Annotated in this window: 108 protein-coding genes and 1 pseudogene (2 of these 109 only partly in view); 37 read left to right on the top strand and 72 right to left on the bottom strand. The window is 32.2% G+C overall.

The window, feature by feature from the left end; translation table 11 throughout:
* Window positions 1-1,151: the 3' portion of a sensor histidine kinase gene (locus tag KA873_RS02645; RefSeq protein ID WP_107385137.1), read on the top strand. Its footprint begins 214 nt before the window's first position; 1,151 of the gene's 1,365 nt are visible here — the last part of the coding sequence; its start codon lies beyond the left edge, outside the window; the stop codon is at window positions 1,149-1,151.
* A gap of 215 nt (window positions 1,152-1,366) precedes the next feature.
* On the opposite strand, the gene mqo is transcribed toward KA873_RS02645, so the two are convergent.
* The gene (mqo, locus tag KA873_RS02640; RefSeq protein WP_107505120.1) at window positions 1,367-2,845 is read right to left on the bottom strand and encodes a malate dehydrogenase (quinone); all 1,479 of its coding nucleotides are present in this window, start codon (window positions 2,843-2,845) and stop codon (window positions 1,367-1,369) included.
* A 394-nt stretch (window positions 2,846-3,239) separates the two neighbouring features.
* Here mqo and KA873_RS02635 point away from each other — a divergent pair, with 394 nt between their 5' ends.
* On the top strand, window positions 3,240-4,391 hold the full coding sequence (locus KA873_RS02635; RefSeq protein ID WP_107385697.1) for a glycosyltransferase family 4 protein: 1,152 nt from the start codon (window positions 3,240-3,242) through the stop codon (window positions 4,389-4,391).
* 380 nt (window positions 4,392-4,771) lie between these two features.
* On the opposite strand, the gene KA873_RS02630 is transcribed toward KA873_RS02635, so the two are convergent.
* Window positions 4,772-6,376 carry an L-lactate permease gene (locus KA873_RS02630; protein WP_107385698.1) on the bottom strand — a complete coding sequence of 535 codons (1,605 nt, stop codon included), beginning with the start codon at window positions 6,374-6,376 and terminating at the stop codon, window positions 4,772-4,774.
* Window positions 6,377-6,651: 275 nt separating this feature from the next.
* On the opposite strand from KA873_RS02630, the gene KA873_RS02625 reads away from it, so the two are divergent.
* Entirely contained in the window at window positions 6,652-8,349 is a 1,698-nt protein-coding gene (locus tag KA873_RS02625; RefSeq protein WP_107505121.1) for a CDP-glycerol glycerophosphotransferase family protein, read from the top strand.
* A 340-nt stretch (window positions 8,350-8,689) separates the two neighbouring features.
* Here the strand turns inward: KA873_RS02625 and KA873_RS02620 are convergent, their stop codons facing one another.
* Together KA873_RS02620 and KA873_RS02615 are read right to left on the bottom strand one after the other, a co-directional pair.
* Window positions 8,690-9,514, bottom strand: coding sequence for a hypothetical protein (locus tag KA873_RS02620; RefSeq protein ID WP_107505431.1), 825 nt, complete (start codon window positions 9,512-9,514; stop codon window positions 8,690-8,692).
* Window positions 9,515-9,783: 269 nt separating this feature from the next.
* Window positions 9,784-10,302, bottom strand: a complete 519-nt coding sequence (locus KA873_RS02615; RefSeq protein WP_107384985.1) for a GNAT family N-acetyltransferase — start codon at window positions 10,300-10,302, stop codon at window positions 9,784-9,786.
* 253 nt (window positions 10,303-10,555) lie between these two features.
* Between KA873_RS02615 and KA873_RS02610 the strand changes: the two genes are divergently transcribed.
* Window positions 10,556-11,545 carry an acrylyl-CoA reductase family protein gene (locus tag KA873_RS02610; protein WP_107504847.1) on the top strand — a complete coding sequence of 330 codons (990 nt, stop codon included), beginning with the start codon at window positions 10,556-10,558 and terminating at the stop codon, window positions 11,543-11,545.
* A 215-nt stretch (window positions 11,546-11,760) separates the two neighbouring features.
* Window positions 11,761-13,125: a glucose transporter GlcP gene (gene glcP / locus KA873_RS02605; RefSeq protein WP_154409439.1), complete on the top strand. Its 1,365-nt coding sequence runs from the start codon at window positions 11,761-11,763 to the stop codon at window positions 13,123-13,125.
* 678 nt (window positions 13,126-13,803) lie between these two features.
* Here glcP and KA873_RS02600 read toward each other — a convergent pair.
* From KA873_RS02600 to KA873_RS02560, 9 genes are all read right to left on the bottom strand, one after another.
* Window positions 13,804-14,205: a GNAT family N-acetyltransferase gene (locus KA873_RS02600; RefSeq protein WP_107384987.1), complete on the bottom strand. Its 402-nt coding sequence runs from the start codon at window positions 14,203-14,205 to the stop codon at window positions 13,804-13,806.
* A 58-nt stretch (window positions 14,206-14,263) separates the two neighbouring features.
* Complete coding sequence (locus KA873_RS02595) at window positions 14,264-15,295, bottom strand: NAD(P)/FAD-dependent oxidoreductase (protein WP_107385700.1); 1,032 nt, start codon at window positions 15,293-15,295, stop codon at window positions 14,264-14,266.
* A 191-nt stretch (window positions 15,296-15,486) separates the two neighbouring features.
* Window positions 15,487-15,900: a DUF2871 domain-containing protein gene (locus KA873_RS02590; protein ID WP_107504848.1), complete on the bottom strand. Its 414-nt coding sequence runs from the start codon at window positions 15,898-15,900 to the stop codon at window positions 15,487-15,489.
* Between the two features lie 116 nt (window positions 15,901-16,016).
* A complete protein-coding gene (locus KA873_RS02585) occupies window positions 16,017-16,601 on the bottom strand; it encodes a YcnI family copper-binding membrane protein (RefSeq protein WP_107504849.1) in 585 nt (194 codons plus the stop codon).
* Between the two features lie 11 nt (window positions 16,602-16,612).
* The gene (locus tag KA873_RS02580) at window positions 16,613-17,869 is read right to left on the bottom strand and encodes a copper resistance CopC/CopD family protein (protein WP_233422649.1); all 1,257 of its coding nucleotides are present in this window, start codon (window positions 17,867-17,869) and stop codon (window positions 16,613-16,615) included.
* 296 nt (window positions 17,870-18,165) lie between these two features.
* The gene (gene rpiB / locus KA873_RS02575) at window positions 18,166-18,612 is read right to left on the bottom strand and encodes a ribose 5-phosphate isomerase B (protein ID WP_107384823.1); all 447 of its coding nucleotides are present in this window, start codon (window positions 18,610-18,612) and stop codon (window positions 18,166-18,168) included.
* A gap of 36 nt (window positions 18,613-18,648) precedes the next feature.
* Entirely contained in the window at window positions 18,649-19,281 is a 633-nt protein-coding gene (gene dhaL / locus KA873_RS02570; RefSeq protein WP_107384824.1) for a dihydroxyacetone kinase subunit DhaL, read from the bottom strand.
* Between the two features lie 12 nt (window positions 19,282-19,293).
* The gene (locus tag KA873_RS02565; RefSeq protein ID WP_107521349.1) at window positions 19,294-20,292 is read right to left on the bottom strand and encodes a dihydroxyacetone kinase subunit DhaK; all 999 of its coding nucleotides are present in this window, start codon (window positions 20,290-20,292) and stop codon (window positions 19,294-19,296) included.
* Window positions 20,293-20,341: 49 nt separating this feature from the next.
* Entirely contained in the window at window positions 20,342-21,424 is a 1,083-nt protein-coding gene (locus KA873_RS02560) for an MDR/zinc-dependent alcohol dehydrogenase-like family protein (protein WP_107385701.1), read from the bottom strand.
* 174 nt (window positions 21,425-21,598) lie between these two features.
* Here KA873_RS02560 and KA873_RS02555 point away from each other — a divergent pair, with 174 nt between their 5' ends.
* Window positions 21,599-22,360 (top strand): DeoR/GlpR family DNA-binding transcription regulator, encoded by a 762-nt coding sequence (locus tag KA873_RS02555; protein ID WP_107504852.1) that lies wholly within the window; start codon window positions 21,599-21,601, stop codon window positions 22,358-22,360.
* 101 nt (window positions 22,361-22,461) lie between these two features.
* Here KA873_RS02555 and KA873_RS02550 read toward each other — a convergent pair whose 3' ends face one another.
* From KA873_RS02550 to KA873_RS02535, 4 genes are all read right to left on the bottom strand, one after another.
* Entirely contained in the window at window positions 22,462-23,928 is a 1,467-nt protein-coding gene (locus tag KA873_RS02550) for a Na+/H+ antiporter NhaC family protein (RefSeq protein WP_107504853.1), read from the bottom strand.
* A gap of 29 nt (window positions 23,929-23,957) precedes the next feature.
* The gene (locus KA873_RS02545; RefSeq protein ID WP_107384829.1) at window positions 23,958-25,289 is read right to left on the bottom strand and encodes an LLM class flavin-dependent oxidoreductase; all 1,332 of its coding nucleotides are present in this window, start codon (window positions 25,287-25,289) and stop codon (window positions 23,958-23,960) included.
* A 13-nt stretch (window positions 25,290-25,302) separates the two neighbouring features.
* Entirely contained in the window at window positions 25,303-26,301 is a 999-nt protein-coding gene (locus tag KA873_RS02540) for an MsnO8 family LLM class oxidoreductase (protein WP_107504854.1), read from the bottom strand.
* A 341-nt stretch (window positions 26,302-26,642) separates the two neighbouring features.
* On the bottom strand, window positions 26,643-28,310 hold the full coding sequence (locus KA873_RS02535) for a Na/Pi cotransporter family protein (RefSeq protein ID WP_107504855.1): 1,668 nt from the start codon (window positions 28,308-28,310) through the stop codon (window positions 26,643-26,645).
* A gap of 297 nt (window positions 28,311-28,607) precedes the next feature.
* Between KA873_RS02535 and KA873_RS02530 the strand changes: the two genes are divergently transcribed.
* Window positions 28,608-29,546 (top strand): magnesium transporter CorA family protein, encoded by a 939-nt coding sequence (locus tag KA873_RS02530; RefSeq protein ID WP_107504856.1) that lies wholly within the window; start codon window positions 28,608-28,610, stop codon window positions 29,544-29,546.
* A 172-nt stretch (window positions 29,547-29,718) separates the two neighbouring features.
* Here the strand turns inward: KA873_RS02530 and KA873_RS02525 are convergent, their stop codons facing one another.
* On the bottom strand, window positions 29,719-30,294 hold the full coding sequence (locus KA873_RS02525; RefSeq protein ID WP_107504857.1) for a peptidoglycan recognition protein family protein: 576 nt from the start codon (window positions 30,292-30,294) through the stop codon (window positions 29,719-29,721).
* Between the two features lie 213 nt (window positions 30,295-30,507).
* On the opposite strand from KA873_RS02525, the gene rsp reads away from it, so the two are divergent.
* A complete protein-coding gene (gene rsp / locus KA873_RS02520) occupies window positions 30,508-32,607 on the top strand; it encodes an AraC family transcriptional regulator Rsp (protein ID WP_210140151.1) in 2,100 nt (699 codons plus the stop codon).
* A gap of 146 nt (window positions 32,608-32,753) precedes the next feature.
* A complete protein-coding gene (locus KA873_RS02515; RefSeq protein WP_107384834.1) occupies window positions 32,754-33,095 on the top strand; it encodes a DUF4889 domain-containing protein in 342 nt (113 codons plus the stop codon).
* 166 nt (window positions 33,096-33,261) lie between these two features.
* Here the strand turns inward: KA873_RS02515 and KA873_RS02510 are convergent, their stop codons facing one another.
* Entirely contained in the window at window positions 33,262-34,536 is a 1,275-nt protein-coding gene (locus KA873_RS02510; protein WP_019468836.1) for a cation:dicarboxylate symporter family transporter, read from the bottom strand.
* Between the two features lie 543 nt (window positions 34,537-35,079).
* Window positions 35,080-35,436, bottom strand: a complete 357-nt coding sequence (locus KA873_RS02505; RefSeq protein WP_107385348.1) for a DUF3139 domain-containing protein — start codon at window positions 35,434-35,436, stop codon at window positions 35,080-35,082.
* Window positions 35,437-35,715: 279 nt separating this feature from the next.
* Between KA873_RS02505 and KA873_RS02500 the strand changes: the two genes are divergently transcribed.
* The 3 genes from KA873_RS02500 (at window position 35,716) to KA873_RS02490 (ending at window position 37,241) form a co-directional block, all read left to right on the top strand.
* Window positions 35,716-36,156 (top strand): MarR family winged helix-turn-helix transcriptional regulator, encoded by a 441-nt coding sequence (locus tag KA873_RS02500; protein WP_107385347.1) that lies wholly within the window; start codon window positions 35,716-35,718, stop codon window positions 36,154-36,156.
* A gap of 238 nt (window positions 36,157-36,394) precedes the next feature.
* Window positions 36,395-36,766: an Hsp20 family protein gene (locus tag KA873_RS02495; protein ID WP_107385346.1), complete on the top strand. Its 372-nt coding sequence runs from the start codon at window positions 36,395-36,397 to the stop codon at window positions 36,764-36,766.
* A gap of 40 nt (window positions 36,767-36,806) precedes the next feature.
* Window positions 36,807-37,241, top strand: a complete 435-nt coding sequence (locus KA873_RS02490; protein WP_107505423.1) for an Hsp20/alpha crystallin family protein — start codon at window positions 36,807-36,809, stop codon at window positions 37,239-37,241.
* A gap of 94 nt (window positions 37,242-37,335) precedes the next feature.
* Here KA873_RS02490 and KA873_RS02485 read toward each other — a convergent pair whose 3' ends face one another.
* The 25 genes and pseudogenes from KA873_RS02485 to KA873_RS02365 form a co-directional block, all read right to left on the bottom strand.
* Entirely contained in the window at window positions 37,336-37,497 is a 162-nt protein-coding gene (locus KA873_RS02485; RefSeq protein ID WP_182474469.1) for a hypothetical protein, read from the bottom strand.
* A 216-nt stretch (window positions 37,498-37,713) separates the two neighbouring features.
* The gene (locus KA873_RS02480; protein WP_107505411.1) at window positions 37,714-38,865 is read right to left on the bottom strand and encodes a nitrate/nitrite transporter; all 1,152 of its coding nucleotides are present in this window, start codon (window positions 38,863-38,865) and stop codon (window positions 37,714-37,716) included.
* A gap of 726 nt (window positions 38,866-39,591) precedes the next feature.
* Entirely contained in the window at window positions 39,592-40,245 is a 654-nt protein-coding gene (gene nreC, locus KA873_RS02475; RefSeq protein WP_107384344.1) for a nitrate respiration regulation response regulator NreC, read from the bottom strand.
* 20 nt (window positions 40,246-40,265) lie between these two features.
* Window positions 40,266-41,306, bottom strand: coding sequence for a sensor histidine kinase (locus KA873_RS02470; protein WP_245337676.1), 1,041 nt, complete (start codon window positions 41,304-41,306; stop codon window positions 40,266-40,268).
* 3 nt (window positions 41,307-41,309) lie between these two features.
* Window positions 41,310-41,762, bottom strand: a complete 453-nt coding sequence (gene nreA / locus KA873_RS02465; protein WP_107384345.1) for a nitrate respiration regulation accessory nitrate sensor NreA — start codon at window positions 41,760-41,762, stop codon at window positions 41,310-41,312.
* A gap of 14 nt (window positions 41,763-41,776) precedes the next feature.
* Window positions 41,777-42,454 carry a respiratory nitrate reductase subunit gamma gene (narI, locus tag KA873_RS02460; RefSeq protein ID WP_107505064.1) on the bottom strand — a complete coding sequence of 226 codons (678 nt, stop codon included), beginning with the start codon at window positions 42,452-42,454 and terminating at the stop codon, window positions 41,777-41,779.
* On the bottom strand, window positions 42,447-43,022 hold the full coding sequence (gene narJ, locus KA873_RS02455; protein ID WP_107505065.1) for a nitrate reductase molybdenum cofactor assembly chaperone: 576 nt from the start codon (window positions 43,020-43,022) through the stop codon (window positions 42,447-42,449). The genes narI and narJ overlap by 8 nt, the downstream gene beginning before the upstream one ends.
* Complete coding sequence (narH, locus tag KA873_RS02450) at window positions 43,015-44,583, bottom strand: nitrate reductase subunit beta (protein WP_107505066.1); 1,569 nt, start codon at window positions 44,581-44,583, stop codon at window positions 43,015-43,017. Before narH ends, narJ begins: the two co-directional genes overlap by 8 nt.
* Complete coding sequence (locus KA873_RS02445) at window positions 44,573-48,256, bottom strand: nitrate reductase subunit alpha (RefSeq protein WP_107505067.1); 3,684 nt, start codon at window positions 48,254-48,256, stop codon at window positions 44,573-44,575. Before KA873_RS02445 ends, narH begins: the two co-directional genes overlap by 11 nt.
* A gap of 397 nt (window positions 48,257-48,653) precedes the next feature.
* Window positions 48,654-49,595 (bottom strand): annotated as a pseudogene (cobA, locus tag KA873_RS02440) (uroporphyrinogen-III C-methyltransferase).
* Window positions 49,586-49,900: a nitrite reductase small subunit NirD gene (gene nirD, locus KA873_RS02435; RefSeq protein ID WP_107384351.1), complete on the bottom strand. Its 315-nt coding sequence runs from the start codon at window positions 49,898-49,900 to the stop codon at window positions 49,586-49,588. Before nirD ends, cobA begins: the two are co-directional and overlap by 10 nt.
* Before the next feature lie 3 nt (window positions 49,901-49,903).
* Window positions 49,904-52,309, bottom strand: coding sequence for a nitrite reductase large subunit NirB (gene nirB / locus KA873_RS02430; RefSeq protein ID WP_119517675.1), 2,406 nt, complete (start codon window positions 52,307-52,309; stop codon window positions 49,904-49,906).
* The gene (locus KA873_RS02425; protein ID WP_107384353.1) at window positions 52,302-52,766 is read right to left on the bottom strand and encodes a precorrin-2 dehydrogenase/sirohydrochlorin ferrochelatase family protein; all 465 of its coding nucleotides are present in this window, start codon (window positions 52,764-52,766) and stop codon (window positions 52,302-52,304) included. Before KA873_RS02425 ends, nirB begins: the two co-directional genes overlap by 8 nt.
* On the bottom strand, window positions 52,747-53,487 hold the full coding sequence (locus tag KA873_RS02420) for a sirohydrochlorin chelatase (protein WP_107386395.1): 741 nt from the start codon (window positions 53,485-53,487) through the stop codon (window positions 52,747-52,749). The genes KA873_RS02425 and KA873_RS02420 overlap by 20 nt, the downstream gene beginning before the upstream one ends.
* 135 nt (window positions 53,488-53,622) lie before the next feature.
* Window positions 53,623-54,159, bottom strand: coding sequence for a GNAT family N-acetyltransferase (locus KA873_RS02415; RefSeq protein WP_107384355.1), 537 nt, complete (start codon window positions 54,157-54,159; stop codon window positions 53,623-53,625).
* 177 nt (window positions 54,160-54,336) lie between these two features.
* Window positions 54,337-55,158 carry a formate/nitrite transporter family protein gene (locus tag KA873_RS02410; protein ID WP_394859582.1) on the bottom strand — a complete coding sequence of 274 codons (822 nt, stop codon included), beginning with the start codon at window positions 55,156-55,158 and terminating at the stop codon, window positions 54,337-54,339.
* A 235-nt stretch (window positions 55,159-55,393) separates the two neighbouring features.
* Window positions 55,394-55,576, bottom strand: a complete 183-nt coding sequence (locus tag KA873_RS02405) for a hypothetical protein (RefSeq protein ID WP_107384356.1) — start codon at window positions 55,574-55,576, stop codon at window positions 55,394-55,396.
* Between the two features lie 70 nt (window positions 55,577-55,646).
* Entirely contained in the window at window positions 55,647-56,126 is a 480-nt protein-coding gene (locus tag KA873_RS02400; protein ID WP_107505376.1) for an SRPBCC family protein, read from the bottom strand.
* A 15-nt stretch (window positions 56,127-56,141) separates the two neighbouring features.
* Window positions 56,142-56,720 carry a helix-hairpin-helix domain-containing protein gene (locus tag KA873_RS02395; RefSeq protein ID WP_213014036.1) on the bottom strand — a complete coding sequence of 193 codons (579 nt, stop codon included), beginning with the start codon at window positions 56,718-56,720 and terminating at the stop codon, window positions 56,142-56,144.
* A 123-nt stretch (window positions 56,721-56,843) separates the two neighbouring features.
* Window positions 56,844-57,359 (bottom strand): YceI family protein, encoded by a 516-nt coding sequence (locus KA873_RS02390; RefSeq protein ID WP_107384359.1) that lies wholly within the window; start codon window positions 57,357-57,359, stop codon window positions 56,844-56,846.
* A gap of 182 nt (window positions 57,360-57,541) precedes the next feature.
* Entirely contained in the window at window positions 57,542-59,074 is a 1,533-nt protein-coding gene (adcA, locus tag KA873_RS02385; protein ID WP_107505377.1) for a zinc ABC transporter substrate-binding lipoprotein AdcA, read from the bottom strand.
* A gap of 210 nt (window positions 59,075-59,284) precedes the next feature.
* The gene (locus KA873_RS02380; protein WP_107384361.1) at window positions 59,285-59,893 is read right to left on the bottom strand and encodes a DsbA family protein; all 609 of its coding nucleotides are present in this window, start codon (window positions 59,891-59,893) and stop codon (window positions 59,285-59,287) included.
* A 29-nt stretch (window positions 59,894-59,922) separates the two neighbouring features.
* Complete coding sequence (locus tag KA873_RS02375; RefSeq protein WP_107384362.1) at window positions 59,923-60,291, bottom strand: cystatin-like fold lipoprotein; 369 nt, start codon at window positions 60,289-60,291, stop codon at window positions 59,923-59,925.
* Window positions 60,292-60,530: 239 nt separating this feature from the next.
* Entirely contained in the window at window positions 60,531-60,860 is a 330-nt protein-coding gene (locus KA873_RS02370) for an ASCH domain-containing protein (RefSeq protein WP_107384363.1), read from the bottom strand.
* Between the two features lie 118 nt (window positions 60,861-60,978).
* Window positions 60,979-62,427 (bottom strand): MDR family MFS transporter, encoded by a 1,449-nt coding sequence (locus KA873_RS02365; RefSeq protein WP_107384364.1) that lies wholly within the window; start codon window positions 62,425-62,427, stop codon window positions 60,979-60,981.
* A 219-nt stretch (window positions 62,428-62,646) separates the two neighbouring features.
* Between KA873_RS02365 and KA873_RS02360 the strand changes: the two genes are divergently transcribed.
* Window positions 62,647-62,751: a putative metal homeostasis protein gene (locus KA873_RS02360; protein ID WP_017722768.1), complete on the top strand. Its 105-nt coding sequence runs from the start codon at window positions 62,647-62,649 to the stop codon at window positions 62,749-62,751.
* Window positions 62,752-62,930: 179 nt separating this feature from the next.
* On the opposite strand, the gene KA873_RS02355 is transcribed toward KA873_RS02360, so the two are convergent.
* Entirely contained in the window at window positions 62,931-63,617 is a 687-nt protein-coding gene (locus KA873_RS02355) for a 2,3-diphosphoglycerate-dependent phosphoglycerate mutase (protein ID WP_107384365.1), read from the bottom strand.
* A 358-nt stretch (window positions 63,618-63,975) separates the two neighbouring features.
* Between KA873_RS02355 and KA873_RS02350 the strand changes: the two genes are divergently transcribed.
* Window positions 63,976-64,338, top strand: a complete 363-nt coding sequence (locus KA873_RS02350) for an aggregation-promoting factor C-terminal-like domain-containing protein (RefSeq protein WP_107505352.1) — start codon at window positions 63,976-63,978, stop codon at window positions 64,336-64,338.
* A 366-nt stretch (window positions 64,339-64,704) separates the two neighbouring features.
* Here KA873_RS02350 and KA873_RS02345 read toward each other — a convergent pair whose 3' ends face one another.
* Window positions 64,705-65,574 carry a cation diffusion facilitator family transporter gene (locus KA873_RS02345; RefSeq protein WP_107385373.1) on the bottom strand — a complete coding sequence of 290 codons (870 nt, stop codon included), beginning with the start codon at window positions 65,572-65,574 and terminating at the stop codon, window positions 64,705-64,707.
* A 243-nt stretch (window positions 65,575-65,817) separates the two neighbouring features.
* Window positions 65,818-66,198 carry a GtrA family protein gene (locus KA873_RS02340; protein ID WP_107504931.1) on the bottom strand — a complete coding sequence of 127 codons (381 nt, stop codon included), beginning with the start codon at window positions 66,196-66,198 and terminating at the stop codon, window positions 65,818-65,820.
* Between the two features lie 260 nt (window positions 66,199-66,458).
* On the opposite strand from KA873_RS02340, the gene KA873_RS02335 reads away from it, so the two are divergent.
* Window positions 66,459-67,664: a putative multidrug effflux MFS transporter TcaB gene (locus KA873_RS02335; RefSeq protein WP_107384804.1), complete on the top strand. Its 1,206-nt coding sequence runs from the start codon at window positions 66,459-66,461 to the stop codon at window positions 67,662-67,664.
* Window positions 67,665-67,937: 273 nt separating this feature from the next.
* On the opposite strand, the gene KA873_RS02330 is transcribed toward KA873_RS02335, so the two are convergent.
* The gene (locus KA873_RS02330; RefSeq protein WP_107384803.1) at window positions 67,938-68,408 is read right to left on the bottom strand and encodes a GyrI-like domain-containing protein; all 471 of its coding nucleotides are present in this window, start codon (window positions 68,406-68,408) and stop codon (window positions 67,938-67,940) included.
* A 162-nt stretch (window positions 68,409-68,570) separates the two neighbouring features.
* On the opposite strand from KA873_RS02330, the gene KA873_RS02325 reads away from it, so the two are divergent.
* Window positions 68,571-69,182, top strand: coding sequence for a C39 family peptidase (locus KA873_RS02325; protein WP_119517890.1), 612 nt, complete (start codon window positions 68,571-68,573; stop codon window positions 69,180-69,182).
* Here KA873_RS02325 and KA873_RS02320 read toward each other — a convergent pair whose 3' ends face one another.
* A complete protein-coding gene (locus tag KA873_RS02320) occupies window positions 69,183-69,995 on the bottom strand; it encodes a metallophosphoesterase (RefSeq protein ID WP_107384801.1) in 813 nt (270 codons plus the stop codon). It abuts the gene before it with no gap.
* A gap of 229 nt (window positions 69,996-70,224) precedes the next feature.
* Between KA873_RS02320 and yidC the strand changes: the two genes are divergently transcribed.
* Window positions 70,225-71,043, top strand: a complete 819-nt coding sequence (gene yidC / locus KA873_RS02315) for a membrane protein insertase YidC (protein WP_107504934.1) — start codon at window positions 70,225-70,227, stop codon at window positions 71,041-71,043.
* Between the two features lie 120 nt (window positions 71,044-71,163).
* Window positions 71,164-71,664 carry a GNAT family N-acetyltransferase gene (locus KA873_RS02310; RefSeq protein ID WP_107384799.1) on the top strand — a complete coding sequence of 167 codons (501 nt, stop codon included), beginning with the start codon at window positions 71,164-71,166 and terminating at the stop codon, window positions 71,662-71,664.
* Window positions 71,665-71,774: 110 nt separating this feature from the next.
* Here the strand turns inward: KA873_RS02310 and pcp are convergent, their stop codons facing one another.
* The 6 genes from pcp to KA873_RS02280 form a co-directional block, all read right to left on the bottom strand.
* A complete protein-coding gene (gene pcp, locus KA873_RS02305) occupies window positions 71,775-72,416 on the bottom strand; it encodes a pyroglutamyl-peptidase I (protein ID WP_107384798.1) in 642 nt (213 codons plus the stop codon).
* 46 nt (window positions 72,417-72,462) lie between these two features.
* Window positions 72,463-73,389: a DUF979 domain-containing protein gene (locus KA873_RS02300; protein WP_210140150.1), complete on the bottom strand. Its 927-nt coding sequence runs from the start codon at window positions 73,387-73,389 to the stop codon at window positions 72,463-72,465.
* Complete coding sequence (locus KA873_RS02295; protein WP_107384796.1) at window positions 73,382-74,086, bottom strand: DUF969 domain-containing protein; 705 nt, start codon at window positions 74,084-74,086, stop codon at window positions 73,382-73,384. Before KA873_RS02295 ends, KA873_RS02300 begins: the two co-directional genes overlap by 8 nt.
* A 306-nt stretch (window positions 74,087-74,392) precedes the next feature.
* Window positions 74,393-74,833: a DUF805 domain-containing protein gene (locus tag KA873_RS02290; protein ID WP_107384795.1), complete on the bottom strand. Its 441-nt coding sequence runs from the start codon at window positions 74,831-74,833 to the stop codon at window positions 74,393-74,395.
* A 99-nt stretch (window positions 74,834-74,932) separates the two neighbouring features.
* On the bottom strand, window positions 74,933-76,528 hold the full coding sequence (locus tag KA873_RS02285) for a M20/M25/M40 family metallo-hydrolase (RefSeq protein WP_182474458.1): 1,596 nt from the start codon (window positions 76,526-76,528) through the stop codon (window positions 74,933-74,935).
* Between the two features lie 231 nt (window positions 76,529-76,759).
* A complete protein-coding gene (locus tag KA873_RS02280; RefSeq protein ID WP_107504936.1) occupies window positions 76,760-78,151 on the bottom strand; it encodes an MFS transporter in 1,392 nt (463 codons plus the stop codon).
* Between the two features lie 349 nt (window positions 78,152-78,500).
* Between KA873_RS02280 and KA873_RS02275 the strand changes: the two genes are divergently transcribed.
* The 9 genes from KA873_RS02275 (at window position 78,501) to KA873_RS02235 (ending at window position 86,891) form a co-directional block, all read left to right on the top strand.
* Window positions 78,501-80,258, top strand: coding sequence for a sensor histidine kinase (locus KA873_RS02275; protein ID WP_107384792.1), 1,758 nt, complete (start codon window positions 78,501-78,503; stop codon window positions 80,256-80,258).
* Complete coding sequence (locus KA873_RS02270) at window positions 80,255-81,019, top strand: response regulator transcription factor LytR (protein WP_107384791.1); 765 nt, start codon at window positions 80,255-80,257, stop codon at window positions 81,017-81,019. Before KA873_RS02275 ends, KA873_RS02270 begins: the two co-directional genes overlap by 4 nt.
* A 120-nt stretch (window positions 81,020-81,139) precedes the next feature.
* On the top strand, window positions 81,140-81,583 hold the full coding sequence (lrgA, locus tag KA873_RS02265; protein WP_107384790.1) for an antiholin-like murein hydrolase modulator LrgA: 444 nt from the start codon (window positions 81,140-81,142) through the stop codon (window positions 81,581-81,583).
* The gene (gene lrgB / locus KA873_RS02260; RefSeq protein WP_107384789.1) at window positions 81,580-82,281 is read left to right on the top strand and encodes an antiholin-like protein LrgB; all 702 of its coding nucleotides are present in this window, start codon (window positions 81,580-81,582) and stop codon (window positions 82,279-82,281) included. Before lrgA ends, lrgB begins: the two co-directional genes overlap by 4 nt.
* Window positions 82,282-82,602: 321 nt before the next feature.
* Entirely contained in the window at window positions 82,603-83,115 is a 513-nt protein-coding gene (locus KA873_RS02255; protein WP_107384788.1) for a DUF4242 domain-containing protein, read from the top strand.
* 241 nt (window positions 83,116-83,356) lie between these two features.
* Window positions 83,357-84,097 carry an ABC transporter ATP-binding protein gene (locus KA873_RS02250; protein ID WP_107384082.1) on the top strand — a complete coding sequence of 247 codons (741 nt, stop codon included), beginning with the start codon at window positions 83,357-83,359 and terminating at the stop codon, window positions 84,095-84,097.
* Between the two features lie 13 nt (window positions 84,098-84,110).
* On the top strand, window positions 84,111-85,070 hold the full coding sequence (locus KA873_RS02245; RefSeq protein WP_107504937.1) for an ABC transporter substrate-binding protein: 960 nt from the start codon (window positions 84,111-84,113) through the stop codon (window positions 85,068-85,070).
* 5 nt (window positions 85,071-85,075) lie between these two features.
* On the top strand, window positions 85,076-85,837 hold the full coding sequence (locus KA873_RS02240) for an ABC transporter permease (protein WP_107384084.1): 762 nt from the start codon (window positions 85,076-85,078) through the stop codon (window positions 85,835-85,837).
* Between the two features lie 13 nt (window positions 85,838-85,850).
* Entirely contained in the window at window positions 85,851-86,891 is a 1,041-nt protein-coding gene (locus KA873_RS02235; protein ID WP_107384085.1) for an acyl-CoA dehydrogenase family protein, read from the top strand.
* 225 nt (window positions 86,892-87,116) lie between these two features.
* Here KA873_RS02235 and KA873_RS02230 read toward each other — a convergent pair whose 3' ends face one another.
* From KA873_RS02230 to KA873_RS02185, 10 genes are all read right to left on the bottom strand, one after another.
* On the bottom strand, window positions 87,117-87,878 hold the full coding sequence (locus tag KA873_RS02230; RefSeq protein WP_107384086.1) for an alpha/beta hydrolase: 762 nt from the start codon (window positions 87,876-87,878) through the stop codon (window positions 87,117-87,119).
* A gap of 15 nt (window positions 87,879-87,893) precedes the next feature.
* A complete protein-coding gene (locus tag KA873_RS02225) occupies window positions 87,894-88,586 on the bottom strand; it encodes an ABC transporter permease (RefSeq protein WP_107504613.1) in 693 nt (230 codons plus the stop codon).
* A complete protein-coding gene (locus tag KA873_RS02220; RefSeq protein WP_107386343.1) occupies window positions 88,586-89,527 on the bottom strand; it encodes an osmoprotectant ABC transporter substrate-binding protein in 942 nt (313 codons plus the stop codon). The genes KA873_RS02225 and KA873_RS02220 overlap by 1 nt, the downstream gene beginning before the upstream one ends.
* A gap of 15 nt (window positions 89,528-89,542) precedes the next feature.
* Window positions 89,543-90,178 (bottom strand): ABC transporter permease, encoded by a 636-nt coding sequence (locus KA873_RS02215; RefSeq protein ID WP_107386342.1) that lies wholly within the window; start codon window positions 90,176-90,178, stop codon window positions 89,543-89,545.
* Complete coding sequence (locus KA873_RS02210) at window positions 90,178-91,362, bottom strand: betaine/proline/choline family ABC transporter ATP-binding protein (RefSeq protein ID WP_107384090.1); 1,185 nt, start codon at window positions 91,360-91,362, stop codon at window positions 90,178-90,180. The genes KA873_RS02215 and KA873_RS02210 overlap by 1 nt, the downstream gene beginning before the upstream one ends.
* A 287-nt stretch (window positions 91,363-91,649) precedes the next feature.
* On the bottom strand, window positions 91,650-92,117 hold the full coding sequence (locus KA873_RS02205) for a thioesterase family protein (protein ID WP_107504612.1): 468 nt from the start codon (window positions 92,115-92,117) through the stop codon (window positions 91,650-91,652).
* A 12-nt stretch (window positions 92,118-92,129) separates the two neighbouring features.
* Window positions 92,130-93,083: a 3-hydroxyacyl-CoA dehydrogenase NAD-binding domain-containing protein gene (locus tag KA873_RS02200; protein ID WP_107504611.1), complete on the bottom strand. Its 954-nt coding sequence runs from the start codon at window positions 93,081-93,083 to the stop codon at window positions 92,130-92,132.
* Complete coding sequence (locus KA873_RS02195; protein ID WP_107384093.1) at window positions 93,083-93,970, bottom strand: beta-keto acid cleavage family enzyme; 888 nt, start codon at window positions 93,968-93,970, stop codon at window positions 93,083-93,085. The genes KA873_RS02200 and KA873_RS02195 overlap by 1 nt, the downstream gene beginning before the upstream one ends.
* A 179-nt stretch (window positions 93,971-94,149) precedes the next feature.
* The gene (locus KA873_RS02190) at window positions 94,150-94,710 is read right to left on the bottom strand and encodes a TetR/AcrR family transcriptional regulator (RefSeq protein ID WP_107504610.1); all 561 of its coding nucleotides are present in this window, start codon (window positions 94,708-94,710) and stop codon (window positions 94,150-94,152) included.
* A 259-nt stretch (window positions 94,711-94,969) separates the two neighbouring features.
* A complete protein-coding gene (locus KA873_RS02185; RefSeq protein WP_107384095.1) occupies window positions 94,970-95,566 on the bottom strand; it encodes a YdeI/OmpD-associated family protein in 597 nt (198 codons plus the stop codon).
* Between the two features lie 397 nt (window positions 95,567-95,963).
* Between KA873_RS02185 and KA873_RS02180 the strand changes: the two genes are divergently transcribed.
* Window positions 95,964-97,334: a CitMHS family transporter gene (locus KA873_RS02180; protein WP_107504609.1), complete on the top strand. Its 1,371-nt coding sequence runs from the start codon at window positions 95,964-95,966 to the stop codon at window positions 97,332-97,334.
* A 154-nt stretch (window positions 97,335-97,488) separates the two neighbouring features.
* Here KA873_RS02180 and KA873_RS02175 read toward each other — a convergent pair whose 3' ends face one another.
* The 4 genes from KA873_RS02175 to KA873_RS02160 all read right to left on the bottom strand — a co-directional run bounded on the left by KA873_RS02175 (window position 97,489) and on the right by KA873_RS02160 (window position 101,233).
* Window positions 97,489-98,667, bottom strand: a complete 1,179-nt coding sequence (locus tag KA873_RS02175) for an MFS transporter (protein ID WP_107384097.1) — start codon at window positions 98,665-98,667, stop codon at window positions 97,489-97,491.
* A gap of 256 nt (window positions 98,668-98,923) precedes the next feature.
* Entirely contained in the window at window positions 98,924-99,697 is a 774-nt protein-coding gene (locus tag KA873_RS02170) for an ABC transporter permease (protein ID WP_107384117.1), read from the bottom strand.
* Entirely contained in the window at window positions 99,697-100,344 is a 648-nt protein-coding gene (locus KA873_RS02165; protein WP_107384098.1) for an ABC transporter ATP-binding protein, read from the bottom strand. The genes KA873_RS02170 and KA873_RS02165 overlap by 1 nt, the downstream gene beginning before the upstream one ends.
* A 115-nt stretch (window positions 100,345-100,459) precedes the next feature.
* Window positions 100,460-101,233, bottom strand: coding sequence for a CPBP family intramembrane glutamic endopeptidase (locus KA873_RS02160; protein ID WP_107384099.1), 774 nt, complete (start codon window positions 101,231-101,233; stop codon window positions 100,460-100,462).
* A gap of 179 nt (window positions 101,234-101,412) precedes the next feature.
* Between KA873_RS02160 and KA873_RS02155 the strand changes: the two genes are divergently transcribed.
* Complete coding sequence (locus KA873_RS02155; protein WP_107504608.1) at window positions 101,413-102,996, top strand: FMN-binding glutamate synthase family protein; 1,584 nt, start codon at window positions 101,413-101,415, stop codon at window positions 102,994-102,996.
* A 257-nt stretch (window positions 102,997-103,253) separates the two neighbouring features.
* On the opposite strand, the gene KA873_RS02150 is transcribed toward KA873_RS02155, so the two are convergent.
* Window positions 103,254-103,769: a thioredoxin domain-containing protein gene (locus tag KA873_RS02150; protein ID WP_107384101.1), complete on the bottom strand. Its 516-nt coding sequence runs from the start codon at window positions 103,767-103,769 to the stop codon at window positions 103,254-103,256.
* Between the two features lie 199 nt (window positions 103,770-103,968).
* On the opposite strand from KA873_RS02150, the gene KA873_RS02145 reads away from it, so the two are divergent.
* Entirely contained in the window at window positions 103,969-105,045 is a 1,077-nt protein-coding gene (locus tag KA873_RS02145; RefSeq protein ID WP_119517534.1) for a M42 family metallopeptidase, read from the top strand.
* A 115-nt stretch (window positions 105,046-105,160) separates the two neighbouring features.
* Here the strand turns inward: KA873_RS02145 and KA873_RS02140 are convergent, their stop codons facing one another.
* On the bottom strand, window positions 105,161-105,979 hold the full coding sequence (locus tag KA873_RS02140; protein ID WP_107384103.1) for an SDR family oxidoreductase: 819 nt from the start codon (window positions 105,977-105,979) through the stop codon (window positions 105,161-105,163).
* 192 nt (window positions 105,980-106,171) lie between these two features.
* Between KA873_RS02140 and KA873_RS02135 the strand changes: the two genes are divergently transcribed.
* The 7 genes from KA873_RS02135 to hisD all read left to right on the top strand — a co-directional run.
* Entirely contained in the window at window positions 106,172-107,710 is a 1,539-nt protein-coding gene (locus KA873_RS02135; RefSeq protein WP_107504607.1) for an AbgT family transporter, read from the top strand.
* 165 nt (window positions 107,711-107,875) lie between these two features.
* Window positions 107,876-109,405, top strand: a complete 1,530-nt coding sequence (gene ppx / locus KA873_RS02130; RefSeq protein WP_182474459.1) for an exopolyphosphatase — start codon at window positions 107,876-107,878, stop codon at window positions 109,403-109,405.
* A 67-nt stretch (window positions 109,406-109,472) separates the two neighbouring features.
* Window positions 109,473-111,632 (top strand): RNA degradosome polyphosphate kinase, encoded by a 2,160-nt coding sequence (locus tag KA873_RS02125; RefSeq protein ID WP_107504605.1) that lies wholly within the window; start codon window positions 109,473-109,475, stop codon window positions 111,630-111,632.
* A 239-nt stretch (window positions 111,633-111,871) separates the two neighbouring features.
* Complete coding sequence (locus KA873_RS02120; RefSeq protein WP_107384107.1) at window positions 111,872-113,170, top strand: D-serine ammonia-lyase; 1,299 nt, start codon at window positions 111,872-111,874, stop codon at window positions 113,168-113,170.
* Between the two features lie 417 nt (window positions 113,171-113,587).
* Complete coding sequence (locus KA873_RS02115) at window positions 113,588-114,403, top strand: ATP phosphoribosyltransferase regulatory subunit (RefSeq protein WP_107384108.1); 816 nt, start codon at window positions 113,588-113,590, stop codon at window positions 114,401-114,403.
* Between the two features lie 16 nt (window positions 114,404-114,419).
* Complete coding sequence (gene hisG / locus KA873_RS02110; protein WP_107384109.1) at window positions 114,420-115,037, top strand: ATP phosphoribosyltransferase; 618 nt, start codon at window positions 114,420-114,422, stop codon at window positions 115,035-115,037.
* A protein-coding gene (hisD, locus tag KA873_RS02105; RefSeq protein ID WP_233422628.1) for a histidinol dehydrogenase crosses the window boundary here: on the top strand, window positions 115,027-115,343 show its start. It continues 946 nt past the right edge of the window; only the first 317 of its 1,263 coding nucleotides appear in the window; the start codon lies at window positions 115,027-115,029; its stop codon lies beyond the right edge, outside the window. The genes hisG and hisD overlap by 11 nt, the downstream gene beginning before the upstream one ends.

Genomic DNA, 115,343 nt, shown 5'->3' with positions numbered 1-115,343 from the left:
AGATGAATTATCAAGTTATGACCGTATCAGAAAATGGTAAAAAAGCTTATTATGGTACTGCATTTAGAAAAGACAATGTTGACTCGAAAAATATTAAATCTGTCTTAAAGGGAAATGACTATCACGGGATAAGCAATTTACCATACAATCCTTTCATCACTGGATTCTTTGAAAATACTACTCAAAATACTGTTGGTGTGCAATTTCAATCCAATGGTCATAACTATGCAGTATTTATGAGACCAGACATTGGAAAAACATTTAGTGAATTTAGAATTTTCTTAGTCATATTAATTACACTATTATTAGTCATCTCAATCATTTGGGTTATTTCTTCAACTTACATGATTATTAAACCAATACAACAGTTAAAACAAGCGACTGAAAGATTAATGGAAGGCAATTTTGATGTGCCAATAGATATTAAGCGTAATGATGAATTCGGCACGTTGCAATACCGTTTTGATAAAATGAGACTTTCTTTAAAACAAGTAGATGACATGAGACAACACTTTGTTCAAAATGTTTCACATGAGATTAAAACACCCTTAACGCATATTCATCATTTACTTGATCAATTAAAATTTACAAAAAGTGCCACAGAACGAGAACAGTATATAGACGAAATATACCAAATTACAACGCAACTAAGTGAATTAACAAAAGAACTTTTATTGTTATCAGAAATTGATAATGGGGAGCATCTAGAATTAACTGATCATATCGAACTCAATAAGCTCATTAAACAGATTATACGTCATGAACAATTTGCGACGAACGAAAAAGAGTTAATTATTATGTCTGATTTAGCTAATATATCATTAATAGGAAATGAGCGACTATTAAATCAAGCATTTCAAAATTTAATAACTAATGCGATTAAATATTCAGAACAAGGTGGTACAATTGACATTACACTCACACATGATACTGATCACATTCGTTTTAATATAACTGATGATGGTCAAGGTATGACACCAGAAACTCAATCTCGTCTATTTGAACGTTTTTATAAAGCAAGCAATCATGATAATAGTAATGGCTTAGGCTTAGCAATTGCTAAAGCTATTTTTGAATTACACAATGGCACAATTGAAGTATCAAGTAAGAAATATGAAGGTACTACTTTCACTGTTAATATCAATAAATAACAAGCGTGTAAACGCCTAGAAAACCATATGTTTCAGAGGCCACGGGTTCGATGCTCGAACCATCATACAACATACTTGTGGTATACATGCACGATCAAAATTTCAAGATTTAAATATAAAGAAGCGCTAACCCGTAATGGATTAGCGCTTCTATTTTAAGTATGGAAATTTATCTCGCAAGAACTTCATTTAATAAAATGAGTACATCATACTTATTAATTAATTTTTAAGTTTTTAGTTATTTCTTTATTAATTTGAGTGTATAAAGCTTCATTTTCTGATAATTTCATACCAAATGAAGGCACTATTTCTTTAATTTTTTCTTCCCAATTGTTAAATTCATCTTTGTAACAACGTTGAAGTACATCAAACATGATGTCAACTGCAGTCGAAGCGCCTGGAGAAGCGCCTAAAAGTGCTGCTAAAGAACCATCTTCAGAAGTAATAACCTCAGTACCAAATTGTAAAGTACCTTTTCCTTTATCAGTATCTTTAATGACTTGTACACGTTGTCCTGCAACTACAATTTCCCAATTTTCACTTTTAGCATTTGGCACAAATTGACGTAAATCTTCCATTCTCTCCTCGTTTGACAGTGTTAGTTGAGAAATTAAATATTTAGTTAAGTTCATTTCTTTAATTCCTGCCGATAACATTGTTATAAGGTTGTTTGGTTTCACTGATTTTATTAAATCCATATTTGAACCTGTCTTTAGGAATTTTGGTGAAAAGCCAGCAAATGGTCCAAACAATAAGGTACGCTTGCCATCAATATAACGTGTGTCTAAATGTGGTACTGACATCGGTGGCGCACCAACAGCTGCTTTTCCATAAACTTTCGCAAGATGTTTTGAAGTAATAGCCTCGTCTCTACAAACTAAGAACAGACCACTTACTGGGAATCCACCAATATGTTTAGACTCCTTAATGCCTGTTTTTTGTAATAAAGGTAAACTCGCTCCACCGGCACCTATAAATACAAAGTCGCTATCTACTATTGTAACTTCATCCGTTTTCAAATCTTTCACTTTAACTTCCCAAGTTCCATCTTTACGTTGACTCAGATTTTCTACTTCATGTTCGTAATTAAGTTCTACGTTTTTATCTTCTAAATTAGAGAATAGTTTTTTTGTTAGCGCGCTAAAATTTACATCAGTCCCCGTTTTGTCATATGTAATAGCCATTGGTATATTTGATGTGCGCCCTTCCATAATCAACGGTGCCCATTCTGAAATTTGATCTTTGTCATCCGTAATTTCCATATTACTAAACAAAATATTTTTATTTAATCTTTCAACACGTCTTCTTAAAAAATCTACATTACGTACGCCCTGTACAAAGCTCATATGTGGCACAGGTTTAATAAAAGCTTCTGGTTTTGATAATTGACCTTGCTTAACAAGGTAATTCCAAAATTGCTTTGTAATTTGAAACTGTTCATTAATTTTAACAGCTTTAGTAATATCAATTGATCCATCTTTGTTTTCGTTTGTATAATTTAGTTCGCATAATGCAGAATGCCCTGTTCCTGCATTATTCCATGCATTCGAACTTTCTTCTGCTGGTGTAGATAATCTTTCAAACATTTTAATGTCTTTCTCAGGTGCAAGTTCTTTTAATAAAGTTCCTAGTGTTGCGCTCATGATACCGCCGCCAATTAATATGACATCTGTTTTGCTATGTTGTTTACTCATAACAAACACAGTCCCCCTTTTATATATGTTTATAGACACGTTATCTTTATCTAGGAAAATCACAACCATGATAAAGCGTTTTCTATAGTAAATGATTTAAATCTTAATCTACTATAATTATACGAAGTACTTAAAAAATAGCAGAATCTTTTGGTACACTTCTAATTATATACGTTATTGCCCTATGAAAAAAGGGCTTTCAGTAATTCTACTTAAATTATGTTAATACCTGTTAACTATCATTGCTATGATACGACTTAAATTACTATTTTAAATTTAAATATATTGAGCAAATTACATTGTGTCTCATATAACCTTCATTACTTTATCAATCACCTAAATTTCATGCTATAATAAATTCTAATTTAATTCTTATACTTTTGGAGGTATTCCAATGAAATCTATCACTTTTTTTACGCATAACTTATATGCTATGGGTGGTACCGTTAAATCTATTTCTCAATTAGCTAATGTTTTGGCTGAAAAAGGCCATCAAGTTGAAATCATTTCCGTTTTCAAAGGGGCTTCTAAACCTTATTTCAAGCTACATAAATCTATTAAAGTGCGTGCTTTAACAGACTATCAATTACAATTTTTTAATATTAAGGATATTTTTTTCAATAGAATCCACAAATATACCTCTTTTTCTAAACCAAAATTAATTTCTCAATATGAACCAGGACTATATCAGTTTTCACATTATATTGAAAACAAAATGATTAAAGCAATACGTAATGTTTCTACTGATATACTCATAGGTACACGCGCGAGTTTCAATATATTAATTGCTCACTATGGTTCACAAAATGTAGAGAAGATTGGTATGGAGCATATGAATTTTGAAGCACACAACATTGCTTTACAAAGAGAAATTGCAGATGCTTATCAATATTTAGACAAAGTAACCACACTAACAGAAAGTGATAAAAGTAAATATGAAGCTTTCATTCAAACTCCTGTTTATGTCATACCCAATATTTTAAATGAACCTCGCCTCTCAGTATCAAAAGATAAAATCATCACTGCTGCAGGACGATTAGAATACGAGAAAGGATTCGATCTATTAATTCAAAGTATCATACCTATTCAACAAGAGGTCAGACGTTTTAAATATCAAATACACATCTATGGTGATGGAAAAGAACACGAACTCTTACAACAATTAATCATAGAGCATCAACTGGCAGATATCATAAAGCTTTATGGTTCAACTCAACAATTAAACGAAAAATTAGCTAAAAGTGATATTACAGTCATCCCCTCTCGTAATGAAGGTTTCGGAATGGTGATTTTAGAAGCAATGAATCAAAGTAATGTTGTGGTTAGCTTTAATGGTAACGCTGGCCCAGATGCACTGATACAAAATAACGTCAATGGATATTTAGTAGCACATGGAAATGTAGAAGATCTTTCTAATAAACTACTACGACTTATAAACCAAGAATTTAATAAACAAGCGATCATAGAAAATGGATACCAAACTGTTCAATCATTTTCATCAGATTCTGTCTACCATTACTTTCAAATGATGATAGCGTCGAAATAAAAAAGAAACTTTTAGTTTTTTCCATATGCCAGCTTTAGTACATTATTTCACTATGATTCCATTTATCAATTGATTTATTCACCATAACAAACAACGCCACTGTTAATTATTATATATTAAATATTGGTAGTGATTTGTCCGTCTCCTGTGGGAATATCACTAGCCGAAGACTACAAGCTAAGGCAGTGCCCACGGATAGTGGGCACAAAAAAACTGTCAACAAAGTCGGAAACTTTGTCGACAGCCTGAATGAAGCCATATGGCTTCTTTTTTTCTATCTTTATATTTAACTTCGTGTTTCGATATAATACCAAATCAAAGCAGCCTTAATTCTGCGTATTTACAGATAACTGACTAGCAAACATATCAATGCTGTTGTTTTAATGAATGATAAAGCTCAACATAAATGTCCATAAACATACAAAGATAATAAATGCAAAACTATAACGCAATGTCATTTTTAATAATTCCGATTCCTTACCTACCTGTTGTACAGATGCAGTTGCAATAGCAATGGACTGAGGTGAAATCAATTTAGCTGCTACACCACCAGCAGTATTGGCTGATACAAGTAATGCACCACTTGTACCAATATTATTAGCTACTGCTGCCTGTATCGGAGCAAATAACGTATTATTATTTGTCACAGAACCAGTTAAAAATACGCCGATCCAACCTAAAACAGGTGATAATAGAGGGAAGACTGATCCTGCCTTAGCAATACCTTCACCTAAAGCATTACTTAAACCTGCATAAGTCATTAATTTAGAAATAATTAAAATAATACAAATTGTAATAATAGGCAACCATAATTCTTTAAAAGTTAATTTTAACAAACGTGTTGCATCAAGCATATTCACTTGTTTTGACATCAATATAGTTATTAAAATTACTAATAAAATTGCTGTACCAGTTTGTCCAATGATATTGAGTGGCAATGTAATTGCTTTATCAGCAATAGCGCTATACGTACCTGGAAGTTGAATATTAAATACTAATGCACTCAATGCACCATTAGATGTGAACAGTCCTTTAAATTGTGGTGCGCTCCAAACCATAACCAATACTGTTAAAATCACAAATGGACTCCACGCATATATTAAAGTTTTAAAATTATGTTTTACAATAGTCTTAGGTTCTCCGCTATCTTTCAATCTAAATATATTTTTTGGTTGATGTTTTTTAGAATATACTGCTAAAGCTAACATTGATACTAACGGTGGGATAATATCAGCTAGTTCTGGTCCAATAAACACCGTGATCAAAGCTTGTAGTATGGTAAAAGTCCCACCAACAATAAGGATTGCTGGTAATGTTTCTTTAATACCTTTAAAACCATCAATAATCCATACTAATAAAAATGGTATAAACATATTCATAACCGATAAAGTTAAAGCCGACATTTGAGAAACCGCAAAACCTGTAACATCACCTGGCAAACCAAGTGTATCAATTACAGTGACAGGTAAACCAATAGCTCCAAAAGCACCAGCTGAAGCGTTGGCAATTAAACATAACATTGCAGCTTCTAAAGGCTTAAAGCCCAACTGAGTTAATAATAAAGCACATATCGCAATCGGTACACCAAAACCTGCTGCACCTTCTAAAAATCCATTAAATGCAAAACCTATGAGCAATAATTGGATACGATGGTCTTGAGATACACTCGCAATACTATCTTGAATCTTATCAAATTGCCCAGTTTCATTTGTAACTTTATATAACAAAACTGCCATAATTACAATATAACCAATTGGAATTACACCTTGGAAAAATCCTTCAATTGATGCACCTGTAGCGATATTCATAGGCAATTTGAATATCGTTATGGCAAGTATCAACGTAACGACTAATGTCGTAATTGAAGCGTATATCCCTTTCATTTTAAAAATGGTTAAACATAATAAAAATAAAATGATAGGGATAGCAGCCACAATACTGGATAATAATACATTGTTAAAGGGGTTAATACTTTCTACAAACATATATACTCACTTCCTATACTTAAAATAATTAATCATCCTTTTATTTGTGAATTATTTCACATAAATTATAACATCTACTTTAAGTAAAATACAATAATTTTCAAAAAATTAATAGCCCAAAATTAAAGTTTTTTAATTTTCTAATAAACTCCAATTGAATATATATCAATTCAGGCGCTGTACGTCAGTAATGATATGAATATCAATGTTTCTTTTATCTATGACATATTAAATGATAAAATAGGGATAATAATATTTAAATAGAGGGATTATAAATGATAAAGCAAATAGAATTTTCAACGTGGGACCTTTTAGCTCAGCATCTTGAGAAAGCTACAGCGGAAGGATATTCTCATTTTGTATATATAGATCAAAATAGTGAGATTTATCAATCAATGTTAGAGGCAGTTACACTAAGACCCGTCACTATCGTTGCAGATTATACAATCAATCAGCAATATTTAAATGATTGCCGATATTTCGGTAAATCAGAAATCACTTTTAATGATTGGATGGATAATCTAAATCATTTTCCAAATATTATTTTTCATATAGAAACTGCTCAAAAAATAATAAACAAATATACAGTTAATAATATATTTGATTTAGCATTATTATCACTTTTACAAGATGATGTTGCTACAGATAGCCATGTTGTTTTTAATTTCAAACATACGTATACAACTAGTGATGCTGTTTGGAATTGCATTCAAGCGTTCACGCCATTAAACACTACTAAATTTAATTTAAACAAATTAGCCTTTGAACATAAACACACGTTACCATTTAAAAATAGTGAAACATTAGCACCTAATAATGATGATATTCGATTTACAGATAAAGTGCTTAAAAATACTAAATTCAAACTTCCACATTGGCTTTATAATTTAATTCAACATCATTACGAAAAAAAACATGATGAAATCAGTTATATTTACAAAAAAGATAAATCGAAAGTTAAAAATCATATTGTCTTTTTAGGTTTTGATTATGGGTTCCGAGGTAATTCTCGCTATTTATTTAATCATTTTGCAAAATATTTTTCTAAATTACCTATATTTTTTATAACTAGTGATGTAAATGGACCTAATTTTATTGATCCAAATGATGCGAAAGCAAAAAGTCTCATCGAAACAGCAAGTGTGGTCATTTTAGAAAACGATATACCCGATGATATCAAACCAAATGGTACAATTATACAACTGTGGCATGGCACACCTATAAAAAAACTATTTTTAGATAGTCATGAACCAAATGAAAATCTCAATATTTATAATTATCGCGCACGCAAATATAATAAATGGTTACAACAAGACTATTTCATCAGTGATTCCGAAGCCATTATGGAACATTTTAAATCTGCATTTCCACAACAACACACACATTTATTAAATTGTGGTTATCCAAGAATTAGATATTTATTAGATAAACAATCTGATCAACCTTATATCTCATTCATTAAGAAAGAATTAAAGCTAGACCCACAAAAACAAACATTACTTTACGTTCCTACATGGAAAGCAGCAAATGAAACAACCGATTTATTACCAATTAGTGATGGTTTATTAAATAAATATAACGTTATCTTTAAGGGACATGTCAACGATCAATCTAACTATATGCCTGAAAATGCTATCATTGCACCTTCACATATAGAAATTCAAGATTTGTTGTTAGTATCAGATACAGTATTGACAGACTATTCTTCAATTATTTTTGATGCACTCACGATTGATAAAACTGTCTGCCAATATACGCCTGATCACGAAAAATATGTTTGCGAACGTGGTGTTTATGAAGATGTTATGCATTCTCTTTCTACAGTTCGATATAGTGATTCAAAAGCACTTTTAAATGATTTAATCAGTCATCAAATGAAAGATATACACAATAATCCATTTATAAACAAAGACAATCATGCTTTTGAAACGATTTCCCATATTATTCAAAAGTCTATTAATTCCAACACATAAACTTAATAATCCATTTATAAACAAAGACAATCATGCTTTTGAAACGATTTCCCATATTATTCAAAAGTCTATTAATTCCAACACATAAACTTAATAATCAAAAATACAGTCAACGATTTGTTACCGACTTTAAACTTCAAAGTTTTCATATTCCAATGTTAACTTTGGAGTTTTTTTAAAATATAAAATATGTTTTAAGTGATAACAATAGTAACATGAGTATATACTGCAAAGTTAAGCAAAAATAAAAAGAAGCAAGTTAGAAATCAATTTTTTTCAAATTCATTTCATCTACTTGCCTCTTTATCATATTAAAAAACTTGCACTATTTTATGATTCTTTATTGTTGATATGCTGGGTCAACTACTCTAACAGTACCTTGTTGGTCAACTGTTACAATTGAATAACTACCCGGTTGCGCTTGATTTTGGAAACTAAAAATATAGCTATAATTGCCTTCACTACCTTCAATAGCGTAATCATTATAAGGATTAGATTGGCCATTTAACGCATTAACTTCTGCAGTTGCATTATCTAATGAATTTTGGAAATTAGGCAATGACTGTAAAGCTGTTTGGGCGTCAGTACTACCTGAAGTAATGTTTTGTGCAACTGGTACTGCATTTTGACCTTGATAAGGTGCCACATATTGAGAAGTTCCACTGTTATTTGTGTTACCCTCATTTGAACTGCCTGCACTATTAGATGCTTGGTCAGCGTTACTATTTGCATTACTTGCTGTACTATCATTGTTATTCGTATTGCTTGAATTATCATCATTATTTGAAGTACCGCTATTGTTAGCACTTCCATTGGAACCATTTGTCGAACTATCATTGGCATTGTCACTATTTCCAGAATTGCCACTGTCATCAGAGCTAGAACTAGAGTCAGAATTAGAGTCAGAGCTAGAACTAGAGTCAGAACCATTTTTATCAGCATCACTATCTGAGTTGCTGTCTGATTTGCTATCCGAATTTTCATCGGAACTATCATTGTCTTTTTTGTCATCACTCTTAGAATCTTTTGAGTCTTTTGATTTGTCATCGGAAGACTGTTTGTCTTTCGAGCTATCATCTTTATTACCACCATTGTCATCACTACCATTAGAACAAGCAGCAAGCGCTAATGTAAGTGTAAGAAAACCTGCTAATAACTTTTTCATATAATAAGCCTCCTTAGTTGTGTCTTTCTCATTGCCTAATTAAAAGTTATGTAATGTATTTAGCAATTAGGATGAATGAGAATTATTATGTTATTCACTATTATTATTAAAATAAACACCTTTTATCAAAACTTTTTTTGAAATAAATATAATTTTTACAAAAACTTAAAACTTTAGAACTTTAATTAAATAATTAGCTTTTATAATAGACAAACAGCGATTCAAAATAATTAAACAGATTAAAGAAAAAATGACTTTTTCAAAAGCTACTATATGTTTTTTTCCATAATTAAATCTGTATCTACCACGTTACCAGTATAAAATTCATGAGAACCTGTTATACGCAATCCTTGATTTTTATAGAAATTTAATGCTTTGTCATTATATTCCCATACGCCTAACCAAATTTTTGTCTTGTACAACTCGCGTGCTTTCTTAATTGCAAAATCAAAAACTTTTTTCCCTTTACCTCCACCTTGTGATTGAGGTAAAAAGTATATTCTTTGTATTTCTAAGTAGTCTTCCCCCATTGCTTCAGTTTGTGCATCATCTATATTCAATTTAAAATAACCTACAATTTCATTATTACTGAGATAAAAATATGTGAATGAATGTTTATTACGTAACTCTTCTTGTAACGTTTCCACATTATATGCCTGTTTAAAATAGATTTCAAAATCTTCCTCTGTATATCCACCATCTCTAAATGTATGTTTGAATGTCGCAATACTAATTTCTCTTAATTGATGTACTTCCGATTCTTTTACTAATTCAATATTATCAGTCATACTTCATCGCCCCTTTTTATCATCTTGTCAATTAGTATACTAAAATGTTAAATATGTTACTATACGACTTAATATATTTTTTTGACAACTTAAAGTATAGCGTTATGACATAAAATTCAAGTCCCCTAAAATTAAAACGCTTACTTTTAAATCAGTGCTTTTACGCTTATTGTGAAATTAACAATAACATGATAAAGTAGTTCTAGTTTTTTAATTGTTCATAAATATATACATAAGGGAGTGCCATAAGGCAATGACTAAAACATTTAAAGCTTTTGTGGTCAATGAACAAGACGGCAAAGTAACAAGCGAATTTAAAGATATGACAATAGATGAGCTTCCAGAAGGTGAAGTATTGATTAAAACAAAATATTCTGGAATTAATTATAAAGATGCACTAGCTACATTAGACAATTCAAAAATTGTTAGCAGTTATCCGATGGTGCCTGGCATAGATTTGGCAGGTGTTGTGGCTCACTCTGACACACATGCTTTTGAGCCAGGAGATGAGGTCATCGTTACTGGTTACGGTTTAGGGACAGACCATTTCGGAGGTTTTAGTGAATATGTGCGCGTAAAAGAAGAATGGATTGTACCTTTACCTAAAGATCTCACACTTGAAGAAGCTATGATATATGGGACAGCAGGTTACACAGCTGGTTTAGCAATTGAAAGATTAGAACATAATGGGCTATCAGTAGAAAAAGATCAAGTACTTGTGAGAGGTGCAACAGGTGGTGTAGGAACATTAGCGATAATGATGTTAAATGGAATTGGATACGATGTAATCGCTAGTACAGGTAAAACCGAAGCTACTGAAGCACTCAAAACGATAGGTGCAAAAGATGTTATATCTAGAATTACCAAAGAAGATAATAAACCTCTAGGTAAACGCACATGGCAAGCTGTTATCGATCCAGTTGGTGGCGACAGTTTTTCACAAGTTATTAAACAACTTAATTATAATGGTAGTGTTGCACTCATCGGCATGACAGGAGGCGCTACATTCGACAGTTCAGTCTTTCCTTTCATATTAAGAGGCGTAAACGTTATAGGTATTGACTCGGTATATACAGAAATGAGACAACGAAAACACATTTGGCGTCGTCTATCTAAAGATTTAAAACCAGACCAATTACATGATATAAAACATAATATAAAATTTAAAGATATTAAAAATAGCATAGATGAAGTGATTCAACATAATAATTCTGGTAGAATTGTTATCGAATTTGACTCATAAGATGATTCTATAAAACTCCGCACATCAAGCAAAAATGGATGTGCGGAGTTTTATTTGATATCAACTTATATAACTATACATTTTTATTTAAACTACAAAAATATTATAATTCATATAACTATATATCAATAGATAAATTTATTATACTTTAACATTTACAATTAAAATATGAAAGCGTATACTTATTATTATTGAATATTATCAGGAGGGTTTATATGGGAATCAAAGTGAATAAAAAGCTCATCTTTTTCCTTGGTGCATTGGGAGGATTACTCTATGGTTATGACATGGGAGTTATATCAGGTGCATTATTATTTATAAAAGATGATATACCGTTAAATAGTTTTACTGAAGGTCTTGTCGTTGCGTCTATGTTAGTCGGCGCTATATTTGGCTCCGGTGCGAGTGGACCTATGTCTGATAGGTTAGGTCGTAGACGCGTTGTATTTATTATCGCTATTATTTATATTGTCGGTGCATTAATTTTAGCCTTGGCACCATCAATGCCAGTATTAGTAATCGGTAGACTTGTTATCGGATTAGCTGTCGGTGGTTCAACAGCAATCGTACCAGTATATTTATCTGAAATGGCACCTACCGAACAACGTGGTTCATTAAGTTCATTAAACCAATTAATGATTACAATTGGTATTTTATCTTCATATTTAATTAACTATGCTTTTACACCAATCGAAGGTTGGAGATGGATGCTCGGTCTAGCAGTATTACCTTCACTCATTCTTTTAATCGGTGTGGCATTTATGCCTGAAAGCCCTAGATGGCTACTTGAACATAAAAGTGAAAAAGCTGCTCGTGATGTTATGAAATTAACGTTTAAAGAAAGCGAAATCGATAAAGAAATTGCCGATATGAAAGAAATAAATGCTATTTCTGAAAGCACTTGGAATGTTTTAAAATCACCTTGGTTACGACCAACACTTATCATTGGTAGTGTATTTGCTTTATTACAACAAATTATAGGTATTAACGCTATTATTTATTATGCACCAACGATATTTAGTAAAGCTGGTCTTGGTGATGCAACTTCTATATTAGGTACGGTTGGTATTGGTACTGTAAACGTCCTTATTACGATTGTAGCGATTATGATTATTGATAAAATAGATCGTAAGCGATTATTAGTAATTGGTAATATTGGTATGGTGGCATCACTATTAATCATGGCAATATTAGTTTGGACAATCGGTATTCAATCTTCTGCTTGGATTATGGTCGCTTGTCTAACACTTTTCATCATATTCTTTGGATTCACTTGGGGACCAGTACTTTGGGTTATGTTACCAGAATTATTCCCAATGCGTGCACGTGGTGCTGCAACAGGAATCGCTGCTTTAGTACTATCGATTGGTAGTTTACTAGTTGCGCAATTATTCCCTATTTTGACTGATGTTTTATCAGTAGAACAAGTATTCTTGATCTTCGCAGCTGTTGGTGTCTTCGCTTTAATCTTTGTCATTAAATACTTACCAGAAACACGTGGACGCAGTTTAGAAGAAATTGAAGCTGATTTGCGTTCTAGAACAAATGCAACAGATGTCAATGTTAAAGAGTCAAAATAAACACTATATTTCTAAATCACAACTAAAATGAGTTTTTATGATATTAAAAAATCCATTCTCAAAATAAGAGAGCTAATCCATCTTGGATTTGCTCAGACTGTCAACAAAGTCTCCGACTTTGTTGGCAGTTTTTTTGTGCACGCTTTCCGCGGGCACTGCCTTAGCCTGTAGTCTTCGGCTAGTGCGCTTCCCGCAGGAGTCGGCCCAAATACTGCCAATATCACACTAAAAATATTATTAATTCAGAGACTATTTTGTCTCAAATCAATGAGACAAACAATCAAAGAAGTTGTGAAAAGTAGATACTTTTCACTCCCAAGAAGCATTGGGGATTGAAACAAATAAATGAAGATTAACACAAGAAAAAGCTATATAAATAAACATTAGACAAACCCTTCGCAAATTAATGCGAAGGGTTTGTTTACGTTCTGAGCTAATCCACCTTGGATTACTCTTTTTGTATCTTGCAAATTAATCGTGCATGCTTCCTTGGGATATGGTTCTACTCGTATCATTCCCCTGAGTGCTAACGCGTATAATTATCGCTAAAAAATGAAAACATTTAATATAAAATAAAAACACGTCAGTTACTATAATGATGATATAGAAATTGACGTGTACTTTCAGAAATATCTATCTCCATGTCACTTCTTTGCATCTTAATATTTTTAAAAATATTTAGTATTTGATATACATACCACAAGAATGAGGTTCCGTAGTCGTAAATCCGAATTGTTCATATAATTTATCTGCCGGATAATCTGCCATTAAACTCACATAAGTACCATCTTCTGAAACAGATGAGATATATTTCATAATATCTGTCATTACCTGTTTACCATAACCCTGACCTTGATAACGTGGTTCTACTGCTATGTCAATAATTTGAAAAGCAGTACCTCCATCACCAATTACTCTTCCCATCGCTATTAATAAGTCGTCATCATATATTGTGACGTCAAAGCATGCATTTGATATCCCTTTTTCTGCCGCCTTTTGTGATTTTTCACTCAATCCAGCTTTTTTCCTCATATTTCTATAATCTTGTACCGTTGGTGCCTCATATTTTACTTTAACCATGTTGTGTCATCCCCCAAACTACAAAGCAAACATTTATAGCATAATCATATAAATGTGTTTATAAATATTTTTTCATCACTACTTTATTAGACTCTTTAAATGCATCATTATGACTAGATACATAACCTTCAGGATCCGCTTCAGGTTCAACATAAAGTTTAGCTAGATTAGCTGCGTTTGCTGCATCACTAAAAGCACTCGCGATTAAATGTGCTTTTGCTTCATGATAAATAATATCACCACAAGCATATAAACCTTCAATACTCGTTGCCGTGTTACCAAATCCTTTAATATTATATTCACTATGCATATCAACTTGAGTTGTAGACTGTTCTAACAATGTATTTTCTCTATCAAATCCATGACTGACAATAACTTCGTCGAAAGATCGTACCTCTTGTTCTCCTGTTTCAATGTTTTCTAATATTACTTGTTCTATACGTGACTGGGTTTCGTCACCTATTAATTGATAAATATGTGTGTTGGCTAACTTTTCCACTGCAAGTTTATTTAATATATCTTTCATTGCTTCATAACCTTTGATATCCGCTTTTCGATAAATTAATGTCACACTATTAGCATAACCACTTAAATCATTCGCCCAGTCTAGCGCAGAATTACCTGCACCTGAAATCAACACATCTTTGTCTTTAAAATGTTTTAAGGACTGAACTACATAATGTAAATTTGTTAATTGATATCTTTCTGCTCCCTTGATATCAAGTTGTTTTGGATTAATGATACCACCACCAATGGCGATGATGACAGATTTTGATTCATATACATTTCCTTTATTGGTCTCTACTTCAAAATGGCGTTCAGCCATTTTTCTAATATCTATAACGCGTTCCTCTAAATTTACTTTAGGATTAAAATGTAAACCTTGACTAACAGTATCTTGAATAATTTCATAACAAGGCTTCGGTGCCAATCCCCCGATATCCCAAATAATCTTTTCGGGATAAACGTGCATTTTACCTCCTAGCTTATCTTGAATATCAATAATTCTTACATTCATTCCTCTTAATCCAGAATAAAAGCTCGCGAACAAACCGGCTGGTCCACCACCGATAATGATTACATCATCCATAATAATCCTCCTACATGTACTACTTCTTAATACCTATTATCCTATTATTGATAATGCTTATCAATTAAAAAGGGAACTTTTTAATAAATAATTACTTTATATGTAAAATGATATAAAAAAAGACGATCAAATTCATAACGATCGTCTGCTATATATAATTATATTTATTTAGAAAAATTTATTTATACAAATTATTTTTCTGTTTTTTTGACAATGGCGTTTTTAAGCAAGAAGAATAATAAAATAAAACCAGCTGTAATTACTGTATGTCCAATACCAGCATAGCCGGCAAATGATTCTGGAACTTTAAGTCCAATAACTTGGTATGTCCCTTTTGTAAACATCATGCCAATCGTCAATAATACACCTATATTATACACAATAAAGAACCAATTAAATAAATAGTAACTACTCAAATTAAATATCTTCGTTACCGGTAATAAAATGAGATGCATAAACATTCCTAATATTAACGTATGCGTATGTACTACAACCAATTGTGTATCACCTGTAAAGTCATAGGCAAGTGTTAATTCACGATAATAAAAACCACTAAGCAATCCTAAGATTGTATAAATTAAAAAAGCGTATAATATTCTGCGCATTCAAAATCCTCCTTAAAAACATTATAAAATAAATCTTCTTAAATTACAGTGACAATTCATCAAACTTCAAAAAAGCTAGTAATCAAAATCTGATTACTAGCTCAATCACTTATACTTTATCTTTCTTTACGAGATTTTTTAAAAATTGCTATTAGCGCTAAAATAATAGCTACGATAGACACAACCCATAAAGCGATAGAATCATTACCAGATTGACTGTTTTCAGAATCAACATCAGCTTTTTTTGATACTTTAGTTACTGGTGAAGGTTTTTCCGCGTCCTCATTTCCATCCCATTTAACGGTTTCTCCATCATCATAAGTTTGATAAGCATCCCACTTAAATTCGCCTTCTTTATCTGGATTTGCTACTTGTATAGGCAAATCAACGAATTCATTAGGTCCAATACCTTTTTCTTTAGCTATCCAAGTTATTTTTGTAATATTACCATCATCATCTTTAGTTAATTTATGGTCAAATGTTTCCTGAGGTGCTACACCTACAACGTTTACACCCTCGGGTACCTTTAACTCTATTTTTGTTGTATTTGCTTCTTTTTCTACTGGAACTCTTACATCGTATTTTTCATAAGAACCTGGTTCACTCGTATCAGGGTTCATTGTCACATGGGCATCTGCACTTTTTGAAAATACTAAAACAGTAAAACAAACTACGAGGGCTAAAATAAATTGTTTTTTCATCTTTTAAGCTCCTATCCTGGAATATTTAATTGACTCATCATTACACCTGCTAATATAAGTAAGACACCTATACTTAGTTCTATGATTAAAGCATATCTATTTGTCTGACGATGCTTACCAAGCGCTCTAGTTGTTTGATAAAATCCTAGCGCCATCATCACAATTGTTAGCAGAACCTTAACAAGTAATAATACGCTCCATGTCTGAATGTTTTGCCATAGTGACAAGACATTCGTTTGATCTATTGACATCAGGACACCTGATATGACAATTAACATGACAGCGCTAATATTTACTTTTAATAAAAAAGGTCTCATTTGATTTACTTCAAATTGTTTTTTACCCAATACCATAATGGTCAAATAAATCAGTGCACCTAACCAAAATGATATACCTACAATGTGTATTACTCTGATGAAAATCGACCATATTGGTATAGACTGAGACCAAGCATGTCCTGACATACTAAGTGTAATTAATATTAGACTAGGGATAAATATGTACCAACTTGTTGCCATATTTTTCAAAGTGAAAAGTAATAGTAATATGATTACTGCAACCACCGTTAATATGAATGGCGTTTGCAATAAGGTGGTTTTTTGCAGACTTAACACATCTGACACAATATCAGAAGATAAAGTCATCATATAAATTAATACTGTGATAATGGAAGTCATAACCAATATTAAAACGGTTGGCAGTGTATACGTTTTTAAATTTAAATGAGGTAATCTTTGTCTTTTAGCTAAGGCGTTAACTAAATATAAGCCTGTAAGTGTAATCAATAGTCCTTCTAATATAAAGCGCGTAACTCCAAACCAAAAGTCTGCTTTTTCATAAAACGGTGGTGCTGTGTCGATGCCATTTGCTGTTTGCTTTCCAACTGAAAATTCAAAACTATCATTGATTTCATGGCCATCTGCAGACATTGTATGCCAATGAATGCTATGTGTTCCTTTATTTAAATTTTCAATTGGAAACGTCAATGTTTGTGAAGACCCTGTTGTACTTGGCTTTACTTCTGTAATTTCAGAACCATTATCATCATAGATTTGTATACTTGAATATTTTGCATGGACTGGTTCATTAAATTGTAATGTTATTTCATTTGGTGCGTTATCAACTACACTGTTTTGCGTTGGTGTGACTTTTTCTAAAGTTGCATGTGCTGATACTTGCTGAGAAAAGATAACAACCCCAATTATCAACGAAATTATAAATATAACATAAGAAAACTTATGGATTTTAAATGTTAATTGCACTTTCATCCCCCTTTTCAAAAAGTTTATATTATCAATAATATTAAATGAAATATACATTCACAATATAAATTTGATTTTGTCATTTTTTGGACAAATAATTGCAATTTAAATATTATTGTTTTAATTAATTAAAAACAAAATATTAGTTTATATTCCATTATTAAAAATATTTATAATGTATCGTTATTAAAATAACAAAGGACTAATCCGTCTGTCTGATACGGACTAGTCCTTTGTTTTATGAACGGGCTTTAAATCTCATATTATTACCAAGAAACCAATGAATTACACTAGAGTATAACTCATTGAAATTCATCTTGCTCAACTTGTACAATTTTATCTACTTTTCGTTGAGAGCCGCCTTCCCAACTTACATTCAAGTAAGCTTCAACATTCTTTTTAGCAACTTCTATACCGATTATTTGTGCACCCATTGTAAGTATTTGTGCATTGTTACTTAACTGGGCACGCTCTGCAGAATAATAGTCATGCGCCAAAGCAGCACGAATTCCTTTTAATTTGTTGGCAGTTATTGCCACGCCGATGCCAGTTCCACAAATAAGAACGCCACGTTCATTATCCCCTTGTTGAATACTTTTACCAACTTCAGCAGCAACATCTGGATAATCCGTTTCTGCACAATGATGACAACCAAAATCTTCTACTTCATGACCGAGTTTTTCTATATGAGCTTTCACTGCCTCTTTTAAATTGTAACCATTATGATCTGCACCTATTGCTATTTTCATGCTAACTCACTCCTCCTTATATATTTATCACTTAGCTTATACATATGATTTAAATGTATTTAACATCAGATACGCTGACATCGCACCAGGATCTACATGGCCTTGCGAACGATAGCCTAGCCTTTTGGAACGGCCCTTATTAGAAACAATATCCTTTGTGCTTTCCATACCTTTCTTAGCTTCTAGAAGTGCAAGCGCAAATGCTTCCTTGAAATTAATATTTTGAGATTTAGATGATTCTAATGAGAGATAAAATGGTTCAAGTGTATCAATCATCGTTTTATCACCTATTTCAGCTTTACCTCTAGCCTTAATTCCTTTACTGAATGCAATCCAAAATTGGTATAAGTCTGTATCATTCAGTTCAGTTTTATTTTTTACTGCAACTGCTGCCTTTAAATAACCTGAAGCATATAAAGGGCCAACAGATGAACCTACAGCATCTAAAAAACTTTTACCCACAGCAACACTAATTTTTGCAATATCATTTTGTGCCTGTAATTCGTTGTGAATTGTATCTTTTACAGCTTGATAACCAATATTCATCGTCACACCATGATCGCCATCACCAATTTTTCTATCTAATTCACATAGGTTATCCTTTTGTTCTTCAAACAACTCAGCTAACGCTAGGATGAATGATTTATATGTTTCACTTGTTAATGTCATAATAAATTCCCCCTAGACTTCCTTAAAGTTTGGACAATCGACAGGATGATCTATGCATGACTTTAATGTCTCGTCCAATTTCATCAACGTCACTGAGAAACCACCCATTTCCATTGATGTAATAAAATTACCCACATATGATTTATATGTCTTAATATTGTTTTCACTTAATATAGCATCAACTTCTTTATTGATAATATATAACTCCATTTGTGAAGTCGCACCTAAACCATTTACTAGGACAACTACTTCGTCGTCTGGTTGATAAAGTCCCTCTTTCAAAATATTTTTCATAATCACTTGGACGGTTTCTTGTGCTGTACGTATCGTTGTTTTTTCTATACCTGGTTCACCATGATGTCCTAATCCAATTTCCATCTCATTATCTTCAAGATCAAAACTTGGTTTGCCTGTTTGAGGTAAATAACAAGGGCTTAATCCAATACCCATAGAGCGTGTGTGATCATTAGCCAGTTGCGCAATACGACGGACTTCCTCTAAATCATATCCAAAATCTGCAGCAGCTCCAGCTGCTTTATAAACCAGTAATTCACCTGCTATACCACGTCTCTCTTCAATTTCCTTCGCTGAAGCGACATCATCGTTTCCTATAACAACTGCAGTTTCAATATCATCTTCAACTTCTGTCATTTCGCTGGCCATCTCAAAATTCATTAAATCTCCTGCGTAGTTTCCATAAATATATAACACGCCATGACTATCATGAATTTCTCTGGTAACAGCTTGTATAGGAATTGGTGAAGGTGAAGCAAATATATTACCTATTGCCACACCATCAGCCATACCTTGGCCAACATAGCCGATAAAAGCCGGCTCATGTCCTGACCCTCCACCAATTAAGACACTCACTTTACGATTGGGGTGGCGTTTTTTACCAATTAGTGCTCTTTGATGTAAGTTTGAACGTTTAATATATTCGGGATAAGCAATTAAATATCCAGCCATTAGTTCATCTATGACATTATCAGGATTATTAATCATCTTTTTCATTTATAGTCTCTCCTTTTAACTGTCTATGCTTATCTATCATTTCGCTGTTTTAAGGTACAAGTACAATTTTCAGTGATTTATCGCCTTTTTTCATTAATTCGAATCCTTCTTCAAATTCTTGAAGTGGTAATTGATGGGTCACTACACCATCAGTAGGGTAGTCGCCATTCTGTATACCATTTATCACAAGAGGATAACAATAAGGTCCTAAGTGACTTCCCATTAAATCTAGTTCTTTACGATCAGAAATGATGCTCCAGTCAACAGTTACTGGATCGCCAAATACAGAAAACTCTACAAATCTACCTAACTTCCTAATGGCACTTAAACCTTGTTCAACAGATTTAGGATGACCTGTCGCTTCAATATAAGTATCACAACCATAACCTTCCGTCATATCTTTGATTTCTTTTACCACATCAACTTTAGCTGGATTCATCACAATGTCTGCACCAAATTGTTTCGCTAATTCTAAACGGTCATCTTTCATATCTAGTACAACCAGAGTTTCAGCTCCTGATTTTTTAGCTGCTCCTATCATACCTAGACCCAATGTTCCAGCACCTGATAATACAACGAAATCCCCTAATTTGATGTTTGCACGTTGTACTGCATGTAAACTACAAGCATATGGTTCAATAAGAATTGCTTTTTCTATCGGTAAGTCTTCAGGAACTTTATAATTTATTGCTTCCTTAGTGAATTTCATGTATTCAGCCATACCGCCATTTACATTATTTTGGAAACCATATAAGTCGTGTTTTTCACACATCCAATACTCGCCACGCTTACAAAATCTACATTCCCAACAAGGTACAATCTGTTCGGAAATAACACGATCACCTATTTCAAAATCAGTCACATCTTCGCCTTTTTCAACAATACGTGCAATAAACTCATGTCCAGGTATCATCGGTGCTTTAATATAAGAAGGTTGTGTTTCATCGCCCCAAAAACTTGGTGCGCCACCATATGCTTTAATATCTCCTGCACAAATGCCACATGCTTCAACTTTTACAATAATTTCTTTTGAATTCTCAATTATCGGTGTATCTACTGTTTCATATTTATAATCCCCTGGCGCATATGCTACAACGGCATTCATTTTGTCTGGATAATTTTTATTTGTCATTTTCAACAACCCCTTCTTTTATTAGAAAACGCTTTCATTTATAAATACAATTCTAATATATATTTTCATTTCTTTCAAATATTTTTTCGTTTGTTTTCGTTTTGCTTTTATTTTGTTATTTTTATAAAAAATTGTGTTAAACTAAATCATGAGCATAAGGAGGTTGCGAATCATATGAAAATGTATGCAGATGAACGACGAGAGCACATATATACTTATATAAAGTCACATAAAAGAGCTACTGTAAAACAGCTTTCAGATTACTTAAGCGTGACAGAAGCAACAGTTCGAAGTGATTTAAGACTTTTAGAAAGTGAAAATAAGGTTACACGCACACATGGCGGTGCAAAAGTAAATGATACGATGACTTCAAAGTTAAACTTTTCTTACCGCTTAACACAAAAACATCGTGAAAAACATAAGATAAGTGAGTTTGCACTAAATAAAATAGAACCACAACAATGCATACTCATAGACGCAAGTTCAACAACGTATGAACTTGCAAAATTAATATCTGAAACTACCATGGAACTTACTATTATTACAAATGGGTTGGAAAATGCAGTACTTTTAAAAGAAAATCCTAACTTAACAGTGCTCGTAGTTGGAGGGTTTGTTTCTCAAGATTCAAACGCAATTACCGGAAACATTGATTCACAAATTTTAGAAATGTACCATATTGATTATTTCTTTTTATCTGCAAATGGTTTTACCTTAGAAAATGGTTTAACTGATTTTTCATTACCTGAAGTTCAACTCAAAAAGCAGATGGTTCAAGAAAGTGAAAAAGTAATTGCTTTGATAGATCACAGTAAGTTTGATATCTCATCTACTTTATCATTCGCTAAAATCACTGACATTTCTGAAGTTATAACAGATGAAGCACCCAATAAAAAATGGTTACAAAACACACCATTTAAATTAACTGTTGTTTAATAGCAAAATTTCACAAAATAAAAAGCTGTACCAATTAGGAAAAACATTACTCACCTAATTGGTACAGCTTATTTTTTACTTAAAATACTTATCCAATCATTTTATATACCACCTGTCCATCCAACAGTAGTGAAGATATACAACACAATTGAACCTACGATAATCCAGATTAAAAATAATGGCGCCATAAACTTAAACCAAGAACTAAAATTAGCTTTTGCAATAGCAATCGCACCAACTGTCGCACCTAAAGTTGGTGTGATTAAATTGCCTAATCCCCCACCAAAAGATAGTGAAGTTAACAGTATTTGATCATTCACACCAAGCGTATGTGTAACAGGTTGTAAAATTGGAATCATCACACTCATTAAACCTGAACCCGATGGTACTAAAAAGTTAAATACTGTTGCTACTAAAAATATTAATATTGAAACGACACCTGATGAAGAGCCATCAAGTTGTGTCGTCAATCCATTGACAATCGTACTTAAAATTTTACCCTTTTCAAGTATGACACTGATAGTATTTGCCATGATAATGGCAAAAGCTACAACTAACATTGGTTTTGCTCCTGCTAAAAATCCATCCACCATTTCACTAGATCGTTTACTTTTGACTAGATAAGCAAGCACAAAACTAATACCAAAAACAGTTATAAATACACCATTGCCATATTTCTCAGTCCAACTTAACATACCATTGCCTATCGCTAATACTATGGGTGTAAAAATCACTAATCCTACTACAACCAAATCTCTCCAATTAATTGTTCTATCTTTTAAATCAATTTCTGCAGTTGTTGTTTGTGTATCATTTTGTTGCCAAGATGTTGTGTTCATTAAACTTTTATTGGGTGATTTAATAACCCTTCTCGCATACCAGATAACATATAATAAAGTGACCAATAAAAACACTATGTACATAATTGCTCTACCGCCGTATCCAGAATATAAAGTGACCTCCGGATAAATGATTTGACCAATTTTAGCCATACCTGAAGGAGAAACTGAAAAGGCCATATACAAAGGTAGGAAGGTCATACCAAGGGCAATAATTGGATCTAATTTTAACCTATTCGCTAAAATTACACCGAGCGTGACAAAGACAATCATCTGATCGCCACCTACAAAAAATCCTATAAATGCCATTAAAGAAAATAATCCAATAATAAGAGGTAAAGCACCTGCATGTTCAAATCTATATATCATATAATTTGTTAACTTCGTCACTGAGTCCAATTGCAACATACCACCAATTGCCCCACCAACAAACAACAGTAAAGTTACAGTTTGAGCAGATTGTATACCGCCATTTAATATTAAGGTAATCGCATAAAACGGATTAACTGGATTTTGTGAAATAGCATGATAAGTTCCTTGTACAATCTCACCACTTTTTGTAGTATCAAATTCGCCAGCCGGAATGATATATGTCAATAAACATGCAAACATCATCATCATCAACATCATTAATAACACGTGTGGTAATTGGAATTTTCTTTTTTCTTTTATTTGCTCTTGTTCAACATCTACTTGCGAATGATGTGAAGTTGCACTATATTCAGACATTCTATTTCACTCCTTAAAATTCAATTAAATTAGTTATGCTCTACTTTTGTTCGACTATATCTATTTTCTTTAAAAGGAATACCAAGATGATCACGTAATGTACTACCTTCATAAGATTTTGAATAATAACCTTTTGACTCTAATATTGGTAACACTTCATTTAAAAATTCATCATATATTTCACCATAAACATGTGGACCAAAGATAAAGCCATCTGCTGCACCTTGTTCAAACCATTCAATTATCAATGCTGCTACTTCTTCATAAGTACCTGTAAATGGTGACTGTCTTACTGTTTCTTCTAGAGCAACTTCTCTTAACGTTAAATTTTGTGATTTTGCTCGCTCAGCAATCGCATCAGTCGTAGCACGAAAACTATTTTTCCCTACATCACCTAATTCTGGAAATGGTGCATCTAACTCATATTGACTAAAGTCATGATGATCATAATATCTTCCTAAGTAATCTAAAGCTTCCTCAATTGTCGCTAGTGATTTAAGCTCATTTAGTCGTCTTTCTACTTCGTCTTTATCTTTGCCAATGACTGGTGCTAACATTGGGTAAACTTTAACATGATCAGGGTCACGCTCAAATGCTTGGGCTTGGTTTTTAATACTGTCATAATTACTTTTCGCAATCTCAAGTGACTCACCTAGTGTAAAGACAGCATCAGCATATTTAGCTGCATAAGCTTGTCCCTTAGGAGAAGCTCCAGCTTGAAATATAACAGGTTGACCTTGTTCAGAACGACTTGCATTCAAAGGACCTTTGACTTGGAAATATTGACCTTTGTAATCTAATGTATGCATCTTACTTTTATCCACATATTCGCCTGACTCAACATCAAATGTAAATGCATCATCTTCATATGAATCCCATAAGCCTTGTACTACCTGGATATGTTCTTCAGCAATATCATATCGAATATCATGTTCTGGATGGTCTCCTTTGCTATAATTGTCAGCACTTCCAGCTAAAGGTGAAGTTACTACATTCCAACCTGCACGGCCTTTACTGATTTTATCAATGGTTGAAAGTTGTCTGGCCACTGTGAACGGCTCACTATATGAAGTTGAAATCGTACCTACTAATCCAATTTGACGTGTTATTGGCGCAAGTGCTGCTAAAAATGTTAATGGTTCATGTCTATCTAAAAAATGTGGTATTGATTTTTCATTGATATATAATCCGTCTGCTACAAAAACGAAACTAAAGCCAGCTTTTTCTGCTTTACGAGCAATATCAAGTTGAAAATCAAAATTTGTACTTGCATCACTTGGGACGTCATTTGATTTCCAAGCATGCATATGGCTACCAGGACCATTCAACATAATTCCAAAATCTATTTTTTTATTTGTCATTTTACCCCTGCTTTCAAATTCGTTTCTCATATACACGTGCTAGTTGCTCTACTGTTTTTAATCTTAATGAGTGGTTTTGTACTGGCATATGAAACATAAATTCATCAACTTGATCATCTATATCTAATTCATGAATTTGTTGTTTTATGGACTCAGCTGTACCATTAAATACTTCTATTTGTTGTTCTTCAATTTCAAAGGTTCTTGAACTTTGCTTTTTAAAATCATCTATTTGATGTTCGCTTGACACCGTTAATTTTTGACCGTCATCAAAGTGCAAAACATAATTTGTGCGTCCCTCTTCAATTAACGCGCTTTCTGCTTCACTATTCGATACAACAGCAGCTAAGGCTATAATTATTTTCCCTTCAGGATAAAATGCTTTATATGTACGAATTGCTTTGTGTAAAAGATCATTATTAGAATTCAAAAAATATGCATAAATAAAACCGACTTTTTCTTCTGCTGCAAAGCGTGCTGACCGTTCACTTCCTCCCAAAAGAAAAACATGCGGTTTCTCAATCTCTTTATTACGAATCGTTGTTTTTAAATTTGAATACGGATTTTCTTCAGGAAAGTTTTCATTATTAAATTGATTTAAAAGATGAAATTTATCATTGAAAGACATAGGTGCATTTTTAATATCTTCTTGCAAAGCTTGTGTCGCTAAAGGAAAACCACCAGGTGCTTTGCCTATACCTAAATCTACTCTTCCCGGAGCAATTTGGCTCATAAAATGAAACTGTTCAATCACTTTGAATGGACTATAATGCTGTAACATAACCCCACCAGAACCAACATTTATTCGACTTGTTTGGTTTAATAAATGTGTAACTAATATTTCAGGGCTCGTACCAACGACCTCTTGTATATTATGATGCTCTGCAACAAAATATCTTGTATAATTCAGGCCTTCTGCTAATTGCGCTAGTTCAACAGTTCTATTTATCCCTTCACTAACTGTTTCATTGTGATCTATTGGACTTTGATCAAGTATGCTAATAGATGTCATAAACAATCCCCCAATCGATTTCTGAAAATTATATTAGTTACAATCTTAGGCGCACTCTATCATTTTGTCAAGTATCCTTATCGATTTACTAAGGATTAAAAATGTATTCATTTTGATATGCCATTGTATTCCAAACTTTTGACAAATCATTTATCAATCGTACTGAAAAGTGCTATTTAAATACCTCTTATTTAATAAAAAAGAGCAGGATAATATCACTCTTTAGTAAAGTGATATTATCCTGCTCTAATTTGAAAGACTCGTCATAAAAACGATTCTTATTATGACATGACTAATTAAATAATATTAATTTTTGCATAAATTGTGGTTAAAATCATATTTTAATACGACCAACCTAAAGTATGTTCCACTTCATCATCTTCATTTTCAATATTGTCTATATCAATCATAGATTCTGAAATATTTCTAGAATGGTAACCAATACGTTCTAAGATAGCAATCATATCTAAATAAAGTAAGCCACCTTCTAAAGAACATTCTCCCGAACTTAAGCGCTTGATGTGTTTTTTTCTTAAATCATGTTCTAATGCATACGAATCATTACTCAAGCGAACGATTTCATCTTTTTTAACTCTGTCATATACGTTAAACATGTCAATTGTTTTTTCAAGTGACGCATCGACATGGTTATATAGCCTTTCAATACTTTGTTCTGCTTTTGCAGATATCTGAATTGATTCTGTTTCTTTTTTCTTTAAATCTAATAAATATGCTTCTGTTAAACTTGCTACTTTAATAAAAGTTCGATTAACATCGAATAACACTGACATTCTTTCTGCATCTTGTTTGGATATCTTCTTCTCTGAGATTTTTGTTAAATATTGCCTTACATTGTCATACATACTTTCGACAGCAGCATATTTTTGAAGTATATCTTTTTCTGTTTTATCGTCATAATGCTTAGCATGTCTGAACATATCAAATGTCATACGCCCTATATTTTGAATTTCATCTTGTGCTTCTTGTAACGCAATATTAGGTGCTCTGTTTATTAAATTTTTATCTAACATTCTTGGTTTATATTTTTCATTCAAATCTTCACCTGGTACTAACTTCGTCACAATCCATGCTAAGACGAAAATAAACGGTAATTGTATGATTGTGTTCGTCACATTAAATGTACCATGTGCAAATGCAATAACCATTTCAGGTTTTAAATTCATAACCCCTTGCATCCATTCAATAACTAGTTGATAGAGTGGCATAATTATTAAGAAAATAATAGCACCTATCACATTGAATAGTACATGGACAGCTGCAACACGTTTGGCAGCCAATGAACCTGCTAGACTGGCCAGCACCGCAGTGATTGTCGTACCAATATTATCACCTAAAAGTACAGGAAGTGCACCATGTAAACTAATTAAATCATTAGCGAAGAATCCTTGTAAAATACCAATTGTAGCACTTGAACTTTGTATGATAACTGTTAATAATGTTCCTGCTAACACACCATATATTGGGTTAGAAGACATATCTAACATAATTTGCTTGAACGAATCTAAGTTTGCTAAAGGTTTAACTGCACCACTCATTAATTCTAAACCATAGAATAATGCACCAAAACCAAATAAAATCATACCAACATTTTTCACTTTACGTTTTTGAATAAAGAAAATTAAAAATGCACCAATTGCTAAAATTGGTAGCGAATATTCACCGATATCAATACCTATAATAAATGCAGTAACTGTAGTACCAATATTCGCTCCCATAACTACTCCAATTGCTTGGCGCATAGTCATAAACCCTGCACTAACAAGTCCTATAGTAATTACTGTTGTGCCTGAGCTACTTTGAATTAATATCGTTACAATCATACCAGCCAAGACACCCATTAAAGGGTTACTTGTAAAAGTATTTAAAATGCTTCTTAATCTATCACCAGCTGCGGCTTGCAAACCGTCACCCATTTGTTTAATACCATATAGAAAAATACCTAATCCACCGATAAAGGTAAAAATTATCTCCATTACAGAAGAATCCATCGTTACACCTCTTTAAAATATTTGTAAACTATGTGAATTATAACTGATTTTTGTTAAGTTAATGTTAATTTATCATTAAAATTGCAAAGGATTTTCTCAACATTTCTGTAATCATATTTCACTGAAATATGCAAACCTTTCCAAATCCTATATCTACGCTGATTTAAAATATGCTATTTATAAATTACACAAATTTCTACCTTTAGCATATATTAAAATTAATGCAGAAAGATACTTGTCAACCGCTCTAATCTTCGCTAATATAATTAAGAATTTAATGAAGGGAAGGTTTGTATTGTGATCACTGCTTATAAACATACTCAAACACAAGAAATAATAACATCAACATTAGATGATGATGCTTCATGGATCAATGTTGTAGACCCAAATTGGGAAGAAATAGAACATTTAATAGATTTATACCATTTACCTGAAGATTTTATTAGAGACCCTCTAGATACTGAGGAAAGTTCTCGTGTTGAATACGATGAAGAAACGGGCTATTCCCTTATAATCCTTGACCTGCCAGTTGTTAATGATACAAATCTTAATGTACTCTCATTTATAACAATTCCTTTAGGTATAATAATTGGTAATAAGAAAATATTTACTGTATGTAATGTTGAAAATGAGTTTCTTGAAAAATTTAGCCATCAAAATCTAAATTTACATTTTCATAGCCGATTTGCGCTTAATATATTATTAACGATTGCAAATCATTATAATAGAAACCTTAGGTTATTAAATAAGACGAGGTTACGTATAGAACGTGATTTAAAAAATAATGTGACAAACAAGCAACTATATAATTTAATGGAAGTTGAAAAGAGCTTAGTTTATTTCTTAGCTGCTTTAAAAGGTAATGAAACGATAGTAAAAAAACTCTTTAGATTGCCTGCAATCAAACGTTTTGAAGAGGATGAAGATTTACTGGAAGACTTAGTCATAGAAAATAATCAAGCACTAGAAACCACAAGATTATATACTGACATATTAGAAAGTATTACTACTTCTTATGCATCACTACTTTCAAATGAAATGAATAATACAATGAAAACATTGACGCTATTTACCGTCTTTTTAACATTGCCAACTTTAGTATTCAGTTTTTTTGGTATGAATGTACCACTACCTATTGATGAACATAGTTATATCTCTTGGGTTATTGTAATCGGTATTTCATTAGTTATCGTTTCATTTGTGGGCGCATTTCTATGGAGAAAGCAAAAGTTTTGAAATAAGACGTACACATACACGCAAGTCACCATATATTAAAAATGAGAATGCATGATCATTATGCTTAAAACAAAGGACGCTACCATTTGATATGGTAGCGTCCTTTGTTTTTTCAAATTGTTTTAACGACATCTAAAAATGAATACTAACTTACTTTAATTTGCTAATGACACTAACCTATAGACTTCATATCTTCTTTAGTAATATCATCATAATAATATTTTATTTTATAGATAAAATAATCTTTTAACCTATTTACGTTTGACAAAGTGTTTGAGGCTTGTTGCAAATGAATTAACCATGATCTAGCTGGACACTCAGTATCATAAAATTCTTTATGAATTCTCACTGTTTCTCTATTAACAGGTAATTGATATTTCTTTAAAATTGCAGCAGCTAACCAGAAACTAACTTCTTCCACCTTCATAAATGCACTATCCGTTAAGACGCCATTTATTTTAGACTGACATCTTTCGATACCAATATAATGCGTATTGGCGAATGTATTTCCACAGTGCCATTCAGTATATTGTGTCGGGTGAAACCAGTAGCAAGTGTCTTGATCAATGTAGACGCTCGCCCATCCTTTTTCTAATTCATTTTTTTTAATTCGATTATTTAACCATGTAATATAATTTTGGGCTGTATAATTTTCGGCATCATCGTGTAGAACGACACCTAAAATATCCTTTTTTAGTTCAGTGATTTTATCGTCTATTTTGTAATAATTAGAGTATATATGTTTCATAAATTCCCTTCTTTAATACTTAAATTTTTGTGTCAGAAGTTCGTTTAATTTATCTGCTTTAAATTTAATGATGTGCACAATTTAATTTTCTTAGTTGAATTAGGGCTTAAAATAAGAAAATAGTTATATTTAATATATTAATATTCACAACTATTTATTATATAATGTAATTTAGTCAATATAACAATACGTTATCAGGAGTTGCTAGATAGAATGGAACATGCCACATTATGTATCCACGATTTTTTAACTACAGATACTCAACGTTGTATCAACCAAGTCATACTATTATTTTCTTTAAATAGTAAATTGAATATCAATATCAATGGTAAACAAACTTCGATTGAAAACAATATCGCTATCATCAATCACAGTGATCTATTTTGTATCACTCACGCAGAACAACTTGTTGAACTAAAAATACCAATACAACAAATCATCCCGCTTAACCAATTATTTTTTAATTGTTACTATGATGCAAAAGCATTGAACGCTCAGGCGTATTTAAAGCAAATAATTTTAAGCATGATTAAAAAGTTAAACACCATAAATTCAACAGAATTACCTCAATTAACTGAGCTTATTTCTACCTTAGAGCATGAAGCTAAAAAAATATCTGAACATGTATATATACCAACAATTCATTGTGAAAATGAACTTTTAAATAAAATATCAGAATATATCCAAACTCACATTACACAACATATCATGTCCAAAGAAATTTCTTCAATTTTTTATATATCTAGTTCATACATATCAATTTTATTTAAAAAATATTTAGGTATTAGTTTTAAACATTATATTACAAGTTTAAAAATTGCGCTTTCACTTGATGAACTTATTAATAGTAACAACACAATTTATCTTATTTCTGAAAATATGGGTTTCAACCATTATGCTAATTATACGCATCAATTTAAGTCATATCTCTGTTTAACACCGCTTGCGTATAGAAAGAAACTTAATATAATGCAGAACAAGCCAATTACGTTATTAACTACTGATATAAGTGGATACTCACACTATTTCAAAACTCACTTAAACAACCATACTCAAACGATTGATAATGAAATTATCAATTTAGATCACTTAGAGTACAATGACTTGGCAAAACAACCTACCATCTTTATTCATATTGATAACCTTATGGATATTATTCAAACAAATTTAAACCAAAAACTTAATTTTAGTGATCTTACAAACTGCTATTTACTTATAAATAATGTGAGTAATCTAGCATCAACTTCACTTAATTTAAATGGTATTGTCAATTTTATCGACGCAATTTTTTCAAACTGTATGGGTGTGGTTATTAGAATTAAATCCAAGCAAGAATATGAACAAATAGAACAGGTTATTTCTCAATTTATAATATTCAAACCTAAATATTATACTCATGATAATATGTATAACTTTATGATTCTCTTTGATTCAGAATACTTAAAGTTAAATGATATTAACCGCTTATACATCAAAGCTAGAAGTTTAAATATAAATATCAAATTAGCAATCAACGTTGAGGGGGTATTAACCCAAACTCAAAGTCTTAAACACACTTTTACGCTTTTACATAGATTTAATTTCGACTTTAATTTTATTGATGTAGAACGTAATGAATTACGCGCAATGTTGTTAAAGCATAGCCATCAATTCAATAACGTATCAAGTTATAGTGATTATTATAATAAATTCATCACACTCTCTAAGCTACAACCCAATAAATGTGTATATTCAAAACTTACTAAAAATCACTTCACTCAATATAATCAAAAAGCACCTTTAGGAATAACAGAAATTATGCAACATACAATACAATTGATTAAAAATGGTTCTGCTGTTGGCTATGAACTAATGGACAAAAGTATATCCGATGTTGCGTTAATGAACCAACATGGAATATATGAACCCATTGTTTATATATTCCAATTCTTAAAGCCATTTTATGGAAAAACAATACTAATACAACCCAATTATTTAATTGCAAAAGAAAAACAATGCACACATTTACTTTTATTCAATTCCAATACACATACAATGTCAAACAAGCGAAAGTTTACATTAAAACAACAAACAATTACTTCAAAATTAATTTTATTTATACGCACGTTAAATAGAGAACATGGTTTTATAGATTATGCATTACCACCTATTTTTAATAATATTTTTATTGAACAAACGCTTTTAAAAAATATTGAACGGTCAAATATGCCAAAATCAGAATTACGACATACTACCTATCCTCACACACCTATAGAATTTGATATTGACCGTGATGAAGTAAAATACATTCGTATATCACCCGCATGTAAATAATCATGTAGCACATCCACGTCATTTAAAAAATAAGTACATATTAGCACAATTTAATTTAAAAGTTTTGTCATCGCTTATACTTCAATTGCATTATGCTAAAATTTCAGATATAACTGAATAAAAGGTATATAAAGGAGAATCTAATTTTGAAAAATAAAATGTTTGCAATTGTTATTAGTGCTGTAATGGTTATCGTAGCTATTATCTTAGTTATTATGATGGTTTCAGGCGGCCAAAAAGAGACATACTTCGGCTACATGAAGAATAGTACAACTGCTGAAAAAGTAGTCAGTGAAAAAGACCATAAAGTAGAAGAAAATGTCAAAATACCTTCTAAATCAGGTTTCAACCCTAAAAAGGGTGATTTTGTAAAACTAATTAAATCTGAAGGTGAAGACACTTATAGTAAAATGGAAGTCGTTGATCACGATGACATTCCTCATGGTCTAATGATGAAGATTCATGATATGGACATGAAAGGTATGTAAAATAAGTAACTTCGAATAAAAATTCAGTCCCACAAGCTTTTATAGGAAATGCTTGTGGGGCTTTTTTTCGTCTTATATTATTACCCTAATCTAACATTATTTATAAAAAAGCACTGAATAGATTTATTTTCTATTCAGTGCAAAAATGTCAGAATTTCAATTTAGTTTATATAGATTTCAGGTATGCTTGACCTTTCTCTTTGTCATAAGCATTTTCCCATTTTGCGATAACAATGGTAGATAATGCGTTACCTAATACATTCACACAAGTTCTTACCATGTCTAATAGTCTATCCACACCGATAATCAGTGCTAAACCTTCAGCCGGTAATCCCATTGTTGTCAATGTTGTAATAAGTACTACAATTGATACCCCTGGTACACCTGCCATACCTTTTGAAGCAACCATTAAGGTAACCATTAACATAATTTGTTGCCCAATTGACATATCGATGCCATACATCTGTGCAACGAATAAAGCAGCTATTGATTGATATAATGCAGATCCATCGAGGTTAAATGTATATCCAATAGGTACTACAAATGATGTAATGTCCTTTGGAGAACCAAAGTTTTCCATTTTTTTCATTATTATTGGTAGCACGGATTCAGAACTTGACGTTGAAAATGCTAATACGAGTTCATTTTTCAATATTTTAATAATAGAAAAAATACTAATTCCACATAATCTTGCTACAATACCTAATACCACGATAATAAAGAATATCATTGCGCCGATAACTACTAATAGTAATTTTAATAACGGTATTAATGCTGAAGCACCAAAAGTCATAATTGTCGTACAAATAAATGCGAATACACCAATAGGTGCTAATTTCAATATTTTATTAATCATCCAAAATACAGCTTCTAATGAACCACTTAAAACAGCTTTCACAGGTTCTGCTTTTTTGCCAATTGCTGATAAAGCAACACCAAAGAATACTGCAAAGAATATGATTGGTAGTAATTCACCTGAAGTCAATGCCTCAAAAAGATTTTGAGGCACTATGTTTACAATTGTATCGATAAAGTGATTTCCATATGTAGATGATTCAGCAGCTTTTGCTGATGATTCATATGTTGAAATATCACCTTTGGGTAATTTATCTGGATCTAAACCTTTCCCTGGTTTAAATATATTTGCAAAAAGTATGCCTAGTCCTATAGCTATTGTTGTTATAATTTCAAAATATAAAATTGTTTTAAAACCGTAACGCCCCACTGTTTTAGATTCACCTACATTTGATATAGATAATGCTAGTGAACAAAAAACAACTGGAATTACAATCATTTTTATTAAATTCAAGAAGACATCGCCAAAAGGCTTAATGTAATTTGCAATTTCGTCGTGTCCATAAAGTAATAGACCTACGATAACACCTAATACCAACGCGATAATAACTTGCATTGGTAAACTGATTCTTCTTATAATTGCCATGATGTTTCTCCCCTTCTTCTGACATTGCTTAATTATATCAAAATAATTTTTATATAGATATAAATTTTTTCAGCAAAAATAGTTGTTATTACACTTAATTTTTATTTTTACTCATTTTATATATATATAAGTAACATAATTATTTTGACAAATACACAAAATTGCAGTTAAAGACTATGATATGGCGTTATTAAACCTTACTACAAGCCTGATATAATGTTGTAATAGGATATAAAATCACTACTCTTTTAACTAATTTTATATTTGAGTAACATCAACAATCGCTATTAATTTTTATATTCATTTTACTTCAATTGTGTATGAATTATTATATTATACTGTCATTAATTCAGATGTGATAATAAGTAAGACACTATGCTATTGTTTTTGAGTTTTAATATAGTAAAGCATATGTTAAAACACATACATTAAAATATATTTAATACAAAAATGGCTGATGCCATATGTATATACGGAATCAGCCAACATGATATTGATTTGCTTTAGTTTATAAAATGATAACATCACTAAATAATGAGTTATTTAATCTTTAGGTTTATATTTCTCTTTAAAAGCATTATGTTTTGCATCTTTTACATTTTTCTTAGTTTCTGGATCAAAACCTTGCACTAATATACCTTTATATGTACTAATTGGTTGCACAACATAAGTATGTTCCGAATCATCTTTAAACTTAATTTCTTTATAATATAACCCTTTTTTAGCACTATATAATGTTTTCTCTGTTTTAATTTTCTCAGTTAAATGGTTTTCATCCATGTAATTATCAACTAATTCTAAATTTTTGTGACCTTGATATGTTCTTAAACCAAAGAAAAAAGCTACGGCCAAAATTAACGAAATGATTAATAGTCCCAGTATTTTCAAAAACGTCTTCATTATTTATCTCCTTTTAAGTAAAAACAATCATAATAAATACTCTATTGTTAATCCTCATACTCTTAAATTTCTAGACTACTTATTAAAATTCATAATATTAGTATTATGAACGATAACAAATAAATTATAAAGTATTAATACCTTTTGTAACAAAATGTTCTTAAATTTCCACTTATTCACAATGATATATATTATAAAAATATTATGAATATGGACACAACAGTTCCTTGACAATGTACTTTGTTCATAATAAGGTTAAATTTCAAAAGGGGTGATTAAATGGAGGACAAAGTAAGTTACTTAGAAGAACAACTGTGCTTTCTATTTTACGTTTCTTCAAAAGAAATTATAAAAAAATATACTTCATATTTAAAAGAGCATGACCTAACATACACTGGTTATATCGTTATGCTCGCCATTAAAAAAAATGAAAAGATAAACATTAAAACACTTGGACAACGTGTTTATCTTGATTCCGGGACACTAACACCTTTACTTAAAAAATTAGAAAAAAAAGGTTATGTTAGTAGAACACGTGAAATTGATGATGAACGTAATTTACAAATTGCGCTTACAGAACAAGGTGCAAAAGTTCAGGATTCATTATCCCATGTGTCCAAAAAAGTTTTTAGTGAATTTGATATGGATATCGATGAAGCCATTCACTTAAAAGAAACACTACAAAATTTTGTAAATAAACATTTCACTAAAGAAATTTAATATATTAAGAGGTAAAGCTACGTTTAAAGTGTGTAATTTATTTATGCTAATTTAAACTTAAACTTGCCTCTATTTTTTTATTTTATTTAAAGTAATGATGATAAAAGTAATAATTACCCTTTTATCATCAGCTTTTGGTAGAACTGTACACATAAAGTGTTAAATACTATAGTTTGACTTTGACTTTCTTTGACTAATATATTATAATATAAATATAAGGTTAAAGGAGAGGTGAAAAATGATGCAAAATACACAAAATCTTTCTACAGATATACTAGAAAATTTATTAACTGAGCATCATGATTTTAAAGTAGATGTATATGAATCAAGTGATGCATATCAAGTCATTGCTGAACTACCAGGTTACAGTAAAGACAATATAGATATTCAATTTGATGAAAAGACATTGACGATCAGTGTTAAAAATACTTCTACAATAACTCAAAACCAAGATAATTACTTGATTAAAGAGCGCAATTCTAACAACCAAAATAGACAATTTATATTTAAAAACGTAGATGAACCAAATATTAAAGCTACGCTGAACCATGGTATATTAAATGTTACTTTACCTATTCATCATACAAAAAAACAAATTAATATTGATTAAATCGTAACAAAACAAATCATAATATAAGGAGAGATGCTTTATGGCATTCAATATGAAACCATTCGATAATTCATTTTTCGATGTAAATCCTAGTAATTTATTTAAAGATTTCGGACGTCAATTTTTTGATCAATTTCCAGGTGCTAATAGTATTAAAACAGATGTTAAAGAATTAGAAGATGCTTACATTGTGGAAGCAGAGTTACCAGGTATGGAAAAAGAAAATATTAATCTACAGTTTGAAGATAATATTTTAACAATAGAAGGTAAACAGTCATTTGAAAATAATAAAGAAGATGAAAATGGACGCATTATCCATCAAGAACGTAGCTTTAGTGATGTAAAACGTCAATATCAATTTGATAATGTCGATGAAAACGGCATTAAAGCAGCTTATGAAAATGGCATGTTAAATGTCACTTTGCCTAAAAAAGAGAAAAAAGAGTCTTCCTCTTCTAACATTCAAATTGATTAACAATCAATTTGAAAAACAACACTTCATTTTTGAAATGTTGCTTCAGAAAGTAGATAAACCTTTCGCATTAATTTGCGAAGGGTTTATCTATTTTTTATTTATATAGTTTTTTCAAATATTTGTCTTCGACAAGTTCATATACAAAATTTAAATCTAATATCGCATCGACTTTACGCAATAAATGACTATTAAGGACTAAATCAGAGATAGAAATCATTTCATATCGATCTCTTTTATCAATTGATTTATTCAACATAATAAACACCATCACTGCTTAATTTACATATATTATAATATTGGCAGTGATTTATGCCGAATCCTGAGGGAATAGCACTAGCCGAAGACTACAGGCTAAGGCAGTGCCCGCGGAAAGCGTGCATAAAAAAACGGCCAACAAAGTCGGAGATTTTGTCGACAGTCTGAAGCAACACTTCAAAAAATGAAGTGTTGCTTTTTTGTGAAATTTATAGTTTTAACTTACTTTTTTTAACATTTGCCCCATTGTTACTAATGCTATGATTCCAAATAACGCTAATAATAAAAATGCTAAGTGACTGCTACCTGATAGCATTGTGACATATGAAATAACAATCGGTGGAAAGAATCCACCCAATCCGCCCATCATAGAAACAATACCATTTGCAGTCCCTGCCTCTTTACTGAAATAGAAAGGCACAAGTTTAAAAATAAGTCCATTCCCCAAACCAGCGCAAACACTAATTAATAAACAACCTATCGTAAATAGTAAAATATGATTTGAACATCCTAAAATAATTGCGCCAACAATCATCAATGTAAAATCTATCATTAATAACATCACCGCATTAAATTTATCGCCTAATATACCACCTAAAGGTCTCAAAAATGTTGCAAGTGCAATGAATACACCTGAACGTATACCTGCATCTACTTCACTAATACCAAATTGTTGCACTAAATAATTCGGCAAAAACAAACCAAATGCTACAAATGCACCAAAAGTAATGAAATACCAAAGTGATAAATAATATAATTTCAAATCTTTAAATAAACGCTTAGATTGTTCAACTAAAGGCACTTTTACTTTTTTCTCTTTCGGATCACCAAAAAAGAACATAAAAATAGCAAATAAAGCAATCACTACTAAATAACTTCTGACCGTCGTTTGCCATCCAATAATTGATGCGATTGGGGGCGCTAAAAAAGAAGAAATTGCAGTTCCGATATTACCCATGCCATAAATACCATTTGCTAAACCAACGCGTTCTTTAGGAAAATATTTAGGGATTGATGTTACACCAACAGAAAACACCGCACCTCCAACGCCTAAAAAGAATCCTGATGCCATGAGCATCCCTGTCCCTTGAGCCTGACTCAAAAAATAAATTGGAAATAATAAAATGATAAAACTACAGAAAAACACCCATTTAGCGCCTATTATGTTCGTTAAATAGCCAAAAGGCACTCTTAAAACAGAACCTAATATTACAGGTATGGCTAATATAATTGAAAGCTGATTTCCTGTTATATTAATATCTTGAGATATAAAAGGGATTAGCGGTGCAATAATGCTCCACGCCATAAAACCCACAACTAAACTTAAAGATTGTAAAGTTAATTGAAATCCACCACTAGCTTTGTTCATTACATTCACCTACATTTAATTTTTTATAATTAAGCCTAGTATTCTACAAGCGCCTACAATAATATTATTTATTATGAAGTATTAAGGACTAAATTATGAAAGGTAAAACCGGTGTAATATACGAATTTTTTGGAATATTAATATTTGTAGAATACTGGCTATATGGCTATTGTAAAATCTTTGTGAAATAATAAACATAAGGATTATCCCTTAAGTTCTCTAAAATTTCCCCTATTCTTTTTTCAATAATAAATTCAATTTAAATTTTAATTTGTGTAAAAGAAGAAACTATGTGAGGAGCTTAAAGCGGAAATGAGTTTTCAATCATCTTGATTCATGCCTAAGATGGCATGCAAATGAGGAGCAAAGTAACTTTTACTTCATCATTAAAATACTGTTCTATATCAATTTTTCTTTTATACTGAACACATGATTTGCAACGATTTAATAACGTGTGGATGCCTTGGGAATAATATGATAGATGGGCTACAAGCTCAGACAATGTAAATCATATCCCAAACAAGTATACACGCTCAAATTCACTACATTTTAATATAAAAAGGACTAATCCATATGCAAATGGATTAGTCCTTTATCTTGAGCATGAAGTTTATATCTTATCCTCAGTTATCTGTTGTTTAACAATACATTATATCGTAAAAATTTGCATAGACTTATTAATAAATTATGACATTACCATATTATTTGTTGTCAGAAGTAACTCGATTAAAAGTCCACAAGTTTTTTCTTCATCGCATATTCTACTAATTCCGGTTTTGATTTTAAGTCTAATTTTTGCATAATATGTGTTTTATGTGCTTCTACTGTTTTTACAGATACAAATAATTTTTCTGCTATCTCTTTATTACCATAACCTTTTGCAATTAAAGGCAATATTTCTATTTCTCTTTTAGATAAAATTTTAAAAGGGTCTGATGTAGCCGTTTCGTCTTTGGAACTATTACTAATAAATTCATTCACTAAAGAAGTCGTTAATTTCATATCTACATATGTTTCACCCTGATATACAGTTCTTATTGCTAAAATGAGTTGTTCATCTGGCGCGTTTTTCAAGATATAACCTTTTGCGCCATTTTTTAATACATGAAATAAGTACTCTTCGTCATCGTACATTGTTAATATTAAGATTTTTGTTTCAGGGAAACTTTCTGCTATTTTACTAGTAGCAATCAGTCCTGACTCTCCTGGAGGCATACTCAAATCCATAATTAATACATCAGGTTTATGTTCCATTACTTTTTGATAAGCTTCTAAGCCATCAGCAGCTGTACCGACAACTTCCATATCATCTTGGTAATTTAGAATCATAGAAAATCCTGTTCTGACAACAGCATGATCATCTGCAATAACTATTCTCAAAATTTATTCTCCTTACTCCCTTAAATTGGAACTTCTAAAGTCACTATCGTACCTCTTCCAATTTGACTATCGACATTTACTTCAGTATTTACTAATTCTGCGCGTTCATACATACCATAAATACCTAATCCAGTACCTTGTGGCTGATCAGTTTTAATAAATCCTATGCCTCTATCAACGACTTCAGCTATTAACCTATTACGATTATAATGTAAGTCAATTTCAACTTTGTCCACATTGGCATACTTAATTGCATTAAATAATGCTTCTTGTACTACTCGATAAACAACCGTTTCTATTTCATTGTCAAACCGTTGTGCATCTAGACTTGAATGATAAATAATCTCCATGCCGTAATTAGATTCAACTTGTTTGAAATATGTTTTGAACGCTGCATCTAATCCTAAATCATCCAAAGATGAAGGCCTCAATTCAACAGAAAGGTTACGTATATCATCAATGAGTTTGGACATAAGTCCTTCTATGTGTTTCGAATCAGCAACTAAATCTTGTATTTCTTGCTGATACTTTAACAACCTTAACTCAACATCAATATTCAGCATTTCTTGAACAACGCTATCATGTAGCTCTCTTGAAATACGTTTCCTTTCATTTTCTTGAGCAGAAATTGTTTTTTGCATCATTTTACGTTGATACATCTTATCATGACGTTCAATTTGTGGAGATACATTTTGCAATGTAAATACTTTGATATCATTTACCGGATCAATCGTTTGATACGTTGCAGTAAATGGTTCAATCGTACCTCTATTGGTTTTCATAAATACTTGAAAGCTTGTATTACCAACTTCTTCTGCTTCAAGAAAACAATTTTTGCAAGATTGTAAATCAAACTCATTAGTATATCCATCACATCGATTACAAATCACATTAGTCATATCTCGATAGTCCTCATCATTGGAAATGATATCTTTTGCAGCTTGATTCTTAGCAATAACTTTCCCCTTATTATCAACAAACACTATTTTTTCTCTTGTATTATTGAAATACTGCAATAATAATTCAGTCATATCTTCCATTTGATTTACTTGCACGATCATCACCTAATCTTCTTCTTTAAAAATTCCTAAAACATCAGCTATCGAAATGTCACCATGTGCTAAAGGTAATGGATTTCCATCCCTCTGACCTAATAACAAAACACCGTAAACTTGTCTGTTATACCACAAAGGTATAGCCACCATGGCAGTTAGTAATTCAGTTAAAACAATAGGATATTTATGTTTTTCTGAGGGTAATAAAATTTGATTTACATCTTCAATGATCATGCGTTTACCCGTTTTCATAACATTGCCCGCGAGTCCTTTACCTTTTCTTAAGACTATTAACTTATATCTATTATTTAAATTGCCAGAAACATAATGCCATTTAATCGGTGATACTTGATTTTCTTGCTCATAAAATGCTAAACCTGCAAAGTCAAAACCTTCTCTTGTACGTATTAAATTTAAAGCTGCTTGATAATCAATTTTTTTATTTAAAGGCAATGAACCCAATGCATGACCTCCTTTCACACCTTATGTTTACGATAAATGATATAACTTCTACTCACATATGTTAACGGTACGCTCCACACGTGAACCAGTCGCGTAAATGGCCACAATGCCATAATGGTAAAGCCTAACAACACGTGAATTTTAAATGTTATAGGTACATTAGCCATTAATGTTGCATCAGGTGAAAAGACAAATAAATCTCTAAACCAAATAGATATTGATGTCCGATAATCAAAATCTGGTGTTACTGCATTGGTCACTAAAGTCGCATAACACCCCACGCAAACAATGATTAACAATAAAAAATTAACAATAATATCTGAGGCTGAGCTTAGTTTTCTAATGTTTTTCTGTGTAATGCGTCGTGTGGTTAACAACAGCATACCTATCAATGTTATTATACCAAATATGCTACCAATATACACTGCACCAATGTGATATAAGTGGTCATTAACACCAAACGTTCGTAACCAAGAAGCAGGTATGACTAAACCAACAAAATGTCCCATTGCTACTGGAATAATTCCCAGGTGAAACATTAAACTTCCCCATTGTAATCTTTTTTTCTCTATGAATTCACTTGATTTTGCAGTCCATGAAAATTTATCAAATTTAAATCTCGCAATATGTCCTAGGAAAAATATAACAACACATAAATAAGGGAATATGACCCATAAAAATTGGTTAAACATTCGCTTTCACCTCATTTGTTGGCTCAATACATACTTTTAATGTTTCTCTTAACGCTTTAATTAAATAATAATAAGGACTATTTCGTTCTGCTAAATGATTTGCCATAGCATAAGTACCGTCTTCAATAATCATGATGACAAATTCAATGTTTCCTTTTGCTCTTGGATCATTTTGCCATTGTGCAACATATAAAAACTCTAGCATCAATGGTAAAAAATCAGATAGTTCATTGTCTGCCATTTTAAGTCCAAACATTTCATATAAAACTTTCAATTTCGCTAATAATTGTCCTCGTTCTTTTTGTGTATCAAATTTGTTATAAGTCATATACAAGGGGGCATTTTTATTAAAATCAAATGTATTAGAATATAATTGTTGAAATTCTAAAAATGTATACTCATGTACCTGCTGACGATATGTCATAAGATCCTTATAAGCTGGGTGTTGATTATGAATGATGCTTTCAAAAGTATTAGGATGCAAAGTCATCTTTTTTGGGAATTCCAATTGTTGCGCAAAATATCCCAGTGTTTCTTGAAATGATTTAAACTGTTCTATGTTAATCACGGAATATCCCTCCATAGAAATTATCATTGTATATTGCTTGCACTGACTTTTCAGAGGTCGTTCCTACTGGAACTCCACATCCTTCACAATTTGCACCAAAATACTCTCCACCGTAGCCTTGACTACCTTGTGCACGATACGTATCCATATACGCTTCCTTATGCGAAGTTGGAATAACAAATCTGTCTTCATGTTTTGCAATTGCTAATAAACGATACATATCTTTTGTTTGACGTTCAGTCAGACCCAATCTCGCTAATTTATCTTCATCAAAAGGTTTATTTGTCACTTGAGCCCTCATATAACTTCGCATCATAGCCATTTTTTGCAATGCTGCTTTGACCGGTTCTGTCTTTCCAGCAGTAAATAAGCTAGCTAAATACTGTATTGGCAAACGCATTTCTTCTATTGCAGGGAATATCATATCTGGATTTCTATTAGCATCTATAGCGGTTTTACCTTCGAAATAACTCATGATTGGACTCAGAGGTGGGCAATACCATACCATAGGCATTGTACGATATTCTGGATGTAACGGAAATGCAAGTTTATATTCAATGGCTAATTTATATATAGGTGAATTTTGAGCTGCTTCTATCCATTCCATAGAAACACCATCTTTTTGTGCTTGTTCAATGACACTTTCATCATATGGATTTAAAAATAAATCTAACTGTTTTTCATATAAATCTTGTTCGTTTTCAGCTGTAGCAGCTTCTTCAACTCTATCCGCGTCATATAACAGAACACCCAAATATCTCATACGTCCAGTACATGTTTCTGAACATACTGTCGGTAATCCCGCTTCAATTCTTGGGAAACAAAAAGTACATTTCTCTGCTTTATTTGTCTTCCAATTAAAATATACTTTTTTGTATGGACAACCTGTCATGCAGTACCTCCAACCTCTGCACGCTTCTTGGTCAACTAACACAATGCCATCTTCGTCTCGTTTATACATCGCTCCAGAGGGACACGAAGCAACACAGCTTGGATTCAAACAATGCTCACATAATCTTGGTAAATACATCATAAAAGTTTGATCGAATTTAAACTTAATGTCCTCTTCAATACGTTGAATATTTGGGTCTTCAGGCCCTGTAACATGACCACCTGCCAAATCATCTTCCCAATTTGGCCCCCACTTTAAATCTAATTTATCACCAGAAATAATGGAATGTGCTTTTGCTACTGGTAAATGATTTCCTGCTTTAGCCTGAGTTAAGTGTTCATAATTATACGTCCATGGTTCATAATAATCTTTAATTACAGGCATATCTGGATTATAGAAAATTTTACCAAGAGCAATTTTTGACCATTTACTACCAGACTTTAGTTCTAATTTACCTTTTTTGTTTAAAAACCAGCCACCTTTGTAATGTTCTTGGTCCTCCCATCTTTTTGGATAACCAATGCCTGGTTTTGTTTCAACATTATTAAACCACATATATTCTGCACCTGGACGGTTTGTCCAGGTACTTTTACAAGTCACACTACACGTATGACATCCTATACATTTATCTAAATTCAATACCATTGCAACTTGTGCTTTAATCTTCAAGCCAGTCAACCTCCTTCAGTTTTCTCACTGCGACATAAACATCTCTTTGATTTCCTATTGGTCCATAATAATTAAAGTGATAACTGATCTGAGCATAACCTCCAACAAGTTGTGTTGGTTTCAAATGAATGCGTGTAGGTGCATTATGAGAACCACCACGTGTGTCTGTCAGTTGAGATCCAGGTGTCTCAATGTGCTTATCCTGAGCATGATACATAAACATCGTTCCCCTAGGCATACGATGTGATACTACAGCTCTAGCTGTAACTACACCATTACGGTTATAAACTTCTAGCCATTCATTATCTTGAATATCATGTGCTGCTGCATCCTCAGATGAAATCCATACCGTCGGACCACCTCTGAATAATGTCAACATATGTTGATTATCTTGATAAGTAGAGTGGATATTCCATTTACCGTGTGGCGTTAAGTACCGTAAGACAAGCGTACTTTCGTCTAACTGCACTTTCTTATCACGTGAACCAAAAACCATCGGCGGTAAAGTCGGCTTATAAACTGGTAGATTTTCACCAAATTGCTGAAAAATTTCATGATCAATATAATAACTTTGTCTCCCAGTTAGTGTTCTAAAAGGCACTAAACGTTCTATATTCGTAGTAAACGGAGAATACCTTTGACCATTTTTATTAGAACCAGGAAAAACTGCTGTTGGAATAACTTCCCTCGGTTGTGCGGTAATATTTAAAAATGTTATTTTTTCAGATGCACGTTCACTAGAAATATCTTTAAGTTTCATTCCTGTTTGTCGTTCCAAATCTGCATAAGATTTTTGTGATAATTTACCATTTGTAGCTGAAGATAGACTTAATACGACATCTGCAGCACGTCTTGCGGTATCTATTCTAGGAAGCTCATTTCTAATTGAATGTTCATCTTCATCATGCCACGTACCTACCATGCTTTTAAGTTCTTCATATTGCTCTGCCACAGTATAGCTCACACCATGTGCACCTATCTTAGCTTTTTCTAATAAAGGTCCTACCGTAACAAACTTGTCGTAGATTTTTGTATAATCCCTATCAACCACAGCAAATCCTGGCATAGTCTTTCCGGGAATTGCCTCTATTTCATTTTTAGTCCAATCTTTCACTTGACCATTCACATTAGAGATTTCTTGTGAAGTATCATGTGCTAGCGGTGTGGTTACAATATCTTTATAGAGGCCGTTTAAATGTGTTTTAGCAGTTTCGGATAAGGTTTTACTTAACGTTTTAAAGATATCCCAATCTGAACGAGACTCCCATAAAGGATCAATGGCTGGATTAAACGGATGTACAAAAGGATGCATATCTGTCGAAGATAAATCGTGTTTTTCATACCAAGTTGCTGCAGGCAAGATAATATCCGAATATAACGGAGTAGAAGTCATTCTGAAATCCAATGATACGAGTAAATCTAGTTTGCCTTCTGTATCATCTCTCCATTTGATTTCTTCTGGTTTTGTATCTTCATTTGCTTCGGCCATCAAACCAGATTTAGCACCTAGTAAATGTTTCATAAAATATTCTTGCCCTTTTGCTGAGCTTGAAATTAAATTAGAGCGCCATAAAAACAAAGTTTTTGGATGATTCTCCTTAGCGTCTGGGTCTTCAATTGCAAATTTAGTTTCTCTTGATTTTACAGATGCTATTGCTCGTTTTAGAATTTCATCGTTATTAAATGCGCCATCATCTTTAGCTTCTTCTCCAAATAACAAACTATTTTTATCAAATTGTGGATAAGATGGTAGCCAACCTAATTTGGCTGCTAATACGTTATAATCTGCAGGATGTTGATGCTTGATATTTTCTGCTAAAGGTGACTTAATACTATCTACGTTTGATTCTTCATATTTCCATTGATCCGTAGCAAAATAAAACCAGCTTGTACCATTTTGTAAGCGTGGTGGTCCTTGCCAATCTTTAGCAAAAGCTATGGTATTCCATCCTTCAATTGGTCTACATTTCTCTTGACCTACGTAGTGCGCCCAACCACCACCATTAACACCTTGGCATCCGCAGAGTAATACAAGATTCAAAATAGCGCGATATATCGTATCTGAATTAAACCAATGATTTATGCCTGCACCCATAATAATCATTGATTTACCTTGTGTATCGATAGCATTCTGTGCAAATTCTCTGGCAACTTGTACCACCACATTGGCATTCACACTTGTCACTTTTTCTTGCCAAGCAGGTGTATAATACGAGGACGCATCGTTGTATCCTTGTGCTTCTAATTTATGTTCAAAACGTCGTATACCATATTGACTCGTCATCAAATCATACACAGTCGCAACATATTTTTGTTCACCGTTAGCTAATTCAATTTTCTTAGCAGCAATAGGTCTTTCAAAAACGCCATTCCCTTCATTATTGAAATAAGGAAATTGAATTTGTTTGATTTCATATTCATCTTCTGCAAGGCTTAGCGCTGGATCAACTTTAAATCCTTGTTCATCTTCTAGTTTAAGATTCCATTGTTTACCTTCTTCCCAGCGTTGACCCATTGTCCCATTAGGGACGGTTAAATGTTGTTGTATTTTATCGAAAATAACAGGTTTCCAGTCACCATTTGGTGTATCTACCCCTAAATCTTCTGCTCTTAAAAAGCGACCTGCTTTCAAACCATTAGCATCCTCATCTAACATAATGATGAATGGCATATCTGTATATTGTTTAGAATAGTTGATAAAATAAGCGTTAGGCTGATTCACATAATATTCTTGCAAAATCACATGTGTCATTGCTTGCGCAACTGCTGCATCTGTCCCAGGATGTGGTGCCAACCAATGATCTGCAAACTTTACATTTTCTGCATAATCAGGCGCAACAGAAATGACTTTCGTACCTTTATAACGTACTTCTGTCATAAAATGAGCATCTGGTGTTCTAGTTAATGGCACGTTAGATCCCCACATCATAATGTATGAAGCATTATACCAATCACTTGATTCTGGTACGTCTGTTTGTTCTCCCCAAATCTGCGGAGATGCTGGTGGTAAATCTGCGTACCAATCATAGAAACTGAGCATTTCTCCTCCCAATAAGCTAATGAAACGGGCACCAGAAGCATAACTCAGCATAGACATAGCAGGAATTGGTGTGAATCCTGCTATTCTATCGGGACCAAATTTTTTAATCGTATATATAATTTGAGCCGAAATTAGTTTGGAAACATCTTTCCAGTTCGTTCTTACAAGCCCACCCTTTCCTCGAGCCTGTTTGTATATCTTAGCTTTTTCTTCGTCTTCTACTATAGATGCCCATGCTGCAACAGTATTGTCATCATGTTTTTCTAATGCATCTATCCATAGTTCCCATAACTTACCACGAATATATGGATATCGAATTCTCAAGGGACTGTATTCATACCAAGAAAATGACGCACCACGCGGACAACCTCTCGGCTCAAATTCAGGCATATCTGGGCCACAACTTGGATAATCAATTTGTTGATTTTCCCAAGTAATCACTCCATTTTTAACAAACACTTTCCATGAACAAGACCCTGTACAGTTAACACCATGTGTTGTTCTCACTACTTTGTCATGACTCCAACGTTCGCGATACATCTTTTCCCATTCTCTACTTTTACTTTCAAGCACTGACCAATTACCATTGAATTTTTCAGTTGGTTTAAAAAATTTCATACCAAATTTCTTCATTTTATACATCCTCTCAACATCATTACAAATAAGAAATATATTCTATGAACATCTTTGTCGTAATTACTTTTCATTTCTTACTTAAATTGTACGTTTATTAAAACTTTCTATATATTAGGGATTTACCTAATTGAATATCAAAAAGCCCTAATTATTTCTAAAATTCATTTTAAATATGTAATATCCCACAGTTTATGGTAGATCTTTGTTAATACAAAAAAGAACTAATCCATTAAAAATATTTAACGGATTAGTTCTTTTATTTATAAAAATATTAAAATTTTAAAGGTATTGGCGTGCTGCTTAAAATCATGGTTCGAGTCTCATTATATAGTCAAGATATCAATGATTCTGAATCATATTAAGAAAAAACTTTCTAGTACAGCAAATTAAATTATTACATTAATTTAATATGTTCATCAAATAAATATTGTCCTTTAATATCGTTCATAAATTCAATCTGTGTTTTATGATACATAGATGTATCTATAACATCAATCAAACAAAAATGACCTTCACTATAGAGCGATAATGCCTTTTCTAAAGCTGATTGATGTTCACCAGTAATCAAATAGCTTTTAGTTTGAGCCTGACTTAAACTAGTTACACAAGGTAATTCAGCCATTAAATCTCCTACCAAAACGACACCTGGCATAAACGAACAACTTTGCGTTTCAATCAATTGGTCAATCGTAGTTACTGTACCTTGGATTAATTTCTCTTTATAAGTAGATACATTATATATCACTACAACTGGATAATCTTTCTTGGTTTGTTGATATATTTCATGCATAATCGTTTTTAAATTTCTAATACCCATATAAATGGCTAATGTGCCTCCTGATAATAATTTGTCCAATTCTACTTTATCAGTATGCATTTTACAAAAATGTCCTGTCGTATAAGTAACATGTGTCGCAATCTGACGAGCGGTAAGCCCTTGTTTCATGCTTGCAACAGCTGCACTAGCAGAAGTAATACCTGGTACGATTTCGCACTCAATGTTCTGTTTATTTAGCGCTGAGACTTCTTCATGTGTTCTTCCAAAAATAGCTGGATCTCCGCCCTTCAACCGTACAACGCAGTGATGTGAATAAGCTGCATCAACAAGCAATTTATTGATTTACTCTTGTTGAATATGTTTATGGTAAGGTTTTTTTCCAACATCAATTATTTCTACACCTGGACTAACCATCTGAATGATAAATGGATTCACAAGGCGATCATATAATATAACATCTGCTTTTCGAATTAAACGTTCAGCTTTTCTCGTTAATAATTCCGGATTGCCGGGACCCGCACCGATAAGGTATACTTTTCCAACCTTATTCAAACCCATACATACACATCCCCATCCTGTACCTCTGTTCTGAACACCTCAACGCAACCTTCATCTGGCGCTTGTACTAAACCACTATTCAAGTCTATTTTTTGATCATGTAATGGACAAAAAACATAATCACCACTCATTGTCCCTTCTGAAAGTGGACCATCTTTGTGAGGACATCGATTTTGAATGGCATGAATACTACCTTCTTCCGTTAAAAAAATACCAATTTCTTTATTGTGTAATTTAATTTTTTTACCGACTAATGGTGTAAGTGTGTCTATTGACGTTACTTTAATCCTATTTTTAGCGCTCATATTTTACACCTTCTCCACTTCAAATATTTTTTGTTCTTTTTTACTATTTACAATCTCAGACCATGGCTCTTTTTCCACTGCGCATTTAGCTTCTAAAATTCGTGCATAAAGTACATCTTGTTTTGCTTTATCTAACAAAATACTACTCACATGTTCAAATCCTAATCGATTTAACCATGGTGCAGTACGTTCTGCATAGTTACCTGTTTCTCTATAATATTGCATCAATGCGCCACAAAGTTTTAATACTTCCGCTTCAGTTTCTACAGTTGTTAAATATTGTCCAATTGTAACTTCTGTACCGCCGTTACCACCAATATAAATTTGATATCCATTTTCTACTCCAATAACACCAAAATCTTTAACACCTGATTCGACACAGCTTCTAGGACATCCTGAAACTCCCATCTTAAACTTGTGTGGTGTATCAATATATTCAAATGTTTCTTCTAAACGGATACCTAATCTTGTCGTATTTTGTGTTCCAAATCTACAAAAAGCTTTACCAACACAACTCTTCACGGATCGAGTCTTTTTACCATATGCTGATGCTGAACGCATACCCAATTCTGACCAGATTTGTGGCAATAATTCTTTCTCAATGCCATAAAGTCCAATACGTTGTGAACCAGTCACTTTGACTAGTGGTACGTTATATTTTTTAGCTACTTCACCTAGTTTTATAAGTTGCTCTGCATCAGTTACGCCACCTCTCATTTGAGGAATGACAGAGAAGGTGCCATCATTTTGGATATTAGCATGATAACGTTCATTCGCAAATCTTGATTCAATTTCATCAATATGTTCGAACGGATAAATCATATTAAGATAATAATTAATGGCAGGACGACATTTAGGACAACCATTTTTATCCTTAAAGTTTAGAACATGACGAACTTCTTTAGAAGTTTTAAGTGATTTCGCTCTAATTTGAGTTACAATTTGATCTCGTGTTAAATCTGTACATGCACATATGCCTGTAGGTTTAGCTGCAATAAAATCATCACCCAGTGTATGTTCAAGGATTTGCCCTATTTGTCCCTTACATTTCCCACAAGAATTACCAGCTTTTGTTAGTTGTGTCACTTCGTCAATACGCGTTAAACCATTTTGCTTTATCGCTTCAACAATAGTGCCTTTATTTACACCATTACAGCCACAAATAGTTTCGTCATCAGCCATTTCTGCGACATCAAAACCACTTGATTCTCCACCTTTGTGCAGCAATGATGCGATCGTGTAGTCTTGTATGGTTTCTTTTTTCTTCATCATATTAAAAAATCTAGAACCTTCTTCTATATCCCCATATAACACCGCACCAACGATATGACCTTCTTTAAGAAATACTTTTTTATAATGTTTATGCATGCTATCAAAGATTGCGACACCTTTTACTTCATCACTCTCATGTATCAGACCAGCACTATATAAATCGCATCCCGAAACTTTTAATGACGTAAATGTAGTAGAACCTTGGTATCCTTCAGTAGGATTATCAGTTAAATAATCTGCAAGTACTTTGCCTTGTTCATACAATGGTGCTACTAACCCATAAGTTTTCCCTTTATGTTCAGCACATTCTCCTACTGCATAAACATGCTTATCACTTGTCTGCATAAAATCATTTACAACGATCCCCTTATTGACTTCAAGTCCAGATGCTTGTGCCACTTGCGTGTATGGACGAATACCTACAGCCATAACCACTAAGTCTGCTTTTAAAATCGAACCGTCTGACAATTTGATGCCTGTTACATCTTGTTCACCTAAGATTTCTTCAGTACGTGCTTGCATCCTAAAGTGCATACCTTGTTTTTCTAAATCTGCTTTAAGCAATTCACCAGCTTTTTTATCTAACTGCATTTCCATCAACCATTTTGCAAGGTGAATTACAGTTACGTCCATACCTTGATCCATCAGTCCACGTGCACATTCTAAACCTAATAATCCACCACCTATAACGATGGCATGTTTTTTAGTCTGTGCAATCTCAATCATGCGTTCAGTATCTTCTATTGTTCTCCAACCTATTACACTATTAAATTGAGCTCCCGGTATTGGTAACACAAATGCACTTGAACCTGTTGCAAAAATACAAATATCATAGTTAAGATGCTTTCCTTTTTCTGTTACAATTTCATTGTTCTCACGATTCACTGATACGACAGGATCATTTACAATAAGCTTAATACCATATGACTCATACCATTCATAACTATTCATAATCGTTTCATCAACAGTCATTTTTTTCTGTAAAATATTCGAAAGCATAATTCTATTGTAATTAGGATAAGGTTCCTTACCGATAATCGTAAATTCATAACGTTCAGTATCTCTTTCTAATATTTCTTCTATCGTTCGTAGACCTGCCATTCCATTTCCAATCATAACTAACCTTTTTTTAGACATGATAATCCTCCTTATATACCTCTATCAAAAAATTTTCCACTGCATGAGATATTTTTTTAACTTTGTTATAATCATTGCCATCTGACCTGAATAAAATATTTATATTTTTATATTGAATTTCAGGCATATTATAAAAATCTGATTGTGTTTTATCTCCTGTGTGATTAACAAGCTGTGTTGGTCGTGAATCCTTTTTTATTTGGTTATTAACATGTGGGTCATTCGTAGCAATAATAATAATATCTGCCTTTTCAATATCATTTCGGTCATAACATTTTGTTATTAATTTCAAATTTGATTGTTTGGCTTGAAAAAACTCTGGCAAAAATGTCTGACTTACGATAGTTAATGAAGCTATTGATTCAGTCTTTAACTGTTGGAATTTTCGATAGGCAACCTTACCTCCACCTATAATTACAAGATGTTTATTCGCTAAATTAAGTTGGACTGGATACATTGCGATACACCTCCAATTGTGTAATTTGATCCTTGATTATCATTTCTAATATTGGATGAAAATTTAATGATTCAGTATATTCAATATGATTCGCCATACGCATTTTTGAAATTTTACTTTTCATTTTATTAACTAAATAACCATCATATAAAAAGATAGGAACAATCAATATGTTCTGTGTTTCTTCTAATATCTTAGGCAATATTTTTTGATAATTATATTCACCATATAGCGTCAACATATCAATTGATTTATTTACAATATTACATTGCTGAATTAGTTGCTTAAGTTGAACAATAGGTTGTTCATAGTTTTCACTACCATGTGCAATAAAAATCACTTTATTTATTGATGGTCTATTGAACATTGCCGCATTAATTTTTTCGTCAATAATGTTAATTAAATGAGGATGCGTACTTAGTGGTGGTGTAATACGGTATCTCATATGTGGAAACATTTCTTTAATATGCTGTAAGATTTCTGGGATATCTTTTAAATAATGTTTTGCTGAAAATAATAATAACGGTACAATATTAAATTCAAATTTACCTTGCTTTACTAAAGTCGAAATCACGTTATAGAAATCGTTCGTATCACTTTCTAAAAATGCGATTTGATAGTTGATATTACTATTTTTAAAAAGTTGAGATATAAAATATTTCAAAGCTTTATTCTGAACACCTCGTCTCATACCATGTACAACGAGAACATTTTCTCCCATAATGACGCCCTCCCTTTACCCTTGCATTGTAATATATTTCCATTAGTTTTTGTGAATATTTTCACATAAAACTATAAAAATAGGGAATTCCCTTAGATATAACCTAAAGGAATTCCCTATTTTATATATAATCAATTAAAATGGTGGTTGTCCTAATACTTCTTCATCAAAACGTTCTGGAATTAATACTTTTCTCATAATAACACCTAAATCACCATCGTTACTTTCATGTTCTGCGTATACTTCATAACCTCTTCTTTTGTATATATCTAATAGCCATGGATGCTTACGCGCAGATGTACCTAGCGTAACGGCAGGTACCTTAAGTGTGTCTCTAAGATATGTTTCTTCAACATATTTTAATAACTTGCCACCCAATCCTTGTCCATCATATGATGGTTTCGTAGCAAACCACCATACAAATGGGTAAATAGAAATGCGTCGTTGCGTCTCCCATGGATAACGTACAGTTATTGTCGAAATGATTTCTGCGTTATTTTCCAAGACAAAAGTCGTACCAGTTTGTAAATTCTTTTCGACCATTTCAACACTAGCGTTGACGGATGGCCAATCAATACCTAATTCTCTTAAAGGTGTAAAGGCTTCATACATTAATTTTTGCAATGCTTCAGCATCATCTATTTCAGCGATTCTAATATTATAATCAGACATTTTGTCACTCCTCAGCGTATCTTTTATAGCATTATTTGATTAAATTTAAAAGATTAATTTACAGTAATACAATATGGTTTCTTGATAAATGAGTCAATTTTTTTGTTTTATATATAAAAATAAAAGACAATTTGATTTCATAGTAGAAACCGAATTGTCTTTTACTTTATCTTAATATTAGTTTCGCAAACTATCACGTTTGCCGTTTAAATAAGCATAAACTAATCCTACAAATATACCTCCACCAATATAGTTACCTATAAAAGCAAAGACAATATTTTTTAATACATGCACCCACACGACAGCATCAAAATTATAAAAGACCATACCAGCATATAAACCTGCATTAAATACTACGTGTTCATAGCCCATAAATACAAAGACAATAACACCACATGCAATGAAAAAAGCTTTAGATAAACCATCTTTAAATTGAATTGATACGTAAATACCAATGTTTATAAAAAAATTACAGAAAATGGCTTTTACTAATACTGCATACCATGTCGAATCTATGGTCTTACCATTTACAAGCGTTGTTAAACTGGTCACCATTTCCGTTGTCATTATAGGAGTAAATTTCATTAAACCAAATAAAATAAATCCTCCAATAATATTAAAAAAGAAACATACTAACATGATGATCAAAGCCTTATTCATGCCAATTAGCTTATAGTACCATCCAACTGTCAAATACATAAAATTACTCGTTAATAATTCTGAATGTGTCAATACGATCAATACCAAGGCCAAACTGAATGAAATGGCACCTAATAAGTTAATTAGTCCTTCATTTGCACCAACAAATTGTGTTTTTATTGCAAGCATAAAAACAGTCACAATGGCTAATAAAAATCCAGACATGATTGATTTTAATGCATAACGTCCGGGTGTTTGGTTAAACATGACATCCTTCATTTGAACTTGATTATTAATGTTTTTAATTGTTTCATCTGACATATATGTATCTTTTATGGCTTTATTATTCTCTATCAACATCGACACCCTTCCCTTTAAAATGTTTGGATCACAAAATTATAGATTAATTATATTGTTTTTTATTCAAATTTAATAGGTTATACGTCTATTTTACATAAAAAAACACTTTCGTATAAATTCTTTTTAAAATGAATTCAACGAAAGTGTCTTTATTTTACTCCAAATATTTAGGCGCAGTTCATAGTGGATTAACGCTTTTATTTGAACATCGATTCTGATAGCTTAAGCGCACTGCTCACTGTTGTTTTTTGAATTTTGTTAAAATGTGTAGGCCATATGCAAAAATACCATAGCCCGTTAAAGTACGTAATAACCATTTAAATATACTGCTACTCAAACATTTTTCATTTAAGATCATAGCTGGTACAAGCGTACTTATCGTATATAAACTTAATACTTTAATATAGCGTTTATTCAATACACTCACCTCTCTTCACTTTTATTATAACTAAAAGCTAAAGTGTGCAAGTGTTTCAATTCTTACATATCTATGACTTTTTGTTCTTTAAAAGCGTTTCTAAATTATCAAATGTGCTATTCATACCCGCTTCTACACCCATATCAAGTAGTTGTTGTGCTGATTTAGGATCTGGCAGTTCCGCAGTAGAAATAATACGCGTTGAGGCTTCATCTATTTGTTCTAATTGAATCACATTACGCATACTTGCCATATTTTTATCAATATTACCTTCTTTATCAGTAAAGTAATCGTTATAATCAATCAAATAAGGTGCTTTTACTTCATTATACTTTGTTAATGTATAACTCGTACCTTGGTCAGTATATATTGCAAAAAACGCTTGACCTCCAGTCACAATATTAAATTCGAACACTTCAGTTGTTGCGCCTTGAGGGTGGAACCATTTTTCAAATAAAGATTGTTCAGTATATGCTTTAAATATTTCTTCTACAGTTGCTTCAAAATCTCTTTTAAATATAATTTTGTTTTCATTCACTTTTATACTCACTTAAAACGCTCCTTTTTATTCATCATTCATAATTACATAAGATGTAACTGTTTTAATTTTGGCATTTTTACGATTGCTTTCAAACTCAATAAAATCCGCGAAGTAAACTTCTGTGCCATCACTATTTAACTGAGTGCCATGCATTGCACCAAACTTTCCATGTGTTAAATTATGCGTCACTTCTATTCTTTTAATGTCTACTTTATGTGCTTCAATTTCATTATAAAATTCATCTAAACTGTTCAATTCAAAAGCACCGGGCACTTGCCATTTAAAATTTGACACAACTGTTTGTGATAACTTGTTTTTATCAGCTAATGCAGATCCTATTAGAAAATCTAACATGATTCGTCGTTTGGGCGCATTATCACACCCTAAATCTCCAACCATTTCAAATGGAAATTCTGAAGCTGTTTCATTTTTAAATGATAGACCTGCTTCTGTCAACGCATTCTCTAATATACCTATCGCTTTAGGTCCTACGCCATGAGTATCTAGTATCGTAGTTCGTTCATATTTTGATAATTGTTCTAAAGAATTTATGCCAATCGATGCTAATGCATTCGTTGCTGGACGACCTATTTTGGGTAACATTGTTGCCACTGTAATCCCCCTTTTTAATACTATATACCCACATAAAAATATTTTAAATTTTAAATAACTAGAAAAAGGCCCAAGACAATTATATGTCTTGGACCTTTTTTATAGCTTTTATTATTAATCTTCTAACGCAAATTCAAGGCTTACTTGGAAGTTTATATCCTTACCAATCATTACGCCACCAGTTTCAAGTGGTTGGTTAAACGTAACACCATATTTTTCACGGTTAATTGTACCATTAGCAATGAAACCTGCTGTTGTAGCACCATTTAATGGGTTCTTACTTTGACCTTCATATGATAATTCAAAAGTTTCTTCTTCTGTTACATCTTTAATTGTTAAATTACCAGTAACTGATTTTCCATCTACTTTTGTTACATCAAATTTAATTTCAGGATAGTTTTCAACATCTAAGAAATCAGCACTTCTTAAGTGGTTATCACGATCACCAACTCGAGTGTCAATTGAATCTGCTTTGATTGTTAATCCACCTTTAATTGTGCTTAAATCATTTAAATCACCTTCAAGTGATGCTTCGAAGTCATTAAATCTACCTCTTATATTTGAAATCACTAGGTGTTTAACTGAAAATTCTACTACTGAATGTGCTGGATCAAAATTAAACTTTGTCATAAAAATTCATACCTCCAAATTTGTAACTTTCTATTGATACATTTATTATATCAGGTATATTTTATATATCAATGAAAAAGCTCATATTTGTGTTTCTATGAAAAATATTCCCGTAAAACAAAATTTTACTCATTTCGATGTAAAATATTTATATCATTTAAAACAATACATGGATTCAACTTTTAATGTGCCAACATTTCTTTTTTTATTTGTTCTTTAGTTAAATCTTTTGGATAATATGTTGGCCAATGATCTAATTCTTTCAATACTTTTTGTTTATTATCTCCCATAAATATATGGAAATGTTCTGCTTTTTTAGGTGCTATATTATGATCGCTAAATTGTACATATTTTGGTAACTCTTTATTTCCACCTACTAATTTAAATGAATATCTGACGCCTCTATTACCTTTTTCATATTTCAAGATATCTTTACCATCGTATTTGTATTGACCTTTTAATGTTTTGTCATCCTTTTTAAAAGTAATCGTATCCTGTGTAATATTAATATTACTAATATTTGTCTGATATCCTTTTTGATAATAATCTTTATATTCTTTTTCAGTCATTTGATTATCTTCGTTTGCTTTGTGTTTCATGACGTCATCTAAAGTACCATCTTTTAAAAATGGATAAACTGATTGCCAATGTCCTTGATAATCAGTTAATTTTCTATCTTTCACTTGATTATCTTTAAAATAGCCATCAGCGATTGCCTTTTCATGCTTGTTATGCGTTTTTTCATCATCTGTTTTAATATTGTCATTTAATGCCATATCAAGATGTTTTATATTTTTTTCCATTAGGGATTGATATGTCAATGTTTTATCTTGTGCTTGTTCTTTTGATAACGACTCCATATTATTAAACTTCAACGGTTTTGCTTTTGTTTCTTTACGAATCGTATCAGTGACTTTATTAGAAACATTTGCTTCATACAAAATGAATTTGGCCCCTGAATCATTAATTTCTTTCACAATTTTTGCTAATGCTTTTTGGGACGGATCTTCAGCATTCATATTTTGTATACCTTTTTGGACAAATCCATATCTTTCTGAAAGATAACCAATAGATTCATGTGATATATATACGGTATTGCCTTGCTTATCTTCAGTAATGTTTTTCATTTTTTGATCTATTGACATCAAATCTTCTTTCAATTTTTTATAATTCTTTTCATAATAAGATTTGTGTTTAGGATCTTGCTTTATTAATTTATCTTTAATCTCTTTTGCAAATACTTGGTTAAATTTAGGGTCTAACCATACATGAGGGTCATAACCTCCGTGATGATGTCCATGATGATGTTCATGTTCCTCATGTTCTTCGTCGTGCTGATCAGTTAATAATTCGCTTTTATCAATTTCATCTCCTAATGATACCTTTTTATTATCCTTTTTAATTGTTGCTGCCACTTTTTTAGCAATAGGATCTAAATCGTCACCTGTATACAGGAACATATCTGCTTTACTCGCATTCATTATATCTTTTTGTGTTGGTTCATATGTATGTAAATCTGCACCACTAGGATAAATAGATTTAACTGAAACATACTTTCCGCCTATTTGATTGGCAAACGATTTTAATGGAAATACAGTCGTATTAATTTTTATCTTGTCGTTACCTTTTGATTCGTTTGACTTTGTAGCACTACAACCAATAACGATTAACGCTAATACAATGACAAATGACAGTATGTATATTGATTTTTTCATTCTTACTCCTCCTTAAATAGTAATGATTACGATTTAAAATTATAACCGTACTTTTTGAAATACGCAATACTTATTTCAGGTTTTTCGTAATTATTTCGATTTAAGGAGTTAAGATATCCTTTTTTTATTAACTAAAAAAGCCCGTCACTGTTTTTTCAGAAATTCAGTGACGAGCTTATGATATTATACTTTGTCTCTATGCCTTGAAAGTTAACTTTCTTCAAGTATTTTTTTATAATTCTTATATTTATATGGATCTTCTACTTTTTTTCCTGCTATAAAAACTGTGGGCGCTGTTTCAATATGGTTTTCTTTATATTGTTTATGATCTTGTTCGGCTGCTTTCCACGATTTACTTTCTTTAGTTTTATAGCTTGTTTTTATCTTTTCTTTTTTATCATTTGAAATTTCCAATTGGTTTATTTGTTGATCAACGAGTTGTTCGGTGATCCAATTTTCCTCTGATTTCGGCTGTTGCTTAAACATTAATTTTTGGAAATTTAAATATTGTTTAGGGGCATATTGTTTTACTGCATGACCTGCCCTTGAACCTATAATCGAATCCTTTCCTAAAAATGCCATATTAACAAACTGATAATCTACTTTTTTCGTATCAATATATTCTTTTTTTAATTTAGGCATAATATTTTCTTCTACTTTTTTACAATATGGGCACTTAAAATCACCGTATTCAATAATTTTAATCTTGCCATCTTTTCCATATTTGTCATCTTGATGTACATTTTGATTGTCATTCGAACAAGCGGAAACAAAAATTAATACTGCCATTAATAACAAACTTATCCAACGTTTCTTCATTTGTTAAAAACACACCTTCTTATCTTGTTTTATTCTTCTAGGTTCATATTTTCTTCTTTATAATCCGCATCATGAGCATGTGAATATGATTTTGAATTAAAGTTTTTTAAGTAATGTGCCTTATCATCAGTTATTTTATATGTATAAAAATGAACTTCATCATCATCTTTTAATGGTTTATAAGCAATAGTCACATATTTGCCTTTGTCATAAACATAGATATTCGCATTCTTTTTATCAAACTTAGATTCCACATCACCCTTTTGCTTATCAGCTAAAAGCTTTTGTTGTTTTTTCTGTTGATTCACTGCTTTGTCAATCTCATCAGCATATTTCCCACTACTACACCCAGCTATAATGATTATAGAAATGAACACCATCATCATTAATTTTTTCATATTTACACTCCTAATATTACTTATCATATCTAATATTATTCAACCATAACTCTTATCTTACAACGAAAATCTTTGATGTACTAGAACTATAACATTATTTTTATATTTATATAAAAACACTTCCGAAAAATTCATTAATAAATGAATTTAACGAAAGTGTCATATTTACCGTATGCAAATTAAATTTTCATCAATGCTACAACTTTATCCTAACTATAAATCAATTAATTTCATTTTCATCATATTAGTGCCACTTTGATTGCTAATGCACCGTAATTAAGTTCATCAGTTTGTGAATAAATTTGATATATAGCTGCTAATTTTTGAGAAAGTTGATCGTCTGTTTTCGCGCCAATTTCTTCATTAGTATATTGATTCATCAGTGACTGAAACGATGAAAACACTACAATTTCCTTAACTTGCACTTTTAATGTTTCTTCAGTCTTTATATTTTTGAATACAATATAATCGCCACTTTTAATTTCTTGTCTTTTTTCATCATTCAATCTAACTTCAATAGTCTTTACTTCGTTTTTCATTAATTGAAAAGGTTCGTTATTTAAATGCATCGAGTGTTCTATAATACATACGCTCCATTCATTATTATTATATTGATATCAAAGTATCATAATATTAATATCTTTTACAAGAAAATTTCGCATGACTTAACATGATGTTCAATTTTAATTATTTAGCATTTTCTTCCTCTAATTTAAGTTGTTTTTTGCTTTTCAACATAAATACACTTACTAAACTGATAATAGATATGATGACTGCAAACCAAAAAGCACCATGATATCCACTTAGCAATGCTTGATGCTGAATTTCTGCTGTCATTTGTTTTTGACTCATATCTTTAAAATCAGACATATTTGGTGTGTAATTCTTGGCAACTTGACTCATAATTGTGATCAAACCTGCTGTACCAATAGATGCAGATATTTGTTGTATAGTGTTTGTCATCGAAGAACCGTGTGCATTCATTTCCGGTGCTAGCTGATTCATTGTATGTGTCATTAATGGCATCAAACCAAGTGCGATACCAATCATACGAATGGCATATACTGTTGCTAATATCGCTGGTGAGGTATGTTCATCCATGATTACAAAATAAGAAGTTGTTACAACTACAATAAACATTCCAATAAATGCTAATATTTTAGCGCCATATTTCTCATAGAGTAAACCTGAAATCACTGACATAATCCCCATTACGATAGCTCCAGGTAATAAAATTAATCCTGATTGGAGTGCTGAGTCATTCATAATATTCTGTACAAACATTGGTAACACTGTTTCAGAACCAATCATTGAAATCATAGTAAAAGCCATTATGATAATACCTACAGCAAATTGACTATCTTTGAACACTGAAAAATCAAGGAGTGGATTTTCTAAACGTGTTTGACGGAAAATAAAAGCCGCAACTAAAATAATGCCACCTATAACAGTAGTCAATACGATTGGATCGTTCCAACCATCACGGGAAATTGAACTTGTACCATAAAGCAAACCACCAAAACCGAACACGGATAAGATAATTGATAAAATATCAATACGTGTCTTTCGATTAGTACCGACATTCTTGACGAATTTAAGCGCACCTATAAAAGTAAGTGCAGCAATTGGCGCAACCACATGGAATAATGAACGCCAATCTAAATACTCTACTAAATAACCTGATAGTGTCGGTCCAATTGCCGGTGCTAAACCAATAACCAAACCAAATGTCCCCATATATTTACCTCTTTCATGAGGTTCAAATATATCTAATATTGTTGTCATCATCAGTGGCATCATAATACCAGAACCAAGTGCTTGAACAATTCGTGCACTTAATAAAACAGAAAAGTTTGGACTAAATCCTGCGATTAAAGTCCCTATAAAAAAGATAAATATTGCAGTTAAAAATACTTTTCTTGTTGAATATCTTTGAATTATCATTGCTGACAATGGAATAATTACACCATTAGTCAATAAAAAGGCTGTAGTAAGCCATTGTACTTGTGTGTAATCTATTTTAAAATCTTTCATTATGCTTGGTAATGCTGTTGTTAATAAGGTTTCATTTAATAATCCAAAAAACCCACCACACAACATCATCAAAATCATTATAATTTTCGTCTTTTGATCCATTTTTGTACTCCTGTATTCTATAATTTATCAACTCTTTTTAGTCGCATTTCTGCATTATACATATTTTAGTTTAATTTATCATTAAAAATACTTAAAATATTAGTTATATTTTAAACTTTTATTTTGTAAGATTTAAAAAATGTTACAAATCGTAATAATTACTATTTACATTCCAAGTTTTTTCTTACATAATATCTATAGATAAAGGAGGTCATCACCATGAAATTAGATTTACAAACAGCACGCCGTAATTTAAATAGTCCTAATATCAAAACACGCAAGCGTGCACGCAAAATTATCCAACAACATAAGCGCAATAAATAAAAATAGAAGTAATACTTCAAAACCAAATGTTTTTTATCTTTGGTTTTGTCATATCACTTCTAAGATGTGGCCTGATTCCTGAAAATATACATTTATATATTTCAGAATCAGCCATCATTTTATTTAAGTTATTTATTACTTTACTACGTCATTTCATTTTTTGTACAGTTATAAAAGTATTATAAGTAATATTTATCTATCACTTTTAAATCATCCGTTAAATCATATATTAAAGGTGCCCCTGTTTTGATTTCATATCCTACAATATCTTCATCTGATACATCTTCTATATACTTAATTAATGCACGCAATGAATTACCATGCGCAGAAACAAGCACAGTTTTTCCATCTAATAACTGTTGTGAGATTTGGTCGTTCCAATAAGGAATCACCCTAATTAAAGTATCTTTCAAACTTTCTGATTCAGGCATAACTCTTCTATCTAAATGTTCATATTTTCTATCATTTAAGTAATCTTTTCTTTGTTCATCACTTTGCGCAGGTGGTGCTATATCATATGAACGTCTCCATATATGTACTTGTTCTTCACCAAATTTTTCTCTAGCTTTATCTTTGTTTAAACCTTGTAATCCACCATAATGACGCTCATTTAAGCGCCAAGATTTAATAACTGGAATAAATAACTGTTGAGATTCATCTAATAAGTGAAACGTAGTTTTAATGGCGCGTTGCAATAAAGATGTAAAGACGATATCTATCTCTATACCCTGTTCTTTTAATTTTTTTCCCGACGTCACTGCCTCAGTTCTTCCCTGTTCTGATAAATCTACATCAGCCCAACCTGTAAATAGATTTTCAGCATTCCAAACACTTTGACCATGTCTGCATAAAATTAGTTTTGGCATAATATTCCTTCTTTCCATTGAATAAAATGATATTATCACTACTTTTACAAAAATATTACAGTGATACACAGATATAAATCCTGTTACGACAATACTTTATCTATAATTTCTCATGCCATACATTAAAATTATAACAATTTACACTTGATTTTGAAATGATTGTATTCATTTATTCATAAATGACTTTTTATTTTCATTTTTCTGTAACCTACCTATAAAAAAATGATGTTATAGTTGTAAACGTTGATGAACGGAGCAATACGATAGACAAACAAAAATATTTTAAAAACATCCATGCTAATTAACAAATACAATTTGAAACTGTTTAAAACAAACAATTATTAGGAGGATTTTTCAAATGAAAAAATTATTATTAGCTTCATTCGCATCAGTAACAATCGCTACAGCTGGTGTTGGTTTAACTTCAAATACTTCTACAGCTGATGCTGCAGAAACTACTCAAGCAAACAATGACGTGTATAGTGAATTTATTGCTGCTGGTGGTACAAAAGCGCTTTGGGATAACATTGTAATGCCAGAATCAAGTGGAAATCCAGATGCAGTAAATGAATTAGGATATAGAGGTTTAGGACAAACGAAAGAAGCTTGGGGTACTGGATCTGTAACTGAACAAACAAAAGGTATGATTCAATACGCTGAAGATCGTTATGGCTCAATTGATGCAGCAATCGAATTCCGTGTTGCAAATGGTTGGTGGTAAGACTAATTTTATACATTAACCCAAAATGTATGATTAAAAATAGTCTAGAAATCACTTATTAAAAATGATGCTAACCTATTTCGCTTTAAATTATAAAATTTACACATAGATGGTTTGAAGGAGTTAAAACATATATGCCCTTCAACCATCTTCTGATTTGCTTTATATTTTAAAAGTCCGAGACAAAAATGTCTCGGACTTTTTTACTCTAAAATAAGCTAATAAAATTTTAACTGAAACATATTATATTTGTATATCAATACTCATTAAATACCTTAATTCAAGTTATCATTTGGTAGTTTATTAGTTTAATATAAATAAAAACCATGATAATAATCACAATCATATACTTTCTCAACATCGCACTTATTGTATTGACTGTGGTTCAGGATGTACATAAACTGAAGAAATGCCTTTGCTGTGCATATGTTGTTCTACTTTGTCGCAGATGTGATGTGCTTCTTCCAAAGATAAATCTGATTTTACTACAATCGTTACATCTACAAAAACACTACTTCCGTGGTAACGACCTTTAATATTTTGTACTTCGATTACATCTTCAATTTCTAACACATAATTTTTATAAGCTTCTAATTCTTGCTCATTAAAACCGTCACTTAATGTAAAAATTGATTCTTTAAAGATACCAAAACCAGTATATATAATGAGTAAGCCTAATATAATGGCTAATATCGTATCAATTACTGGAAATCCAAATTGTGTAAAAATTAAACCAATTGCAGTACCTAAACTCACTAACGCATCTGACAAATTATCTTTAGCTGCGGAGTTCAATGAACTACTTTTCGTACGATTAGCAATGCTTTGATTAATATAAAATACAACTAGCATAATCAAACCACTGATGACACTGACATAAATATTTATAATATTAGGGGTATGATGTTCATTTGTGAATAATTCAGGAACATTCTCTATAATGACTTGAATACCAACAAACATTATAATGAATGACACGAGTAATGATGAAATATTTTCAGATTTCAAATGTCCATATGGATGGTTTTGATCTGCAGGTTTAATAGAAATTTTCAAACCAATAATTACTGCCAAAGAAACAATAATATCCGTCATATTATTTAAACTATCTGCTTTTACAGCTGCAGAATTATATAAATACCCTACGATAAATTTAGTCACCGATAATATGATGTAGACGATTAAACTTAAAAAAGCACCTTTTTGCGCTGTTTCCAATTTTTCTTTTTGACTCATCTTACTTTCCACCTTCAGTATGATTGAATACTTATTATGACTCATCACAAACATATTTACAACGATTTTTATTCAAAAATTATTTAATATAAATAAACTAATTATTTTTTTAGCCAATCCTAATATTAATTATAAAATTGAGCAAAAATAAGAGACCAAGTTTGAATCAAATCATATTTTTGATTCTGAAACTTGCTCTCATAAAATAAATATATTTAAAATGTGGGTTTATTAAAAATTTTACTAATCTCTTAGGATATATTTAGAAAGGACAAATGTTATAGGTATTGTAATGATAAGCCCTGCAAAAGGTGCTATCACAGATGATATACCAAACCATTGTACAAAAATATACAATAATAACGTTTGCATGCCCATATTGACAACTTGAGTTAATGGAAACTTTAAGAATTTACGCCAAGTTGGTGTCACTTTATAAACAAAGTAACAATTTAAATAGTAAGAAATGACAAAACTAATGATAAATCCACTGATATGACTAACTAAATAATTCACTTCTAATAACTTCAATAAACAAAGATAGACAATGTAATAATTTAAAGTATTCATACCGCCTACAATCACAAATTTAATCACTTCATAGTGTGTTTTAGTTAAATTCATTTTTTACTCCTTAGTAAAATCCCATATAATTTTATATGATTACTATCAAAAAACATATAATTAATGCGCTATATCTAGTATAATACTTTATCATATATATGTATGTTTTGTATTATATAAATAATTAAAAGTAGCTAAATTTAATTGCTCTATTTTTCTAAAATACATGGTAATTAACATATTAGTTTCATTTGTAATTACAAAACGAGATAACATGTTTATAATTAAACATTAGAGAGAATTTTAAAGGAGTTTCACACATGGACAAGATTTCAAACCGCCAACTACCAACTATGGTCATTATTGTGTTGGGTATCATGACTACATTTGGCCCTTTAACCATAGATATGTATGTGCCATCATTACCCAATGTGCAACATGACTTTAATACATCTGTATCTGAATCACAGCTTACTTTATCGTTTGCAATGATTGGTCTTGCTATTGGTCAATTTATTTTCGGTCCTTTGTCAGACGCATATGGACGCAAAAAAGTGGCGTTATTTATCATTTCAATCTATGCACTAGCTTCTTTACTGGCGGTTTTCACTGCTTCCATGAGTATATTACTCACTTTGCGTCTAGTTCAAGGTTTAACTGGCGGAGGTGCTATAGTAATTGCTAAAGCTACTATGGGAGATCAACATGAAGGTAAAGCGTTAGCTAAAGGACTAGCATCTTTACTCGTAATCAACGGAATCATTACCATTATTGCACCAATCATAGGCGGCTATGCATTAACGATATCTAATTGGAAAGCAATATTTGTAATTTTGACAATCGTAAGTGTTATTATTTTATTTTTATCAATCCGCTATTTAGAAGAAACGCATACACCAAATCGAGCTAAACTCAATTTTAAAGTTATTTTTAAAGATTTTGCTCATTTATTAAAAAGACCTGCATTTATTATTCCAATGATTTTACAAGGTTTAACTTACGTAATGCTATTTAGTTTCTCATCTGCGGCACCGTTCATTACGCAAAAAATTTATGACATGACACCTCAACAATTTAGTTATTTGTTTGCCTTTAACGGTATTGGTCTTATTATTATGAGTCAACTTACAGCCAAACTTGTCGCATATATGAATAGATACTTTTTGCTAATTATTTTAACAATCATTCAATTAATGGGCGTTGTGCTAATTATTGTGACATTAATGCTTCATTTACCATTATGGGTATTAGTTATCGCATTCTTTTTAAATGTATGCCCTGTAACTGGTATCGGACCATTAAGTTTTGCATTAGCGATGGAATCTCGTACTGGCGGTAGTGGCAATGCCTCAAGTTTACTAGGTCTATTTCAATTTATACTTGGTGGTATCATGTCACCATTAGTGGGATTACAAGGTGAATACAGCATCTTACCATATACAATTATTTTGATTATTACTGCTGTACTAATCATTGTGTTAGAAATCGTGTTAAAGTCTATTCTTATAAATAAGCGAATAACATGAATCACTGTTAAAAAATACAATTCATACCGTTATCAATACTAACAAATGATTAAGTAGTGTATGAACTTGAATTCTCCCCTAATATAGAAGCCTCTAAATGCGTGTCCAAGCATACATTTAGAGGTTTCTTTATCTTAGGTTGCTTCAGCTTATCGATTTATAAAATTCTATAAACGCAAAAAACGTCCATTCCTATTTGAATTGTTATAGAGATGGACGTTTATTCATTACTAGCGATATTTTTTATATTTTAGTTTTAAAATTTATTCTTTACTATTTTATTGGGAACCAAATTTCAGTGATATAGTCGTTTGAATGTAGTTCACCTGGTTTATATAATTCAAAAAATGGAGCACTCCGCAATTCATAATCTAAAGTATGTAAGATATTTCTATGAATAGTTTGCATTGCTTGTTTAATCGATTCCGGAACAGGGCCTTTAGCATCAAATACTAAATATCTACCCTCTACTAAATCAACTTGTTCCCACTCACTTTGCTGTTCATCACTTGTCACACCTATTAAATAATGCATTTCACCATTTTCTTTAGGTAAACAAACACCTAATAACCCCTCTAGATATTGATTGCTTTGTGATATCAAGCGATCTTTGTAGCCCATTGCTTCAAATTCCATCCAAAACTTAAAAATATTTTCTTGTGCTTTTTGTCCAGTTGCATATTTCTTTTTTACCCCTACAACTGGTACTGGTCTTTCAGATAATGTTTCTATTCTATAATCCATGTTTTCAACCCCTTTCGCACATTATAACCAATTTCATAAAATTATATCTAATATTAACTATAATTCAAGCATCTTTGTAGGTACTTAAACTGATATAGATATATAATAAACGTATTAATTAATGTTAATCTTTCTTACTAATTGATACAGGAGTCTCTACCTATGAACAAAAAAATATTATCCGTTAAACCAATCAGTCAATTATTTCCGATTCCCATGATTATGGGATGCGAAGGCATTGCAAGTGCAATGATATTACAATTCAATAATCACAATATACCAGCAACACATATCATGAAACACTGGCCTAAACATGCGAATAATCCATACAAAGGCTATGTAGGTCATCACTTATGGGTGAAATGGGGTCATCATCAAACAATTTTCCCTACTGCCTTAGTACCTTATTTACAAACGTATGATAAACGTATTGTTAATAGTACTGGAAAATCACTAAATGCATTATGTGACATCATTGATAAAGACCAACCTGTCATCATTTATCACACTGTTTTAGGACAAAAACCTTTTAGCAAAACATTTAAAATTGATAATACACATCATCAACTAGTATCAAATATTCATGTTACAGTGCTTATTGGTTATGATGACAACCATTATTATTATATCGATCCATTATGGTCTAATTTAGGAAAATCAATTGTTCTACCTGCTGTTTTTCCAAATAAATATCAAATTATAAAAATTAAAAAACAGAAATTAGAAAACAGTTATAATGCACCTGGGCGCATGAGTATTCATTTTCAAGAGTGATTAATTAATTTCTATTTTATGTAACGCATGGTTAATTTCCTGTTCTATATATGGTGTACGCCACTCTCGTTGATAACCTAGACACGGACAAATATATGTCACTCCATTTTCTTCAAAAGCATTTCGAAAATGAACATGCCCCATAATACTATATTTAATATCATATCGCGTATAAATTTCATCAAAATCTGAAGTACCTATAAATGCATTAAAATAATCAAATATTCTATGTGGCATTGGTACCGCAAATTTACGATGTGTCACGATATGTGTCATTAATATAATTTTTTTGTCTTTTACTTTTTCAATATCTTTCATCGCCTGTTTGGCAGCTATCATTGACAATTTTTTGTCTTCAATCTCCCAATCTATTTTCACTTTATCTTGCCATGTTGCACCATAATACTTCCTGCGCGCAATGCGTTCTAAAGAGAATTTAGAATGCGCATAAGTATAGTCATACCAGCCTGTATTACCTACAATCGCCCACTCATCATTAATGACATACGGTTCATCAATTAAGCAATTATCCATTTCGATATAAGTATCTAAAATCTCAGAAGAAGTCGCGTCAGTATCCATTGACCAAAAGTCATGATTTCCTGGTATAAAGAGTACTTTTATCTTTGTTTGCATCTCGATTTCCTTCACAAATGATTGCGTTAATTTATAATGATTTGAAACGTCACCGGCAATAAGTAATAATTCAATTTTTTGTTGCTTAATAACTGCAACTAGTGCTTGCTCATAATCTTTAGGCGTCAGCTTATTATGTCTATCGATATGTAAATCTGAAATCATGCCTATTAACATATTTATCACTTTCCTCTTCTCTTTTAACAATTTCATTATGACATAACTTCAATTTATTCATTAAATGTTCAGCTTGTATTCATTTAAATATCACTCAATAAATGATTTGTCTTAATGCATGTATACGCTTCATATAAATGTTTTTTAAAACAAATTAAATAATATTTAAACATTGTATGCAATATGTTAAAGTTACATTGTTCACAATTCGAGCAGGAGGAAATAATACATGAATAAAAAATGGATTGTTTTAATATTTCTACCTTTAATTTTAACTGCTTGTGATTATTCAAAACAAGAGGATAGAAATGGCTTATTTTATTATATATTTGTAAAACCTATTGATATGTTTTTGCATGGTTTAGGACAGTTATTTGGTAATAATTATGGCTTAGCAATCATCACGATTGTACTGACGATTCGCCTTATTTTGATGCCGTTTATGTTAATACAAGTTAAAAACATGCATCTGATGAGAGAAAAAACAAAAATAGTACAACCACAAATTGATAATATAAAACAACGCGTAAGTGATGCACAAACACAGGAAGAAAAGCGTGAAGCTAATAAGGCTTTGATGACTATTTATAAACGTTATGATATTAATCCAATTAAAAGTGTTATCGGTTGTTTACCAATTTTAATACAATTGCCCATATTATTTGGTTTAATCGTGACACTTAAATTTCCTAGCAGTGGTGGAATAGATCAATTCCCCCATTTTTTATGGTTCAATTTAACAAAACCAGATCTATGGATATCATTAATTGCATCTGTTATTTATTTCATACAACCTCTTGTAAATGCAATGCATTACCCTAAAAATCAGCGCAAAACATATTATATAATGATGATATTGTCACCTATTTTTATAACTTACATATCCTTACATTCTGCAGCAGCACTCGGTTTATATTGGACATTTAGTGGGTTATTTTTAATTTTACAAATGCATTTTGCCCATTCATATTACTCTAAACAAGCAAAACAAGAAGCTTTAAAATTAGAGCATTCTCTCGATAAAGCTAACACTGAACTAAACAATTAGTCATGTCGTTATATTGAATTTTGTAAAACTTTCATTTACCTGATTTGAATTCAAAAATTTCTTTTACGCATAATTAGATGCTATAATATTTACAATTTGATAAACAAAGGGGGAAGATGTATGGAATTTACGATAAGAACATTAACTGAAGCAGATAAATACGGTAAAGCACTTGTCCATTATGAAAGTTGGTTAGAAACTTATGATCATTTATCAAAAAATAATTACTTAGAAAACCTAGACAAAGTGCAGTTTATCAGGAAGTCTTATTTACACGATGTTCCAACATTAGTTGCGCTTGTTGAAAACGAAGTAGTAGGTTTCATATCTTATGGTAAAACAGAATCCTCATCTTCTTCTGACGACTGGAGCGAAATATTCGCACTTTATTTACTGGAAGATTATCAGCGTCATATGATTGGTTATGCACTTACACAGCGCGCTTTGGAATTATCTTATCCTGATAATGTAACCCTATGGGTAGTCGAAGAAAATAAAAATGCAATCCATTTTTATGAACAAATTGGATTTAAAATGAGCAATGATAAACAAGCTACTTATTTCGGAAAAACTTATTATGAAGTTCGTATGAATTATTCAAGAAATGAGCATGATTATTAAAAAATCAATGAAACATAAGCACAGTTTTATGCGCTAAAAAAGCAGTGATACCAGCTATCATCATAGCATGTCACTGCTTTTTCATTTCAATGCACTATTCTATAAGTAACTTAATGTGTTTCACCTAAAGCAATTTTGATGTCCTCATCTGATTCTATAATCGCTTTGAGCGCAGCTTCCAAACCTTCTGCAATAGTTTGAATAGACATAGATGGTTTTTCAGGTTTATCTGTTACTTGTTGCGGAATAAAAGGCACATGTATAAAACCAAATTTAATGTTTGGAAATTGTGTTGCTTGTAAAAATCCAAGTTGATACAAAATATGATTACATACAAAGGTACCTGCTGTATTAGACAACCTCGCTGGTACACCTGCAGACTTAATTGCCTCTGTCATGCGTTTAACTGGTAAGTTTGAAAAATAAGCTGCATCACCTGATGATTGAATAACTTCATCTATCGGCTGATTACCCTCATTATCAGGTATACGTGCATCATCAATATTTATGCCTACACGTTCTGGCGTCAATTCAAATCTTCCACCTGCTTGTCCAATTGCTAATACAACATCATACTGTTCTTGTTTTAATTTATTAACTATAGTTTCTTTGCTTTTATTAAAAACTGTAGGTATTTCTAACTTCACAATCTGATGTGATTCAATTTCATTCGGCAATAATTTAACGGCTTCCAGTGCTGGATTAATCTTCTCTCCACCAAAAGGATCAAATCCTGTTACTAAAATTTTCATCATTAACATCCCCTTTTCATTTTATTTAAGACATACTTTTTATGCTTTAAAACGCCCAAACATACATTAATCCTATATGTACCAAAATTAATATAAGTGCAATTGGCGCTTGGGCTTTGATCACGCCGAATTCTCTTTTCATTTCTAATAACGCAACTGGTAAAGTATTAAAATTAGCTGCCATAGGTGTCAATAACGTACCACAAAATCCACCAGTCATAGCAAGCGCACCAGCTATAACAGGGTCCCAACCTTGAGCGATAACAAATGGGATACCGATACTCGCTGTGATAACTGTAAATGCAGCAAATGCATTACCCATTAACATTGTAAAAAGTACCATGCCAATGACATATGCAGCTGCACCTATAAGATGATTGCCCTCTGGTAAAAAAGAAGATATGCCTTTCGAAATGACGTCACCCACACCACTTACTGTAAAAAGTACACCTAGCGCAGCAAGAAATTGTGGCAATATACCAACTGTTCCAATTTGTTGTGTTAGACGGTCACTGTCGTAAAGTATATATTTACCATTTGGCTTAATGACGATATATGCGGCAAGTAAGCCTAATATCGAAGAAACACCTAAACCTATTGCCCCACCTAGTGGCGTCCAGTTAGAAACAATAATCGCCGCTACAGCTAAAACAATGGCTGGTATAAATAATTTATTCCCATATTTTTGTGAACCATCATTACCTTGCTCTTCGTTAACATCTATAATATTTTTAATAACCACTTGTTTACAAAGTGTCAGTATACCCATAACTATGATAAATATACCGTTGATAACATTGGGGATATATGGACCCGCAATAAATAAAATGGCTAATAAAATCCAAAATAAAGCTGTACCATATTTTTTGCTATTTGTTGATGCTTTTAACACGCGATATGCGGTATAAAGTAATTGTAAACCAATTAATATGTAAAATAGTTCTAAAATTTGATTTAATGTTTGCTCACTCATGTCTATCCACCTGCTTTTTACCGTATTTCCGATCTAAATATTTATCAAATCTGATATTATTTATCCACACAATGAAAAAGACAATAACAGCTATAGGTAATGACGCTAATACAAGATCAATGGCATTCACCTTAATATCTAAAGATTGAAACGTACCAACCATTAGCAATACACCTGCTGCCCCTACAAACAAATTTTGACCGAAGAAATTACCATAATTTTCCATCGCAGAAGTCTGCGCTTTAATCTTTTCGATATCTTTTTCGTCTACTTCATGTTCTTGCAAATTATAACGTGTTCTTAACGCACCCTGTACCATTGGATTAATCAATGGACGCACAAACTGTGGATGTCCGCCAATACGTATTGAAGCAACACCTGCTAACTCTCTAATGAATAAATATATGGTCATTAATCGCCCACTCGTAACTTTATTCACCTTACCAATCATATTCGAGGCTTGCTTTTTCAAACCAAATCGCTCAATTAACCCCACCATAGGTAATGTTAAAATAAAAAGTGTTACTAAACGATTATCGACAAAAGCTTTTCCTAATGTTTCAAGAATAACGTACAAATTCAAACCTGATACAAGTCCTGTCACTACAGCAGCGATTAAAATCACAGCAATCGTATCAATCTTGAATAAAAAGCCAAGTACTATAATTAAAATTCCAATCAATTTCAACCATTCCATGTTATCTCCTCCTTTCTTCTTTTATATTAAAGGTTTACTTTTTTTAATACAATGAATTTTCAGATAATATTTTTTGTAATTTTCTAAAATAAACAAAAAAAGTCTGAAACATCTAAAAATGTTTCAGACTATCAATGATATCGGCTTATAATCAATAAAAAACAAGTTTTATATTGATTTAATTTTATTAAAACAAGCGTATTCAACCTCAACTTATTTCTCCACTATCACATTAAACTTTTGGATACTACCATAAATTATACATATAAATATTTATTTCTCATTTGTTCATCCGAATTTAAAATGCTATAACCATTTTAAGTTAGCATCCGCTTCACTACGAGAAGGTAGTAATGTTTCAATAATTAGTATAATCGTACAAATCCATGCAATCACATTCAGTATAATAGCGATACTATTGATTTGAATCATATCAAATGAAATGTTTACAATAATGGACACAGCAATAAGAATAATGGCAGAAGTTCTTCTTCTTCCTGCATCATAAAACCGTCGCAAAGTTACAGCAAACATTGGTATAATCATCGCCAACACAAAAATCCCAACCAATACTGACAAAATTGTAGCAACAATAAAAGCACCTGAAATAAAAGCAATAACACCAATAATAGCTACTATAAATATACTAACAATATGAATCAGTACTGGTGTCCAGAACTCTAATCTATTAGATTTACTTTGAAAATCTATATATTTTTTCCAAAATTCTTTGTACGCCTCTATCATATTTGACACTCCATTTTTTCAATTAAGGTTATTTTAACATTTATAATTCATAATAGCGTAATAACTCACCCTCTAACAAGTAGTAACTATTTATCTACTTTAAATATATGATTTAACAACTTTTTCTAGTACTACAGGCAATTCTATTAATGCGCTCTGCTTATGCAATCGCTCACTCAATTTATGTGCGTCTTTACCGATTGGCCCTATCAACAATGTAGGTGCACTGATGGTTTTTATTGACTTAAAAGGAATGACATAAGTTCGATTGTAATTAGGTGTATTTTGTTCATATATAGCCATCTGTTCCATATCCCCATCAAACTTTAGATAACTTGTATCACTGATACCATTAAAATAATGAACTTGTTCACTGCTACGTTGAAATTGCTCGTTTAATGTATGTTTCACTAATGATATAGTTGATGCTACGCGTTTGTCATATGAAGCATTGACAGCAGGATAATAAGGTGAGGCAAAAAATGTCACTACAGCAGGAGCAATATTTTTACATATTTGCATCAACTTATCGGCAATATGAATATTCTGCAAATGCAACTCTGGCGTTTCTTGTAATGTTTGATCTATAATATTAACTATTGTTTTCTCACCATATTTTTTGATGGCGTATTGCTTAAGTTGCTCATATGTCAAAACATTAATTTTTTTATCAAATTGGTAATCCTCTGCCTCTAATACAGACAACCAATCTGATTCACAACGATCAACAGCAGTGATGACTGTATTTATAAATTCTCTAAAAACATCTTTAGGCGTTTTATTGAATAAAAAGAAATTAAATAATCCTATAGTTTTAAATGGCGTTTGTACATCATATGTATCTTTAATATCTTTCATCATTAATGTAACAGGTACTGGAGTGGATTCATTTTCAAAATACTCTTTTAACTGTGTATTATACTCTACTGCTTGTGTAATATAGCTCATCATAAAGTTAGCACTCATCCCTTCAAGAGGATGGCCAACATGTGTTTCTTTTCCATAACACAGTACTGCTGGCATGATTTTACCAATTGAGCCAGAGTATATATAATGTTTTTCATCCGATGCAGCTTGCTGAAAAGTAGGTTCACTATTCAAATGTAATTGTATATCCAAATCGTAAGTAGCATTTAATTCCGCTAATTTTTCTACTGCTTTTCTCATACCAGAAGAATTTACTTCCTCGTCTGGAACCGTAACTAAAATAAGATTAATATCCCATTGCTCAATCGATGCTAATTCAATTAAAGACATATGTAGCATGAGACCTGCTTTCATATCCATGATGCCTCGACCAAATAAATAGTCTCCACTGTGTAGGTCTTGCACTGCGCCTTCATCCAAATAGTTTTGATTTTCTAAAAAGTATTGTTCTAATTTGTCAGGATTACAAGCTAAATCATGAGCTAAACCAAATTCTGATATGCCAACTGTATCATAATGACTTACGAGTACAATGGTTTTACCTGATTGAGAACCATGATAAAAGGCTATTAGTGCTTCTTTATCATCATCCGTCAATATTTTTTGTATTTGCTTAGGGTTAGTCTTAAAATAATCAAGCTGTAATAACAGTTGCTTTACCAGATTCGGAAATGTTTTTTCTCCCTGTGTATTCGTAATTGTTTGGTGATTTACAAGTTGTTTTAGTAAAGCTAAACGGTTTTGTTCATTTTGCCATAAAGTTTGCATCAATCCAAACCTCCTTGTAAGCGTTTACTAAATTATAATATGATTTTCTAATGATAACCAATAATATCACTATATATTCCGTACTAACTTACTCATACTATTAGCGTTTATTCCTCTGGTTTATGACTTATAGACCAATTTAAAAATGCACCCTTCAATGCTAGAGATTTAACCTGGCATTAAGGATGCATTTCATTTTGTTATTAATTTCATAAATCTTATTACTATATACTAATTGTTGAATTGTTTTTTCGGAACTAATATCCATACAAATATAAATGCAATGATTGCTAGTGCAGCATTAAACCATAGTCCATACATGGCACCAACATGAATATTAGCGCTAGTAGACATAATAGAAAATATTGTACCTGAAATTGCTACTCCAAATGAGTTACCAAGTGAAGATGCCATTTTATATACGCCTGATGCGACACCTACCTTATCTTCCGGCGCAGTAGTAACAGCTGTATCTGTTGAAGGTGTTGCATACATACCTAAGCCTACACCATAAATTAAGTAACCTAACACACAACTGATAACATAAACAGGCGTTGGTAAAAATGTGAAAGAGATTAATAGAATACCTATCGCATTAAGTCCTGCACCAATAAGCATAGGTTTTTTAGGACCTACCTCCTGAAGAATCTTTTCTCCAACGCGAATCATGATTAAAACAGCTATTAAATAAGTAATGGTCATCATCCCTGATTGAAACGATGTGAAATGTAATCCTGATTGAAAATAAGTATTCGCAACAATAAGTGTCCCTGCTACAGCATTTAATAAAAAGTTTGAAACTGTAGCACCACTGTATGCTTTGTGTTTAAAAAGTTTAAAATCTATCAAAGGGTTTTTAACTTTGTTTTCAAATAATACAAATACAATAATTGAAATGATGAATATCACAATTAACATCAAAATAAGTGGCGAAAAGAAACCATAATTTGAAGATTGTGTAATGATTAAATTGACACTCAGCATTGCAACTATTAATATAATTAGCCCTACAAAATCAAATTTGGCACGCTTTGATGACTCAGTTTGAACTGCTTTTGTTTCTGGTGTGTGTTTTATTAAATACATAGACACTAAAGCTACCATTATCGAAATAATAAATATAGATCTCCATCCAACAAATGTAGCCATGATACCACCAAAGAATGAGCAAATGCCAGTACCACCCCATGAACCAATAGACCAATAACTTAACGCGCGTTGTCGCCTTCTTCCAATATAGTATTCATTTATAATTGCTAATGTTGAAGGCATGATACATGCCGCAGATAATCCCTGTATTGCTCTCCCAAGTACAAGTAAAGGGACAAATCCCGGGATGATAATAAGTAATGATCCGAGAACGCTTAAAGTCAAACCGATATAAGTCATTTTAACTCTACCGTACCGATCAGCAAGACCTCCTGAACCTACAACAAACAAACCACATAAAAGTGCGGTTAAACTTACAGCTACATTAATTGTTCCATAACTAGTTGAGAAAGATGATTCTAATGCGGGAACGATATTAACGAGCGATTGAGCAAACAACCAAAATGTTATTACGCTTAAAAAAATACCTAAAAGAAGTCTGTTATCTCCTTCAAATGGTTGTTCTGATTCCATATAATTTTGCCTCCTAAATCCCCGTGAAACAACTATAATCATTATCAATGATTTAACGCTTCAAGCTTCAAAACATTTCCTCTTGCCTTATAATAATGATTACATAGTAAATATGACTTTTTAAAATTCAAAATATTTTTTTGAAAAAGTCAATAAGATAAAAATAACATTTACTTCAATTTATTGCTAAAAAACAGCACGCAAAGTGTATTAAGTGTCTTTTTTTGATTATTCCACAAAATATATTGACACCTTTTAAAATTTCTAATCCTTTCTAAAAGAATAATTAATGCATTATCAAATATATGTATTATACTAGATAGACAAATTATCTATAAAGGTGTATGAGATGTTAAATTTATTTATTTTATTACTAGAACGTGTAGGTCTTATTATTATTATCGCTTATATATTAATGAATATTAATCATTTTAAAACAATGATGAACCAAAGAGATAAACGAAGTTCGCAATGGCAACTCATCATTATCTTCGGATGTTTCTCTATGATTTCAAACTTTACAGGCATACAAATTAACGGTAATGAAGTCGTTAATGGCAGTGTCTATAATCATTTAGATCCTGAAGCTTCTCTCGCAAATACGCGCGTGCTTACTATCGGCGTTTCAGGTTTAATTGGAGGACCATTCGTTGCTATTTTTGTAGCAATGATTTCAGGCATTTACCGTGTTTATATTGGTGGTGCAGATGCTTATATCTATCTAATTTCATCTATATTTATCGCACTAGTATCAGGTTATTTTGGTTATAGAGCAATGCGTGCACGACAGTATCCTACTATTGTTAAAGGTACGATCATTGGCGGTACTACAGAAGTTATTCAAATGATTTGTATCTTAATTTTTTCTGATAATACAGAGCATGCTTGGTCTTTAGTTAAACTCATTGCTTTACCTATGATTTCAATCAACTCAATCGGAACTGCAATTTTTTTATCAATTATATTATCAACAATTAAGCAAGAAGAAGAAACACGCGCAATACAAACACATGATGTCCTACAACTAGCAAATGAAACATTACCATTTTTCCGGTCAGGATTAAATGAACATTCTGCCAAACAAGCAGCTACCATTATTTTAAATCTTATGCGTGTTTCGGCAGTAGCTATCACCAATCGAAAAGATATATTAACGCATGTGGGTGCGGCGAGTGATCATCATGTTGCGCAAAAACAAATCATTACTAATCTTTCTAAACAAGCAATTCAAGCAGGTACTTTAAAAGAAGCATATTCAAGGGAAGATATTGGTTGTAATCACCCTGAATGCCCACTCGAAGCAGCCATTGTCGTTCCACTAAGCGTTAAGAATGATGTTGTTGGAACTTTAAAACTATATTTTACAAATAAGCATGATGTTTCTCATTCCGATAAACAATTAGCTTCTGGTCTTGCAGAGATTTTTTCTAGTCAACTTGAATTAGGACAAGCTGAAACACAAAGTGCTTTGGTTAGAGATGCTGAAATCAAATCACTACAAGCACAAGTAAATCCACACTTCTTTTTCAATGCCATCAACACAATTTCTGCCTTAGTCAGAATTGATAGTGAAAAGGCGAGAAAATTACTGTTACAACTCAGTCAATTTTTCCGTTCAAATTTGCAAGGTGCACGGAATAATACCATTTCACTTGAGAAGGAATTACAACAAGTCGAGGCTTATTTATCACTTGAACAAGCACGTTATCCAGATCGTTTTGATGTTTCATTTAATATTGAAGACTCATGTTATGGTGCGCTTGTTCCACCATTTGCGATACAAATACTTATAGAAAATGCAATCAAACATGCCTTTAAAAATCGTAAATATAACAATCGTATTATCGTAACTGCTTATAAAACAGAAGATGGATTATATATATCAGTTGAAGATAATGGCTCAGGCATCCCGGATGATAAAATTAATAACATAGGCAAAACACGTGTTTATTCGGATTTAGGCACAGGTAGCGCATTAGAAAATTTAAACCACAGATTAGAAGGCTTGTTTGGCATTACGGCTAAAATGCATATTCATTCTAGCAAAGACGGTACTAACGTGAGTTATATAATTCCATTTTATATAAGAGAGGAAGATAAACATTGAGAGCAATTATTGTAGATGATGAACCTTTAGCGCGTAACGAACTACATTACTTATTAAATGAAATTCGTACCTTTGAGGTAATCAATGAAGCAGAAAATGTTTCAGAGACATTAGAACTCTTACTTTATGATCATTATGATGTAATCTTTTTAGATATTAATTTAATGGAAGAGAGTGGACTAGATTTAGCTAATAAAATTAATAAAATGCAAAACCCACCACATATTATATTTGCTACAGCGCATGATACTTTCGCTGTTAAAGCATTTGAACTAGATGCAACGGATTATATTTTAAAGCCATTCGAACAAAAACGTATTGCCCAAGCTATTCACAAAGTTGAAATTGCACTAGATCATGACAGTTACAAACAAGCAACTGAAGTGATTCAGCATCCAAATGACACACAAAAAGATAATGCACCAACATCACAAATGGTATTACCTATTGAAGTAGATGAGCGTATTCATATCATTAATTTAGAAGATATTATTGCTATTTCTGTCAATAACGGTATTACCACAATCAATACCTTACAAGAAAATTATCATACAACTGAGCCACTTAATCATTACGAGAAAAAAATTGCAAACCCTTTGTTTATGAGAATTCACCGTGCCACTCTTGTTAATAAAGTACACATACAAACAATTGAACATTGGTTTAACTATACCTACCAACTCACTATGACAAATGCATTAAAATTCCAAGTTAGTCGTTCATATATGAAAACATTCAAGCAAGATATGGGATTAATTTGAGTGTCACGTCGTAATTAATGCAACTCAGCATATACGTTTCGTAATTCACCTTTAAAACGACTATCAGTAACCGTTTTCATATTATAATTAACTCAAGATTAATTCGGGAGGAAATACAATATGGAAACAAACATAAAACAAGCTGAGAAACAGCCAAACCATTCAAAAACATATAACTTTTTTCATCAAGTACTAGTGTTGGCAATCATCATGCTTTTATCAAATATCATCGAAAGTTTTATGCCTATTCCTATGCCAGCATCAGTGATAGGTCTAGTCTTATTATTTATTGCATTATGTACAGGGATTGTTAAACTTGGGGAAGTTGAAAAAGTTGGTACGACGCTAACAAATAATATTGGTTTCTTATTTGTACCTGCAGGTATATCAGTTATTAATTCATTAGGCGTATTAAGTCAGAGTCCTATTCTGATTATATTACTAATTATCATTTCTACAATCTTGTTATTACTATGCACAGGATTTTTCTCACAAATGCTAATTACGAAATCATTTATACCTAAGAAAAGAAAACCTAATCAGTTAGCGGAGGAAAAATTATGATAGATCATTTGGGCATTAACACACCTTATTTCGGAATTTTATTATCAATTATACCTTTTATCATAGCGACGATTTTATTCAAGAAGACAAATGGCTTCTTTTTATTCACCCCATTATTTGTTAGCATGGTCTTTGGTATTGCTTTCCTAAAATTAACAGGCATAGACTATGCCAATTATAAAATCGGTGGCGACATTATCAATTTCTTTTTAGAACCTGCAACTATCTGTTTTGCAATTCCATTATATAAACGACGCGATGTACTTAAGAAATATTGGAAACAGATACTTGGTGGCATTGCTTTTGGAACAACAGCTGCGTTGGTATTTATCTATTTCATTGCAAATGCTTTCCAATTTTCAAATGAAATCATTGCATCTATGTTACCACAAGGTGCTACAACTGCCATTGCATTACCAGTATCAGCTGATATTGGTGGTATCAAAGAATTAACATCACTAGCAGTTATCTTAAATGGTGTCATTATCTATGCTTTAGGTTCCAAACTCATTAAGTTATTTAACATTACAAACCCTATTGCTCGTGGACTAGCACTTGGTACAAGTGGTCATTCATTAGGAGTGTCATCCGCACAAGAATTTGGTGAGACAGAAGCTTCAATGGCCTCTATTTCACTTGTAATCGTAGGTGTTATCGTAGTCGTTGTCGCACCAATTTTAGCAACAGTTTTACTATAATATCTAAGCTCAAAACTAAAAACGCTTGAAACATAAACAAGTCGAGCTAAATGTTAAACGTCAATTTCTATATTTATAATAGAAATTGACGTTTTTTTAGTTTTACAAAACTTAGTTACTCGTTCCCCCTACTATTTCACTTCAGTTGTGTCTACTACATTTAATGTACACACCCGTTCAAACACATTGTAAAGTTTCCTATTCATAGAATAAAATTTTAAACAATTATCAGAAAATTAAAATAATATACTTTTATATCCTTGTATTTTGATAAGAATTATTGTATTATACATTTATTATTAACATTGGAGGTTCTATTAAATGACATTATATTTACTCGAAGCAAATAATCTTGATTTCGCAAAGTCTAAAAAAGACTTAGAAGATAAAGCAGCAAAACTTACTACAGGTGAAGTACCAACATTGATTGAAGTTCAAGCAACAGAAGACTTAACACACGGCTATTTTATTGTAGAAGCTAACAATGACACAGAAGCTAAACAATTTCTTGAAGATGCATCTATCAATATTAATTTAGTTAAAGAAGTTCGCTTAGTAGGTAAAGATTTAGAAGAAGTTAAAAAAGGCGATGCACATGTTGATTACCTAGTTACGTGGAATATCCCAGAAGGTATTACAATGGACCAATATTTAGCGCGTAAAAAGAAAAATTCTGTCCACTATGAAGAAGTACCTGAAGTTCAATTCCAACGTACTTATGTATGTGAAGATATGTCAAAATGTATCTGCTTATATGATGCACCCGATGAAGATGCCGTTCGTCGTGCAAGAAAAGCTGTAGATACACCTATTGACGATATTGAAAAATTATAACTAAATCTTTTCTTTATAATTAAAATTTATAATTGCGCAGATTTAGTTAGCAAAAGTTATTTATAAGTATCAATGAAAACAGTCATACCAATTTGAACTGACGATTTGATCAAACTTATAAATAACCTTAAGACTATTCAAGGAGCGGCAATATGAAATCAAATGATACATTTTAGATTTCTACCGCTCTTTTTTTTATCAAAAAACTTACTAAATAGATAGGAATAATAGAGGTGTTGTCATGATTCGCATTAATCACATCCAACATCAATTTGGAGACCATCGTGTAATCGATGATTTCAATTTAAATATTGAAAAAGGCAAAATAATAACTTTTCTAGGTAAAAGTGGTTGTGGTAAGTCTACCATGTTGAACATTATAGGCGGTTTTTTAACACCTTCATCAGGCACTGTTACAATTGAAGATCAATTAAAGCAAAATCCATCACCTGACTGTTTAATGATTTTTCAACATCATAATTTACTACCTTGGAAAAATATAAATGACAATATTCGTTTAGGATTAAATCATGAAATTAGTGATGATGAAATCAATAATTATTTAAAATATGTTGATTTAGATCATAAAGGGAAGACATTTCCTGAGCAATTATCTGGAGGAATGAAACAACGTGTGGCACTTTGTCGTGCCCAGGTACATCAACCAAAAGTCATATTGATGGATGAACCATTAGGCGCACTTGATGCTTTTACACGTTATAAATTACAAGATCAACTTGTACAACTCCAAAAACGTTCTACAGCTACGATAATTCTAGTTACGCATGACATCGATGAAGCCATTTATCTTTCTGACCACATTATCTTACTCGGAGATGGTTGTAATATTATAAGCCAATATTCAATTGAACAATCACATCCGAGAAATAGAAATGATAGTTATTTATTAACATTAAGAAATAACATTATGGAAAAATTCGCATTAAATCATCATCAAGCAGAACCCGAATATTACATATAAGGAGTTGTAACTATTGAAAAAAATAATCATCTTTCCAATAATTATAATCCTTATATTAAGTGCATGTAGTAATCAATCTGTTCAGAAGAATAATAACCATGGTCAAGATCAAAAGACATTAAAAATTGGTTACTTGCCAATTACACATTCTGCTAACTTAATGATGACTCAAAAAGTAAAAGCACAAGCCAAACATAATGGTTACAAATTAAAATTAATTAAGTTTAATAATTGGCCAGATCTTATGGATGCATTAAATAGCGGAAGGATTGATGGCGCATCAACTTTGATAGAATTAGCTATGAAATCCAAACAAAAAGGTGCTGATATTAAAGCAGTTGCGCTAGGACATCATGAAGGTAATGTCATTATGGGACAAAAAGGTGAAACAGTGAATGACTTTAGTAATGGGAGTCAATATCGTTTTGCTATCCCCCATCGTTATTCAACACATTACTTATTATTGGAAGAAATGAGAAAACAATTAAATTTAAATAATCAAACATTCAGTTATCATGAAATGGCTCCAGCAGAAATGCCAGCTGCACTTAATGAACATAGAATCTCTGGATATTCTGTGGCTGAACCTTTCGGCGCATTAGGAGAAAAGTTGGGCAGTGGAAAAACTTTAAAACATGGTAATGAAGTGATTCCCGATGCATACTGTTGTGCTTTAGTACTTAGAACTGACCTAATAAAAAATCAAAAACATGTTGCTCAAAGTTTTATGGCTGATTATAAAAAAGCTGGATATCAAATGGATGATAAATCAAAAAGCGTTGATATTATGTCTAAACACTTTAAACAAGACAAAAAAGTATTGACACAATCCGCAGAATGGACAACATATGGAGATTTATCTATTAAAAAAGATGGTTATCAAGAAATTACACATTTGGTTAACCAACATCAGTTATTTAAAACACCATCGTATAAATCATTCGTTGATCCAACACTATATAAGGAGGCATAGGCAGCATGTCAGTCAATTTAATTAAAAAGCAAACTTTACCTATACTAACATTCATACTTTTCTTATTTATTTGGCAATGCGTCATTTGGGTTGGGAATTATAAACCTATACTACTTCCAGGGCCGATCTTAGTAGCACAGAGTATTTGGCATTTTATTATTACCGGGGAAATATTCACACACTTGGGCATCAGTTTGTTTCGATTCTTCGTTGGATTTAGTATCGCAATTTTAATTGGTGTTCCGACAGGTTTTCTTTTAGGACGCAGTAGTTTATTGCACACTGCAATAGAACCATTATTTCAACTTATACGACCTATTTCACCTATTGCTTGGTCACCATTTGTCGTTTTATGGTTTGGCATTGGAAGTTTACCAGCAATGGCTATCATCTTTATCGCTGCTTTTTTCCCGATCGTATTTAGTACGATTAAAGGCGTTAGAAATGTTGAGCCTCAATACTTAAAAATAGCATCAAATATGAATTTAACTGGGTGGACATTGTACCGTAACATCTTATTCCCCGCTTCATTTAAACATATTATGGCTGGTATTCACATGGCAGTGGGAACAAGTTGGATTTTCTTAGTTTCAGGTGAAATGATTGGAGCCCAATCTGGTCTAGGATTTTTAATCGTAGATGCACGCAATATGTTAAATTTAGAAGATGTATTATCAGCTATTTTCTTTATTGGACTCTTTGGATTTATTATAGATAGAATTATTAGTTATTTAGAAAAATTAATTTTAATTAGATTTGGAGAATAAAGGAGTAATTTATATGACTTTACAAAAACGTATTGAAACAGAATTAGATCCCTACGTTATTGAAATTGACGAGGGAAGTTATTACCCAAGACCATTTATTCAAGGTTTATTTAAAGATGGCTATTTTTCTGAAAATGACTTAAAAAACAACTCAGAAGTTATTGAGGAAGTCTCAAAATCTTGTTTAACTACAGGCTTTTGTTTATGGTGCCAATTAGCTTTTTCAACATATTTACAAAACGCAAATCAACCACATTTAAATAAAACTTTACAAAAACAGTTGTTAAATGGAGAAATTTTAGGAGCAACAGGTTTATCTAACCCTATGAAATCTTTCAACGATTTGGAATCATTTAATTTATCACATCATTATAATGACAATACATTAATTATTAATGGTAAATTGCCTGCAATAAGTAATATTGCGTCCGATCATTATTTCGGAGCAATTTCTAAGGCAAATGATACAGATGAATTAGTCATGCTTATTGTAAAAGCCAACCAAGAAGGTATTACTTTAGATGAAAAATCAAATTTCTTAGGTGTCAATGGGTCAGCTACGTTTTCTATTGAAATGAATAACGTAGAGATTCCTGAATCACAAATTATAACAAAAGAAGCAAAAAGCTTTGCTTCTGCTATTCGACCACAATTTGTAGCTTTACAAATTCCTATAGCACTCGGCTCAATCAGAGATTCGTTAGATTTAATTCATAAATTTTCCGACGCACAAAATGGCATCAATAAATATTTAGAATTTGATATCAATGCATATGAACAACAATATAAACAACTTAAAAGCGCATTTTATCATATTATTGACAACAATCATCTGGACGATGATTTTGCCCAACTGATCAAAATTAAAAAAGAAGCTGGTTACCTATTATTAGAAGTAAACCAAGCTTCAATGGTCAACGGTGGTTCTAGAGCATACTCTCCACGTGCACCACAAGCACGTAAATTAAAAGAAGGATTCTTTTTTGCAGCACTTACACCTACATTGAGACATTTAGGAAAATTAGAGGAAGAATACCGCACTACAGCTCAGTAAACGTATAGATAGAAAAATCAAAAAATCGAAGCAGCAGATTTATTATAGTTATCTATGCTTTTCAAAAACAAATGACTACATCAAAAATACGACAATATTACAAATTAATCACCTAGTACAGTACAAAAGGGCTAATCCCTATCAAGTGGATTAGCCCTTTTTATATTTAAACTGATTTCATCGTTCTGATTTTATTCATTATTTAAAGATGTTATTTACCATATACTATGCTTTAACTAACCAGTCCATAACACGTTTAATGGCAAAGTCCCAATAAGCATAATCATGCTCACCAGGTCCATCCTCAAAACAATATGAAATTTGCTTTTCATCTAGATATTTAATGAATTTTTTATTATCTTCATGTAGCGCATCTTCTGTACCACACATGATTAATAAATCTGGTATCTTTTTATCTTGTTGAATAGCCTGATCAACCAAATAATACGGATCCAGTTCATTATCTGTTGCGTTTTTAGAGACGCCTGCAATAGCTTCTCCGGAATAATCGTACCAATCATAATCCATAAACGCCTGAGCATCAAATACAGCCGATAAGGGACAAGCTTTAGCAAATCGATGTCCTTCAGCTAATGCAAACTTAATCGTTCCATAACCACCCATAGAATGACCTGCGATAAAATTATCTTCTCTCTTTTGTGACAGAGGTAAAATTTGATGCGCATAATCAAGTACTTCTAATACATAGTCATAATACTTATGACCAAAAACCATATTACTATAACCACTGTGATCTGCATTAGGCATAATAACTGCAAGTTGATGCTCATTCGCATAGCGCTCGATACTTGTATAACGCATATATGAAGTTTCATCACTGGATAATCCATGTAGTAATAAAAGCGTTTTTAATGGCTTAGGTTGCGTACTTTTTTTGAAATAACTTTCATCTTCTGGAAGAATCACCATAAAATGATGATGCATACCTATTGTTTTTGAATTATAATTAATCGATAATAATGCCAATGATTTCACGACCTTCTATTCATTAATACTTTGTGGTTTTTGTTTACTTCTTTTTTCTGCTTTATGCGATGGGTCTAAACGTTTTTCCAATAATCTTAAACCTACATCAATAATGATAGCAATTAATGCGATTGGAATCGCACCAGCTAAAATAAATGTTGTACCATCTGTAGCATTTGTACCTCGGATAACGATGTCACCTAATGTAGGTGCACCAATAAATGAACCGACTGCTACAACTCCAATTGCAACAACAAGTGCTATTCTTAATCCACCCAATATTACAGAGAGTGATAAAGGTAACTCAATCATTCTTAGCACTTGGTTTCGCGTCATACCCATACCTTTACCAGCATCTTTAATATTCGCATCAACACCCATGATACCTGTATAGGTATTTTTTATGATCGGTAATAGTGCATATAAAAATACTGTTACTACGACCGTAGTGGTACCCAATCCCATAACGAGCATGAGTATCGCTAACATTGCAATAACTGGAACGGTTTGAATAATATTAGCGATGGTAATAATAACGCCAGAAAATTTACTATATCGTGCAATCAGGATACCAATTGGAATACCAACAATAGATGCAAATAACACACCATAAACAGACATTAATAAATGTTTTAAAAATAAATCCCAAAGGTAGCCATAGTTGACTGAATAATATTCTACTAATTGTTGTAATAAATTACCTTCCATTAGCTTTGACCACCTTTCTTATCATTTTCAAAATAATTATGTTCTTTTAAGAAGTTCTCAGCAACTACTGCTGGTTCTTGTCCTTCACCATCTGCTTGATAATTAAGTTTTTGCATTTCAGATGTCGAAACTTTTTTGTCTAGTTTATTGATGATTGGTTTTAACTCTGGATGTTTATCTAACAATTCATTCGTAGCAACTGCACTCGCATCATATGGTGGGAAAAACTGTTTATCGTCTTTTAATACTTTTAAGTCATATGCTGCAATACGCCCATCTGTTGAATAACCTACAGCTACATCTAAATTATTAGAGTTTAATGCATCATATACTAAACCAATTTGCATTGGTCTGATAGTATCAAACTTAAAACCATATTCTTTTGTAAATCCAGGATAACCGTCACCTTCACGGTTTAGCCAAGAACTATCTACACCAAGTTTAAGTTCTGGATGTTTTTTCAAATCAGATACAGTTTCTAAATTATATTTTTCTGCTGTTTCTTTAGTGACCATAAACGCATAAGTGTTAGCAAAACCATAAGAGTTAAAGAACGTTTGATCGAATTTTTTTTGGAAACCATCTTGAGTTGCTTTCATAGCTTTTTTAGGGTCTTTAATCGGATCTTCATTTAACGCACCAGTTAAATCTGTGCCATTATACCTAGCACCTGACATATTCGCGTCACCATTTACTAATGCATTGTGCTGAATCGTACTCGATCCTAAATTATTAATTAATGTTGGCTTAATTTTGCCATTTGTATCGTGTTCTATTAATAGTCTCAGCATATGAGACATAATTTGTGATTCACTTGTTGCAAGTGCTGTGATTTTGACATCTTGTTCTGAACTGTTGCCACCTAATCCCGGTAAACTACATCCAGATAAGACCGTCAGACACAACACAAGCACAATAGCATATTGTTTCAATTTCTTCATAATGTCCTCCTCAAATTATCTGGATACTTTTAATCCCTTAGGTACAGCCCATCTTTCTACCAGTGATAGTAAGAAATCTACGATTAACGCCAAAGCAGTAACTAATACTGCTGCACTTACAATCATTAGTGGGTCATACAAGTTTAATCCATTAAATACAAAGTCACCTAAACCGCCTGCGCCTACATAACTGGCTAAAGTTGCCCAACTAATTACGTAAACAGAAGATAAACGAATACCTCCTAATATAAGCGGTAAGGCTAACGGTAATTCCACATCTTTCATTAATTGAAAGCGTGTCATACCCATACTTGTGCCTGCTTCTTTAATGTTGTCATCTATGTTTTGTACACCTAATACAGTATTGTTTAATATTGGTAATAATACATAAATAAATAATGCTACAATTGCAGGTAATTTACCCACACCAAAAATTGGAATCATTACTGCCAATACTGCTAATGTTGGTATCGTTTGTAACACACCAGCAATGGTCAGCACAACATTAGATGTTCTTTTCATTTTTGATAATAAAATACCTAATGGTACAGCGATGACGATAGCAATTAACAAAGCGATGATTGAGATATAGAAATGTTCAACTGTTTTCGATATCAGTTGCCCACCATACTGCTCTACAAAGTCTTTCATTACTTATCAGCTCCTACATTATCGGGCTCAACAATAGCATTTTTTTGTGCACTGACATTTTCATCTAATTCGCCCCAAATACTATCGTAAACGATATCGACTAAGTTTGCTCTCGTAACTAGTCCAATCAATGTCTCTTCATCACTATCTACAACTGGTACATTTCTTACATTTCGTTTTAAGATGGTACGCACTGTATCTTGTAATTTACTATCTACTCTTACTCTGTATATATCACGCTGCATCGTATCAATGAGTTCTTTATGAGCACGCAAACCTTGGTTAATATCTTCTATGTCTAAATATCCAAGTAATCTATCATTATTACCAACGACAAATAATGTATCGACACGTCGATCTCTCATAATTTTAACCGCTTCATTTAATGAATTATCCGCATGAACGGTTACTGGTCGTATCATTGCATCTTTTACAGTTCTCATATTTGGTCTATCTTGGATTAATCTGTTTTGACCGATAAAATCACGTACGAAATCGTTTGCAGGATGACGTAAAATATTATCTGGTGTATCAAATTGAACGACTTTTCCTTCAGACATAATACAAATTTTATCTGCCAATTTAATCGCTTCATCCATATCATGTGTGACAAAAATAAATGTTTTACCTAATTTTTGTTGCAGTTCTTTAACTAAATCTTGTAATGTATCTCTCGTAATTGGATCTAGCGCACCAAATGGTTCATCCATTAAAATGACGTCTTGTTCAGCTGCTAAAGCACGCACAACACCAATACGTTGTTGCTGTCCTCCAGACAGTTGTGAAGGATATCTATCTAAGTATTCTTCTGGTAAATCTACTAATTTTATCAATTCTTTAGCTTTTTTCTCTTTCTTTTCATCAGACCATTTTAATAATTTAGGTACTAAGACTATATTCTCTTTAATTGTCATATGAGGCATTAATCCAATTTGTTGTATCACATAACCAATTTTTCTACGTAATTCAACGGCATTCATTTTGCGAACATTTTTACCGTTGATTGCAATTTCACCTTCCGTAGCTTCAATCATTCTATTTATCATTCTTAAAGCAGTGGTCTTCCCGCTCCCACTTGTACCGATAAATGCAATAAATTCACCAGATTCGATTTCCAATGAAATATTATCTACGGCTTTTTTTGTTCCACCATAGACTTTAGATAAGTTTTTTATACTTAACATGTGTTAATTCCTTTCTATATTTGTATTTTCATTTAATATTTCATTTATAAATATAGGGCTAACTGTGGATGTTATACAAATCCGAAAATAAGTAAAAACATGTAGCACAACTAGCCCTACTTTATTCATGTGTTGGTCAAAAATATCAATTTTGACTAATTTTTTTCATCCTATATATTAAGATAACTCAACAAATGAAAATAAACAATTTATAATCGCAAGTTTTGTTAATTAAACTATTGAAATTAATTATCAATTCAATAGCTCAAAACAATGTTTTAAAAATATTATTTTCGTTTTATGCCAATTAATCGACCTAATTCTTTTGGCGCTTCATGAATCGTTCCAACTTTAGCATAATCATCTATAGCATTTTTTATTTGTTCAGGGAAAGCTGCTGGTCTTCCTATTGTAATGTCCATTCCCATAAGCATTACTTCATATGTTGCGCAACGGTTATTTTGAGCATCTACCAAAGTCATAAAAACATGTAAACGCTTGGTATCATAATCATATAAGCTTACGTTGACAGTAATAAGTTCATCTACGTTTATTTCTTTTAAATACACCACATGATTTTCTAAAGTGAACACTGTATAATTCAATTTTTTAATTGTATTAATATCTAAACCTAATGATGCCAGCCACGCATCTGTAGCATCACTAAATACTCGATTATACTCAGCATCATTCATGTGCTGATTATGATCTACCCAAATATCTTTAACCGTGGTTTGATATTGAAATTGAGACATATGATCCTCCATTTATTTAGAACTTTTTTTCATCGATGCAGTATCTTCAGGCCAATATGCTTCTGCTAACTTTTTCACTTTAACTAGGAATTCATTACGTTTTTGGTCTAGTTCTGACATTGTTTGTCCTTGGGAAGCTGTTTCACACCCATTCACTACACTATCATATAAATCCTGTGTTAATTCAGGCGCAATTAATTTTGTCCATGGTTTTTTCAATGCTGGACCAAATTGTTTTAACATATGGCGCATGCCGCCTTCTCCTCCAGCAAGATGGAATGTCATAAATGGTCCGTATTGTGCATAGCGTAGTCCTGCTGCATGTGTAAATGCTTTATCTACTTCTTCAGTAGTCGCTATTCCTTCATTAACGATGTGTAGAGATTCTCTCCATAACGCTTCCATCAATCTATCCGCTATGTGTCCTTCAATTTCATGTCTGACATGTAGTACATCCATACCAATACTTTCGTATACTTTTTCTGCTTTTACTGTGACAGCTTCAGCTGTTTGTTTACCAGGCACAATCTCAACTAATGGTAAAATGTATACAGGATGGAACGGATGTGCAACAACTAAACGTTCAGGATGTTTTAAATTTTGTTGTAATTCTGAAGGCATAATACCAGAAGTACTAGAACCAATAATGGCATCCTGACGGGCATAGGTATCGATTTCTGTTAATACCTGTGCTTTCAGATCTTCAATTTCTGGAACGTTTTCTTGAATATGATCTGCATCTTTAACAGCTTCTTCTAAACTTACCGTAAACGACAAATTATCTAAAGACGCGCCCTCTGCTAAACCTAATTGCTCAGCATATGGCCAATTTTGTTTCACTTGTTTTAACATTCTTTCATAAGCGCCTTCACTTGGATCTGTTGCGATTACTTCGTGCCCATGCGCTAAAATACGCGTAATCCAGCCACTACCTATAACGCCTGTACCTACAACTGCAAATTTCATTATTTGCCTCCTTTTGGATCTCTAAGTTGATATTGCTCACGCGCTTCAGCTGGCGTCATCGGTTCGATATCTAATTCTTTTAATATTTCTACTGCACGTTCAACAAGTTGTTCATTAGAGGCTTTTACGCCTTTTGATAAATACAAGTTATCTTCTAAACCTACACGGACATTTCCGCCACGTTTCGCCGCTTCTTCTACAGTTGGTAATTGCATTCTTCCAATTCCAAATGCTGACCAATGTGCATTTTCAGGAATACGTGTTTTAAAGTATTCAATTGTCTCTGCATCGTTTTCAGCACCCCATGGGATACCGAGACAGAATTGGAACATTGGTTCTCCTTCAATAAGACCTTCGTTAATTAATTGTTTTGCAAATGAAATGTGTCCACTATCAAAACATTCTAATTCAGGCTTTACACCTGCATCTTTTACTAATTGCGCTTGTTTTCTTAACCAATCAGCTGGACTTAAGTAAACAGCGTCACCCATATTCACACTACCACAATCAAGTGTACACATTTCTGGTAATAATGCGCCAATTGCTTCATGTCTTTCTTCAGGTGTTTGCATATCTGAACCTTCACCTGCTGTATATGGATCTTCAAGGTTAGGAATAAAATCTCCGCCACCACCTGAAGTAATGTTAATTATAATATCTTCATCAGCTTCTCTTATTAATCTTACTGCTTCTTTAAAGAATTCAACATCATGGCTGATGCCGCCTGTTTCTGGGTCTCGCGCATGAATGTGTGCAACAGTAGCGCCTGCCTTTGCACATTTAATTGCTGAATCTGCAATTTCTTGAGGTGTTACAGGAACACTTTTATTTTTTTCTACAGTATCTCCAGCACCTGTTAAAGCTGCTGTTAGCATAACTTTTTTCATATATAAACCTCCAACAGAGTTTTGATCACAATTGATAGTGTACCAACCGGACGGTTTAGTTTCAACCCTTGAAACACCTAAAAAAAGGGATAAGTGATGATGTACCATCACTTATCCCTATATTATCAACGTTTTCAACGAATTAGAAATTTAATTATTTTTTTATAATTTTAATTTTTTCATGCATCTCTTAATTCAATTTGCTTGTTTTCTGTGTAAGATGTTAATCGTTCTAAAACTTTTGCTCTCATTGTTTCATCTAATGCATCTAATCCAAATATTTCCGATAACCACAAGCCATCCACTGCTAATCGTATAATTGTTGCATCGACTTTATCAATACCATCATTTTCAATTTTATCTTGCCAATCTTTATAGGTATCTTGTAGCGGCAACAATAAATTACTATTTATACCCTGTGCAGCTAGCATGCCAGAAGTAATTGATGCATTTTCTGAACGGTGTTCTCTAGTAGCTTCAATAAATGCGCGCAATAATTTGCCAACTTCTTGTGACTCATTTTTAACATGTTCATTCACATTATTTCGATACAACTCATCTGCATGATCCACAAGTCCTTGTATCAATGCGAATTTATTTTTAAAATGATACAGTAAACCGCCTTTACTAACACCAGCTTTTTTAGCAACTGCATCAAGTGTTAAATACTCACTACCTTGTTCATTTACGATAGCCGCTGCTGCTTCTAATAGTTGAATACGCTTAGACACTCTTGCCATATCTACACCTTCTCTTACAAAATATTACTTTGTTCATCTGCTATATCTATATTCGAGCAAACTATAAACGATAAATGATAAAGTTGCAACATTATTATAATTTTTACAAACTACGTTTTGTCCATTTTTACAGAAATACGAAGGTTTGGTTAAACAAAAATATGTTTCAAGTTTTTTGAAAATACGCTTAAAAGATTTTGATAATCACAGGCACTTTTGTTGTCATTGATATCCTAAGTTACACTAAAGCTAAAATTGGCTACTTATCATTCATGCCTTTACCTTCTAAGATATGATTGATATATTTTTCGACTCTATTTTCCCTTGTTGAAGCACGTTTAGCATCACCAATATAAAACATATACTGACGTTGTCTTCCTGGTGTTAAATTATTAAATGCTTCTTTTAACTCTGACGACGCTTCTAATTTATTTTTCAATTCTTCTGGCATATCGAAATCTTCCGTAGTTTTCATCGGTACTTTTTTACCTGATTTTTCTACTCTAATGGCTTCTTCAACATACCAAGCGATTTCCTCTTTACGTTGTTCTATTTCTTCTAAACTTTCAAATCTTAATTGTCTAGCAGCTTGAACATTTTTTGTTTGTTGAATTAAAGTATGATATGGATCTTCCATAATAGCGCCTTTTTCAAATAATAATGCACAATAATATTTAAAATCTTGAATGATAACTATATTTTTATTGTCCAAAGTATAACATGGATGCATCCATTTATAATCCTCTGTTAATTCTGTTTGACTGATTATATTTCTTAGTACTTTAAATGCATCTTGCCATTGATCTAAGCGCTCAATAAACGCATCTACTTTATCGTTTTTAATTGATTCACTCATAACATACCGCCTTTTATTTTAATTTTACTATAAACATATACATTTAATCTATACATTCTTTTATATTATGTTATATCCTAATTTCCTAAAATATAAAACGATTTGATGCTCTTCAGAATTTAAAATATTGCTTCAGCCCCTTTTAAAATTAGAACAATTATTTATTGGCATTTTTTACACGCACCTGAAAAAACGCTTCACTAGCATAATAATACAATTCAAAAAGCACATTTGTTTTACTTATAATTTAATATAAGTAAAATTATATAATTATTTATATATATAACTTATACACGCCTATTTTCTCTGTTACACTTATAATTAATCATTTTTTGAAGTGTGAACAATTTTTTGTTCAGTTTTTTGTAAGCGCTTTAATACTTGGAGGGGATATTTTATGCAACAAGAGAATGTTTGGCTAACAATTATGGGGTTAATTATTATTATTTCCATTGTTGGATTACTAATTGCTAAACGTATTAGTCCAGTTGTGGGTATGATTTTAATACCAAGTTTGGGTGCATTAATATTAGGTTACAATATTGGTGATTTAGTAAAATTTTTTAATAGTGGTTTAGATCAAGTTATCAACGTCGTCATCATGTTTATATTTGCAATTATATTCTTCGGTATCATGAGTGACGCTGGGTTATTTAAGCCGTTAGTAAAACGTTTGATTTTGCTTACTAGAGGTAATGTTGTAGTTGTCTGTATTGCAACTGCAATTATCGGAATATTCGCGCAACTTGATGGTGCTGGCGCAACAACATTTTTATTATCAATACCTGCATTATTGCCTTTGTATAAGGCGCTAAATATGAATCGTTATCTATTACTTTTATTGCTCGGACTGAGTGCATCGATTATGAACATGGTGCCATGGGGTGGCCCTATGGCTCGTACAGCTTCAGTGATTAATATTAAAAATGTAAACGAATTATGGTATGGTGTCATACCAGTTCAAATCATCGGTTTTGTTTTAGTTTTACTATTCGCTGTATTTTTGGGTTTTCGAGAAAAAGCAATCATACAACGTAAAATCAATTCAGGAGAAGTATCTAATACACAAGACGTAGATATACATAAATTGGTTGAAATATATGAACAGGATCAAGATATTAAATTTCCGATTCGTGGCGTTGCTGTTACTAAGCCTTGGATTAATTGGATCAACGTCATACTCACGCTTGCTATCATTGTAGCAATGCTAGCTAATATCGCACCGCCCGAATTTGCATTTATGATTGGTGTTGCGATTGCTTTAATTATTAATTTCCCAAATGTAGACGAGCAAATGAGCAGACTTAAGGCACATGCGCCAAACGCACTTATGATGGCAGCCGTAATTATCGCTGCTGGTATGTTCTTAGGCGTATTGAATGAAACTGGTATGCTTGAAGCAATAGCAGTAAGCTTTATCCATATTATACCAAACGCCGTTGGACCATACTTACACATTATTGTCGGTATCTTCGGTGTTCCACTAGATCTATTAACAAGTACGGATGCTTATTATTTCGCTATCTTACCTATTGTAGAACAAACAGCCGGCCAGTTTGGTGTATCGTCTGTATCAACAGCATATGCAATGTTAATTGGAAATATTATCGGTACGTTTGTCAGCCCATTTTCACCTGCGTTATGGTTAGCGATTGGGCTTGCCGAAGCAAATATGGGAACATATATTAAATATGCTTTCTTTTGGATATGGGGATTTGCCATCGTCATGTTAATTATCGCTATGTTCATCGGTGTAGTAACATTTTAATTTATGAACTGTGTTTATTTAGTAAAAACATTTGCGCAAAAATGATTAATGGGAGTGGAACTGAAATTACATTTCATTGTTCCACTCCCATTTTTCATTTATATATAGCTTTATTTTGGAGTCATACATAATGATTGACCAATGCTCCAAATCACTATGCTTTATTGTACTTAGCGACATTTTTAAGGCTAATCACTAAAATAAATGCTACTAATGCAATTGCAGCTGAAAAATAAGTAGTTGCGTAAACATTTAAGTTCGATACTACTAATCCACCTACAATACCACCGATACCAATACCTGCGTTTAAACTAGACATATTCCAACTCATCACTTGACTCGTATCACCTTCAACATGCTCTATAATGCCACTTTGCACAGCTGGATTAGTACTCCATTGCATAATATTCCAGATAAAGATAATCATGAGTAACAAACCAGTTCCTGGTAAAAACATATTAAGCAGTAGCATCATAACAATAAACACAGCTGTCGCAATGACCAACCAACGTTTGCTTGTAAGTCTATCTGATAAAAAGCCACCCATTGATGTTCCGATTACTCCTGCAATACCATTGATTAATAATGCAATTGAAACAAATGATAATTGATGTCCACCGGAAAGGATTAAAGGATTAATATAAATGAAAGTAACCGAGTTGGCTACTAATAATAAAAACGTGATGCCCAAATATTTTGTAACTTCAACAGGTCTTAACACTTTGGAATAAGTATTTGAACGACTTGATCCTGTGTCTGTCTCAGTATTTGATGACAGATGATCACTTAGTTTTGGAATATAGATATACATTAAGATGCCTACGAACAAACTAATAATTACAATAAATAAAAACGTATATCTCCAACCAACTAAATCACCTATCACTGTCCCAATCGGCACACCAAAAACATTTGCACCGCTAAAGCCAGAATAGACAATGCCGATCATTTTTCCTCGGTGTTGTGGTGCAGTTAATAATGCAGTTAAAGCTAATATTTTAACCACGATTAAAGCTGCAGCTGCAGATGATAAGATACGTCCAATAACTAAAATAGAAAAATTAGGCGCAATTGCAATAATAATATTGCCTACAACAAATGCAAACAGCGCCCATAATAAAACCATACGTGGTGAAAAACGATTCGTTAACTTAACTAAAATAGGTCCTGCTATTGCAAAAGTAATTGCGTATAATGTAACTAATTGTCCGATAATTGCTTCAGAAACATGCAAATCACTACTCATCAAATTCATAATACCAGCAACCATCATTTCAACCATTCCAACAATAAATATACTTAGTATAAAGGTAAATATGCGCATGACTGACATAAATATCCTCCTCTCTTTTATGTGATTTCAAAATTCTATAACTGCTACATTATAAACCATTCGTCAATATATATGAATACTTAGCAATACATGTTCTTAAATTCATTTCAAAAAACAGGAAACAGAAGAGGCATCAAAAACCATTTTGATACCTCTTCACGTTCCCTGCCAATCTCAGCTTAAAATTTCGCATAAAATAGATTTGACTATAGAAATTAAAATAATGTTCATGATAACAAACATGTATAAAATACGTTTAGCGATTGTCTTTAGGGATATGTCGCGCAATTAATTGATCTCGTTCATTAAAGAACTGACGATAACTTAAATATGTTGCAATCAACGCTGACATAATAGTGGCTGTCGTATGAATGAATACTACTAATAGCTGAAATTTTACAGCTTCCAATGGATCTACACCACCGATAATCAACCCTGTCATCATACCTGGTATCGAAACAATACCATACGTTTTTACTGAATCTATCGTTGGCACAATTGCCGTTTTGATACTTTCACGTATTGTTCCTTTGGAAGCGCGTTTTGGATTTGCACCTAATGCTAATTTGGCTTCGATTTGACTCATTTCTTTAACAAACTCACGATCTAAATTCTGATACGCAAGATTGATTGCAATCAAACCATTGCTTCCAAGCATCCCTGCAATTGGAATCACTTCATTAGGTTTGAATTCAATTGCGCCCGTGACTACAATACCCACTAATGGTAAGGCTACGCCAATAAAGATTGCGATAAAAGAAATCCAAAACACATGATGCATAACGGGTGAAGCTCTACTTATCGTATTCCATGATGCATTGATGATGATGATTAATACAAATAAAAGCAACAACCATGTTTGGTTTACATCAAATATAAAATGCAGTAAATAACCTAAAATAACTAATTGAACAACTGCTCTTAACGTTGCAATGAGTAAATCTTTAATGATATGCAACTTTTCTTTGTATGACACAATGATTGGAAAAAGAAGGAGTGTCGCAGTAAGCACTAATGCAGTGGTACTCATCATAATTCCTCCTCCTTCTCAATCTGTCCATCCACAATTCTAATGCGTTTTTGAAAATGTCTCATACTTTGATCATTACTATGTGTAATCCATAAAATTGTTATACCTTCATCTGCAAGTTTAAAGATTAAAGATTCAATTTTCTCACTATTATGTACGTCTAATGCACTTGTTGCTTCATCTAACAATAATACTTTGGGTTTATACATTAACTGTCTCGCTATCGTTACACGTTGACGTTCTCCACCAGAAAGATGATTTACGCTCGTATCAAAGCTATAATGACCTAACCCAACCGACTTCAAAAGTGATTTGGCTCTTTTACGATTGAACTTGTCATTTCTTATTTGTGCAGGGAAAGCTAAATTATCACCAATGGTACTATCAAACAAATCACTTTCTTGTAATAAATAACTAATTTCCATTCGTAACTTTTCTGGATTAATATTTTCATATGCTTGATTATTAAAATATAGTTCTCCTTCTGTAGGACTTATCAAATTATTTATCAAACGTAACAATGTACTTTTGCCGCTTCCTGAAGGCCCAACAATCGCAATAGTTTCTCCAGCTTTGATTTTCAAATTAATACTGTTAATAATTTGTCGGTTATCTATCCGATATGAAACATTTCTGAGCTCTAACATTTTGAACCTCCTAAATAATATATGGGTTATACCCTATTACGACGATTTAATATCTTGTCATTATTTCGTTAAACCGTTTTATTCAAAAACATACGTTAAATATCATACACTAACATTATTTTAAAAATACAATCGCAATAAAAGAGATAAAATTGTTAAAAGCATGCAATGAAATTGATACAGCTAGGTTTCGCCCACTTTTCAAATACACAAACACCAATCCAATCGCAATAAAAATATAGCTTCCTATTTCAAATGGTGATGTAGCCCCTAATACATGAATACCTGCAAATAATATGACAGATAATACACTTGCAGCAGCATATGTGATTTTCTTACCTAATTCATGAATGATTAGATGTCTAAATAATAACTCTTCAATAATCGGCGTCAAAATAACAATATCTAAAAATAAAAACGGGAGCATCCAATTGTCTCGAAACAGCGCTTCTAAAATCAATTGATTTTGCGTTTCATTATACTGTAATGACTTAGGTAACAAAGTCATAAGCCAATCATATAAATTATTAAATACGAGGGTAAATATGTATACCATAAAAATAATCAAAATATATTTGCGTACTGCCTTAAACCTATCGATCGCAATTGCTGTAACATTTTCTTTAATATGCATTCCATAAAAACTTAATATGATACATATTTCAGCAATAACACCACCAAAAATCAGTATATTCATATCGCTCAAATGATATTTGCTACCTATGTTAAAAATGCCATATGATGCGATTAAAAGCAGCGCTAATATAAGCGGTATAAGATAATTGGCAATGATATAAATAGGGATTAACCAAAAGTCCCTTTTAACAATCTTCTGATGCTGCCAAATATTCTTTTTAGTTAGTTGTGTTGTTAATGGCTTATCAGTCATATGTCACCTTCCTTGTAGCTATTTAACCATAATATAACACAATGCTTTATCATTTTTATAAGTTGATTTACCTTTTCTTTTTGAAAAAAGAATAAATCATTCTGTCCCCATAACTATAGAACGCATTGTAAATTGTATAATTTGTTGTATTATATAACTATATCAAGGGGGAATGTTACATGACTATTTTGACTATTTTACAGTTCATCGTCAACGTAATCATTGTTGTTTGTTTAATAAGCGTACTTGTTTTAGGGGCAGTATTACTTTTTAAAGATAAACGACAAAAGCAACATAGTGTTTTACGCAATTATCCATTACTCGCACGCATTCGATATTTTGGAGAAAAAATAGGGCCTGAGTTACGTCAATATTTATTTTTAGCAGATACCAAGGGTAAACCTTTTTCTCGTAATGACTTCACGAATATTGTATTAGCTGGGAAATATAATTCGAGAATGACTAGTTTCGGTACACAAAAAGATTATGAAGATGGTTTTTACATTCAAAACACTATGTTTCCGTTGCAATCTAAAGAATTACATATTGAACAGGCACCGTTGATTTCATCATTCATTTATACAATTGAAAATGAAAGACTATTTAATCGTGATGAACACCGTACAAAAACAGAGATAGATCCATTCTATTTAACAGATGAAGATGCTATTATTTTGGGTTCTGAATTGGAACATCCTTTCAAACTTAAAAGACTGGTTGGTCAATCAGGAATGAGTTATGGCGCTTTAGGGAGTCATGCGATTACGGCGCTATCAAAAGGATTAGGACAAGCTGGAACATGGATGAATACAGGTGAAGGTGGATTATCAAAACATCATTTATCAGGTAATGCAGATATCATCTTCCAGATAGGGCCCGGTTTATTTGGTGTACGAGATGCGTCAGGGCAATTTGATATCAATGCTTTCCAAGAGTTAGCAAATAAAGATGCTGTTAAAGCTTTTGAAATCAAATTAGCACAAGGTGCAAAAACACGAGGCGGTCATATGCAAGGTAATAAAGTAACACAGGAAATAGCTGACATTCGTAATGTTGAACCTTGGAAGACGATTAACTCACCTAACCGCTTTGACTCTATTGATGATCCAACCGATTTATTAAACTGGGTTACACAATTACAAAAAGTTGGTCAAAAGCCTGTTGGATTTAAAATTGTAATCAGTAAAGTATCAGAAGTTGAAGCGCTCGCACAAACAATGATTGAAACAAATCAATTTCCGAATTTCATTACTATTGATGGAGGCGAAGGTGGCACTGGCGCAACATTTCAAGAATTGCAAGATGGCCTAGGTTTGCCTTTATTCACTGCTTTACCAATTTTAACTGGTGTACTCGAGAAGTATGGTATACGCAATCGAATTAAAGTGTTTGCATCAGGTAAACTTGTAACACCTGATAAAATTGCTATTGCATTAGGTCTAGGTGCTGATTTAGTCAATGTTGCACGCGGTATGATGATTAGTGTCGGATGTATTATGAGTAGACAATGTCACATGAACACATGTCCTGTAGGTGTCGCAACGACAGATCCAAAGCGTGAAAAAGGATTGATTATAGATGAAAAAAAATATCGCGTCACTAATTTTGTAACTAGCTTGCATGAAGGTTTATTTAATATTGCTGCCGCTGTAGGTGTAACCTCCCCGACTCAGATATCGAAAGAACATATTATTATCAAAAAGAAAGATGGTAATATTCAATCCATACATGATTATAAATTAAAACTACTAAACTATAATTAACTGCAAATATTAAAGCAGACAAGCACACAAACATCTTTGGTTAAAAAATAAATTTTAACAACATCTAGAAAGATACATTGAACAGAAATCTAATTTTATTTTAAATTTTTTCGTCGCCCCACCGTGACAATAAGGACTAGAATTGAAAAAAGTATAAAATGATTACCTATAATGACAAAATGAAGGCATCTGGAACGAATCAATGATGTCCCCGACGCCTTCATTTTGCAAATATTTATCTCTCAATAGTTCCATTTTTAAATAGAACTATTCAATTGCTCTGTTAGCTTAGTTTCTATTGTTTCTTGTTTATCTTCAAGTGGCTTAAATTCAAATGAATTACCATTAATAAAAACGGTCGGAATGCCTTTAATCCCTCTTTCAAATGCTTCTTCATTGATTGCTAACGAACGATCGTCAGCTTCTTTACGTGGTACAAGATTATATTCTTCTTCCATTTTTGTTTCAATTGTCGCAAAGTTAACTTTCCATTGCGCTTGCGTATTATACAATTCACGAATAATGTCTAAAGTTTTTTCAGGTTGTTGGTAGTTTAAATATATATTTGCTACAGTTCCTTTTAATAATCCTTGTTTAGTTTTATCAAAATGTTTGATTGTATGTTGAACTTTCCCTTGATCAATCAATGGCTTTAATACAGTGTCTGCAGCGAAAAAGTAGTTTTTGCAATACGGACAAGCGAAATTGATAAATGATTCTACTTTTATAGGTGCTGATTCTGAGCCTATTGTTAAATAATTAATTTCTGTCATTGTCTATCCCTCCACTTTGTTTATAATTATATTGAATCATGGACAGTTAGTGAATGCACACGTTTAGTCTTACTAAATCATTCAATGCAAATTTCAGCTGTATATAATCTATTAAATTAATAAAACAAAGCTCAATCAATTAGTTTATAAAGTAGTTCATGATAAAATGAATGTAAATATTTTTATTAGGGGGTATAACATGAACAATTCAATCAAATTATTAGAATCATTAACAAATGTTGACGGAATTGCAGGACATGAAAAAGCAGTAAAAACACTTATGCGTGATTATTTGTCACCGGTAAGTGATGAAATTGTTGAAGACAATCTGGGTGGTATTTTCGGTAAAAAAGCTACATCTACTGGTAATAAGACATTAATGGTAGCAGGACATTTAGATGAAATCGGTTTTGTGGTTACTCAAATTGATAAAGATGGATTTTTAAAATTCACACCGATTGGTGGTTGGTGGAATCAAGTGATGTTATCTCAAAAAGTAACTGTCACAACTGATGAAGGTAAGAAAATCAGAGGTATTATCGGCTCCAAACCACCGCATGCCTTGTCACCGGAGGAACGTAAAAAAAATGTAGAAATTAAAGATATGTTTATTGATATTGGAGTTAAAAGTAAGAAAGAGGCTGAACAATTCGGCATCGAAATCGGCAATATGATCACACCATACAGTGAGTTTGAAACACTGGCAAATAGCAAGTACTTAACTGCTAAAGCTTTTGATAATCGTTACGGCTGTGCACTTGCTGTTGATGTTTTAAACAACCTAAAAAAAGAATCCATTGATATTAATTTAGTTTCAGGCGCCAACGTACAAGAAGAAGTGGGTCTTCGTGGTGCTAAAGTTGCAGCTAATAAGATCAAACCTGACTTAGCACTTGCTGTCGATGTTGCTGTTGCCTATGACACACCAGGTATGTCTGGTCAAACGAGTGAGACAGCTATTGGGCAAGGACCTGTAGTCATTATTATGGATGCTTCAAATGTTGGTCATGTTGGTTTTATTAATCATATTAAAAAAGTAGCTAAAAAACATAATATAGATATCCAATTAGATTCTACGCCTGGCGGTGGTACAGATGCTGGAAGTATTCATGTTGCCAATGAAGGTATTCCTACAGTTTCTATTGGGGTAGCTCTACGTTATATGCATTCAAATGTTTCTGTATTGCATACAGATGATTATAAAAATTCCGTAGCCTTAGTAACTGAAATCGTTAAATCTTTAAACGACGATGCAGTAGATAACATCATTTGGTAAACAACTCAAATATATAAAAATTAAAGCCGTAAACATGAGTAACATCACTTTGTTTACGGCTTTTTTATGATATTTAATAACAATTAATTTCAAATTATATCATTCTTAATATGAATTATTCCGTAGAGTTTTTCCAACGCGCATCACTTAACATTTCTCCCGGCCAAGTATATGCCGTCACACCACCATCGATTGTAATGGTTTCACCTGTTATAAACGAACTGTCATCAGAAGCCAAGAAAGCAATGAGTTTACCTACTTCATCAGGTGTTCCCAAGCGTCCTAAAGGTGTAACCCACTTCTGATTTTCTCTAAATATTTGCCCCTGTTCATCTTCTTTGGTACCTGTCAATTTATCTACTAGTGGTGTTTCTATCGTACCTGGTGCGACTGCATTCGCTCTTATATGCTCACGTCCATATTCTATCGCTGTTGATCGAGTGAAATTGATGATACCTGCTTTTGCAGCGTTATATGCCGAACGATTTAAATCTGCAGCATTTCCAGAAAATGACGCCATATTAATGACGGAGCCACCGTTTGACATCATTAATGGTAAAAAGAATTTAGTCATTAGAAATGTCCCTCTTAAATCAACATTCATAATTCTATCAAACACATCAATTGGAAATTCATGAATACGTCCAGCACCATTATCAATACCAGCATTATTAAACAAAATATCAATGTGTTCATAATCTTCTTGAATAGATTGTGCAAGCCTTTCGACTGCATGTGCATCTGATACATCAACAATATATCCTGATGCTTTATTACCTGTCTGATTGATTGCTTTAACAGTATCATGTACAGAATCGGAAATATCAATAGCTAAAACATGTGCCCCTTCTTCAGCCAATATATGGGCAGAAGCAGATCCAATGCCAGTACTTGCGCCTGTTATTACAGCAATCTTATTTTCTAATCTTTTCATCTATAACATATCTCCTTTTATTTCTCTTCTTTTTAATTTAATTACTCTGTAATGCATTTCCTTTTTCAACCACTTTTAAAACCTTTATATAAAGCTTTCATAGATGCTTTTCTATAGAAATTCAAAATTTATCATACTCATTTCAAAATGAGTTTGTTATAATTTCGATAACTTATTGGGGAGGTAATAAAAATGGCGTCGAATATTAGAGAAAAACCGACAATGATAAATAAATTCTTGAACATTGTAGAAAAAATTGGAAATAAATTACCTGATCCAAGTATATTGTTTTTTCTAATGTGTCTTGGACTTGCAATCATTACGTGGATTGTTTCACTTTTTCACGTCACTGTAAAACATCCTGGTACAGGAAATACCATTGCTATCAAAAATATTTTAAGCAAAGATGGTATTTCTATGATATTAAATGATGCGATCAAAAACTTCTCTGAGTTTCCTGCGCTTGGTTTAGTATTGTCAGTGATGCTTGGGGTTGGCATAGCTGAAAGAACAGGTTATTTTGATAAATTAATGGTACAAATTGTTCATAAAGCACCGAAACAAATCATTGTACCAGTAATTATACTCATAGGTATTATTGGTAATGCTGCTGGTGATGCAGCACCAATTGTTTTGCCACCATTAACTGCTATGGTCTTCATTAAATTAGGTTATCACCCTATTGCTGGGTTAGCGATGGCTTACGCATCAGCACTTGGTGGATTTTCTGCGAACGTCATGATTGGAATGTCAGATGCATTGCTTTATGCTTTTACAGAACCAGCAACAAAAATCGTTTCTGATAAAATCACAGTTAATGTAGCTATGAATTGGTACTTTATTGCAGCTAGTGTTGCTGTTTTATTACCAGCAGTTTATTGGGTGACAATGCGTTTTGTCATCCCACGTTTAGGATCATATGATGATACGCAGTCTAATATTAAAATTGATGATGACAATCACGGTCTAACGCCTAAAGAGAGTAAGGCTGTGTTTTGGGCAAATATAAGTTTTATCACAACGCTTATTTTACTTATCGTTATGGCAATACCACAAAATAGTTTCTTAAGAAATGCTAAAACTGGTAGTTTATTGAATGACTCCCCTATTATCAATGGCGTTGGGCTGATTATTCTGCTTATTTTTTTAGTGCCTGGTTTGGTATATGGCATAATAATGAAAGAATTTAACAGTTCGAAAGATTTAGGTAAAATGCTCTCTGATTCAATGGCTTCCATGGGGTCTTTTATCGTTATCGTCTTTTTTGCAGCACAATTACTGGCATTTTTAGAATGGAGTAATTTAGGTATGATCGTAGCAGTAAAAGGTGCTGAGGTACTTCAAGGTCAAAACGGAATCGTCCTTATTTTAGGTGTGATTTTTTTAGGCGCGCTTATTAATTTATTAGTCGGTAGTGCATCTGCAAAGTGGGGAATACTTGCTCCTATATTTATTCCAATGTTGGTGATTGTTGGCTTTCATCCTGCATTCACACAAATGTTGTATAGAATCGGTGATTCAATTAGTAACCCTATTACACCAATGATGCCCTATTTGCCACTACTTTTATCTTATGCTCAAAAATATGATAAAAATATGAAGTTAGGCTCGTTATTATCTAGTTTAATGCCTTATACGATTATTCTGAGTATCGTATGGCCAATATTCATGATTATATGGTACCTGCTAGGCTGGCCATTAGGCCCAGGAGGACCTTTAAACGTCAAATAATATGACATAAACACGATTAAGTTTTAACCTATATAAACAACACAGTCATTGATTGAACAATATTTAATTGAAATATCACAAATCATGCTATTTATTGTAATATTAAAGATGAAAGTGGGTAAATAAACTTTATAATAACTATTTACCTCATATGTACAGGAGGAGATTATGGAACGAATCGGATTAATAGACATCGGATCAAATACAATTAGATTAGTTATTTTTGAGTTCGATGCTAAAACAGGATTAAATGAAATTTTAAATATCAAAACACCAGCACGCTTAAGTCAATATTTAACAGATGATTTAACGATGAACCAGGATGGTATCGAGGTGTTGACGACAACGTTACACAGCTTTAAAAGTGTCGCTAACAAATTTGAAGTCAACGAACTACATCCTGTTGCGACAGCTGCTATTAGACAATCTACGAATCAAAAAGAAATTATCAGCCATATTAAAAGTGAACTTAATATCAATATCAAAATTATTCCTGAACAGGAAGAAGCTTTTTATGGTTTTTATGCAATCACCCACACTACCGATGTAGAAAATGGTGTTTCTATCGATATCGGTGGTGGTTCTACAGAAGTTACTTTATTCAAAGATAAGACCATCATCGAGGCTCATAGTTTTCCATTCGGTGTTGTAACTTTAAAGCGAAAGTTCTTTGAAGATAAAGATCATAATGATAAATCTGCAATTAAGGCAATGGAAAAATTTTTATCTAAACAATTCGAACAACTGCCATGGTTGCAAGGCCAAGAAATCGCTTTAGTCGGCATTGGTGGATCAGCGCGTAACGTTGCACGCATTCACCAGTCAGAACATTCCTATCCTATTGGCGGTGTTCATAACTATTCGATGTCTGAGGAAGATATGGATGAGGTTTATAAAATCATTAAAAAAAGTTCACGCGATGACTTAAAAGATATTGATGGATTAAGTAGAGATCGTATAGACATCATACTTCCAGCAGTATCTGTATTCAAATCTTTATTTGAACAAATCAATGCAACCCACTTCACTTTCTCACGTAAAGGGTTACGTGAAGGCTATATAATGAAGCTGATATCTGAACGTCATCCCCAAGAATTTAAAAAAGAAAATATAAGAAAAGATGCATTATATCATTTGGCAAATGAATATAGCATCGAAGAATCTAGTGCAAAACAACGTGTTAAATTGGCTCAATCGTTGTTGTCACAACTGATTGATTTAGATAAGATTCAAGTTACTAAAAAAGAACAAGAACTTTTTGCGGAAGGCGCATATTTATATTATTTAGGAAGATTTATTGACGCTGATTCTAGTTCACCACATACGTATTACATTATAGCTAATTCAATGATTGATGGTTTTCCACATGAAGATCGCGTCAAACTCGCAATGTTAGCAAGTTTTAAAAATAAATCACTTTTAAAATTTTATAGCCAAGAAACCGAATGGTTACGTGGCAAAGAATTGGACCATGTTCAATTTTTAGGCGGTATCATCAAATTTGTAAATGCGCTAAATATATCACATACCAGCCCAGTAGAAAGTGTTGAACTACAAGAAGAAGATGGCGCATATACTTTATATGTCCGTTACATTGGTGAACCGATTGCTGAAGAATATCAATCTCATAGACAGAAAAAGCATATCGAGAAAATTTTAAAAGAGAATCTTTCTATCATCTTTACAAAATCTTAAAATTCATATGATAAATTGTACGTAGCAAAATATGTTAACAAGACTACAATAAGGTGGAATTAGAATTATGCAAAAGAAATTGGGAGAGAGAGATTTAAATTTACCACAATATTATAATAATAGAGAGCTCAGTTGGTTAGATTTTAACTATCGTGTATTACAAGAAGCCGAAGATAAAAATAATCCTTTATTGGAACAGTTAAAATTTATTTCTATATTTAGTTCTAACTTGGATGAATTCTTTATGGTGCGCGTAGCTGGCCTGCAAGATCAAGTTAAAATGGGCTATGATAAACCTGAAAACAAAGCGCAACTCACACCGAAAGAACAACTTGAGCAAATTAAAATAAAAAATAAAAAGTATGTAGATTTACAATATGCACGTTATAACGAATTAGTAGAGCTGTTAAAACAACATCGTGTGGAAGTGACAAAACCTGAATCTTTACCAGAGTCTTTATTACCACAGTTAGAGCGTGAATTTAAAACGGGCATCCTACCTACATTAACACCATTAGGTATCGATGCTTATCATCCTTTCCCAAAATTAAACAATAAGAGTTTGAATATATTTGTAGATATTGATACAGATGATTCAATTAATTCAGCTATTGTACAAATACCATCATTAATTCCAAGATTTTATACATTAAATCAAGGTCAAACTCAATATATTGTAATGTTGGAAGATATTATCACATATTACATTAATGAATTGTTCACTGGCTATGAAGTGTTAAATACCTTCACCTTTAGAATCACTCGTAATGCCGATTTAACCATCCATGAAGATGGTGCCGAAGATTTGTTAATTGAAATAGAACGCTTTTTAAAAGAACGTAAACGAGGAACAGCAGTACGTTTAGAGATAGACGGAAGACACGCAACCTATGAAGATGTCGTTTGGATTATCAATCAGTTGGAAGTTCACGATAATGATGTTTATTTTGTAGATGGTCCATTAGATTTAACACTGCTATTCGATCTTGTAGACCATTTATCTAACAGTTTAAAACATTTAACATATAATAAGTATCTACCACAGCCACCTCAATCCTTGGGTAATGAAGACATTTTCAAGCTATCATTAAAACGTGATATTTTCTTCCATCATCCCTATGAATCATTTGAACCAATTGTAGATTTCATTCGTGACGCCGCAAATGATCCGAACACAATTGCTATTAAACAAACATTATATCGCGTAAGTAAAGATTCACCTATAATTAATAGTTTGAAAACTGCTGCAGAAAATGGCAAGCAAGTGACTGTTCTTGTTGAATTAAAGGCCCGTTTTGATGAGGAAAATAATGTTCACTGGGCAAGAATGTTAGAAGATGCAGGCTGTCATGTTATTTATGGTATGACATATCTGAAGACACATAGTAAAATTTCACTTGTGGTCAAACGAAACAATCATCAGCTTACGTCGTTTGTACACTTAGGCACTGGAAACTATAACGATAAAACAGCAAAATTATACACAGATATGGGGATTATCACAACAAATCAAGAAATAGCAGAAGACGCTATTAACTTCTTTAACTATCTAAGTGGATATACACTGAAACCTAAATATAATAAACTCATTGTAGCCCCATACGACATACGTGATGTATTCTTAGCTCGAATAGATAAAGAAATCATATCACATCGTGAAAACGGAAATGGAAAAATAATGATGAAGATGAATTCATTAACAGATAAAGATATTATTCTTAAATTGTTTGAAGCTTCTCGTGCCGGTGTAAAAGTAAAATTAATTATCCGTGGTATTTGTTGCTTAATACCAGGTATACCAGATGTCAGTGATAATATTGAAGTAGTAAGTATCGTTGGCCGTTTCCTTGAACATTCTCGTATCTATTATTTCCATAATAATGGTGATGAAAAAATCTATCTCTCTTCAGCTGATGCGATGACACGTAATATGATTAAACGTGTCGAGATCTTATTCCCTGTCGATGATAAAAACATTGCTAAACGTTTATTAGATTATATGAATTTACAATTATCAGATAATCAAAAGGGTCGTTATCAGGACCAACAAGGTTATTACCATTACATTCATAATAATTTATCACCATTAAATTCACAGGCTTATTTAATGAAAGAAGCGATAACATTTGGCCAAAAATTAAAAGAGGCTTCTACCATTCCACAACAAGTACCAATACAACATAAAAATAGATGGTTTTCTAAACTTAAAGATACGTTTAAACGTTGATAAAGTCCCACTTCTCAATTTATTGAGTTAGTGGGACTTTATGCATGAGCTACAGCTCAGGTAATCCTTAAATCCTAGTCATCTTTGCCGTTTTCAAACGACGTAACCATTTTTAAATATAATAGACCCATACCATTCTAATCCTATATTATTTTTGTATATAAGGTATATAACATCTTAAGTATCAAATTTTGCTATAATGATGACTAAATACAATCTAATTTATGAGGTGGTCATTTATGATAAATGTTGAAACATTAAAAAGTAGCTTTCCCCTACTCAATGACATGCAACAGTATAGACCGATATTTTGGAAAAATCCAAATTTCCGTAATGATGAAACTTTACCATTTTCATTAGATGATATAGAAGACGCTGCAACAAGACTAGAACGTTTTAGCAGCTATATACGTAATGTTTTTCCTGAAACTGAAAAAGACCATGGCCTCATTGAATCACCACTAAAAGCAATTCCTTTTATGCAACAATCATTAGTTGACTCTGAACAACTTGAACAAAGTGGTAAATTATGGCTTAAATGTGATAGTCATCTTGCTATTTCAGGTTCTATCAAAGCAAGAGGTGGTATATATGAAGTTCTAAAACTAGCTGAATCTATCGCTATAAAAGAATGTGGTTTAAAATATACGGATAATTATAAAGTTTTATCTGAACCAAAATATAAAGCGTGCTTTCGTAAATATACCGTTGCTGTCGGTTCAACTGGTAACCTGGGTTTAAGTATTGGCATTATGAGCGCACAATTAGGCTTTCAAGTCATCGTACATATGTCTAGTGACGCGCGTCAGTGGAAGAAAGACTTACTTCGTTCACGTGGTGTTGAAGTTGTTGAACACCAATCCGATTATCAATACGCAGTTGCTGAAGGACGAAAAGCTGCAGAAAATGATCCTACTTGTCATTTCGTAGATGACGAGGGTTCTGCTGATCTATTCTTAGGTTATACTGTTGCTGCATTACGGTTAAAAACACAACTTAATAATGAAGGCATTCAAGTAGATGCTCAACATCCTCTTTTTGTATATCTGCCTTGTGGTGTTGGAGGAGGCCCAGGTGGTGTTGCCTTTGGATTAAATCAAGTATTTGGTGACCATGTGTATTGTCTATTCGCTGAACCTACACATGCGCCATGCATGACATTAGGTATGATGACACAACTTCATGACCAAATAGCTGTAACAGATATTGGATTAGACGGCCGTACTGATGCAGATGGTCTTGCTGTTGCTAGACCTTCAAAACTCGTTGGTCATATAATGAATTCATTATTATATGGTGCTTTTACTGTAGAAGATCAACAAATGTACCAATATTTATATCAGCTAAGCCAAAAAGAACGTATCTTTGTCGAACCTTCTGCAGCATCTGGTTTCGCAGGTTTAAAAGCAGTGTTGGAACATGCTGATAAAAACCATTTTAATTTATCCGATGCAAATCATATCGTATGGGCAACTGGTGGCAATATGGTACCTAAGGAAGAAATGTTAAAGTATGTGGCTCAAGGCAAACAATCATAAACTTTAGCGATTTAGAATCACATCTGACCAGGCACTCGAATGATAATATTTAAATCATTCATATTTAAAGTTTCACCCTACTTTATGCGTTGTTCGACGTCTTCTCTAAATCAAATCATATATAATCTGCTATATAAATTGATGACGTTAAACATGAATGTAATGCTATTTTTTATCAATACAATGGACTTAAAGTGGTATCATCTAATACTATTTTCAATCTAAAACCTAAAGCAAAATTTTAGGTTTTATTTTTATACACATAAATATGATATAAAAGCCATTTTAATCACTTTGCAAAGATTATTTTCTGAATATTTATTGAATTCTAAAATCAACTGTGTTAAAGTATGTTTTATCAATTTACTTTAGTTCGGTAGAGAAACAAAGTATTTAATAAAGGATGGTCATTATATTATGGATACGAAAGCACTTATTAATAATAAAGAACAAGAACTAGCTTTTTTAAAACATTTTCAACAAGCAGATTTTAAACTTGTTGATTTTAGTTTTATAGAATCATTATCTTGGCAATCACTTACACCTGATGATTTACAACAAATGACGGAACGTAGTTTTTGGCAACATGACCATCATATTTTTGCTTTGCGTAATGATTTCACAGATCAATTATTACGTTACTACAGTAACTATCAACCTGAACAGCAACGTTTAGCATATACTGGTCCCATCGTCAGAAATAACGAAGTCTACACTCAGTTAGGTATCGAACATTACAACCCAACAATTACAGATATGCAAAACGATTTTAAAACGTTTTATAACTTTATTAAGTATACGTTGAATGATGATATCGACTTTGTCATTTTAGGGCATTATCAATTAATAGATTTATTATTAGCTGCTAACGAACAAAATCAAACTATATTAAACCTTATACAAGAACGTAATATTTCAGAGTTAACTGCACAGTTAGGACTTGCACATCCTGTGGTACAGTTACTCACAACTAAAACTACGGAACAACTTGATTTATTAACCCATTTATTTCCGCATGATCATCGTACTATCCAGTCATTACATCGGTGGGAGCAATGGTTTAAATCACAAAATATTACTGAAATTCACCTTGATATAACCCCTAGACCACCACGTTCTTATTACAAAGGATCATTCATGAAATGCCATTTAAAAAACAATAAAACTCAGCGTCTAACTGGTGGATTTTACAAAGGGAAATTAGAAGGCTTTGGACTCGGATTTATACTATAAAAAAGGAGTGAAAACCATGCTTACTGTCGCATTAGCAAAAGGTAGATTACTTAAAAGTTTTATTAATTATCTAAATGAAATAAAAGAAATTGAAATAGCATATGCGCTTGAACATAGAGAACGTCAATTACTTATAACAGTTAATGAAATACAATTTATTTTAGTCAAAGGTAGTGACGTACCAATATATGTTGAACAAGGCGTTGCAGATATTGGAATCGTCGGTAGTGATATTTTAGAAGAAGGCAATTATTTTATTAACAACTTACTAGATTTACCATTTGGCGAATGTCACTTTTCACTTGCTGCTAAACCAGAGGCCTATCAATTTAAAAAAGTAGCTACCTCATATACACAAACAGCACGTCAATATTTTGAAGCACAAGGTTTGGATGTTGAGCTTGTAAAACTATCTGGTTCAGTAGAATTGGCTTGTTTGGTTGATATGGTAGATGGCATTGTTGATATCGTTCAAACAGGGACTACCTTAAAGTCAAATGGCTTAATTGAAAAAGAGCAAATTAAAAACATCAATGCAAAGCTCATTACAAATAAAGCCTCATATTTTAAAAAATCAACTGAAATTGAAGATTTAATTAAAACTTTGGAGGTGTCTCTCATTGATTACAAATAAAGAAACATTTTTAAATAACTACCTGAATCAATCTGCACTAAATGAAGATTTATATCCAATCGTAAAAGAAATTTGTGATCAGGTGAAATTTCGAGGTGATGCTGCTTTAAAAGAATATAATTTACAATTAGATAAAGTAGAAACATCACAATTAGAAGTACCTAAAGAAGACTTATTTACTGCTTATCAACGCATTGACTCATCTACACGGGAAGCCCTCGAACAAAGTCATGACAGGATTAAAGCATATCAAACTTCTATTAAACAAGATCATAAACAAGTTCATTCAGAATGTTACGAATTATA

The organism is Staphylococcus sp. GDY8P45P (assembly GCF_017892745.1).
GTDB lineage: Bacteria > Bacillota > Bacilli > Staphylococcales > Staphylococcaceae > Staphylococcus > Staphylococcus cohnii.
The sequence above is the reverse complement of the archived record's forward strand: the minus strand, read 5'-3'. Positions and strand labels throughout refer to the sequence as shown.

Bases quoted from the DNA above. Each gene is read 5' to 3' on its own strand.
- KA873_RS02340 (WP_107504931.1), bottom strand. From the start codon at position 66,198: ATGAATTTAACTAAAACACACTATGAAGTGATTAAATTTGTGATTGTA.
- lrgA (WP_107384790.1), top strand. From the start codon at position 81,140: ATGGAAACAAACATAAAACAAGCTGAGAAACAGCCAAACCATTCAAAA.
- KA873_RS02335 (WP_107384804.1), top strand. From the start codon at position 66,459: ATGGACAAGATTTCAAACCGCCAACTACCAACTATGGTCATTATTGTG.
- KA873_RS02115 (WP_107384108.1), top strand. From the start codon at position 113,588: ATGGATACGAAAGCACTTATTAATAATAAAGAACAAGAACTAGCTTTT.
- KA873_RS02145 (WP_119517534.1), top strand. From the start codon at position 103,969: ATGAACAATTCAATCAAATTATTAGAATCATTAACAAATGTTGACGGA.
- KA873_RS02275 (WP_107384792.1), top strand. From the start codon at position 78,501: ATGTTAAATTTATTTATTTTATTACTAGAACGTGTAGGTCTTATTATT.
- KA873_RS02535 (WP_107504855.1), bottom strand. From the start codon at position 28,310: ATGGATTCTTCTGTAATGGAGATAATTTTTACCTTTATCGGTGGATTA.
- KA873_RS02320 (WP_107384801.1), bottom strand. From the start codon at position 69,995: ATGTTAATAGGCATGATTTCAGATTTACATATCGATAGACATAATAAG.
- yidC (WP_107504934.1), top strand. From the start codon at position 70,225: ATGAATAAAAAATGGATTGTTTTAATATTTCTACCTTTAATTTTAACT.
- KA873_RS02560 (WP_107385701.1), bottom strand. From the start codon at position 21,424: ATGACAAATAAAAATTATCCAGACAAAATGAATGCCGTTGTAGCATAT.
- narI (WP_107505064.1), bottom strand. From the start codon at position 42,454: ATGTTTAACCAATTTTTATGGGTCATATTCCCTTATTTATGTGTTGTT.
- pcp (WP_107384798.1), bottom strand. From the start codon at position 72,416: ATGAAAATTTTAGTAACAGGATTTGATCCTTTTGGTGGAGAGAAGATT.
- KA873_RS02610 (WP_107504847.1), top strand. From the start codon at position 10,556: ATGACTAAAACATTTAAAGCTTTTGTGGTCAATGAACAAGACGGCAAA.
- KA873_RS02395 (WP_213014036.1), bottom strand. From the start codon at position 56,720: ATGTTACCCAAAATAGGTCGTCCAGCAACGAATGCATTAGCATCGATT.
- KA873_RS02295 (WP_107384796.1), bottom strand. From the start codon at position 74,086: ATGGAATGGTTGAAATTGATTGGAATTTTAATTATAGTACTTGGCTTT.
- hisG (WP_107384109.1), top strand. From the start codon at position 114,420: ATGCTTACTGTCGCATTAGCAAAAGGTAGATTACTTAAAAGTTTTATT.
- KA873_RS02380 (WP_107384361.1), bottom strand. From the start codon at position 59,893: ATGAAGAAACGTTGGATAAGTTTGTTATTAATGGCAGTATTAATTTTT.
- KA873_RS02150 (WP_107384101.1), bottom strand. From the start codon at position 103,769: ATGACAGAAATTAATTATTTAACAATAGGCTCAGAATCAGCACCTATA.
- KA873_RS02425 (WP_107384353.1), bottom strand. From the start codon at position 52,766: ATGTATCCAGTCCAACTTAATTTAGCGAATAAACATCTTGTAATTATA.
- KA873_RS02410 (WP_394859582.1), bottom strand. From the start codon at position 55,158: ATGTTGATAGAGAATAATAAAGCCATAAAAGATACATATATGTCAGAT.
- KA873_RS02165 (WP_107384098.1), bottom strand. From the start codon at position 100,344: ATGTTAGAGCTCAGAAATGTTTCATATCGGATAGATAACCGACAAATT.
- rsp (WP_210140151.1), top strand. From the start codon at position 30,508: ATGGAACATGCCACATTATGTATCCACGATTTTTTAACTACAGATACT.
- adcA (WP_107505377.1), bottom strand. From the start codon at position 59,074: ATGAAAAAATCAATATACATACTGTCATTTGTCATTGTATTAGCGTTA.
- KA873_RS02190 (WP_107504610.1), bottom strand. From the start codon at position 94,710: ATGGCAAGAGTGTCTAAGCGTATTCAACTATTAGAAGCAGCAGCGGCT.
- KA873_RS02365 (WP_107384364.1), bottom strand. From the start codon at position 62,427: ATGGATCAAAAGACGAAAATTATAATGATTTTGATGATGTTGTGTGGT.
- KA873_RS02490 (WP_107505423.1), top strand. From the start codon at position 36,807: ATGGCATTCAATATGAAACCATTCGATAATTCATTTTTCGATGTAAAT.
- KA873_RS02540 (WP_107504854.1), bottom strand. From the start codon at position 26,301: ATGACATCTATTAGCATACTTGATCAAAGTCCAATAGATCACAATGAA.
- KA873_RS02555 (WP_107504852.1), top strand. From the start codon at position 21,599: ATGAAAATGTATGCAGATGAACGACGAGAGCACATATATACTTATATA.
- KA873_RS02370 (WP_107384363.1), bottom strand. From the start codon at position 60,860: ATGCATTTAAATAACGAACCTTTTCAATTAATGAAAAACGAAGTAAAG.
- KA873_RS02255 (WP_107384788.1), top strand. From the start codon at position 82,603: ATGACATTATATTTACTCGAAGCAAATAATCTTGATTTCGCAAAGTCT.
- KA873_RS02175 (WP_107384097.1), bottom strand. From the start codon at position 98,667: ATGTCAGTCATGCGCATATTTACCTTTATACTAAGTATATTTATTGTT.
- KA873_RS02120 (WP_107384107.1), top strand. From the start codon at position 111,872: ATGATAAATGTTGAAACATTAAAAAGTAGCTTTCCCCTACTCAATGAC.
- KA873_RS02285 (WP_182474458.1), bottom strand. From the start codon at position 76,528: ATGCAAACTTTATGGCAAAATGAACAAAACCGTTTAGCTTTACTAAAA.
- KA873_RS02585 (WP_107504849.1), bottom strand. From the start codon at position 16,601: ATGAAAAAACAATTTATTTTAGCCCTCGTAGTTTGTTTTACTGTTTTA.
- KA873_RS02600 (WP_107384987.1), bottom strand. From the start codon at position 14,205: ATGGTTAAAGTAAAATATGAGGCACCAACGGTACAAGATTATAGAAAT.
- KA873_RS02185 (WP_107384095.1), bottom strand. From the start codon at position 95,566: ATGAGTGAATCAATTAAAAACGATAAAGTAGATGCGTTTATTGAGCGC.
- KA873_RS02280 (WP_107504936.1), bottom strand. From the start codon at position 78,151: ATGGAATCAGAACAACCATTTGAAGGAGATAACAGACTTCTTTTAGGT.
- KA873_RS02580 (WP_233422649.1), bottom strand. From the start codon at position 17,869: ATGAAAGTGCAATTAACATTTAAAATCCATAAGTTTTCTTATGTTATA.
- KA873_RS02125 (WP_107504605.1), top strand. From the start codon at position 109,473: ATGCAAAAGAAATTGGGAGAGAGAGATTTAAATTTACCACAATATTAT.
- dhaL (WP_107384824.1), bottom strand. From the start codon at position 19,281: ATGACATTAACAAGTGAAACATATAAATCATTCATCCTAGCGTTAGCT.
- KA873_RS02170 (WP_107384117.1), bottom strand. From the start codon at position 99,697: ATGAGTACCACTGCATTAGTGCTTACTGCGACACTCCTTCTTTTTCCA.
- KA873_RS02415 (WP_107384355.1), bottom strand. From the start codon at position 54,159: ATGTCTGATTATAATATTAGAATCGCTGAAATAGATGATGCTGAAGCA.
- KA873_RS02180 (WP_107504609.1), top strand. From the start codon at position 95,964: ATGCAACAAGAGAATGTTTGGCTAACAATTATGGGGTTAATTATTATT.
- KA873_RS02200 (WP_107504611.1), bottom strand. From the start codon at position 93,083: ATGAAATTTGCAGTTGTAGGTACAGGCGTTATAGGTAGTGGCTGGATT.
- glcP (WP_154409439.1), top strand. From the start codon at position 11,761: ATGGGAATCAAAGTGAATAAAAAGCTCATCTTTTTCCTTGGTGCATTG.
- KA873_RS02635 (WP_107385697.1), top strand. From the start codon at position 3,240: ATGAAATCTATCACTTTTTTTACGCATAACTTATATGCTATGGGTGGT.
- KA873_RS02630 (WP_107385698.1), bottom strand. From the start codon at position 6,376: ATGTTTGTAGAAAGTATTAACCCCTTTAACAATGTATTATTATCCAGT.
- rpiB (WP_107384823.1), bottom strand. From the start codon at position 18,612: ATGAAAATAGCAATAGGTGCAGATCATAATGGTTACAATTTAAAAGAG.
- KA873_RS02225 (WP_107504613.1), bottom strand. From the start codon at position 88,586: ATGGAAGGTAATTTATTACAACAATTAGTAGAATATTATTCAGTCAAC.
- KA873_RS02325 (WP_119517890.1), top strand. From the start codon at position 68,571: ATGAACAAAAAAATATTATCCGTTAAACCAATCAGTCAATTATTTCCG.
- KA873_RS02250 (WP_107384082.1), top strand. From the start codon at position 83,357: ATGATTCGCATTAATCACATCCAACATCAATTTGGAGACCATCGTGTA.
- KA873_RS02215 (WP_107386342.1), bottom strand. From the start codon at position 90,178: ATGAAAGACTTTGTAGAGCAGTATGGTGGGCAACTGATATCGAAAACA.
- KA873_RS02470 (WP_245337676.1), bottom strand. From the start codon at position 41,306: ATGATCGTGCAAGTAAATCAAATGGAAGATATGACTGAATTATTATTG.
- KA873_RS02300 (WP_210140150.1), bottom strand. From the start codon at position 73,389: ATGAGTGAGCAAACATTAAATCAAATTTTAGAACTATTTTACATATTA.
- KA873_RS02480 (WP_107505411.1), bottom strand. From the start codon at position 38,865: ATGAACAAAGCTAGTGGTGGATTTCAATTAACTTTACAATCTTTAAGT.
- KA873_RS02135 (WP_107504607.1), top strand. From the start codon at position 106,172: ATGGCGTCGAATATTAGAGAAAAACCGACAATGATAAATAAATTCTTG.
- KA873_RS02375 (WP_107384362.1), bottom strand. From the start codon at position 60,291: ATGAAAAAATTAATGATGATGGTGTTCATTTCTATAATCATTATAGCT.
- KA873_RS02620 (WP_107505431.1), bottom strand. From the start codon at position 9,514: ATGAAAAAGTTATTAGCAGGTTTTCTTACACTTACATTAGCGCTTGCT.
- KA873_RS02310 (WP_107384799.1), top strand. From the start codon at position 71,164: ATGGAATTTACGATAAGAACATTAACTGAAGCAGATAAATACGGTAAA.
- KA873_RS02525 (WP_107504857.1), bottom strand. From the start codon at position 30,294: ATGAAACATATATACTCTAATTATTACAAAATAGACGATAAAATCACT.
- mqo (WP_107505120.1), bottom strand. From the start codon at position 2,845: ATGAGTAAACAACATAGCAAAACAGATGTCATATTAATTGGCGGCGGT.
- lrgB (WP_107384789.1), top strand. From the start codon at position 81,580: ATGATAGATCATTTGGGCATTAACACACCTTATTTCGGAATTTTATTA.
- KA873_RS02235 (WP_107384085.1), top strand. From the start codon at position 85,851: ATGACTTTACAAAAACGTATTGAAACAGAATTAGATCCCTACGTTATT.
- KA873_RS02550 (WP_107504853.1), bottom strand. From the start codon at position 23,928: ATGTCTGAATATAGTGCAACTTCACATCATTCGCAAGTAGATGTTGAA.
- nirD (WP_107384351.1), bottom strand. From the start codon at position 49,900: ATGAGCGCTAAAAATAGGATTAAAGTAACGTCAATAGACACACTTACA.
- KA873_RS02615 (WP_107384985.1), bottom strand. From the start codon at position 10,302: ATGACTGATAATATTGAATTAGTAAAAGAATCGGAAGTACATCAATTA.
- KA873_RS02160 (WP_107384099.1), bottom strand. From the start codon at position 101,233: ATGACTGATAAGCCATTAACAACACAACTAACTAAAAAGAATATTTGG.
- KA873_RS02155 (WP_107504608.1), top strand. From the start codon at position 101,413: ATGACTATTTTGACTATTTTACAGTTCATCGTCAACGTAATCATTGTT.
- KA873_RS02500 (WP_107385347.1), top strand. From the start codon at position 35,716: ATGGAGGACAAAGTAAGTTACTTAGAAGAACAACTGTGCTTTCTATTT.
- KA873_RS02205 (WP_107504612.1), bottom strand. From the start codon at position 92,117: ATGTCTCAATTTCAATATCAAACCACGGTTAAAGATATTTGGGTAGAT.
- KA873_RS02420 (WP_107386395.1), bottom strand. From the start codon at position 53,487: ATGGGAGAAAATGTTCTCGTTGTACATGGTATGAGACGAGGTGTTCAG.
- nirB (WP_119517675.1), bottom strand. From the start codon at position 52,309: ATGTCTAAAAAAAGGTTAGTTATGATTGGAAATGGAATGGCAGGTCTA.
- KA873_RS02565 (WP_107521349.1), bottom strand. From the start codon at position 20,292: ATGAAAAAGATGATTAATAATCCTGATAATGTCATAGATGAACTAATG.
- KA873_RS02510 (WP_019468836.1), bottom strand. From the start codon at position 34,536: ATGGCAATTATAAGAAGAATCAGTTTACCAATGCAAGTTATTATCGCG.
- KA873_RS02360 (WP_017722768.1), top strand. From the start codon at position 62,647: ATGAAATTAGATTTACAAACAGCACGCCGTAATTTAAATAGTCCTAAT.
- KA873_RS02545 (WP_107384829.1), bottom strand. From the start codon at position 25,289: ATGACAAATAAAAAAATAGATTTTGGAATTATGTTGAATGGTCCTGGT.
- KA873_RS02220 (WP_107386343.1), bottom strand. From the start codon at position 89,527: ATGAAGAAATTGAAACAATATGCTATTGTGCTTGTGTTGTGTCTGACG.
- KA873_RS02505 (WP_107385348.1), bottom strand. From the start codon at position 35,436: ATGAAGACGTTTTTGAAAATACTGGGACTATTAATCATTTCGTTAATT.
- KA873_RS02445 (WP_107505067.1), bottom strand. From the start codon at position 48,256: ATGAAGAAATTTGGTATGAAATTTTTTAAACCAACTGAAAAATTCAAT.
- KA873_RS02195 (WP_107384093.1), bottom strand. From the start codon at position 93,970: ATGAAAAAAGTTATGCTAACAGCAGCTTTAACAGGTGCTGGAGATACT.
- KA873_RS02590 (WP_107504848.1), bottom strand. From the start codon at position 15,900: ATGCGCAGAATATTATACGCTTTTTTAATTTATACAATCTTAGGATTG.
- KA873_RS02485 (WP_182474469.1), bottom strand. From the start codon at position 37,497: ATGTTGAATAAATCAATTGATAAAAGAGATCGATATGAAATGATTTCT.
- KA873_RS02595 (WP_107385700.1), bottom strand. From the start codon at position 15,295: ATGGATGATGTAATCATTATCGGTGGTGGACCAGCCGGTTTGTTCGCG.
- KA873_RS02345 (WP_107385373.1), bottom strand. From the start codon at position 65,574: ATGAGTCAAAAAGAAAAATTGGAAACAGCGCAAAAAGGTGCTTTTTTA.
- KA873_RS02140 (WP_107384103.1), bottom strand. From the start codon at position 105,979: ATGAAAAGATTAGAAAATAAGATTGCTGTAATAACAGGCGCAAGTACT.
- KA873_RS02290 (WP_107384795.1), bottom strand. From the start codon at position 74,833: ATGATAGAGGCGTACAAAGAATTTTGGAAAAAATATATAGATTTTCAA.
- KA873_RS02240 (WP_107384084.1), top strand. From the start codon at position 85,076: ATGTCAGTCAATTTAATTAAAAAGCAAACTTTACCTATACTAACATTC.
- KA873_RS02390 (WP_107384359.1), bottom strand. From the start codon at position 57,359: ATGACAAAGTTTAATTTTGATCCAGCACATTCAGTAGTAGAATTTTCA.
- KA873_RS02210 (WP_107384090.1), bottom strand. From the start codon at position 91,362: ATGTTAAGTATAAAAAACTTATCTAAAGTCTATGGTGGAACAAAAAAA.
- KA873_RS02330 (WP_107384803.1), bottom strand. From the start codon at position 68,408: ATGGATTATAGAATAGAAACATTATCTGAAAGACCAGTACCAGTTGTA.
- KA873_RS02495 (WP_107385346.1), top strand. From the start codon at position 36,395: ATGATGCAAAATACACAAAATCTTTCTACAGATATACTAGAAAATTTA.
- KA873_RS02355 (WP_107384365.1), bottom strand. From the start codon at position 63,617: ATGCCAAAACTAATTTTATGCAGACATGGTCAAAGTGTTTGGAATGCT.
- KA873_RS02350 (WP_107505352.1), top strand. From the start codon at position 63,976: ATGAAAAAATTATTATTAGCTTCATTCGCATCAGTAACAATCGCTACA.
- KA873_RS02625 (WP_107505121.1), top strand. From the start codon at position 6,652: ATGATAAAGCAAATAGAATTTTCAACGTGGGACCTTTTAGCTCAGCAT.